General features: G+C 63.0%; 111 protein-coding genes, 3 tRNA genes and 4 pseudogenes (1 of these 118 running past the window's edge). 59 read left to right on the top strand and 59 right to left on the bottom strand.

Annotated elements, in window-relative coordinates:
- Together OKW37_RS12700 and OKW37_RS12695 are read right to left on the bottom strand one after the other, a co-directional pair.
- Positions 1-205 carry the beginning of a homoserine dehydrogenase gene (locus OKW37_RS12700; protein WP_184064867.1) on the bottom strand. It extends 1127 nt beyond the left edge of the window, so only the first 205 of its 1332 coding nucleotides appear in the window; the start codon lies at positions 203-205; the stop codon falls past the left edge of the window.
- Between the two features lie 102 nt (positions 206-307).
- Positions 308-1555 carry a pyridoxal phosphate-dependent aminotransferase gene (locus OKW37_RS12695; protein ID WP_429406179.1) on the bottom strand — a complete coding sequence of 416 codons (1248 nt, stop codon included), beginning with the start codon at positions 1553-1555 and terminating at the stop codon, positions 308-310.
- 450 nt (positions 1556-2005) lie between these two features.
- Between OKW37_RS12695 and OKW37_RS12690 the strand changes: the two genes are divergently transcribed.
- From OKW37_RS12690 to OKW37_RS12630, 13 genes and pseudogenes are all read left to right on the top strand, one after another.
- Entirely contained in the window at positions 2006-2380 is a 375-nt protein-coding gene (locus OKW37_RS12690; protein WP_090804589.1) for an Mth938-like domain-containing protein, read from the top strand.
- Between the two features lie 95 nt (positions 2381-2475).
- Positions 2476-4317: a glycosyltransferase family 39 protein gene (locus OKW37_RS12685; RefSeq protein WP_429406181.1), complete on the top strand. Its 1842-nt coding sequence runs from the start codon at positions 2476-2478 to the stop codon at positions 4315-4317.
- Positions 4318-4341: 24 nt separating this feature from the next.
- Positions 4342-4713 carry an SMR family transporter gene (locus OKW37_RS12680; RefSeq protein WP_013089326.1) on the top strand — a complete coding sequence of 124 codons (372 nt, stop codon included), beginning with the start codon at positions 4342-4344 and terminating at the stop codon, positions 4711-4713.
- A 176-nt stretch (positions 4714-4889) separates the two neighbouring features.
- Complete coding sequence (locus tag OKW37_RS12675) at positions 4890-6041, top strand: DegT/DnrJ/EryC1/StrS family aminotransferase (protein WP_429406183.1); 1152 nt, start codon at positions 4890-4892, stop codon at positions 6039-6041.
- 6 nt (positions 6042-6047) lie between these two features.
- A complete protein-coding gene (locus OKW37_RS12670; RefSeq protein ID WP_184029067.1) occupies positions 6048-7091 on the top strand; it encodes a glycosyltransferase in 1044 nt (347 codons plus the stop codon).
- Positions 7088-8017: a formyltransferase gene (locus OKW37_RS12665; protein WP_184064856.1), complete on the top strand. Its 930-nt coding sequence runs from the start codon at positions 7088-7090 to the stop codon at positions 8015-8017. The genes OKW37_RS12670 and OKW37_RS12665 overlap by 4 nt, the downstream gene beginning before the upstream one ends.
- Positions 8014-9060, top strand: coding sequence for a bifunctional UDP-4-keto-pentose/UDP-xylose synthase (locus OKW37_RS12660; protein WP_090804581.1), 1047 nt, complete (start codon positions 8014-8016; stop codon positions 9058-9060). Before OKW37_RS12665 ends, OKW37_RS12660 begins: the two co-directional genes overlap by 4 nt.
- A 10-nt stretch (positions 9061-9070) precedes the next feature.
- The gene (locus tag OKW37_RS12655; protein ID WP_429406186.1) at positions 9071-9964 is read left to right on the top strand and encodes a polysaccharide deacetylase family protein; all 894 of its coding nucleotides are present in this window, start codon (positions 9071-9073) and stop codon (positions 9962-9964) included.
- Positions 9965-10172: 208 nt separating this feature from the next.
- Positions 10173-10634 (top strand): peroxiredoxin, encoded by a 462-nt coding sequence (locus tag OKW37_RS12650; protein ID WP_429406188.1) that lies wholly within the window; start codon positions 10173-10175, stop codon positions 10632-10634.
- Between the two features lie 117 nt (positions 10635-10751).
- Positions 10752-10886, top strand: a complete 135-nt coding sequence (locus OKW37_RS12645; protein WP_260321379.1) for a hypothetical protein — start codon at positions 10752-10754, stop codon at positions 10884-10886.
- 103 nt (positions 10887-10989) lie between these two features.
- Positions 10990-12837 carry a PhoH family protein gene (locus OKW37_RS12640; RefSeq protein ID WP_429406190.1) on the top strand — a complete coding sequence of 616 codons (1848 nt, stop codon included), beginning with the start codon at positions 10990-10992 and terminating at the stop codon, positions 12835-12837.
- Between the two features lie 216 nt (positions 12838-13053).
- Complete coding sequence (locus tag OKW37_RS12635) at positions 13054-14205, top strand: NlpC/P60 family protein (protein ID WP_429406192.1); 1152 nt, start codon at positions 13054-13056, stop codon at positions 14203-14205.
- 51 nt (positions 14206-14256) lie between these two features.
- Positions 14257-15064, top strand: a pseudogene (locus OKW37_RS12630) (SDR family oxidoreductase).
- A 142-nt stretch (positions 15065-15206) separates the two neighbouring features.
- Here the strand turns inward: OKW37_RS12630 and OKW37_RS12625 are convergent.
- The 10 genes from OKW37_RS12625 to OKW37_RS12580 all read right to left on the bottom strand — a co-directional run bounded on the left by OKW37_RS12625 (position 15207) and on the right by OKW37_RS12580 (position 23176).
- Positions 15207-16217: an inorganic phosphate transporter gene (locus tag OKW37_RS12625; RefSeq protein WP_184029113.1), complete on the bottom strand. Its 1011-nt coding sequence runs from the start codon at positions 16215-16217 to the stop codon at positions 15207-15209.
- Entirely contained in the window at positions 16217-16843 is a 627-nt protein-coding gene (locus OKW37_RS12620) for a DUF47 domain-containing protein (protein ID WP_090804567.1), read from the bottom strand. Before OKW37_RS12620 ends, OKW37_RS12625 begins: the two co-directional genes overlap by 1 nt.
- Positions 16844-16958: 115 nt before the next feature.
- Entirely contained in the window at positions 16959-18347 is a 1389-nt protein-coding gene (locus OKW37_RS12615; protein WP_184064847.1) for a replicative DNA helicase, read from the bottom strand.
- A 168-nt stretch (positions 18348-18515) separates the two neighbouring features.
- On the bottom strand, positions 18516-18968 hold the full coding sequence (gene rplI, locus OKW37_RS12610; RefSeq protein WP_090804561.1) for a 50S ribosomal protein L9: 453 nt from the start codon (positions 18966-18968) through the stop codon (positions 18516-18518).
- A gap of 27 nt (positions 18969-18995) precedes the next feature.
- Complete coding sequence (rpsR, locus tag OKW37_RS12605) at positions 18996-19271, bottom strand: 30S ribosomal protein S18 (RefSeq protein ID WP_013588504.1); 276 nt, start codon at positions 19269-19271, stop codon at positions 18996-18998.
- A 2-nt stretch (positions 19272-19273) separates the two neighbouring features.
- Complete coding sequence (gene priB, locus OKW37_RS12600) at positions 19274-19573, bottom strand: primosomal replication protein N (protein ID WP_008922420.1); 300 nt, start codon at positions 19571-19573, stop codon at positions 19274-19276.
- Between the two features lie 68 nt (positions 19574-19641).
- Positions 19642-20016 carry a 30S ribosomal protein S6 gene (rpsF, locus tag OKW37_RS12595; protein WP_090804556.1) on the bottom strand — a complete coding sequence of 125 codons (375 nt, stop codon included), beginning with the start codon at positions 20014-20016 and terminating at the stop codon, positions 19642-19644.
- Positions 20017-20207: 191 nt separating this feature from the next.
- Entirely contained in the window at positions 20208-21224 is a 1017-nt protein-coding gene (locus tag OKW37_RS12590; protein WP_429406194.1) for an anti-sigma factor family protein, read from the bottom strand.
- Positions 21214-22086: an RNA polymerase sigma factor gene (locus OKW37_RS12585; RefSeq protein WP_429406196.1), complete on the bottom strand. Its 873-nt coding sequence runs from the start codon at positions 22084-22086 to the stop codon at positions 21214-21216. Before OKW37_RS12585 ends, OKW37_RS12590 begins: the two co-directional genes overlap by 11 nt.
- A 175-nt stretch (positions 22087-22261) precedes the next feature.
- Positions 22262-23176 (bottom strand): substrate binding domain-containing protein, encoded by a 915-nt coding sequence (locus OKW37_RS12580; protein WP_184043936.1) that lies wholly within the window; start codon positions 23174-23176, stop codon positions 22262-22264.
- Positions 23177-23347: 171 nt separating this feature from the next.
- Between OKW37_RS12580 and gcl the strand changes: the two genes are divergently transcribed.
- The 3 genes from gcl (at position 23348) to OKW37_RS12565 (ending at position 27046) form a co-directional block, all read left to right on the top strand.
- A complete protein-coding gene (gene gcl, locus OKW37_RS12575) occupies positions 23348-25123 on the top strand; it encodes a glyoxylate carboligase (RefSeq protein ID WP_429406198.1) in 1776 nt (591 codons plus the stop codon).
- 129 nt (positions 25124-25252) lie between these two features.
- Positions 25253-26062, top strand: a complete 810-nt coding sequence (gene otnI / locus OKW37_RS12570) for a 2-oxo-tetronate isomerase (protein WP_429406200.1) — start codon at positions 25253-25255, stop codon at positions 26060-26062.
- Positions 26063-26134: 72 nt separating this feature from the next.
- A complete protein-coding gene (locus OKW37_RS12565) occupies positions 26135-27046 on the top strand; it encodes a 2-hydroxy-3-oxopropionate reductase (RefSeq protein WP_429509833.1) in 912 nt (303 codons plus the stop codon).
- 259 nt (positions 27047-27305) lie between these two features.
- On the opposite strand, the gene OKW37_RS12560 is transcribed toward OKW37_RS12565, so the two are convergent.
- From OKW37_RS12560 to OKW37_RS12535, 6 genes are all read right to left on the bottom strand, one after another.
- Positions 27306-28352, bottom strand: coding sequence for an asparaginase (locus OKW37_RS12560; RefSeq protein ID WP_429406202.1), 1047 nt, complete (start codon positions 28350-28352; stop codon positions 27306-27308).
- A gap of 178 nt (positions 28353-28530) precedes the next feature.
- Positions 28531-29457 (bottom strand): CysB family HTH-type transcriptional regulator, encoded by a 927-nt coding sequence (locus tag OKW37_RS12555; RefSeq protein ID WP_184064823.1) that lies wholly within the window; start codon positions 29455-29457, stop codon positions 28531-28533.
- A 118-nt stretch (positions 29458-29575) separates the two neighbouring features.
- Entirely contained in the window at positions 29576-30634 is a 1059-nt protein-coding gene (locus tag OKW37_RS12550) for a sulfate/molybdate ABC transporter ATP-binding protein (protein ID WP_184064820.1), read from the bottom strand.
- Positions 30635-31642, bottom strand: coding sequence for a sulfate ABC transporter permease subunit CysW (gene cysW / locus OKW37_RS12545; protein WP_429406204.1), 1008 nt, complete (start codon positions 31640-31642; stop codon positions 30635-30637). It abuts the gene before it with no gap.
- A complete protein-coding gene (gene cysT, locus OKW37_RS12540; protein WP_429406206.1) occupies positions 31639-32535 on the bottom strand; it encodes a sulfate ABC transporter permease subunit CysT in 897 nt (298 codons plus the stop codon). Before cysT ends, cysW begins: the two co-directional genes overlap by 4 nt.
- 160 nt (positions 32536-32695) lie before the next feature.
- Positions 32696-33742 (bottom strand): sulfate ABC transporter substrate-binding protein, encoded by a 1047-nt coding sequence (locus OKW37_RS12535; RefSeq protein ID WP_429509831.1) that lies wholly within the window; start codon positions 33740-33742, stop codon positions 32696-32698.
- Between the two features lie 311 nt (positions 33743-34053).
- Between OKW37_RS12535 and lexA the strand changes: the two genes are divergently transcribed.
- The 3 genes from lexA (at position 34054) to OKW37_RS12520 (ending at position 35887) form a co-directional block, all read left to right on the top strand.
- The gene (lexA, locus tag OKW37_RS12530) at positions 34054-34704 is read left to right on the top strand and encodes a transcriptional repressor LexA (RefSeq protein WP_026225415.1); all 651 of its coding nucleotides are present in this window, start codon (positions 34054-34056) and stop codon (positions 34702-34704) included.
- Positions 34705-34806: 102 nt separating this feature from the next.
- The gene (locus OKW37_RS12525; RefSeq protein ID WP_184043952.1) at positions 34807-35151 is read left to right on the top strand and encodes a hypothetical protein; all 345 of its coding nucleotides are present in this window, start codon (positions 34807-34809) and stop codon (positions 35149-35151) included.
- 118 nt (positions 35152-35269) lie between these two features.
- Positions 35270-35887, top strand: a complete 618-nt coding sequence (locus tag OKW37_RS12520; protein ID WP_184043954.1) for a DUF2939 domain-containing protein — start codon at positions 35270-35272, stop codon at positions 35885-35887.
- Between the two features lie 118 nt (positions 35888-36005).
- Here the strand turns inward: OKW37_RS12520 and OKW37_RS12515 are convergent, their stop codons facing one another.
- Positions 36006-36473, bottom strand: a complete 468-nt coding sequence (locus OKW37_RS12515) for a universal stress protein (RefSeq protein WP_090804531.1) — start codon at positions 36471-36473, stop codon at positions 36006-36008.
- Positions 36474-36895: 422 nt separating this feature from the next.
- Here OKW37_RS12515 and nodI point away from each other — a divergent pair, with 422 nt between their 5' ends.
- Both nodI and OKW37_RS12505 read left to right on the top strand, forming a co-directional pair.
- Entirely contained in the window at positions 36896-37810 is a 915-nt protein-coding gene (nodI, locus tag OKW37_RS12510) for a nodulation factor ABC transporter ATP-binding protein NodI (RefSeq protein WP_429406209.1), read from the top strand.
- Positions 37811-37829: 19 nt separating this feature from the next.
- Positions 37830-38657, top strand: coding sequence for an ABC transporter permease (locus OKW37_RS12505; RefSeq protein WP_429406211.1), 828 nt, complete (start codon positions 37830-37832; stop codon positions 38655-38657).
- Between the two features lie 92 nt (positions 38658-38749).
- On the opposite strand, the gene OKW37_RS12500 is transcribed toward OKW37_RS12505, so the two are convergent.
- Together OKW37_RS12500 and OKW37_RS12495 are read right to left on the bottom strand one after the other, a co-directional pair.
- Positions 38750-39172: a hypothetical protein gene (locus OKW37_RS12500; RefSeq protein WP_090804526.1), complete on the bottom strand. Its 423-nt coding sequence runs from the start codon at positions 39170-39172 to the stop codon at positions 38750-38752.
- 280 nt (positions 39173-39452) lie between these two features.
- Complete coding sequence (locus tag OKW37_RS12495; protein ID WP_429406213.1) at positions 39453-40436, bottom strand: LysR family transcriptional regulator; 984 nt, start codon at positions 40434-40436, stop codon at positions 39453-39455.
- Between the two features lie 255 nt (positions 40437-40691).
- Between OKW37_RS12495 and OKW37_RS12490 the strand changes: the two genes are divergently transcribed.
- A complete protein-coding gene (locus OKW37_RS12490; RefSeq protein WP_429406215.1) occupies positions 40692-42116 on the top strand; it encodes a M20 family metallopeptidase in 1425 nt (474 codons plus the stop codon).
- Between the two features lie 95 nt (positions 42117-42211).
- Here the strand turns inward: OKW37_RS12490 and OKW37_RS12485 are convergent, their stop codons facing one another.
- The gene (locus tag OKW37_RS12485; protein ID WP_429406217.1) at positions 42212-43264 is read right to left on the bottom strand and encodes an NADP(H)-dependent aldo-keto reductase; all 1053 of its coding nucleotides are present in this window, start codon (positions 43262-43264) and stop codon (positions 42212-42214) included.
- Positions 43265-43432: 168 nt separating this feature from the next.
- On the opposite strand from OKW37_RS12485, the gene OKW37_RS12480 reads away from it, so the two are divergent.
- Together OKW37_RS12480 and OKW37_RS12475 are read left to right on the top strand one after the other, a co-directional pair.
- Entirely contained in the window at positions 43433-43660 is a 228-nt protein-coding gene (locus tag OKW37_RS12480; RefSeq protein ID WP_184029242.1) for a DUF3820 family protein, read from the top strand.
- Positions 43661-43907: 247 nt separating this feature from the next.
- Positions 43908-44153 carry a hypothetical protein gene (locus OKW37_RS12475; protein ID WP_018418199.1) on the top strand — a complete coding sequence of 82 codons (246 nt, stop codon included), beginning with the start codon at positions 43908-43910 and terminating at the stop codon, positions 44151-44153.
- Between the two features lie 170 nt (positions 44154-44323).
- On the opposite strand, the gene OKW37_RS12470 is transcribed toward OKW37_RS12475, so the two are convergent.
- A complete protein-coding gene (locus OKW37_RS12470) occupies positions 44324-44560 on the bottom strand; it encodes a sulfotransferase (protein WP_429406219.1) in 237 nt (78 codons plus the stop codon).
- On the opposite strand from OKW37_RS12470, the gene OKW37_RS12465 reads away from it, so the two are divergent.
- The 5 genes from OKW37_RS12465 (at position 44559) to OKW37_RS12445 (ending at position 47279) form a co-directional block, all read left to right on the top strand.
- Positions 44559-44813 (top strand): hypothetical protein, encoded by a 255-nt coding sequence (locus tag OKW37_RS12465; RefSeq protein WP_429406221.1) that lies wholly within the window; start codon positions 44559-44561, stop codon positions 44811-44813. The genes OKW37_RS12470 and OKW37_RS12465 overlap by 2 nt on opposite strands.
- Before the next feature lie 190 nt (positions 44814-45003).
- The gene (locus tag OKW37_RS12460; RefSeq protein WP_429336353.1) at positions 45004-45369 is read left to right on the top strand and encodes a hypothetical protein; all 366 of its coding nucleotides are present in this window, start codon (positions 45004-45006) and stop codon (positions 45367-45369) included.
- Positions 45370-45491: 122 nt separating this feature from the next.
- A complete protein-coding gene (gene dusA / locus OKW37_RS12455) occupies positions 45492-46493 on the top strand; it encodes a tRNA dihydrouridine(20/20a) synthase DusA (protein ID WP_429406223.1) in 1002 nt (333 codons plus the stop codon).
- A gap of 89 nt (positions 46494-46582) precedes the next feature.
- Positions 46583-46658, top strand: a tRNA-His gene (locus OKW37_RS12450).
- Positions 46659-47009: 351 nt separating this feature from the next.
- Positions 47010-47279 carry a hypothetical protein gene (locus OKW37_RS12445; protein ID WP_018418204.1) on the top strand — a complete coding sequence of 90 codons (270 nt, stop codon included), beginning with the start codon at positions 47010-47012 and terminating at the stop codon, positions 47277-47279.
- A gap of 224 nt (positions 47280-47503) precedes the next feature.
- On the opposite strand, the gene OKW37_RS12440 is transcribed toward OKW37_RS12445, so the two are convergent.
- Positions 47504-47746, bottom strand: coding sequence for a DUF6566 family protein (locus tag OKW37_RS12440; protein WP_018418205.1), 243 nt, complete (start codon positions 47744-47746; stop codon positions 47504-47506).
- 147 nt (positions 47747-47893) lie between these two features.
- Positions 47894-48091 (bottom strand): hypothetical protein, encoded by a 198-nt coding sequence (locus OKW37_RS12435; RefSeq protein WP_013089281.1) that lies wholly within the window; start codon positions 48089-48091, stop codon positions 47894-47896.
- 239 nt (positions 48092-48330) lie between these two features.
- Between OKW37_RS12435 and OKW37_RS12430 the strand changes: the two genes are divergently transcribed.
- On the top strand, positions 48331-48591 hold the full coding sequence (locus OKW37_RS12430; protein ID WP_090804375.1) for a hypothetical protein: 261 nt from the start codon (positions 48331-48333) through the stop codon (positions 48589-48591).
- Positions 48592-48626: 35 nt separating this feature from the next.
- On the opposite strand, the gene OKW37_RS12425 is transcribed toward OKW37_RS12430, so the two are convergent.
- From OKW37_RS12425 to ssuD, 4 genes are all read right to left on the bottom strand, one after another.
- The gene (locus tag OKW37_RS12425) at positions 48627-48842 is read right to left on the bottom strand and encodes a TOBE domain-containing protein (RefSeq protein ID WP_008922916.1); all 216 of its coding nucleotides are present in this window, start codon (positions 48840-48842) and stop codon (positions 48627-48629) included.
- A 57-nt stretch (positions 48843-48899) separates the two neighbouring features.
- On the bottom strand, positions 48900-49919 hold the full coding sequence (locus OKW37_RS12420) for an ATP-binding cassette domain-containing protein (protein WP_429406225.1): 1020 nt from the start codon (positions 49917-49919) through the stop codon (positions 48900-48902).
- The gene (ssuC, locus tag OKW37_RS12415; RefSeq protein WP_429406227.1) at positions 49916-50764 is read right to left on the bottom strand and encodes an aliphatic sulfonate ABC transporter permease SsuC; all 849 of its coding nucleotides are present in this window, start codon (positions 50762-50764) and stop codon (positions 49916-49918) included. The genes OKW37_RS12420 and ssuC overlap by 4 nt, the downstream gene beginning before the upstream one ends.
- Positions 50765-50838: 74 nt before the next feature.
- Positions 50839-51999: an FMNH2-dependent alkanesulfonate monooxygenase gene (gene ssuD, locus OKW37_RS12410; protein WP_429406229.1), complete on the bottom strand. Its 1161-nt coding sequence runs from the start codon at positions 51997-51999 to the stop codon at positions 50839-50841.
- A gap of 530 nt (positions 52000-52529) precedes the next feature.
- Between ssuD and OKW37_RS12405 the strand changes: the two genes are divergently transcribed.
- Positions 52530-52955: a hypothetical protein gene (locus OKW37_RS12405; RefSeq protein ID WP_429406231.1), complete on the top strand. Its 426-nt coding sequence runs from the start codon at positions 52530-52532 to the stop codon at positions 52953-52955.
- A 64-nt stretch (positions 52956-53019) separates the two neighbouring features.
- Here OKW37_RS12405 and OKW37_RS12400 read toward each other — a convergent pair whose 3' ends face one another.
- Positions 53020-54156 (bottom strand): enoyl-CoA hydratase/isomerase family protein, encoded by a 1137-nt coding sequence (locus tag OKW37_RS12400; protein WP_429406233.1) that lies wholly within the window; start codon positions 54154-54156, stop codon positions 53020-53022.
- A gap of 46 nt (positions 54157-54202) precedes the next feature.
- On the bottom strand, positions 54203-55051 hold the full coding sequence (locus OKW37_RS12395) for a TetR/AcrR family transcriptional regulator (protein WP_429406234.1): 849 nt from the start codon (positions 55049-55051) through the stop codon (positions 54203-54205).
- Between the two features lie 144 nt (positions 55052-55195).
- Between OKW37_RS12395 and OKW37_RS12390 the strand changes: the two genes are divergently transcribed.
- Positions 55196-56170 (top strand): NAD-dependent epimerase/dehydratase family protein, encoded by a 975-nt coding sequence (locus OKW37_RS12390; protein WP_429406236.1) that lies wholly within the window; start codon positions 55196-55198, stop codon positions 56168-56170.
- Positions 56171-56263: 93 nt separating this feature from the next.
- Here OKW37_RS12390 and OKW37_RS12385 read toward each other — a convergent pair whose 3' ends face one another.
- Both OKW37_RS12385 and OKW37_RS12380 read right to left on the bottom strand, forming a co-directional pair.
- The gene (locus tag OKW37_RS12385) at positions 56264-56548 is read right to left on the bottom strand and encodes a DUF1488 domain-containing protein (protein ID WP_184029285.1); all 285 of its coding nucleotides are present in this window, start codon (positions 56546-56548) and stop codon (positions 56264-56266) included.
- Between the two features lie 198 nt (positions 56549-56746).
- Positions 56747-57034 carry a hypothetical protein gene (locus OKW37_RS12380; RefSeq protein WP_090804360.1) on the bottom strand — a complete coding sequence of 96 codons (288 nt, stop codon included), beginning with the start codon at positions 57032-57034 and terminating at the stop codon, positions 56747-56749.
- Between the two features lie 316 nt (positions 57035-57350).
- Between OKW37_RS12380 and OKW37_RS12375 the strand changes: the two genes are divergently transcribed.
- Positions 57351-57542 (top strand): hypothetical protein, encoded by a 192-nt coding sequence (locus OKW37_RS12375; protein WP_184029291.1) that lies wholly within the window; start codon positions 57351-57353, stop codon positions 57540-57542.
- A gap of 81 nt (positions 57543-57623) precedes the next feature.
- Complete coding sequence (locus tag OKW37_RS12370; protein WP_429406239.1) at positions 57624-58013, top strand: hypothetical protein; 390 nt, start codon at positions 57624-57626, stop codon at positions 58011-58013.
- Positions 58014-58059: 46 nt separating this feature from the next.
- Here the strand turns inward: OKW37_RS12370 and OKW37_RS12365 are convergent, their stop codons facing one another.
- Both OKW37_RS12365 and OKW37_RS12360 read right to left on the bottom strand, forming a co-directional pair.
- Positions 58060-58398 carry a DMT family transporter gene (locus OKW37_RS12365; RefSeq protein WP_184068636.1) on the bottom strand — a complete coding sequence of 113 codons (339 nt, stop codon included), beginning with the start codon at positions 58396-58398 and terminating at the stop codon, positions 58060-58062.
- A 4-nt stretch (positions 58399-58402) separates the two neighbouring features.
- Positions 58403-58900 carry a heme-degrading domain-containing protein gene (locus OKW37_RS12360; RefSeq protein WP_184043993.1) on the bottom strand — a complete coding sequence of 166 codons (498 nt, stop codon included), beginning with the start codon at positions 58898-58900 and terminating at the stop codon, positions 58403-58405.
- A 223-nt stretch (positions 58901-59123) separates the two neighbouring features.
- On the opposite strand from OKW37_RS12360, the gene OKW37_RS12355 reads away from it, so the two are divergent.
- From OKW37_RS12355 to OKW37_RS12325, 7 genes are all read left to right on the top strand, one after another.
- A tRNA-Met gene (locus OKW37_RS12355) sits at positions 59124-59200 on the top strand.
- Between the two features lie 359 nt (positions 59201-59559).
- On the top strand, positions 59560-60105 hold the full coding sequence (locus OKW37_RS12350) for an NUDIX hydrolase (RefSeq protein WP_090804352.1): 546 nt from the start codon (positions 59560-59562) through the stop codon (positions 60103-60105).
- Positions 60106-60114: 9 nt separating this feature from the next.
- Positions 60115-60852, top strand: coding sequence for a leucyl/phenylalanyl-tRNA--protein transferase (aat, locus tag OKW37_RS12345; RefSeq protein ID WP_429406241.1), 738 nt, complete (start codon positions 60115-60117; stop codon positions 60850-60852).
- A 101-nt stretch (positions 60853-60953) separates the two neighbouring features.
- Complete coding sequence (locus OKW37_RS12340; RefSeq protein WP_184068642.1) at positions 60954-61787, top strand: arginyltransferase; 834 nt, start codon at positions 60954-60956, stop codon at positions 61785-61787.
- Positions 61788-61912: 125 nt separating this feature from the next.
- Complete coding sequence (locus OKW37_RS12335) at positions 61913-62935, top strand: quinone-dependent dihydroorotate dehydrogenase (protein WP_184068645.1); 1023 nt, start codon at positions 61913-61915, stop codon at positions 62933-62935.
- Between the two features lie 105 nt (positions 62936-63040).
- Positions 63041-63835: a cystine ABC transporter substrate-binding protein gene (locus OKW37_RS12330; protein WP_090805719.1), complete on the top strand. Its 795-nt coding sequence runs from the start codon at positions 63041-63043 to the stop codon at positions 63833-63835.
- A 195-nt stretch (positions 63836-64030) separates the two neighbouring features.
- Positions 64031-64690, top strand: a complete 660-nt coding sequence (locus OKW37_RS12325) for an amino acid ABC transporter permease (RefSeq protein ID WP_090804344.1) — start codon at positions 64031-64033, stop codon at positions 64688-64690.
- A 34-nt stretch (positions 64691-64724) separates the two neighbouring features.
- Here the strand turns inward: OKW37_RS12325 and OKW37_RS12320 are convergent, their stop codons facing one another.
- From OKW37_RS12320 to OKW37_RS12300, 5 genes are all read right to left on the bottom strand, one after another.
- Entirely contained in the window at positions 64725-65771 is a 1047-nt protein-coding gene (locus tag OKW37_RS12320) for a Gfo/Idh/MocA family protein (RefSeq protein ID WP_429406244.1), read from the bottom strand.
- 181 nt (positions 65772-65952) lie between these two features.
- Positions 65953-66672 (bottom strand): FadR/GntR family transcriptional regulator, encoded by a 720-nt coding sequence (locus tag OKW37_RS12315; RefSeq protein WP_184068648.1) that lies wholly within the window; start codon positions 66670-66672, stop codon positions 65953-65955.
- 140 nt (positions 66673-66812) lie between these two features.
- A complete protein-coding gene (locus OKW37_RS12310; RefSeq protein WP_090804338.1) occupies positions 66813-67046 on the bottom strand; it encodes a hypothetical protein in 234 nt (77 codons plus the stop codon).
- A complete protein-coding gene (locus tag OKW37_RS12305; protein ID WP_429406246.1) occupies positions 67046-68188 on the bottom strand; it encodes a mannose-1-phosphate guanylyltransferase in 1143 nt (380 codons plus the stop codon). The genes OKW37_RS12310 and OKW37_RS12305 overlap by 1 nt, the downstream gene beginning before the upstream one ends.
- Positions 68189-68324: 136 nt before the next feature.
- Positions 68325-70175: an alpha/beta fold hydrolase gene (locus tag OKW37_RS12300; RefSeq protein ID WP_429406248.1), complete on the bottom strand. Its 1851-nt coding sequence runs from the start codon at positions 70173-70175 to the stop codon at positions 68325-68327.
- Between the two features lie 467 nt (positions 70176-70642).
- Here OKW37_RS12300 and OKW37_RS12295 point away from each other — a divergent pair, with 467 nt between their 5' ends.
- On the top strand, positions 70643-72112 hold the full coding sequence (locus tag OKW37_RS12295) for an oligosaccharide flippase family protein (protein WP_429406249.1): 1470 nt from the start codon (positions 70643-70645) through the stop codon (positions 72110-72112).
- Positions 72113-72209: 97 nt separating this feature from the next.
- Here the strand turns inward: OKW37_RS12295 and OKW37_RS12290 are convergent, their stop codons facing one another.
- The gene (locus tag OKW37_RS12290; protein ID WP_184044011.1) at positions 72210-72743 is read right to left on the bottom strand and encodes a GNAT family N-acetyltransferase; all 534 of its coding nucleotides are present in this window, start codon (positions 72741-72743) and stop codon (positions 72210-72212) included.
- A 367-nt stretch (positions 72744-73110) separates the two neighbouring features.
- On the opposite strand from OKW37_RS12290, the gene OKW37_RS12285 reads away from it, so the two are divergent.
- From OKW37_RS12285 to OKW37_RS12255, 7 genes are all read left to right on the top strand, one after another.
- A complete protein-coding gene (locus OKW37_RS12285; RefSeq protein WP_090804328.1) occupies positions 73111-73362 on the top strand; it encodes an acyl carrier protein in 252 nt (83 codons plus the stop codon).
- On the top strand, positions 73359-74666 hold the full coding sequence (locus OKW37_RS12280; RefSeq protein WP_184068664.1) for an acyl-CoA dehydrogenase family protein: 1308 nt from the start codon (positions 73359-73361) through the stop codon (positions 74664-74666). Before OKW37_RS12285 ends, OKW37_RS12280 begins: the two co-directional genes overlap by 4 nt.
- Entirely contained in the window at positions 74667-75734 is a 1068-nt protein-coding gene (locus tag OKW37_RS12275) for an amino acid--[acyl-carrier-protein] ligase (RefSeq protein ID WP_429406250.1), read from the top strand.
- Positions 75731-76804: a DUF1839 family protein gene (locus OKW37_RS12270; protein ID WP_429406252.1), complete on the top strand. Its 1074-nt coding sequence runs from the start codon at positions 75731-75733 to the stop codon at positions 76802-76804. The genes OKW37_RS12275 and OKW37_RS12270 overlap by 4 nt, the downstream gene beginning before the upstream one ends.
- Positions 76805-76819: 15 nt before the next feature.
- The gene (locus OKW37_RS12265; protein ID WP_429406254.1) at positions 76820-79510 is read left to right on the top strand and encodes a glycosyl hydrolase 2 galactose-binding domain-containing protein; all 2691 of its coding nucleotides are present in this window, start codon (positions 76820-76822) and stop codon (positions 79508-79510) included.
- A 627-nt stretch (positions 79511-80137) separates the two neighbouring features.
- Positions 80138-80872 (top strand): Crp/Fnr family transcriptional regulator, encoded by a 735-nt coding sequence (locus OKW37_RS12260; protein WP_184068676.1) that lies wholly within the window; start codon positions 80138-80140, stop codon positions 80870-80872.
- 36 nt (positions 80873-80908) lie between these two features.
- Positions 80909-82294, top strand: coding sequence for an undecaprenyl-phosphate glucose phosphotransferase (locus tag OKW37_RS12255; RefSeq protein WP_429406257.1), 1386 nt, complete (start codon positions 80909-80911; stop codon positions 82292-82294).
- A 276-nt stretch (positions 82295-82570) separates the two neighbouring features.
- On the opposite strand, the gene OKW37_RS12250 is transcribed toward OKW37_RS12255, so the two are convergent.
- Both OKW37_RS12250 and OKW37_RS12245 read right to left on the bottom strand, forming a co-directional pair.
- Positions 82571-82993, bottom strand: coding sequence for a helix-turn-helix domain-containing protein (locus OKW37_RS12250; RefSeq protein ID WP_026225425.1), 423 nt, complete (start codon positions 82991-82993; stop codon positions 82571-82573).
- A gap of 494 nt (positions 82994-83487) precedes the next feature.
- Entirely contained in the window at positions 83488-84717 is a 1230-nt protein-coding gene (locus OKW37_RS12245) for a glycosyltransferase family 4 protein (RefSeq protein WP_429406259.1), read from the bottom strand.
- A 356-nt stretch (positions 84718-85073) separates the two neighbouring features.
- Between OKW37_RS12245 and OKW37_RS12240 the strand changes: the two genes are divergently transcribed.
- Complete coding sequence (locus tag OKW37_RS12240) at positions 85074-85316, top strand: hypothetical protein (protein ID WP_429406261.1); 243 nt, start codon at positions 85074-85076, stop codon at positions 85314-85316.
- Between the two features lie 49 nt (positions 85317-85365).
- Here OKW37_RS12240 and rpiA read toward each other — a convergent pair whose 3' ends face one another.
- The 3 genes from rpiA to rnr all read right to left on the bottom strand — a co-directional run bounded on the left by rpiA (position 85366) and on the right by rnr (position 89795).
- A complete protein-coding gene (gene rpiA, locus OKW37_RS12235) occupies positions 85366-86061 on the bottom strand; it encodes a ribose-5-phosphate isomerase RpiA (RefSeq protein WP_429406263.1) in 696 nt (231 codons plus the stop codon).
- A gap of 374 nt (positions 86062-86435) precedes the next feature.
- Complete coding sequence (rlmB, locus tag OKW37_RS12230; RefSeq protein WP_184029367.1) at positions 86436-87179, bottom strand: 23S rRNA (guanosine(2251)-2'-O)-methyltransferase RlmB; 744 nt, start codon at positions 87177-87179, stop codon at positions 86436-86438.
- Between the two features lie 132 nt (positions 87180-87311).
- A complete protein-coding gene (rnr, locus tag OKW37_RS12225) occupies positions 87312-89795 on the bottom strand; it encodes a ribonuclease R (RefSeq protein ID WP_429406265.1) in 2484 nt (827 codons plus the stop codon).
- A 414-nt stretch (positions 89796-90209) separates the two neighbouring features.
- Between rnr and OKW37_RS12220 the strand changes: the two genes are divergently transcribed.
- The 7 genes from OKW37_RS12220 to OKW37_RS12190 all read left to right on the top strand — a co-directional run bounded on the left by OKW37_RS12220 (position 90210) and on the right by OKW37_RS12190 (position 98262).
- A tRNA-Leu gene (locus OKW37_RS12220) sits at positions 90210-90296 on the top strand.
- A gap of 152 nt (positions 90297-90448) precedes the next feature.
- The gene (locus OKW37_RS12215; RefSeq protein WP_184068691.1) at positions 90449-91657 is read left to right on the top strand and encodes a tyrosine-type recombinase/integrase; all 1209 of its coding nucleotides are present in this window, start codon (positions 90449-90451) and stop codon (positions 91655-91657) included.
- Positions 91658-92442: 785 nt separating this feature from the next.
- A complete protein-coding gene (locus OKW37_RS12210) occupies positions 92443-93018 on the top strand; it encodes a hypothetical protein (protein ID WP_429355413.1) in 576 nt (191 codons plus the stop codon).
- Entirely contained in the window at positions 93015-94391 is a 1377-nt protein-coding gene (locus OKW37_RS12205; RefSeq protein ID WP_429355412.1) for a 7-cyano-7-deazaguanine synthase, read from the top strand. Before OKW37_RS12210 ends, OKW37_RS12205 begins: the two co-directional genes overlap by 4 nt.
- Positions 94384-95574 carry an ImmA/IrrE family metallo-endopeptidase gene (locus tag OKW37_RS12200; RefSeq protein WP_429355411.1) on the top strand — a complete coding sequence of 397 codons (1191 nt, stop codon included), beginning with the start codon at positions 94384-94386 and terminating at the stop codon, positions 95572-95574. Before OKW37_RS12205 ends, OKW37_RS12200 begins: the two co-directional genes overlap by 8 nt.
- 4 nt (positions 95575-95578) lie before the next feature.
- Positions 95579-96205: a DNA-binding protein gene (locus OKW37_RS12195; protein WP_429406269.1), complete on the top strand. Its 627-nt coding sequence runs from the start codon at positions 95579-95581 to the stop codon at positions 96203-96205.
- Between the two features lie 212 nt (positions 96206-96417).
- On the top strand, positions 96418-98262 hold the full coding sequence (locus OKW37_RS12190) for a hypothetical protein (RefSeq protein ID WP_429406271.1): 1845 nt from the start codon (positions 96418-96420) through the stop codon (positions 98260-98262).
- 361 nt (positions 98263-98623) lie between these two features.
- Here OKW37_RS12190 and OKW37_RS12185 read toward each other — a convergent pair whose 3' ends face one another.
- Positions 98624-98884, bottom strand: coding sequence for a hypothetical protein (locus tag OKW37_RS12185; protein ID WP_429406273.1), 261 nt, complete (start codon positions 98882-98884; stop codon positions 98624-98626).
- 372 nt (positions 98885-99256) lie between these two features.
- Complete coding sequence (locus tag OKW37_RS12180) at positions 99257-99907, bottom strand: RES domain-containing protein (protein WP_429355407.1); 651 nt, start codon at positions 99905-99907, stop codon at positions 99257-99259.
- Positions 99908-99999: 92 nt separating this feature from the next.
- Here OKW37_RS12180 and OKW37_RS12175 point away from each other — a divergent pair.
- Positions 100000-100377: pseudogene (locus OKW37_RS12175) on the top strand (dsDNA nuclease domain-containing protein); the annotation flags it as partial.
- Positions 100378-101302: 925 nt separating this feature from the next.
- Here OKW37_RS12175 and OKW37_RS12170 read toward each other — a convergent pair.
- The 4 genes and pseudogenes from OKW37_RS12170 to OKW37_RS12155 all read right to left on the bottom strand — a co-directional run bounded on the left by OKW37_RS12170 (position 101303) and on the right by OKW37_RS12155 (position 104435).
- Positions 101303-102527: pseudogene (locus tag OKW37_RS12170) on the bottom strand (IS3 family transposase).
- 277 nt (positions 102528-102804) lie between these two features.
- A complete protein-coding gene (locus tag OKW37_RS12165) occupies positions 102805-103014 on the bottom strand; it encodes a hypothetical protein (RefSeq protein ID WP_184062782.1) in 210 nt (69 codons plus the stop codon).
- 337 nt (positions 103015-103351) lie between these two features.
- Complete coding sequence (locus OKW37_RS12160) at positions 103352-103873, bottom strand: DoxX family membrane protein (protein ID WP_429406276.1); 522 nt, start codon at positions 103871-103873, stop codon at positions 103352-103354.
- Between the two features lie 31 nt (positions 103874-103904).
- A complete protein-coding gene (locus tag OKW37_RS12155) occupies positions 103905-104435 on the bottom strand; it encodes a hypothetical protein (RefSeq protein ID WP_260321307.1) in 531 nt (176 codons plus the stop codon).
- A 376-nt stretch (positions 104436-104811) separates the two neighbouring features.
- Here OKW37_RS12155 and OKW37_RS12150 point away from each other — a divergent pair, with 376 nt between their 5' ends.
- Positions 104812-105924 carry a porin gene (locus OKW37_RS12150; protein ID WP_184062784.1) on the top strand — a complete coding sequence of 371 codons (1113 nt, stop codon included), beginning with the start codon at positions 104812-104814 and terminating at the stop codon, positions 105922-105924.
- 1005 nt (positions 105925-106929) lie between these two features.
- Here OKW37_RS12150 and OKW37_RS12145 read toward each other — a convergent pair.
- From OKW37_RS12145 to OKW37_RS12115, 7 genes and pseudogenes are all read right to left on the bottom strand, one after another.
- Positions 106930-107193 (bottom strand): DUF4148 domain-containing protein, encoded by a 264-nt coding sequence (locus tag OKW37_RS12145; protein ID WP_184062786.1) that lies wholly within the window; start codon positions 107191-107193, stop codon positions 106930-106932.
- Between the two features lie 771 nt (positions 107194-107964).
- Positions 107965-108239, bottom strand: a pseudogene (locus tag OKW37_RS12140) (IS66 family transposase); the annotation flags it as partial.
- Positions 108240-108507: 268 nt separating this feature from the next.
- Positions 108508-109863 (bottom strand): MFS transporter, encoded by a 1356-nt coding sequence (locus tag OKW37_RS12135; RefSeq protein ID WP_429406279.1) that lies wholly within the window; start codon positions 109861-109863, stop codon positions 108508-108510.
- 89 nt (positions 109864-109952) lie between these two features.
- Complete coding sequence (gene dctP, locus OKW37_RS12130) at positions 109953-111014, bottom strand: TRAP transporter substrate-binding protein DctP (protein ID WP_184062790.1); 1062 nt, start codon at positions 111012-111014, stop codon at positions 109953-109955.
- 58 nt (positions 111015-111072) lie between these two features.
- Positions 111073-111258, bottom strand: coding sequence for a hypothetical protein (locus OKW37_RS12125; RefSeq protein WP_429355402.1), 186 nt, complete (start codon positions 111256-111258; stop codon positions 111073-111075).
- Positions 111255-111725: a hypothetical protein gene (locus OKW37_RS12120; RefSeq protein ID WP_027197791.1), complete on the bottom strand. Its 471-nt coding sequence runs from the start codon at positions 111723-111725 to the stop codon at positions 111255-111257. Before OKW37_RS12120 ends, OKW37_RS12125 begins: the two co-directional genes overlap by 4 nt.
- 104 nt (positions 111726-111829) lie before the next feature.
- Positions 111830-111994 (bottom strand): hypothetical protein, encoded by a 165-nt coding sequence (locus OKW37_RS12115; RefSeq protein ID WP_429406282.1) that lies wholly within the window; start codon positions 111992-111994, stop codon positions 111830-111832.
- Positions 111995-112479 lie beyond the last annotated feature (485 nt).

Below are 112479 nucleotides of genomic sequence, written 5' to 3'. Positions count from 1 at the left end.
CGTTGAAGTCATCGGTCAGCGCCACGCTGCCGGCTTCGCCGCCGAGCGCCGCGGTCGCCTTGGCCGGGTTGCGCACGGCAATGCGCGCAATCTCGATGCCGCGACCCGCGCGACGTTTGATTTCTTCCTGATTGCGGCGCAGTACCGTGAAGGTCCCGCTGCCTACCGTGCCGAAGCCCAGCAGTCCAACTTTGATCGGTTCCATGCAGCGTGTGTTTCTAGTAGAGGTTTGAAAAGGGTGTCGGGGGTGGCACGAGCGGCGCGCCTCATTTGACACATCAGGCGCCACATCGTACGCGACCCCGGCTCAGGCCGTGTGACGTTTGCGGTAGCCGTCGAGGAAGCGCGCGATCCGGTTGATCGAATCCGCGAGGTCGTCGACGTTCGGCAGGAACACGACACGGAAGTGATCCGGCGTCTTCCAGTTGAAGCCAGTGCCCTGCACGAGCAGCACGCGCTCTTCGAGCAGCAGGTCGAGGATGAACTGCTGGTCGTTCTGGATCGGATACACCTTCGGGTCGAGGCGCGGGAACATGTACAGCGCCGCCTCGGGCTTCACGCAGCTCACGCCGGGGATCGCCGTCAGCATGTCGTAGGCGAGCTCGCGCTGCTTGTACAGGCGCCCGCCCGGCACGATCAGGTCGTTGATGCTCTGATAGCCGCCGAGCGCGGTCTGGATCGCGTACTGGCCGGGCACGTTCGGACACAGCCGCATCGACGCGAGGATGCCGAGCCCCTCCAGATAGTCTTTCGCGAGCCGGCGGTTCTCGCCGGTCAGGCCCGAAATGGCCATCCAGCCGGCGCGATAGCCGCACGAGCGGTAGCTCTTCGACAGGCTGTTGAACGTGACGGTCAGCACGTCTTCGGACAGCGACGCCATCGACGTGTGCGTCTTGCCGTCGTAGACGATCTTGTCGTACACCTCGTCGGCGAAGATCACGAGGCCGTGCTGGCGCGCGATCTCGATCAGGCCGAGCAGCAGTTCGTCCGAGTACAGCGCGCCGGTCGGGTTGTTCGGGTTGATCACGACCAGCGCGCGCGTGTTCGGCGTGATTTTCGCGCGGATGTCATCGAGGTCGGGCATCCAGCTATTCGACTCGTCGCAGATGTAGTGCACCGGCGTGCCGCCCGCGAGGCTCACGCCGGCGGTCCACAGCGGGTAATCGGGCGCGGGCAGCAGCACTTCGTCGCCGTCGTTGATGAGGCCCTGGAGCGCCATCACGATCAGCTCGGACGCGCCGTTGCCGATGTAGACGTCGTCCAGTTCGACGCCGTGCACGCCCTTTTTCTGCGTGTAGTGCATGATCGCCTTGCGCGCGGCGAACACGCCCTTCGAGTCGGAGTAGCCCGACGAGCTGGGCAGGTTCAGGATCATGTCCTGGATGATCTCGTCCGGCGCCTCGAAGCCGAACGGTGCCAGATTGCCGATGTTCAGCTTGATGATGCGGTGACCCTCTTCTTCGAGCCGCTTCGCATGTTCGAGGACGGGCCCGCGAATGTCGTAGCAGACATTCAGCAACTTGTTGGATTTGAGAATTGGTTTCACGGCGGGCACTTCATCCTGGTTGATGGCTGGGGCAAACCTTGGGCAAACGGGGCCTGGCTGACGACGCCGGGCCGCTCGGATTCACCGCTACGGGGAATTCGGACGCGGCGGCGCCGGCGGCCAGTCGCGAAATGGGGTCGAACTGTCGAGCGGCCGCGGCTTTCCGGGTTCCGGCGTGGAAAAAAACGCAGCGAAAGCGGGCGATGCCAACCCAGGTGGCCGGTGGGCCACGCCGATGCGCCCAGCGCGGCTTGTGGCGGCACTTGAGCGAGGGGCGCCGCAAGGCGGCTAAAAAGTTATAATTTAGCGGATTTTGGCCGACTTCCGCAATGCACCACCCGCATCGGCAAGCCTTTTCGGCCTTCTCGTGTGTCACACGCGTCGAACCGCGCGGCCTGTGCGACGTGCAGCCAGGCCGGCAACACGCATGACGTCTCACGACGACTTCGGAAAACCAATTTGAAATTACATCAGGATTCCAGCGGCGCGCTCAATACCGTTACCGGCTATGGCGCCGACTACGTCGAAATCAATCTGGTGCGTCACGCGGGCAGTATTCTCGTGCTGCCGGACGCGCCGGTCATTCCCTGGCCCGTCTCCTCGTTCGAGCAGTTGAGCGCCGAGCATTTCGCGATGCTGGTCGACGCCGCGCCCGAAGTGGTCGTGTTCGGCAGCGGCGAGCGGCTGCGCTTCCCGCACCCGCGCCTGACCGCCGCGCTGACCGCGAAACGCATCGGCGTAGAAACGATGGACTTCAAGGCCGCCTGCCGCACCTACAACATTCTGATGGCCGAGGGCCGCAAGGTCGCGGCCGCGTTGCTGATCGAGGCCTGAGCGTGCCCGGCGCCGGCGCACCCGGCCGGCCCGGTTCTGGCCCCCCGCGTCGCGCCCGTGCGCGCGCCGTCGATAACAAGAAGGGTTGATATTTCATGAACGATACGCCGTCGAGGCTACCGCTCAATCGCACCGCGATCCTGTTGCTGGTGCTGGTTCTCGCCGTGATCTGGTTCGTGCCGCTCGGCTGGCGCCATCTGCTGCCGAGCGACGAAGGCCGCTACGCCGAAATGGCGCGCGAAATGTTCCTGACCGGCGACTGGATCACGCCGCGCTACAACGGCTACAAGTACTTCGAGAAGCCGCCGCTGCAAACCTGGGCGAACGCGCTGACGTTCGCGTGGTTCGGCATCGGCGAATGGCAGGCGCGTCTCTACACCGCGCTGACGGGCTTCGCCGGCGTGCTGCTGATCGGCTTTACCGGCGCCCGCGTGTTCAACGCGGCGACCGGCGTGTTCGCGGCACTCGTGCTCGCCTGTTCGCCGTACTGGAACCTGATGGGCCACTTCAATACGCTCGACATGGGCCTGTCGCTCTGGATGGCGCTCACGCTGTGCGCGCTGCTGCTCGCCCAGCGCCCGAACCTGCGGCCCCCATGCGTGCGCGGCTGGATGTGGGTGTGCTGGGCGTCGATGGCGCTGGCGGTGCTCTCGAAGGGCCTGGTCGGGCTGATCCTGCCGGGCGCGGTGCTGGTGCTCTATACGCTGATCGCGCGCGACTGGGCGCTGTGGAAGCGTCTGCATCTGGTGAGCGGGCTGATCGTTTTTCTCGCGATCGTGACGCCGTGGTTCGTCCTCGTGCAGCAGCGCAATCCGGAATTCCTGAACTTCTTCTTCGTCGTTCAGCAGTTCAAGCGCTATCTGACGCCCGAGCAGAATCGCCCCGGCGCGTTCTACTACTTCGTGCCAGTACTGCTGGTGGGCTTCCTGCCGTGGCTGTCGGTAACCGTGCAAAGCGTGCGCCACGCGTGGCGCCAGCCGCGTCAGCCGAACGGCTTCGCGCCGGTCACGCTGATGCTTACGTGGATCGTCTTCATTTTCCTGTTCTTCAGCGCGTCGCACTCGAAGCTGCTGTCCTACACGCTGCCGATCGCGCCGCCGATCGCGATGCTGATCGGCATGTATCTGCCGCTCGTCACGCGCGAGCAGCTGCGCCGGCATCTGGCGGGCTACGCGCTGTTTTTCGTGGTCGCCGCGTTCGCGGCGCTGTTCCTGCCGCGCTTCGGCACTGCGCGCAATCCGGCCGAGCTGTATGCCGAATACCGCGTGTGGGTGCTCGCCGCGCTAGCCGTCGCGTTCGTGCTCACGCTGTTCGCGCTGTGGCTGAACCGCCGCGGCCAGGGCGGCGTGGGCGCCAACGCGCGAGTCGGTCTCGGCAGCCTCGCCGCGTTCGGCGCGGGCTGGCTGCTGCTCGGCACCATCGCGGGCACCGGCCACGACGTGTTCGGGCGCCTGAGTTCCGGCGCGCCGCTCGCGCCCGCGATCAAGGCCGAGCTCGCGAAGCTGCCGCCCGACACGCCGTTCTACTCGGTCGGCGTGCTCGACCACACGCTGCCGTTCTACATCGGCCACACGATGATCATGGTCGCCCACCCGGACGAGCTCGCATTCGGCGTGTCCGTCGAGCCGCAAAAATGGGTGCCGACGGTCGACGCGTGGATCGCGCGCTGGAAGGCCGAACGCTACGCGCTCGCGCTGATCCCGCCGCCGACCTACGACCGCCTCGTCAAGCAAGGCGTGCCGATGCAGGTGATCGCGCGCGATCCGCGCCGCGTGGTGGTGATGAAGCCGCTCGCCGACGCGGCTGCCGCCGCCCCGGCCGCAGCGGCGGCAGCAGCACCCGCTACCCCCGCTAACGCCGCCTCGGCAGTCGTGGAAGTGAGGCCCGCGGCATCGGCCACGCCGGCCCCCGTCTCCACGCCCGCGGCAAAGCCCTAACCCTTTCGAGAACCAGACCGTTCGATGAACCCGATTTCCCTGTTCTGCATCCTGGCCGGCGTCACGCTGAATGCCGGCGCGCAGCTGCTGCTCAAGGCCGGCACGAATGCCGTTGGACACTTCGAATTCACCCGTGCGAACATCCTGCCCATCGGCTTCAAGCTGGCAACCCAGCCGCCGATCATCGGCGGGCTCGCCTGCTACGTGATCAGCGTGGCGGTGTGGATCATCGGGCTCTCGCGCGTGGACGTGTCGATCGCCTATCCGATGCTGTCACTGGGCTACGTCGTCAACGCGATCGCCGCGTGGTACCTGTTTGGCGAAGTGATGTCGGTGCAGAAGCTGGTCGGCATCGGCATCATTCTCGTCGGCGTGGTCGTGCTCGCGCGCAGCTAGGCGCGGCGCCCCGCGTAGGAACCGGCGCGGCACACGCGCCGCCTAAGCATGACGTAAGGTGGGCCGCGGTAAGCTGAGCGGTTGCGTTTTTTAAGCCGCGGCCTTGGGTTTGCGGGTAGTTTGTGGTTTACTTCGCGCCCGTCGGGCCGCGCCCCTTTCAATCGAGCGATGCATTCATGAGCCAGTCACAAGTCCCGTTTTTGCCGTTTGTCAAACCCGAGATCGACGAGGAAACGATCCAGGGCGTCGCCGACGTGCTGCGTTCCGGCTGGATCACCACCGGCCCGCAGAACCAGAAGTTCGAGGCCGCGCTGTCCGAGTTCTGCGGCGGCCGCCCGGTGCGCACCTTCAATTCCGGTACCGCGACGCTCGAAATCGGCCTGCGCATCGCCGGCGTCGGTCCCGGCGATGAAGTGGTCACGACGCCGGCCACCTGGGTGTCGACCTGCAACGTGATCCTCGAAACCGGCGCGACGCCAGTGTTCGCCGACATCGACCCGATCACGCGCAACATCGATCTCGACCTGCTCGAAAAAGCGATCACGCCGCGCACCAAGGCGTTGCTGCCGGTGTTCCTGTCGGGCCTGCCGGTCGACATGGACCGTCTGTACGGGATCGCCCGCGCGCACGAGCTGCGCGTGATCGAAGACGCCGCGCAGGCATTCGGCTCCACCTGGAACGGCGAGCGCATCGGCAAGCTCGGCGACATCGTGTCGTTCAGCTTCCACGCGAACAAGAACCTGACCTCGGTCGAAGGCGGCGCGCTGGTGCTGAACAACGAGGAAGAAGCGGTGCTCGCGCAGAAGTACCGGCTGCAGGGCATCACGCGCACCGGCTTCGACGGCATGGACTGCGACGTGCTCGGCGGCAAGTACAACCTGACCGACGTCGCCGCGCGTGTCGGCCTCGGCCAGCTGCCGCATCTCGAGCGCTTCATCGCGCAGCGCAAGAAGCTCGTGCGCGCGTACTTCGCGCAACTCGAAGGCGGCGCGGCCGTTCAGCTCGGCGTCGGCCTGCCGCCCGCGGACTTCGAAAACAGCAACTGGCACATGTTCCAGATCACGCTGCCGCTCGAAAAACTGTCGATCGACCGCGCCGGCTTCATGGGCGAGCTGAAGGAGCGCGGCATCGGCTCGGGCGTGCACTACCCGGCGCTGCACCTGTTTTCCCTGTACCGCGCGCGCGGCTTCAAGGAAGGCATGTTCCCGCACGCGGAGCGCTTCGGCGCCACCACCGTCACGCTGCCACTCTTCACCCTGATGAACGAAGGCGACGTCGAGCGCGTGTGCCGCGCGGTCAACGAAATTTGCGAACACTACGGAAAATAAGCGGACATGACTTATTCGGAACATCGCGCCGTCGCACCGGAAGTGTCGATCATCATTCCGGTGTACAACGAGGAAGCCGGACTGGCCGCGCTGTTCGCGCGCCTCTATCCGGCGCTCGACGCGCTCGGCACCGGTTATGAAGTGATCTTCATCAACGACGGCAGCCGCGACAAATCCGCGGCGCTGCTCGCCGGGCAGTTCCGCGCGCGCCCCGACACCACGCGCGTGATCCTGCTGAACGGTAACTACGGCCAGCACATGGCGATTCTCGCGGGCTTCGAGCAGTCGCGCGGCGACATCGTGATCACGCTCGACGCCGACCTGCAGAATCCGCCCGAGGAAATCGGCAAGCTCGTCGCGAAGATGCGCGAAGGTTTCGACTACGTCGGCACGATCCGTCGGCAGCGCCAGGACAGCCTGTGGCGCCGCAAGGCGTCGCGCGCGATGAATCATCTGCGCGAGCGCATCACGCGCATCAAGATGACCGACCAGGGCTGCATGCTGCGCGCCTACAGCCGCCATATCGTCGATACGATCAACCGCTGCGGCGAAATCAACACGTTCATCCCGGCGCTCGCGTACACGTTCGCGCAAAATCCGGTGGAAATCGAGGTCGCGCACGAGGAACGCTTCGCCGGTGAGTCGAAGTACTCGCTGTACTCGCTGATCCGTCTGAATTTCGACCTCGTCACCGGCTTCTCGGTGGTGCCGCTGCAATGGCTGTCGTTCATCGGCGTGATCCTGTCGCTAGGGTCCGCGGCGCTGTTCGTCCTGCTGCTGATTCGCCGTTTCATCATCGGCGCGGAAGTGCAAGGTGTGTTCACGCTGTTCGCCATCACGTTCTTCCTGCTCGGCGTGATCATCTTCGCGCTCGGCCTGCTCGGTGAATACATCGGCCGGATCTATCAGCAGGTGCGTGCGCGGCCGCGTTATCTGGTGCAGACCATTCTCGAGCAACGCGACGGCGGGGCCGTCGCCGAAGCGCCGCGTCAGACCGTCGTGCAAGGCGTGCAGCCGGTGCCGGTCGCCGACCAGGGACACCATCCATGAAGCCGCGCGCCGTCGTATTCGCGTATCACAACGTCGGCGTGCGCTGCCTGCAGGTGCTGCTCGCGCGCGGCGTCGAGGTCGCACTCGTCGTGACCCACGAAGACAACCCGAGCGAGAACATCTGGTTCGGCAGCGTCGCATCGGTGGCAGCCGGGCACGGCATTGCCGTCGTCACGCCGGCCGATCCGAAGAGCCCCGAACTGCGCGCCGCGGTGAGCGCCGCGCGGCCGGACTTCATCTTCTCGTTCTACTACCGCCACATGTTGCCGCTCGACCTGCTCGCGATCGCCGCACGGGGCGCTTACAACATGCACGGCTCGCTGTTGCCGAAGTATCGCGGCCGCGTGCCGACCAACTGGGCGGTGCTCAACGGCGAAAACGAAACCGGCGCAACGCTGCACGAAATGGCCGCGAAGCCCGACGCCGGCGCGATCATTGCGCAAACACCGGTGCCGATCCTGCCCGACGACACCGCCGCGCAGGTCTTCGACAAGGTCACGGTCGCCGCCGAGCAAACGCTGTGGCGCGTGCTGCCGGCGCTGCTCGCGGGCGAGGCGCCGCATCTGCCGAACGATCTCGCGCATGGCAGCTACTACGGCGGGCGCAAACCGGAAGACGGCCGCATCGACTGGAATCAGTCCGCGCAACAGGTCTACAACCTGATCCGCGCGGTCGCGCCGCCGTATCCGGGCGCTTTCACCGAGCTGAACGGGCGCCGTTTCATCGTCGCGCGCGCGCGTCTGGCCGCGCCCGGCGCGCTCCGCTCGGATTTGCCCCCGGGCCTGCACGTAAGCGATAATGCCGTTTTCGCGATCTGCGGCGACGGCCGCGCGATCAACATCCACGAATTGCGGCACCAGCACGACGGCGGCGAGTCTGCCGTCAGTCCGGCGGAATTCGCCCAGCTCATCCAATCTCATTCATGAAAAAAGTCCTGATTCTGGGTGTGAATGGCTTCATCGGCCATCACCTGTCCAAACGCATTCTCGAAACCACCGACTGGGAAGTGTTCGGGATGGACATGCAGACCGAACGTCTCGGCGACCTCGTCAATCATGAGCGGATGCACTTCTTCGAAGGCGACATCACGATCAACAAGGAATGGGTCGAATATCACGTCAAGAAGTGCGATGTGATTCTGCCGCTCGTCGCGATCGCCACGCCCGCAACGTATGTGAAGCAGCCGCTGCGCGTGTTCGAACTCGACTTCGAGGCGAACCTGCCGATCGTGCGTTCAGCCGTCAAGTACGGCAAGCATCTGGTGTTTCCGTCGACCTCCGAGGTCTACGGCATGTGCACGGACGAGCAGTTCGATCCGGAAGAATCGCAGCTGTCGTACGGCCCGATCAACAAGCCGCGCTGGATCTACGCGTGCTCGAAGCAGCTGATGGACCGCGTGATCTGGGGCTACGGCATGGAAGGCCTGAACTTCACGCTGTTCCGTCCGTTCAACTGGATCGGCCCGGGCCTCGACTCGATCTACACGCCGAAGGAAGGTAGCTCGCGCGTGGTCACGCAGTTCCTCGGCCACATCGTGCGCGGCGAGAACATCAGCCTCGTCGATGGCGGCGCGCAGAAGCGCGCGTTCACGGACATCGACGACGGCATCAGCGCGCTGATGAAGATCATCGAGAACAAGAACGGCGTCGCCACCGGCAAGATCTACAACATCGGCAACCCGATCAACAACTTCTCGGTGCGTGAGCTCGCGCACAAGATGCTGGCACTCGCGGCCGAATTCCCCGAATACGCGGACTTGGCCAGGAAGGTGCAACTGGTCGAAACGTCGTCGGGCGCGTACTACGGCAACGGCTATCAGGACGTGCAGAACCGCGTGCCGAAGATCGACAACACGAAGCAGGAACTCAGCTGGGCACCCACGTCGACTTTCGACGAAGCGCTGCGCAAGATTTTCGAAGCGTATCGCGGCCACGTCGCGGAAGCCCGCGCACTCGTCGAACAGCAATAAGGGCGCGTCCTTGGCTCGCATCGTCCTGAAGATCGACGTCGACACGCTGCGCGGCACCCGCGAAGGCGTGCCGAATCTCGCGCGCATCTTCGACCGCTTCAAGGCGCGCGCCACCTTCCTGTTCAGCCTCGGGCCCGACCACACCGGTTGGGCGATGCGCCGCGTGCTGCGGCCGGGCTTTCTGAAGAAGGTGTCGCGCACGTCGGTGGTCGAGCATTACGGCGTCAGGCAGTTGATGTACGGCGTGCTGCTGCCCGGTCCGGACATCGGCGCGAAGGCCGCGGCCGAGATGCGCGCGATCCACGAAGCCGGCTTCGAGTGCGGCATCCATACGTGGGATCACGTGTACTGGCAGGACAACGTGCGCGCCAAAGATCGCGCGTGGACCGTCGCGCAGATGCAGCGGAGCCACGCGCGGTTCATCGAGATATTCGGCGCGCCGCCCGTCACGCACGGCGCCGCGGGCTGGCAGATGAACGGCCACGCGTTCGAGCAGATCGACGCGTGGGGCATGCGCTACGCTTCCGACGGCCGTGGCCACTCGCCATATCTGCTGGTGGTCGACGGCAGGACGCTGAAGCACGTGCAGATGCCGACCACGCTCCCGACGCTCGACGAAGTGCTCGGTGTCGATGGTGTCGATACGCACAACGTCGCCGCGTGGATGCTGAAACAAACTGAAAAAAATCCGCACGACCAGGTGTTCACGCTGCACGCGGAACTCGAAGGACAGAAACTCGCGCCGGTTTTCGAACAGTTGCTCGAAGGCTGGCGCGCCCAGGGCCACACGTTCGCGACGATGGGCGATTACTACGCCACGCTAGACCGCGACACGCTGCCATCGTACCCTGTCGCGTGGGGCGAGATTCCGGGACGCTCCGGCGAACTGATCGTCCAGCCCTGAAGGCCCGCGACGCAGGAGTCGTTGGAAGGCGCGCCGCTTGTTGCTCGCCCATTGCCCGCCCGTTGCCCGCCTGTTGCCCGCTTCCTTGCCGGGTCTGACGATCGGACAACCGCGCGCCGACCGTAATCCCGAACAACAACAACCTCGACGACAGACCGGCCGACGCCGCGGCACCTAGCGACGCCAGCCCCAACAACCGGAGAACCTCGTGTCCATCGCAGTCGACCAACCCATCCCCGACTTCACCGCCACCGCGACGGGCGGCGAAATCACGCTGTCAAAGCTGCGGGGCAAGAAGGTGGTGCTGTATTTCTATCCGAAGGACAATACGCCGGGCTGCACGACCGAAGGGTTGCAGTTCCGCGATCTGTATCCGAAGTTCATGAAAGCCGGCGCGGAAGTGATCGGCGTGTCGCGCGACAGCCTGCGTTCGCATGACAACTTCAAGGCTAAGCTCGAACTACCCTTCCCGCTGATTTCCGACCCGGAAGAAACGTTGTGCGCCCTCTTCGCCGTCATCAAAATGAAGAAAATGTATGGCAAAGAGGTACGGGGAATCGAGCGCTCCACGTTCCTCATCGACGCCGATGGCGTGCTGCGCCACGAGTGGCGCGGCGTTAAAGTGCCGGGCCACGTCGACGACATTCTGGAGGCTGTACAAGCGCTTTGATGCGCGTTATATTGGCCCGCAATGAGTGCCTGTCCACCCCACATTATTCTCCGCTGCGCCAGCCCTGACGGCCGCCTGACCGGATCCACCGGTGCCGTTCGGAGCGTGAGGCGCAACGTGAGCATCATCGTCGAGCCGCTTGCCCCGAATGCCGGGGCGGCGGCTTTTTTAATTGCGCGCGACCGTTCGTTCATTGGTTCGCGCGCTTCCGTCAAGGAGCCTATCGAAAACCAGGCGAACCGGCATCTCTAGACCGAATGCGCGCCTCCTCGCGCAGACTCGATGTCCCGTGAGGGCATCGTCAGAATGCGACGGGCGGCGCACGATATGTGACCCGATCATTTCGAGGGAAACCATGCCTTTGCCTACTCCCCCCAACAAGCTCGGCAATCTTTTGTCGCCTGACGAATACAAGGCCAAAGCCGTCACGCCCGCGCGCTCCGCCGCGAAAAAACAGGCGCGTGAAGGGGAATCCGCAGAGTCGGCCGATTACGGCCGCGTCAATGTCGCGACACCGATGGCGCACGCTGCCAACGCCGCCACCACGTTGTGGCCCGTGCCCGCCGTCGAGTCGCCGCCCGCCGCGCAACCCGCGCCCGCGCGCGGCCGCAAGACCAGGCAGACCGCCGCGCTGTTGCAGCCGGTTCCGTCCGCGCGAGCGCAGTTCGAAGCCGACGCGGCCGAAGCGCAGCCGATCGTCGCACGCGCGCCCGCCGCGAAGCAGCGCACGGACGAAACAGCCGCCGCGCCCGCCGCAGCGAGCCCTGCCGCCACGCGCAAGAAACGTGGCACGGGCGCCACGCCAGCCGAGGTGCAGAAGCTTTTCGTGCTCGACACCAACGTGCTGATGCACGATCCGAGCTGCCTGTTCCGCTTCGAGGAGCACGACGTCTATCTGCCGATGATGACGTTGGAAGAGCTCGACAACCACAAGAAGGGAATGTCGGAAGTCGCGCGTAACGCGCGTCAGGTGAGCCGCACGCTCGACGCGCTCGTCGCGAACGCGGGCGACATGGCCGACGGCATTTCGCTCGCGCGTCTGGGCAGCCGCGAGGCGTCCGGGCGGCTGTACTTCCAGACCCGACTGACCGCGATCGAGCCGGTCGAAGGTCTGCCCGAAGGCAAGGCCGACAACCAGATCCTCGGCGTCGTGCGCGCGCTGCAGCGCGATCGCGCGGATCGCCAGGTCGTGCTGGTGTCGAAAGACATCAACATGCGCATCAAGGCGCATGCGCTCGGTCTGCCCGCCGAAGACTACTTCAACGACCAGGTGCTCGAGGACAGCGACCTGCTGTACACGGGCATCCGCGCGCTGCCGCAAGACTTCTGGACCAGGCACGCGAAGGGCATGGAAAGCTGGCAGGACACGAAAACCGGCACCACGTACTACCGCGTGACGGGTCCGCTGTGCGCATCGATGCTGGTCAACGAGTTCGTTTATCTGGAGCCGCAGAACGGCGAGCCCGCGTTTCATGCGCTGGTGCGCGAACTGAACGGCAAGACCGCGCTGCTGCAAACGCTGCGTGACTATGGCCACCACAAGAACAACGTGTGGGGCATCACGGCGCGCAATCGCGAGCAGAACTTCGCGCTGAACCTGCTGATGAATCCGGACATCGACTTCGTCACGCTGCTCGGCCAGGCCGGCACCGGCAAGACGCTGGTCGCACTCGCGGCGGGTCTCGCGCAGGTGCTCGACGACAAGCGCTACAACGAGATCATCGTGACGCGCGCGACGGTGCCGGTCGGCGAAGACATCGGCTTTCTGCCGGGCACCGAAGAGGAAAAGATGCAGCCGTGGATGGGTGCGTTCGACGACAACCTCGAAGTGCTGCAGAAAACCGACGACGCCGCCGGCGAATGGGGCCGCGCCGCGACCCAGGAGCTGATCCGCTCGCGCCTGAAGATCAAGAGCATGAACTTCATGCGCGGCCGCACGTTCGTCGACAAGTATCTGATCATCGACGAGGCGCAGAACCTGACGCCGAAACAGATGAAGACGCTCGTCACGCGCGCGGGTCCGGGCACGAAGATCATCTGCCTTGGCAACATCGCGCAGATCGATACGCCTTACCTGACCGAGGGCAGTTCGGGCCTGACCTACGTGGTCGATCGCTTCAAGGGCTGGGCGCACAGCGGACACGTCACGCTGGCGCGCGGCGAGCGCTCGCGCCTCGCTGACTACGCGTCGGAGATTCTCTAGACGTCGTTCGCCGGTTTTTTTTCCGGCTTTTGATCGCAGGCCGCGTCCGGTTCGTTCCGGACGCGGCCTTTTTATTGCGCCGGCGTTCCACGCAGGCAACACTTAGCGCACAAACTTCAAGTAATTTATCAACAATTCTTGCCGCAGCCTTGTTGGGCGGCTACCATCCCGACATCCTCAGTGAGTAAATGGGCGCTTACCGCCCGTGCCGTCTTCATGCGCCGACTCGCCTTATCGCTGCTGCCCGTCCTGCTGCTCGCCGCCTGTGCCGGCGCGCCGCAGAAGACGTCGCGCGGGTCAGGCGGCAGCGTCGTCGCGAACGGCGCCTATCGCGCGCCGCCGCCCGGCTTTCCCCACTTCGTCGATCACAGCATCGGCCGCGAGGAAATCTCCATTCAGGCGATGAGTCTCGTCGGCGTGCCCTACCGTTGGGGCGGCAATACGCCCGACAGCGGCTTCGATTGCAGCGGGCTCGTGCGGTACGTCGTGCTGCGCGCGGCGTCGGTGAACCTGCCGCGCACGACGGCCGAGATGAGCGGGCGTGGCGAGTCGATCGAACCGGACGAAATCGCGCCAGGCGATCTGATCTTTTTCAACACGACGGGGCGCGCGCATTCACACGTCGGCATCTACGTGGGCAAGCTGCGCTTCGTCAACGCGCCATCGACGGGCGGCACCGTGCGGCTCGACTATCTGACCAATCCCTACTGGGCGAAGCGCTTCGACGGCATCCGCCGGATGGCGGGACCGGCGGCAACGCCGGCGCCGTTCGATACGCCGAGCTATCAGGCTGCGGCGCCGCAAACCGAGCGAGGTGCTGCGGCCGCGGCGATGGGCACGGCAACAACCGTGGCAGTTCCGGCAGCGTCGACCTACGCGGGCCCGACGGCGCTGTCCAGCGCGTCGTCGATGGCAACGGCCCGGCCGGTCGCGAGCGCGACGCCGGCGACCCGTGCAGGCGGCGGCACGCCCGTCGTGCAAGCCGATCAATTCGAGCCGCCGCCGTCGGGCCTCGGCGCCGCGCAGCTGCAGGCACGCTCAGCGGGCGCCGTGGCAGCGACGATGGTCCCCGCGGCTCAGGCGAGCACGTTTGAAAGCGGCGCTCGTTCGCCCGCTCAACCGATGCAGTCCGCGACGACCGCCCGCACCCTTGCCCAACCTTCGCCCGACCCGATCGACGCCGCCGCCGATGCATTCGAACCGCCGCCACCCGCCTCCATCGCGGAACGCCAGGCCCGGCAGATGCAGCAGACCGAAGGCACTGGATCCGTGCAGCTCATGCGTGCGTCGACGGCTTCCCACGGCGTGCCCGCACCCACTCAAAGCAGCGACGACCCAATCGCCCGTTTCGCGAACGGCAACTTCTGACGCCGTGATCTGCTATCGTCATCGATATTCTTTCGACGGCGGGTAACGACCATGGAACTCGGGCTCAGAAATAAGGTGGTGCTCATCACCGGCGGCAGCAAAGGCATCGGTTTCGCGTGCGCGCGCGCCTTCGCACAGGAAGGCGCGAAGGTCGCGATCGTGTCGCGCGACCCCGCCAACCTTGCGCGCGCCTACGAACAGCTGAAACAGGAAGGATTCCACGTGCACCGCACGCGCGCCGACCTGCACGAAGCGCACAGCGCCGCCGATATCGTCGAGGAAGTCAGCACCGCCGTGGGCCCGATCGACGTACTGATCAACAGTGCCGGCGCCGCGCGCCGGTACGACCCCGAGACGCTCGATGCCGACGCATTCCGCGCGACGATGGAAGCGAAGTATTTCCCGTATATCTATCCGCAGCAGGAAGTGCTGCGCCGTATGGCCGAGCGCGCGAAAGCCAACGGCGGTGCCGAGCCGGGCACGAATCGTCAATATCATCGGTATGGGCGGCAAGGTCGCGAGCGACATCCATATCGCAGGCGGCGCGGCCAACGCGGCGCTGATGCTCGCGACCGTCGGCCTCGCGCACTACTACGCGCGCTATGGCATCCGCATCAACGCGATCAATCCGGGCTCGACGCTGACCGAGCGCGTCGAGGAAGCGGTCCGGCTGGAAGCGGCGCAGCAAGGCATCGGCAATGACGAAGCGCTGGCGCGCGGCCAGGCCCGGATGCCGCTCGGGCGCTATGCAAAGCCGGAGGAAATCGCCGACGTGGCGCTGTTCCTCGCGAGCCGCCGCGCGAGCTATGTGACGGGCGCGATCATTCCGATGGATGGTGCGAATGCGCCGCTGATCTGAACGCGTCGTGCAACGCGCTTTTTAGTCGAACTGCGTAGGGACACCGGTGCGATGCCATGGGCGGCATGTAGCCGAAGCCCGCGCGTGCTGTTCAGCCAAACTCAGCCGAACCCGGCAGCGCAGGCCATGCATCGCATGGTGATTACAGGAAGTGGTGGCCCAGCCACCAGGCCCCGCCGGACAGCACCGCGGAAGCCGGGATCGTCAGAATCCAGGCCCAGACGATGTTGCCGGCGACACCCCAGCGCACCGCGCTCAGCTTCTGCGTCGCGCCGACTCCGACGATCGCGCCGGTGATCGTATGCGTGGTAGAGACGGGAATGCCGAGCGCCGAGGCGGTAAAGAGCGTGATCGCTCCGCCCGCCTCCGCGCAGAAGCCGCCGACCGGCTTCAATTTCGTGATTTTCTGGCCCATCGTGCGCACGATGCGCCAGCCACCGAACAGCGTACCGAGACCCATCGAGAGATAGCAGCCGCCGATCACCCACAGCGGCGGCGCGTCCGCCTTCATCGACGCGAAGCCGGTGGCGATCAGTAGCATCCAGATGATGCCGATGGTTTTCTGCGCGTCGTTGCCACCGTGACCCAGGCTGTACAGGCCAGCGGAAAACAATTGCAGACGCCTGAAGCGACGGTCGACCTTGCTAGGCGGCGTGCGGAAATACAGCCACGACACCAGCAGCATGAAAAACGAGCCGAGCACGAAGCCGAGCAGCGGTGAAATGAAGATGAACGCGACGGTCTTCATCAGGCCATCCCAGTTCAGCGATCCCCAGCCCGACTTCGCGAGCGCCGCACCCACGAGGCCGCCGATCAACGCGTGCGACGAACTGGACGGAATGCCGTAGACCCAGGTGATCACGTTCCACGCGATCGCGCCGACCAACGCGCCGAAGATCACGTAGTGGTCGACGATGTCCGGGTCGATCGTGCCCTTGCCGACGGTCGTGGCCACCTTCAGGTGAAACACGAAATACGCGATGACGTTGAACGCCGCCGCGAACGCCACCGCCTGCTGTGGCTTCAGCACGCCGGTCGACACGACCGTGGCGATCGAATTCGCCGCGTCGTGAAAACCGTTCATGAAGTCGAACACCAAAGCAATGGCAACCAGGCCGGTGACGACCCAGATAGCGAGTTGTATCGATTGCATTATGCGTTTTCCAGCACGATGCCTTCGATGATGTTGGCCACATCCTCACACTTGTCCGTGATCGTTTCGAGCAGCTCGTAGATCGCCTTGAGCTTGATCAGGACCTTGACGTCGTCTTCCTCGCGGAACAGCTTCGACATCGCCGCGCGCAGCACGCTGTCGGCCTCCGATTCGAGCCGGTCGATGTCCTCGCAGGCCTTCAGGATCTGGCTCGCCTGCTTCATGTCCGACAGCAGGCTGACCGCGAACTGCACGCGCTCGCAGGTTGCCGTGCAGATATGCGCGAGCTGGCTCGCCTCCGACGTGACCGCTTGCACGTCATACAGCGAGATCGCGGTGGCGACGTCCTCCATCAGGTCGAGGATGTCGTCCATCGTCGTGATCAGCTTGTGGATCTCGTCGCGGTCGAGCGGCGTGATGAAGGTCTTGTGCAGCAGGTCGATGGCTTCGTGCGTGAGCTTGTCGGCCGCTTTCTCGGCCTTTTGTACGTTCTGCTTGTGGGTTTCGGCGTCCTGCAGATTGTCGATCAGGAGCTCGAGTTCGCGGCTTGCCGAGATGATGCACGTTGCGTGCGAATTGAAGATTTCAAAGAACTTGCCCTCGGTGGGCATGAATCGACCGAACATTGGGATCCTGGAAATGGGTCACGTTATGGCTGACATAAAAGCGCCATATTGTACCGTTCCGCCATCATTGCCGCACTCGCGACAGCGCCGTTACAACAGCCCACGGCGCCTTGCGTCACTCGCCGCCGTAGAAGTTCTGCGCGCCCGCAAAGTTATCGAACTTCGTGTATTGGCCGTGGAACGTGAGCCGAACGGGACCGATCGGACCGTTCCGCTGCTTGCCGATGATGATCTCCGCGGTGCCCTTGTCGGGGCTGTCCGGGTTGTACACTTCGTCGCGGTAGATGAACAGGATCACGTCGGCGTCCTGTTCGATAGCGCCCGATTCGCGCAGGTCCGACATGATTGGCCGCTTGTTGGGCCGCTGCTCGAGACCGCGGTTCAGCTGCGACAACGCGATCACCGGCACGTCGAGCTCCTTCGCGAGGCTCTTCAGCGAACGCGAGATTTCCGAGATTTCGGTCGCGCGGTTTTCGCCCGACGACGAGCCGCTCATCAGCTGCAGATAGTCGATGATGATCAGTCCGAGCTTGCCGCACTGGCGCGATAGCCGGCGCGCGCGCGAGCGCAGTTCCATCGGGTTCAGACCGCCGGTTTCGTCGATGAAGATCTGCGCCTCGCTCATTTTCTGCACCGCATGCGTGAGCTTCGGCCAATCCTCGTCGGTCAGGCGCCCGGTTCGCATGCGATGCTGGTCGAGCCGGCCGACCGAGCCCAGCATACGCATCGTGAGCTGCGTGCCCGGCATTTCCATCGAGAACACCGCGACGGGTAGTCCGTACTCGACCGCGACGTATTCGCCGACGTTCATCGAAAACGCCGTCTTACCCATCGACGGACGGCCCGCGACGATGATCAGCTCGCCGCCGTGCATGCCCGAGGTCATACGATCCAGATCGACGAAGCCGGTCGGCGTGCCGGTCACGTCGCTCGGATTGGCGGTGTGATAGAGCGTGTCGATCCGCTCGACCACCTGGGTCAGCAGCGGCCCGATCTCGAGAAAGCCCTGGGTGCCGCGCGCGCCGTCTTCGGCGATCGAGAACACCTTCGATTCCGCTTCGTCCAGCAATTGCCGGACTTCCTTGCCTTGCGGGTTGAACGCGTCGGCGGAGATTTCATCGGCGACGGACACGAGCCGGCGCAGCACCGCGCGGTCGCGCACGATTTCCGCATAGCGGCGGATGTTGGCCGCGCTCGGCGTGTTCTGCGCGAGCGCGTTCAGGTAAGCGAGGCCGCCGACTTCTTCCGCCTTGCCCGAGGTGCCGAGCGCTTCGTAGACGGTGACCACGTCGGCCGGCCGCGTGGCCGCAATCAGCTTGCCGATGTGCTCGAAGATGATGCGGTGGTCGTAGCGGTAGAAGTCGCTTTTCGCGAGGAAGTCGGCGATGCGGTCCCAGGCCGCGTTATCGAGCAGCAGGCCGCCCAGCACCGATTGCTCGGCTTCGATCGAATGCGGCGGGACTTTCAGCGACTCGAGTTGGGGATCTTTGGACGGTGCGTTCATGGGGAGGAATTATCGGGCAATCCGGCGACGGCTGCGAGCGGAAAAAACGCAAATACGGTGATATACGAGAGATAGTCGGGCACAAAAAAAGCAGGGGCCGGTTTCCCGGCCCCTGCTCTTCACCAGCAATACGCTGGCTGATCCTGCCTGATGCTTGATGCGGTCGGCTTAGACGTGCTCGCCGATCACGGCCACCGTCACATCGACGAGAACGTCGGTGTGCAGCGAAACCTGAACCGGGTGCTCGCCAACCATCTTCAGCGGGCCTTCCGGCAGACGCACTTGCGCCTTTTCCACTGCGAAGCCTTGCTTGCCGAGCGCTTCGGCGATGTCAGCGTTCGTCACCGAGCCGAACAGACGGCCGTCGACGCCAGCCTTCTGTTTGATCTGAACGGTCTGGCCTGCCAGCTTTTCGCCTTGAGCCTGAGCGGCTGCCAGCTTTTCAGCGGCGTGCTTTTCGAGTTCTGCGCGGCGCACTTCGAATTCAGCGAGGGCTTCCTTCGTTGCACGGCGAGCCTTCTTGTTCGGGATCAGGAAGTTACGTGCGTAACCGTCCTTGACCTTCACGATGTCGCCGAGGTTACCCAGATTGACGACTTTTTCCAGAAGAATGATTTGCATTCGGATGCTCCTTATCGCGTCGTCGGGTTAGGCCTTGTGCTGGTCGGTGTACGGCACCAGCGCGAGGAAACGTGCGCGCTTGATAGCCGTGTCCAGCTGGCGTTGATAATGCGCCTTGGTACCCGTGAGACGTGCCGGCGTGATCTTGCCGTTCTCGCCGATGAAGTCCTTCAGCGTTTCGATGTCTTTGTAGTCGATGTACTCGACGCCAGCAGCCGTGAAACGGCAGAACTTCTTGCGCTTGAAGAGCGGGTTCTGTTGCTGACGACGCTTGTCGAATTTCTTACCAGTCGGGCGGGGCATGATTAGTCCTTTCCAATGTCCTGCAATGCTGTGATGTGAAATACCAGAGTTCGCGCGTTACGGTGCTTTTTAGCCAGAAAACCTGTGAAGAGCGTTTCGACGCCCATCTGACAGTTTTCGAGCTTACCGCTCGCTTCGCCCGCGGCGACCGCCTGCATGGTCAGTTCGACTTGACGGGCAATGCCCGCCTCGACGACTTCCGTGCGGTGGTGCAACGTGCAGCTTGCAATCGGAACGCCGGCGGGGGTGTACCGCACCGGTTCGCGTTCGACGACGCTCGCCGTAAGTTGCAGCCGGTTCATGTACCTGTTTATGTCTTCGTGTACGTGAGCGGAGCGACGCTGCGTGTCTGGCAGCTTAATAACGAGTCTTAAGCCTGCGCTTCGGTCGGCTGAGCTGCTGCCGACTTCTTGGCTTCTTCGCGCTGCACTTCCTTCATCATCGGCGACGGGCCGGTTTCGGCCTTCTTCATCTTGACGATGAGGTGACGCAAAACGGCGTCGTTGAACTTGAATGCGTGTTCCAGCTCGTCGAGCGTGGTCTGGTCGCACTCGATGTTCATGCAGACGTAGTGAGCCTTCGCGAGTTTCTCGATCATGTAGGCCAGTTGGCGACGGCCCCAGTCTTCGACGCGGTGGATCTGACCACCGTGCGACGTGATCGTGCCCTTGTAACGCTCGATCATGGCGGGCACCTGCTCGCTTTGATCGGGATGCACGATAAAGACGATTTCGTAATGACGCATTACACACTCCTTGTGCTGACTTTTGGATAGAAGCCGCCCGGGCGTCGGAACCGGTGCGGCAAGTGAGAAGCCCAAGAGTCTAACCCGAATGGGGACGGGTTGCAAGGAATTCCGCCGATTCGGCGGCGGAATCGGATGTGTTTTCAAGAGCTTAGGGTGGGGGGTCGCGGAAGTCGGGCCGTCCTTGCCCCTCAACCCGCTTCCGTGCGCTGGCTGCCGCTCTGCAAACGCGCTCTGAGCGCCGCTTCGAGTCCCTTGAGCGCATCGGGTGCGGCGTCCGAGATCGCCCACCAGGTCATGCCCGCCGCGTCCCAGTGCGCGATCGAATAGCCGTCGTGGGCGAGCGATGCCGGCGCCGCGCCGTCAATGCCACGCATCGTGGACTGCGGAAACACATACACGTCGATCACGTGCTTGCCGTAGCGGTACACGAGCACCGCGACCCGCTGGTGCGCGAGGTAGTCGAGCCGGCCCCCCTCCAGCGCGAAGCCGGCCGCCGCGAGGTCCTCGACCGGCGGCGAATAGTCGAGCCGACCGTTGAACCATGGCTTGACCGTGTGACGGTCGGTCGAAATTACGTCGATGTCGCGGCCGGAAACCTGCGCGCGCACATGGCTTTCGATGAGTTCGTCGGTGAATGGCGTGAATTCGGCGGGACGGCGCAGCGTCAGCGTCAGGACAGCGGTGGCCACACACAGCGCGATCACGAGCACCGCGAGACCGCCGCGCGCGACCACGCGGTTGGCGCCGCCGGCGGCATGCGGTCCGTTGACGCCGATTAGCCGGCCGCGTGAATCGCCCGAGCGACCCGGACCGCTGAAGCCACTGAGCCACCGGTCGAGCCACGCGGGCCGCCGCGCCCAACGACGCTGACGCTGAGGTTGGTACGTCGCCATGTCGGTCAGCCCGGCGCTAGCGCTGCCGGTAGACTCCTCCTCCGCATCTTCAGGCGCCGCCGTCGTGGCCAACCCCGCAGTTCCTCCCTCGACCGCGCCGGGCAAGCCCGCCACGATCCGCGCCCGCAACGACTGCGGCGCCCGATGATACGGCGCCGCGCGCAGCGCGCCGCTCAGCGCGCGCAGGTTGTCGCTCGCGCGCCGGCAGTCGTCGCAGCTCTCGATATGCTGCTGGACCCGGCGCGCATCGGGTGCCGGCAGTTCGTGATCGGCATTCGCCTCGAGGAGCGGCCGAGCTTCGTTACAGTCCATCCGGCGTCTCCTGAGCGGGGTCGGCGGCAGCGCCGGGAATGTTGAGGGGCCGGCCGTCGGCAAACGCCCGGAGTTGCGTCACTGTTGCGGTGGCGGGCACGACCGCCGATGATGCCGCGCGGCCGTCGCCGGAACTTCGCGGTGACCGGTCGGACGGCGCGCAGGGCGTGGACGACCCCGAGGGCGCGACTGCCGCCGACTGCACGACCCGCCCGGACTGCGCCCCCTGCTCCAGCGGCGCTTGCGTCGACCCGCGCCGGTCACCCTGCCCGCCTTTGCGTCCCCCGCCAACCGACTCCCCCCCGCCTCGCTGCAGCGCCATCAACACCTCCGCCAGCTTGCGCCGCCCACGCGCGAGCCGCGACATCACCGTACCGATCGGCACATCGGCCACCACCGCGATCTCCCGATATCCCATCTCCTCGAACTCGCGCAAGATCAGCACCTCGCGATACTCGACCGGCAAACGCGCCAACGCGTCGTGTACCTGGCGTGCATCCTCGTCGCGGATCAGCAGCGTCTGGGGATCGTCGCCGCCCGCGCTCCAGCCGTCGAGGGTCGCGTCGTCCATCGTTTCGTCGAATTCGAGCATGTCGTGCGACGGCGCGCGCCGGCGCCATTCCGTGTACCAGGTGCGGCGCACGATCGCGAGCAGCCACGGCCGCGCAGAGTCGCCGCGAAACGTATCGAAGAAGCGGAACGCGCGCATGAACGCTTCCTGCACGACGTCCTCGGCATCGTTCGGATTGCCGCACAGCCAGCACGCGAGGTTGTACGCGGCGTCGAGATGCGGCAACGCCAGCTGCTGGAAGCGGCGGCTTTTCGCTGCATCGGCATCGGCGTCTGAATCGGTCTGGACCACGTGGGCCCCTCCAAGGGCATGGCGGCTGCGTCGTGCGGGTCGCTGTTGCGCGTCCCGCGTGGTGTCGTTCCTGACGTGGCTTTCACAGCAGAACTGGCCATAGACCGAGTTTATTCCCGACTCAGGCGAGCATTCGCAAGAAAGACCGCGATCGCCTGCGCGCCCCGCTCGCCAGCTAGTACGATGGCCGGTTCCAGTAGTCGTCGCTCGCGTACACGTCTTTCAGATAGTCGATGAAATAGCGCACGCGCGCCGGCACGAAGCGCTGCTGCGGATAGACCGCAAGAATGTCGTAATCGGGCAGCGCATATTCGTCGAGCACGGTTTCGAGCTCGCCGCGCGCGAGCTGCCGCTGGATTTCCCACGTCGAACGCCAGCCGAGTCCGAGCCCCTCCGAAACCCAGCGATGCAGCAGTTCGCCATCGTTGCAGTCGAGCGAGCCGCCCACCCGCACCGTCGCGAGCTTGCCGTTGCGGCGGAAATACCAGCCGCGGTTCTGCCCGCCTTGCAGATTGAACGCGAGGCAGTTGTGGGCCGGCAGATCCTCGAGCGTCTTCGGCTTGCCGTGACGGCGAAAATAGTCGGGCGTACCGCACACCACGCGCCGGTTCGACGCGAGCTTCACCGCGACGAAGTTCGGATCGACCGCGCCGCCGATGCGGATCGACAGATCGTAGCCCTCGCGCACCAGATCGACGACCCGGTCGGTCAGATTGAACGACATCTGCAACTCGGGTTTGTCGCGCAGAAATGCAGGCGCGAGCGGCGCGACGTGCTTACGCCCGAACGCGGCGGGCGCCGACACGATCAGATGGCCGTTCACCGCGCGGCGCCCCGCGCTCAGTTCGTTTTCCGCCTGATCCCATTCGCTGAGAAGCCCGCGGCAGCGTTCGAGAAACGCGGCGCCGTCCTCGCTGACGACGAGCCGCCGTGTCGTGCGATACATCAGCTTCACGCCGAGGCGCTTCTCGAGCGCATCGATGCGCCGCCCGAGAATCACCGGCGACACGCCTTCCTCAAGCGCCGCCGCCGCGAGACTGCCCGCATCGGCGACCCGCACGAAGGTTTCGATCTGTTTGAAGCGGTCCATGTTCGTCTCCCACCTGTCTCTTGCCGGGCTGATGCCGGCCGTGAGCCGGGCTTCACGTCATTCCATACTTTTTGTTTCGGAATAAGCAACCCGGACTGATCTTATCAAACCTTTGGCGCAGGCCTACAGTGTCCCTCAACCGACGTAATTCCCGACCTTGAGGAGACATTCATGGCCAAAATGAGAGCCGTCGACGCGGCCGTTCTGGTGCTCGAAAAAGAAGGCATCGATACCGCGTTCGGCGTGCCGGGCGCCGCGATCAACCCGTTCTACTCGGCGATGCGCAAAGCCGGCGGCATCAGCCACGTGCTCGCGCGCCATGTGGAGGGCGCATCGCACATGGCCGAGGGCTACACCCGCGCGCAGCCGGGCAACATCGGCGTGTGCATCGGCACCTCGGGCCCCGCCGGCACCGACATGATCACCGGTTTGTACTCCGCGCAGGCCGACTCGATTCCTATTCTGGCTATCACAGGCCAGGCGCCGCGCGCGCGTCTGTACAAGGAAGACTTCCAGGCCGTCGATATCGAATCGATCGCCAAGCCCGTCACCAAGTGGGCCGTGACCGTGCGCGAGCCGGCGCTGGTGCCGCGTGTGTTCCAGCAGGCGTTCCATCTGATGCGCTCGGGCCGCCCGGGCCCGGTGCTGGTCGATCTGCCGATCGACGTGCAGCTCGCCGAAATCGAATTCGACATCGACACGTACGAGCCGCTGCCGGTCTACAAGCCGAAGGCGACCCGCAAGCAGATCGAGGCAGCGCTGACGCTGCTCAACGATGCCGACAAGCCGTTGATCGTGTCGGGCGGCGGCGTGCTGAACGCCGTAGCCGAAGACCTGCTCGTGAAGTTCGCCGAAACGCTCGGCGTGCCGGTGATCCCAACGTTGATGTCGTGGGGCGCGATTCCCGACGACCATCCGCTGATGGTCGGCATGGTCGGTCTGCAGACCTCGCATCGCTACGGCAACGCGACGATGCTCGCGTCCGACTTCGTGCTAGGCATCGGCAACCGCTGGGCCAACCGTCACACCGGCAGCGTCGATGTCTATACGAAGGGGCGCAAGTTCGTGCACGTCGATATCGAACCGACGCAGATCGGCCGCGTGTTCGGCCCGGATCTCGGCATCGTGTCGGACGCGAAGGCGGCGCTCGAGCTGTTCGTCGAAGTCGCCAGCGAATGGAAGGCCGCGGGCAAGCTGAAGGATCGCGCCGCGTGGGTTGCCGATTGCCAGCAACGCAAGCGCACGATGCTGCGCAAGACGCACTTCGACAACGTGCCGATGAAGCCGCAGCGCGTCTACGAAGAGATGAACCAGGTGTTCGGCCGCGACACGTGCTACGTGAGCACGATCGGCCTGTCGCAGATCGCCGCCGCGCAATTCCTGCACGTCTACAAGGCGCGCAACTGGATCAACTGCGGCCAGGCCGGCCCGCTCGGCTGGACGATTCCGGCGGCGCTCGGCGTGCGCGCGGCCGATCCGCAACGGCCGATCGTCGCGCTGTCCGGCGACTACGACTTCCAGTTCATGATCGAGGAGCTCGCGGCCGGCGCGCAATTCAAGCTGCCGTACGTGCATGTCGTCGTGAACAACTCGTACCTCGGGCTGATTCGCCAGGCGCAGCGCGCGTTCGAAATGGACTACTGCGTGCAGCTCGGCTTCGAGAACATCAACTCGCCGGAGATGAACGGCTATGGCGTCGATCACGTCGCCGTCGCCGAAGGTCTCGGCTGCAAGGCGATTCGCGTGTTCAAGCCGGAAGAGTTGAAGCCGGCGCTGCAAAAAGCGCAGTCGATGCTGGCCGAGTTCAACGTGCCGGTGATCGTCGAAGTGATTCTCGAACGCGTGACCAACATCTCGATGGGCACCGAGATCGACGCGATCAACGAGTTCGAGGAACTCGCGGAAAAGCGCGAGGACGCGCCGACGGCGATCAGCCTGCTCGATTGAGCGTTGCGTCTTCGCGGTATTCGCAGCATTCAGCGCGCTCGATGCGAGAGGGCCGAGCCCATGCTCCGCGCCCTCGCCTCATCACGACCAGCGCGCCACTCCCTGACCGACCTGAGAGACAAAAGCACCATGCCTAAATTCGCAGCGAACCTGACGATGCTGTTCAACGAAGCGCCGTTCCTCGACCGTTTCGCGGCAGCGGCCAACGCCGGCTTTCATGCCGTCGAATTCCTGTTTCCCTATCCGTATTCGATCGCCGAACTGAGCGAACGTCTGCAACAGAACTGCCTCAAGCTGGTGCTGCACAACCTGCCGGCCGGCAACTGGGAAGCAGGCGAACGCGGCATCGCGTGCCTGCCCGATCGGGTCGCCGAGTTTCAGGAAGGCGTGGGCCGCGCGATCGAATACGCAAGCGCGTTGAAGGTGCCGCAACTGAACTGCCTCGTCGGCATTCCGGGCGCGAACGTCGACGCCGACACCGCCCGCGCAACGATCGTCGACAACCTGCGCTTTGCCGCGCGCGAGCTCAAGAAGGCCGGCATCCGGCTGCTCGTCGAGCCATGCAACTCGTACGACATTCCGGGCTTCGCGCTGAACCGTTCGCGCGATGGACTCGACGTGATTCGCGAGGTCGGCTCGGACAATCTGTTCCTGCAATACGACATCTATCACATGCAGCGGATGGAAGGCGAACTCGCGGCGACGATCGAAAAGAACCTCGCGCAGATCGCGCATATCCAGCTCGCGGACAACCCCGGGCGGCACGAACCGGGCACCGGCGAGATCAACTATCCGTATCTGTTCGCGCTGCTCGACTCGCTCGGCTACGACGGCTACCTCGGTTGCGAATACAAGCCGCGCACGACGACCGATGCCGGCCTCGGCTGGGTGCAAAGCGTGGCAGGTCAGGTGCGTGGCGCGGCGCATGCGGCGGCTTGAGGCGCCTTGGGGTTCCCGATGGAACCCTGAAGCCTCAACGCACGCCCCCTATAACCCTGGAGATTCACACACATGGCAAAGATCGGCTTCATCGGGCTCGGCATCATGGGCGCGCACATGGCGCGCAACCTCATCAAGGGTGGTCACTCGCTGTTCGTGAACGGCGCGTATCCGGTCCCGGACGACATCGCGAAGAGCACGAGCGTGGTCGCCAGTTCGACCGCGGTCGCGCAGGCCGCCGACATCGTCATCATCATGGTGCCGGACACGCCGGACGTCGCCAACGTGCTGTTCGCCGACGACGGCGTCGCCGCCGGCCTCACCAAAGGCAAGCTCGTCATCGACATGAGCTCGATCTCGCCGCTCGACACCCAGGCGTTCGCGAAAAAGATCAACGCGCTCGGCGTCGACTATCTCGATGCGCCGGTATCGGGCGGCGAAATCGGCGCGCGGGATGCGTCGCTGACGATCATGGTCGGCGGTCCCGAGAAAGCCTTTGCGCTGGCCAAGCCGTTGTTCGAACTGATGGGCAAGAACATCTCGCTGATCGGCGACAACGGCGCGGGTCAGACCTGCAAGGTCGCGAACCAGATCATCGTCGCGCTGAACATCGAAGCGGTCGCGGAAGCGCTGCTGTTCGCGTCGCGCTCGGGCGCCGACCCAGAGCGCGTGCGGCGCGCGCTGATGGGGGGCTTCGCGTCGTCGCGGATTCTCGAAGTGCATGGCGAGCGCATGACGAAGCGCAGGTTCAATCCGGGCTTTCGCATCGAGCTGCATCAGAAGGACTTGAATCTCGCGCTCGATGGCGCGCGTAAGCTCGGCATCGCGCTGCCGCATACCGCGAGCGCGCAGCAGCTGTTCAACGTCTGCGCCGCGAACGGCGGCAAGGCATGGGATCACTCGGCGATGGTGCGCGCGCTCGAAATCATGGCGAATCATGAGGTCGCGCAGGCGCCGGACAGTGAAGAAGCGAAGGCGGCTTGAGGTCTTCGTGCTTCCTCTTCAGTTCAGCTCGCCGTTGATTCCGCCGGTTGCCGCTTCGGCATCGGCGAGCTCACGGTGAACACAGGTGGGGCGCCCGTTCGTTGCACGGCAGCTTGGGTTGCCGGCGCGGCGCAACGGGCAAATCGCGCCGCTCTGGGCTGAGAGCGGCAAGTGGGGTCCGCAGCGGCACCCGTCGGTGACGGGGAAGCCTTGGTCGGTCAGACGTCGTCGTCGGGTGTCCGGCTGTCGGATTCGCCAATCAATACGTATCGAACACCTTCTGCAACGCCGCCGGCGCAGTGTGGCCCGCGGCCAGCGCCAGCATCAGCAGCACCCTCGCCTTGTACGGATTCAGCGAACCCGCGCTGACGAAACCGAGCGCATCGTCGGCCGCCGCGCCGTTGCGCATCACATGCCCCGAACCCACGCGCGACGAGCGCACCACCGCCACGCCGCGCAACGCGGCATCCGCCAGTGCCTGCTGCAACGACTGGTGGATCGAGCCATTGCCCGTACCCGCCACGACGATGCCGCGCACATCCGCGGCGACCAGCGCATCGATGGCGATCCGCGACACGCCCGCATAGCTCGTGACGATCTCCACCTGCGGCCACGCCGCATCGATTGCGAATTCGCTCGCGACCGTATGCGCGCGCACCACGCCGCGCTGGAACTCGACGCGGCCATCCTGCACCCAGCCGAGCGCGCCAATCTCAGGCGACTGGAAAGCATCGACCGCATAGGTGCTCGTTTTCACGACGTCGCGCGCGCTATGAATCCGGTTGTTGAACGCGACCAGCACGCCCTGCCCGCGTGCCGCCGCGTGCGCGGCGACCGTCACCGCATTTAGCAGGTTCAGCGGACCGTCGGCGGAGAGCGCCGACGCCGGGCGCATCGCCGCGGTCAGCACGACCGGCTTGTCCGACTTGACGGTCAGATGCAGCAGATAGGCGGTTTCCTCGAGTGTATCGGTGCCGTGCGTGACCACCACGCCGTCTACGTCGTCCGTCGCGAGCAGCGTGTTGATGCGTTGTGCGAGTGTGGTCCACAGCGGCAGCGACATGTCCTTGCTGTCGACGCTGGCGATCTGCTCGGGCGCGATCCGCGCGACCGTAGACAACGCCGGCACCGCCGCGAGCAACTGATCGACGCCGACGACGCCCGCCTGATAGCCCGACGTATTGGCCGCATCCGGGGCCGCGCCGGCGATCGTGCCGCCGGTCGCGAGCACCGCGATGCGCGGCAGCGTCGGCGCGGTGCTATGGCCGGGGGGAATCGGGAGAGAGGGAGAAGTCGAGGTATTCATGGCGGCGATTGTAAGCGATGCGCTTCGCGGCGCCATGCGTCGAAGACCGGACGCGGGTTCGGCTTGCGCGAGCGTGCGCAACGCGCGAGCGGGCTTAAATCTCATGCGGTGCCCAATTGCACTCATCACCACAAGTATTGACGACGGGTGCAAGTCCCACCCTAAGCTGCTCGCAGCCCTAAGCCGCCTCGCGCAACTGCGCCGCGATGTCTGCCTCGCTCAACTGCGGCGCGAACATCTCGATCAACCGATAGGCGTACGCGCGCAGGAACGCCCCCTTGCGCAAGCCGACACGCGTCGTGCTCGCCTCGAACAGATGCTGCGTGTCGAGCGCGACGAGTTCGCTGTCGCGCTTCGGGTCGTAGGCCATTGCCGCGACCACGCCGATGCCCATGCCGAGTTCGACGTAGGTCTTGATCACGTCGGCGTCGATCGCGGTCAGCACGACGTCGGGCAACGCGCCCGCTTTCGCGAACGCCTGATCGATATGCGAGCGGCCGGTGAAGTCCTGGTCGTAGGTGACGATCGGGAATTCGGCGATCTCGTCGAGCGTCAGATTCGCACGGCCGACGAGCGGATGATCCTTCGGCACCACCACGACGTGATGCCACGAATAGCACGGGAACGTGACGATGTCGGGAAAACGGTCGAGCGCCTCGGTCGAGATGCCGATATCCGCCTCGCCGTTGATGATCATCTGCGCGATCTGCTGCGGGCTGCCCTGGCGCAGCGCCAGATGCACTTTCGGGAACACCGACGTGAACTGCCGAATCACCTTCGGCAATGCGTAGCGTGCCTGCGTGTGGGTGGTCGCGACGACGAGGTGGCCGCTGTCCTGATCCGCGTACTGACGCGCGACGCGGCGCAGATTCTCCGCATCGAGCAGCATCCGCTCGATCAACTGATGCACGGCCTTGCCCGGTTCGGTGAGCCCGGTCAGACGCTTGCCACGGCGGATGAAGATGTCGACCCCGAGTTCGTCCTCGAGATCCTTGATCTGCTTCGATACGCCCGACTGCGAGGTGTAGAGCACGTTCGCCGCTTCGGTCAGGTTCATGTTCTGCCGCACGGCTTCGCGCACGAAGCGCAATTGCTGGAAATTCATCGTTGTGTCTCCGGTTCCGCCAGAGTTGAGTTATTGGAGCCGCACATGCCAGGCGATCCACGCGGTACGGCTGATACGTTCTCTCCTGTCCACAGCGCCGCACAGCGGCGCCGCCATCTCACTGCGCCGGAAACACCCGCAGCGCGCGCGGCACCGCGGTCACGCCGTCGCCGACCGCGAGTTGCAGATCACGCCACGTTTCGCGATCGAGTTCGGCTTCGAGCAGATTGCCCTCGCGACCGGCGAGCTCGACGCGCACCGAACCGCCGAGCGTCACCACGCGCCGCACGTCGACGACAATGCCCTCGCGATGCCCCGCCGCCTGCGGATACAACTGCAGATCGTGCGGCCGCACATAGGCGAACGCCGGGCCCCTAAAACCCGCCGCGATCGCGACCGGCAGCGCCGCGCCATCGACGACGAAGCCTTGCGCGTCGACGCTGCCGTGCAGGCGGTTCGCCGCGCCGAGAAACTCGTAGACGAACGGCGTCTGCGGATGGTCGTACACCTCCTGCGGGCTGCCGACCTGCTCGACATGCCCGCGATTGAGCACGACGATGCGGTCCGCCACTTCGAGCGCTTCTTCCTGATCGTGCGTGACGAAGATCGTCGAAATATGCAGATCGTCGTGCAGGCGACGCAACCAGCTGCGCAGTTCCTTGCGCACTTTCGCGTCGAGCGCGCCGAACGGCTCGTCGAGCAACAGCACCTTCGGCTCCACGGCCAACGCACGTGCGAGGGCGATGCGCTGGCGCTGGCCGCCGGACAGCTCCGACGGATAGCGCTGCGCGAGCCAGTCGAGCTGCACGAGCTTCAGCAACTCATGCACCTTCTCACGAATCACCTTCTCCGACGGACGTTCCTTGCGCGGCTTCACGCGCAGCCCGAACGCGACGTTTTCGAACACCGTCATATGCCGGAACAGCGCGTAGTGCTGGAACACGAAACCCACCTCGCGCTCACGCGCGCCGACCGCCGCGACATCCTGGCCTTGCAGCTCGACCCGGCCGCCGTCCGCGTATTCGAGGCCGGCGATCACACGCAGCAACGTTGTCTTGCCGCAACCCGACGGCCCGAGCAGCGCGACGAGTTCGCCCGGCGGAAAGTCGAGCGACACGTTGTCGAGCGCGACGAAATCGCCGAAGCGCTTTTGCAGGTTACGAACGGTGATACCCATTTACAGCTCTCCTTGCTTGAGCGGATGTCGCTGCGACGCAGGCGTGGCGTTGACGAAAAACGAATGCGAAGCGGACTGCGCGCTATTGGCCTGCGAAGCGCCGGACGGCGACACGGGCCCCGCATACGCAGGCACTTCGCGCGCCGCCGACGGTTCCGCCGACATATGACGCTCGGCCAACAGCTTGAGCCCCAGCGTGACCAGCGCCAGCAGCGCGAGCAGCGAGGCCACGGCGAACGCGGCCGAGAAGTTGTACTCGTTGTAGAGGATTTCGACGTGCAGCGGCATCGTGTCGGTCTGCCCCCGAATATGGCCCGACACGACCGACACCGCGCCGAACTCGCCCATTGCGCGCGCATTGCACAGAATCACGCCGTACAGCAGACCCCACTTGACGTTCGGCAGCGTGACGCGACGGAACGTCTGCCAGCCCGATGCGCCGAGCACGTGCGCGGCTTCTTCCTCGTCGTTGCCCTGCGCCTGCATCAGCGGAATCAGCTCGCGCGCGACGAACGGGAACGTGACGAAGATCGTCGCGAGCACGATGCCCGGCACCGCGAAGATGATCTGCACGTTGTGATCTTCGAGCCACGGGCCGAACCAGCCCTGCGCGCCGAACATCAGCACGTAGATCAGACCGGAGATCACCGGCGACACCGAAAACGGCAGATCGATCAACGTGGTCAGCAGCGCCTTGCCGCGGAATTCGAACTTCGCGATACACCACGACGCCGCGAGGCCGAACATGAGGTTCAGTGGCACCGCGATCGCCGCGGTGAGCAGCGTCAGTTTGATCGCCGACAGCGCATCCGGATCGGCGAGCGCTTCGAAGTAAAAACGCAGCCCCTTGTTCAGCGCCTGGTAGAACACCGCGGCGAGCGGCACGGCCAGAAACAGCGCGAGAAACAACAGCGCGAGGCCGATCAGCAGCCAGCGCACGAGCACCGGCTCGCTGACCGGATCGGGGCGACGCGCCACGCTCGCCGGGTGGGTCGGAACGCGGCTCATTGCACACCTCCACCGATAGCGGCGACGCTCGTGGCCACTGGCGCCGATCCCGTCTTGCCGCGGCTGGTGCGCCGCTGCAGATACCACTGCAGCGTGTTGAACGACAGCAGCATCAGGAACGACACGACCAGCATCACGACCGCGAGCGCCGTCGCGCCCGCATAGTCGTATTGCTCGAGCTTCGTGATGATCAGGAGCGACGTGATCTCCGACTTCATCGGCACATTGCCGGCGATGAAGATTACCGAGCCGTATTCGCCGAGCGCGCGCGCAAAGGCGAGCGCGAAGCCGGTCAGCAGCGCCGGCAACACGGCCGGCAGCACGACGCGGCGAAACGTGAGCCAGCGCGACGCGCCGAGACACGCGGCCGCCTCCTCCTGCTCGCGCTCGAACTCCTCGAGCACCGGTTGCACGGTGCGCACGACGAACGGCAGGCCGATGAACGTCAGCGCGACCAGCACGCCCGCCGGCGTGAACGCGATCTTGATGCCGAGCGGCGCGAGGAACTGGCCGATCCAGCCGTTGCCCGCATACACGGCCGCGAGCGAAATGCCCGCCACCGAGGTGGGCAACGCGAATGGCAGATCGACGATCGCATCGACGATACGCTTGAACGGAAACGTGTAGCGCACCAGCACCCACGCGACGAGAAAGCCGAACACCGCGTTGATCAGCGCGCCGCCTAGCGCCGAGAAAAACGTCAGCCGATACGACGCGAGCACACGCGGCGACGTGACCGCGCGCACGAACTGATCCCAGTCGAGCGTCGCGGTTTTCAGAAAGGTCGCCGTCAATGGAATCAGCACCACGAGGCTCAGATAAGCCACCGTGATGCCGAGTGTCAGGCCAAAACCGGGCAATGCGCTCGGCTTGCGGAAGGTCAACGTGGTCATGCTGGATACTCGTTCATGGTTGATGCTCGCGCGGTTGTTCGTTTTGCCGTGCTGCCGTACTGCGGTACTGCCGCACTGCTGGCCACCGGACCCCGGTTAGCCGAAAGCGCGCCCATTGGGCGCGCCCTTTTTCCCCTGGCTGTGATTCGGGCGGTGGTTCTTACTGCGGCTGATAAATCGAATCGAACACGCCGCCGTCCGCGAAATGGGTCTTCTGCGCGTTGGTCCAACCGCCGAACGAATCGTCGATCGTGTACAGCTTCAGCTTCGGAAACTTCGCGGTCAGATCGGCGGGCACCTTGCTGGAACGCGGACGATAGAAATTGCGCGCGGCGATCTCCTGACCTTGCTCGCTATACAGGAAGTTCAGATACGCCTCGGCCAGCTTGCGCGTGCCGTGTTTGTCGACGACCTTGTCGACCACCGCGACCGGCGGCTCGGCCAGAATGCTCACCGACGGCACCACGATCTCGAACCTGTCCGGACCAAACTCCTTCAGCGACAGGAACGCCTCGTTTTCCCACGCGATCAGCACGTCGCCGATACCGCGCTGCACGAAGCTCGTGGTCGCGCCGCGCGCGCCCGAATCGAGCACGCCGGCGTTCCTGTACAGCTTGCCGACGAACTCCCTGGCCTTCTGGTCGTTGCCGCCCGGTTGATGCTCGGCGTACGCCCACGCGGCCAGGTAATTCCAGCGCGCGCCGCCCGAGGTCTTCGGATTCGGCGTCACGATCGACACGCCCGGTTTCACCAGATCATCCCAATCCTTGATGTGCTTCGGGTTGCCCTTGCGCACCAGAAACACGATCGTCGACGTGTACGGCGATGCGTTGTCCGGCAGACGCTTTTGCCAGTTCCTGTCGACGAGCCCCTTGTTCGCGAGCGCGTCGATGTCATAGGCGAGCGCAAGCGTCACGACGTCGGCCTGCAGTCCGTCGAGCACCGAGCGAGCCTGCGCGCCCGAGCCGCCGTGCGACTGCCTGAAGGTGACGGCTTCGCCGGTCCTGGCCTTCCATTCCTTGCCGAATGCCTGATTGATGTCCTGATACAGTTCGCGCGTCGGATCGTAGGACACGTTCAACAGCGTGGTGTCGGCGTGCGCTACGCCGCTTGCGCCCAACATGCCGAACGCACCGGCCGCGCCGACGGCGAGCGCCGCGATCAGTTTTCTGGTTCGAGCCGCAAGCCCCATATGCCGATGGTTCATTTCAATTTTTCTCCGCGTGATGGTCCGCTGATGAGCGTCTGGTGTTGTTCTGCGTCGCGGTCACGTGCACATGAGCGCCAACCGGAGGCCAGTCTATCGAAGCGCTTTCATTATTAAAAATAATGTTTCTTCATTTTTTAATGCTCAAAAGTGGTAACGACAGATGCGCCGGCGGTTGGGACGCCGACAACGCCGTCATGTCGCCGATAAACGACGCCCCAGCGCGACCCTTGCGCCGAACTTAAAGTAAAGCTTGAAATGCGCCGAATACTGTATAAAAATACAGTCACCTGTTCATACATACAGTGGCCATGACAAAACTCACCGCACGACAGCAGCAGGTTTTCGATCTGATCCGCCGCGCGATCGAACGCACCGGCTTTCCGCCCACTCGCGCGGAAATTGCCGCCGAACTCGGGTTCAGCTCGGCCAATTCCGCGGAAGAGCATCTGCGCGCGCTGGCGCGCAAGGGCGTGATCGAACTCGCGGCCGGCGCGTCGCGCGGCATCCGCCTGCTGTCCGGGCAGGAGGACGCGCCGTATCAGTTCACCCTGCCGCATGCGGGCCTGATGCAGTTGTCGTTGCCGCTGATCGGCCGGGTCGCGGCGGGTAGCCCGATCCTCGCGCAGGAACATATCTCGCAGCACTACGCGTGTGACCCGGCGCTGTTCTCGAGCAAGCCCGACTACCTGCTGAAGGTGCGCGGCCTGTCGATGCGCGACGCGGGCATTCTCGACGGCGACCTGCTCGCGGTGCAAAAGCGCACCGAAGCGAAGGACGGCCAGATCATCATTGCGCGGCTTGGCGACGACGTAACGGTCAAGCGTCTGAAGCGCCGGCCGAACGGCATCGAACTGATCGCCGAAAACCCCGATTACGACAACATCTTCGTGGAAACCGGCAGCGCCGATTTCGCGCTCGAAGGGATCGCGGTCGGGCTGATCCGCCCCAGCGAGTTCTGATCTTTCGCTGTCGCCAGAACGCTTGCGCCGGTTTGTCCGACCCAAGCCGCATTTACGCCTGCATCTACGCCCGCATCTACGCCGAATCGCCTGGAGAGACTCATGGAACGCCTTGCCCGCCTGTTGCCCTTTCGCCAGTTCGGCCGTCTGCGCCATCTGCGCAAGCTCACGCCCTGCGCGCTAATCGAGGCGCCCGCTGCGCGCACGCCGTCGCTGTTCGACGCGGCTGCCGAAGCTTCCGGTCTACCGTCGTCGTTGCCGGCGTTCGCGCGCGTGTCGCTGAATTCGGCGCTGAACATCGCCGAGCCCGCGCGTCGCGCGCCGGTGCGGGTCTATCATGGACCGTCGCGACTGATCATGGTCGGCACGGTCGACGCCGTATGCCGTATGATCGATCGCTGCATAGCCGACGAAGCCAACGTGCACGGCGCGGTGTTCGAAGCGTGAGCGAATCCTGAGTACGCATGCAACAAGCACTTCGGATGTTCAGAGATTCGCGTGGGATGGGATCGTTCCGACCTCGCCGTGCTCGACGTTGATCATCACTGACGTGGAGTCCCATTCGATGACAATTCGGAAACGCATACAGGGCAGCGCCACCCGGCCGCTGCTGATCACGCTGATCGTGGTGATCGTGATTGCCGCGCTGGGCTTTATTTATGCGTCACCGTATCTCGCGGTGAACAATCTCAAACGCGCCGCCGATGCGCGCGACGTGCAAACCGTCAATCAGTACGTGGACTTTCCCGCGCTACGCGATAGCTTGAAGCAACAGGTGGGCGCCATGCTGACACGCCGCCTCGAGGCGGATGCCGGCAACAAGATGGCCACGATCGGCGCGGTGATCGGCGTGACGCTGATCGGCCCGCTCGTCGATGCCTATGCGACACCCGACGGCGTCGCGGCGCTGCTGAACGGCATGCCGCCGCGTGGCACGCCGGGCGAGCAACCGTCCGCGCCGCCAGCCGCGGGCGGCGAAGCGCCGGCCGCACCAGCCGCGGGCGACACCACCACGCAGGCGAGCGCACCGCCGCCCGGGCGTCAAAGCACGGCCGGCTATCGCAGTCTCAACGAGTTTGTCATCACGTACCGGCGTGGCGAAGGTAACGCGAATTATTCGGCAATCTTTCGTCGCGAAGGTCTGGTCACGTGGAAACTCGCGGCGATCAATCTGAACGAGTGAGATCGAAGCCTGGCCGGATGGGATGCGTGGCTGGCCATCGGGGCCGGCCACTCGACAGGGCCTATTCACATCTGGACTAGATAACGGGGCGCGCGGCTTCGTGTCCCTCACTAGCCCATTACGCCGCAGCCGCCTGCTGCTGCTCCTGCGCGGACGAGCACGCCACCAGAATGCTGCACGACACGCGGTCGAGCAGCGGCGTGTTGCCCGCCCCCATCCACCACCGCGACAAACCAGTCCTGCAGCGATGACCCACCACCACGAGGTCGACCTGCAACTCGTTGGCAAGATTGGCGATCTCGTCGATCGGATGACCGAATGCGAAATGCCCTTGCGCGCTCACGCCTCGCTCGGTCAGCCAGTTCACGCCCTCCTGCAGAATCTCGCGGGCCGTTTTTTCGAAGCTGCTGCAGGCGACGTCCGTCAACAGGCCCGCGCTCTGCGCGATGCTCGAACGCATGTCGACGACCGACAGCAGATGCGTTTCCGCCTTCAGTTCCAACGCCAGATCGGCACCGCAACGCAGGGCTTTCCGGCCTTCGCGCGAGCCGTCGTAGCACAACAGGATTTTCTGGTAGCTCGCCATCTGTTTTCTCCATTCGCGCGGAAAGCGCGGTCTGAATCAATCATGGTGCGCCGCAATTCGGCTTGCAAGGGATGGAAAACGCTAAGTGCATACTCGGTGCATGCCGATCCAGTCTGCACAAGCGTTGGGCGACCCGACGCAGCGTTTGCACACGGATGCCGCAATGCAAAACTTCGTTTGCGAACGCTGCGTCGACACACTGCGGGCCGGTTGACGTGCCAGTCGTGCCACCGCCAATCAGCGGCGCGAATCGAACACCGACGAGCGCATCGCACCCTGCGCATGACGCGTTCCCGGACACCCGCTCGCATCAGCGATCCGATACCTGGAGTAAGCGGCTTCGCGTGCGCAATGCGTGCATCGCAGGTATGTTGTGTGTCGTGCGCGTACGTTGTGTCTTTTTCCGGAGCCTTGCTCGAGCCATGCCCACCGCCCCCATCGAATTCCATCAGGTCAGGAAAAGCTACGGCGAAAAAACGGTCGTCGACGGATTGTCGTTTCATGTGAACACCGGCGAATGCTTCGGGCTGCTCGGCCCCAACGGCGCCGGTAAGACCACGACATTGCGCATGCTGCTCGGCATTGCGGCGCCCGACGCCGGCGCGATCCGGCTGTGCGACGAGCCGATCCCGGGCCGCGCGCGCCTCGCGCGCTCGCGCGTCGGCGTGGTGCCGCAGTTCGACAACCTCGATCCCGATTTCACGGTGCGCGAAAATCTGCTCGTATTCGGTCGCTACTTCGGTATGAGCGCCGCGCAGTGTCGCGCGGCGGTGCCGGGTCTGCTCGAATTCGCTCGCCTCGAGAACAAGGCGGACGCGCGCGTGAGCGAACTGTCGGGCGGCATGAAGCGGCGCCTCACGCTCGCGCGCGCGCTGATCAACGATCCCGACGTGCTGATCATGGACGAGCCGACCACCGGTCTCGATCCGCAAGCACGCCATCTGATCTGGGAGCGGCTGCGCTCGCTGCTCGCGCGCGGCAAGACCATTCTGCTGACCACGCACTTCATGGAAGAAGCCGAACGGCTCTGTCATCGACTGTGCGTGATCGAGGAAGGCCGCAAGATCGCCGAAGGCGCGCCGCGCGAGTTGATCGAGTCCGAAATCGGCTGCGACGTGATCGAGATCTACGGCCCCGATCCGTTTGCGTTGCGCGACGAACTCGCGCCGCTCGCCGAGCGCACCGAGATCAGCGGCGAGACGCTGTTCTGTTATGTGAGCGACGCGCAGCCCGTGCATATGCGCCTCAAGCAGCGCGCCGATTTGCGCTATCTGCATCGGCCGGCGAATCTCGAGGATGTGTTTCTGCGGCTCACCGGTCGCGAAATGCAGGACTGAACCCATAGCGAGACACTTGATGGACGCACGTACTTACGAAACCCACGACGGCACGCCATCGGTGCAAGAACCGTTCGGTGCCTTCCCCGCCAATGCCACGAACTGGATCGCGGTGTGGCGCCGCAATTACCTGGTGTGGAAAAAGCTCGCGATCGCGTCGATGTTCGGCAACTTCGCCGATCCGATGATCTATCTGTTCGGTCTCGGCCTCGGGCTCGGGCTGATGGTCGGGCACGTCGACGGCGTGTCGTATATCTCGTTCCTCGCGGCGGGCACGGTGGCGTCGAGCGTGATGATGTCGGCGAGCTTCGAGTCGATGTATTCGGGCTTTTCGCGCATGCACGTGCAGCGCACGTGGGAGGCGATCATGCATACGCCGCTCACGCTCGGCGATATCGTGCTCGGCGAGGTGGTGTGGGCCGCCAGCAAAGCGGTGTTGTCGGGTGTGGCGATCATGCTGGTGGCGGGCGCGCTCGGCTATGCGAGTTTTCCGTCGATGCTGCTCGCGCTGCCGGTCATCGTGCTGGCCGGTCTCGCGTTCGCGAGCCTCGCGATGATCGTGACGGCGCTCGCGCCGTCGTACGACTTTTTCATGTTCTATCAGACGCTCGTGCTCACGCCGATGCTGCTGCTCTCCGGCGTGTTCTTTCCGATCTCGCAACTGCCCGGCGCCGCGCGAGCGGTGACTGTCGCGCTGCCGCTCGCCAATGCGGTCGATCTGATGCGCCCGGCGATGCTCGGTCGGCCGATGGAGCACGCTGCGCTGCATGTGAGCGTGCTGGCCGCTTATGCAGTCGGCGGCTTCATCGTGTCGGCGATCCTGTTTCGGCGTCGCATGATGAAGTAAGCCGAACGCGCGGGCGGCGCGTTGCGCCTGCACCCGCGCAAGACGACGCCGCGTCGGTCGTCGCACGGCGTGTTTGCTATCGTTGTGCGCGCTCAGTCCTCGTCATCGGTCCACGGAATGTCGACGTCGGAGATGAACGCGACCGTCGCGAACGGGCCGCCCTCGTGACGCCCGATCTTGCCATCGGCGCGCTGCCATTCCACCCGGAACACGGTGACCGGATCATCCGCGATCAGCCGCACCGTGCGCAATTCGTCGGGATCGGCGTCCTCGACCGGACCGTCGAGCGAAATCAGCAGCGCCTGTGGCCATAGACCATCGGCGGGATCGTAGATCTTGTCGCCGTCGTGAATCAGCGTGAAGGCTTCCACGCCGATGGTCGCCGACGCATCGACGATCATCTTGGCAAGCGCACGCAACAAGGCGGTCGCTCGCGCCGAGTTCGCCTGACGGATCGCGAGATCACCGCGCGTGAGAGCCTGCTCGAGTTTTGGATTGGTTTTCTGTTGCGCCATGGCTGTGTTGGTCCTATCGCTCTGTCGTGGGCAACGCGCCATCGGGACGACGCGCCGCCTTTCTATTTGGGTCCATCTATTGCCGCTTGTGTGCATTGCAGCATCGCGGGCTGGGCGGCAGGTCCGCGGTTCGACTGTCATTGTTCCGCGTTTCCCCTGATCGTGGCGCGCACCCTCAGGGTCGTTTTCTCAGGGCCGTCCTTGCCGTCCACCACAGTTTAGGTCGTGATTCGGATTCCGGGAGAACATTTGCCGCTTAGTGCGTGGCATGTGTCGCATTTCATGCATCGGCTCGCGGGCGCCGCGGCGTACGTTTACCGCGTCCACCGGTGACCTTCGACGCCTGCGCCCCAGCCGGCTTCGCATCCGCGATCCGCGCGATCAGATGGTCGCGAAACGTGCGCACCGACGGGGGCAACTCGCGCCCCGCCATCGTCTGCACCTGGATGCTGCGCTGGCGCATCTGCGGGTCCGTGAGCGGAATCACGACGAAGCCGTCGTCGGCATAGCGGTCGCGCACCGACAGCAGCCCCGTGAACATGATCGCTCCGGACCGCTGCGCGTAGCGATAACTCGCGCCGCTGTTGTTGCAGATCAGGTCCGGCTCGAGGAGGATGCCTTCGAGCGCGCACGTGATGTCGATCAACTGGCGAATCGTGGTGCCCGTCTCCGACAATACGAGCGGATAGCGACTCACCTCGGCGAGCGACAGTTTCGCGCGCGCCGCAAGGGGATGATCGGCGCGCAGCAGCACGAACACCGGCGCGCGTTCGGTGTGCTCGACCTTCACGCCCTTCTCCGGCGCGAGGCTGAACGACAGCGCGATATCGACGTCGCCGTCGCGCACGTGGCGAGTGGCGTCGGCCGGCGACATCACGGTCAGCGTGAAATCGATGCCGGGGTGCTCGGCGCGGAAATCCGCAATCGCGGCGGGCAGGAAGTCGACCGCAAAGCCCTCGGCGGTCGCGATCTTGATCCGGCTGCCGTGCAAGCTCGCGAGGCCGCTAATCTCTTTCATCACGTGCTCGGCTTCGAGCAGGCTGCGTTGCGCGTACGCAAGCAGCCGCTCACCGGCCTCGGACAGCGTCATGCCGCGCGGACGCCGCTCGAACAGCGTCACGCCGAGCTCGCTTTCGAGCCGCACGATTTGCCGGCTGATCGCCGATACCGCGACGTGCAGCCGCTCGGACGCGTCGCTCAGCGAGCCGCCGCGCGCGACTTCGACGAAATAACGCAACGCGATGCCATGCAGTGAACGTGCCATCCTGGACGCCTCGATCGAATCAGTTGCAACGGTGCCATGGGTGGGCGGGTGCCGCGGTTCGAGCCGACGCGCGACGCTTTGCTTTTCCGGCAAGGCAAGCTTCGAAACATGATCATTGTGACAAAAATGGCGCGCTTCTAGAATCGGTCGCAATCACGTTGCAGACGATTCGCCTGAACGCCGCGCCGAGCATCGAGCCATCGAGCCTCGCGGCCCTCCGCCCCTTCACCCATCCCCCGCATCGGAGACATCGACATGAGCCGCAACCAGGCCATCGAGCTTGCCACCCGGCACTTCGAATCCGGCGCTTTTCTCGCCGATCTGAACCGTCGCGTCGGTTTTCGCACCGAAAGCCAGGAAAGCGATCGCGGCGCACTGCTGCTGTCCTATCTGACCGACGAAATCCAGCCCGAAGCGGAGCGCCTCGGCTTCAGCACGCGCATCGTCGATAACCCGGTCGATGGCTTCGGTCCGTTCCTGATCGCCAACCGTCACGAAGGCCATCATCTGCCGACCGTGCTGATCTACGGCCACGGCGACGTCGTGCGCGGCTACGACAGCCAGTGGCGCGCGCCGCTGACGCCGTGGGCGGTGACCGTGGAAGGCGAGCGCTGGTTCGGTCGCGGCACCGCCGACAACAAAGGCCAGCACTCGATCAACCTCGCCGCGCTCGCGAGCACGCTCGCCGCGCGCGACGGCAAACTCGGCTTCAACACGAAGCTGTTGATCGAGATGGGCGAGGAAACCGGCTCGCCGGGGCTCGACGCGATCTGCCATGCGCATCGCGACGAACTCGCCGCCGACGTGCTGATCGCCTCCGACGGTCCGCGTCTCGCAGCGCGTCGTCCGACCGTGTTTCTCGGCTCGCGCGGCGCGGTCAATTTCAGGCTGTCGCTGAACCTGCGCGACGGCGCGCATCACTCGGGCAACTGGGGCGGCTTGCTGCGCAATCCGGCGACGGTGCTCGCCAACGCGCTCGCGAGTCTCGTCGATGCGCGCGGCGTGATCGCAGTCGATGGCCTGCGTCCGCCGCCGATCCCCGAGGCCGTGCGCCGCGCACTTGCCGACATCACGGTGGGCAACGGTCCGGGCGACCCCACCGTCGACGATAACTGGGGCGAGCCGGGTCTTTCCGCGCCCGAGCGCGTGTTCGGCTGGAACAGCTTCGAAGTGCTGGCTTTCAAGGCGGGCAATCCGGAGAACCCGGTCAACGCGATTCCGCCGTCGGCGTTCGCGGTCTGCCAGTTGCGTTTCGTGGTCGGCACCGATTGGGAAAACCTCGGCGAGCACCTGCGCGCGCATCTCGATGCGCACGGTTTTCAGCTGGTCGAAATCGACGTCGAACGCGGCGCGCCAGCCACGCGGCTGGATCCCGACGATCCGTGGGTCACGTGGGCGATCGCGTCGCTCGAAGCAACCACCAGCAAGAAGACCGCGCTGCTGCCGAATCTCGGCGGCACGCTGCCGAACGAGGTATTCGCCGACACGCTCGGTCTGCCGACGATCTGGGTGCCGCATTCTTATCCGGCCTGCTCGCAGCATGCGCCGAACGAGCACCTTCTGGCTCCGGTGGTGCGCGAGGGCCTGCAGATGATGGCGGGACTGTTCTGGGATCTCGGCGAGAATTCGCCGCTTGCGGCGAAGCGCGAGACGGTGGATACGGCAAAGGCCGCGGGTTGAGTTCGGCCGACGCCGAGTGATTCGCCGCGCCTTGCGCGGCCGCCCCGGCAATCGACCGGGGCCACCGCGGCAAGCGCGTCGCGCTTACCTCGACATCAAGGCGCCGGATTCGGCTGCAGCTCGTGCAGCCTGTCGATTTCCGCCAGCACTTCCGGCGACAGCTTCACGTCCGCGCTGGCGATGTTTTCCTTCAATTGTTCGAGCGAGGTCGCGCCGATCAGATTGCTGGTCACGAACGGCCGGCTATTGACGAACGCGAGCGCGAATTGCGCCGGGGTCATGCCGTGGCGCTTCGCGAGCTCGACGTAACGCGTGGTCGCCTGCACGGCTTGCGGCTTGCTATAGCGCTGGAAGCGCTCGAACAGCGTGATGCGCGCGCCGGCAGGACGCGCACCGCCTTCGTACTTGCCCGACAGCCAGCCGAATGCGAGCGGTGAATACGCGAGCAGACCGATGTTGTCGCGATGCGCGTACTCGGACAGACCCACTTCGTACGTGCGGTTCAACAGGCTGTACGGATTCTGGATGCTGACGATGCGCGGCAAGCCGAGTCTTTCGGCCGCGCGCAGAAACTGCGCGACGCCCCACGGCGTTTCGTTCGACACGCCGATATGGCGCACCTTGCCAGCCTTCACGAATTCGGCGAGTACCGTCAGCGTTTCCTCGATCGGCACCGTGTACGCGTCGTCGACCCACGGATACGACGGACGGCCGAACGTCATCGTGCTGCGATCGGGCCAGTGCAGTTGATACAGATCGACGTAGTCCGTTTGCAGACGTTCGAGGCTGTCGTTGAGCGCCTCGGTCAGGTTCTTGCGATCGAACTGGTTGCCCTCGCCGCGAATATGACGCGGATTGTGCGGCTGACGCGCGGGGCCCGCGATCTTGGTGGCGAGCACGATCTTCTCGCGCGCGCTCTTGTGCTGCGCGAGCCACGTGCCGATGTAGCGCTCCGTCGAGCCTTGCGTTTCGGCGCGCGGCGGCACCGGATACATTTCCGCGGTGTCGATCAGCTTCACGCCGTGATCGAGCGCGTAGTCGATCTGCGCGTGCGCTTCCTGCTCGGTGTTCTGCTCGCCCCACGTCATCGTGCCGAGACCAATCAGGCTAACCTGCACGTCGGAGTCGCCGAGTCTGCGGTATTCCATCTAACTTGTCCTGTTGAAGAGGTGAACGGAAAGCGCAGACGTTACCACGCCGACGCATTACCTGCAGCAAGGCTAGAATGCGGGGCCATGCGTTGCAGCGCGCCGCCTGGTGCTTGCGCGTTGCGCGCTTTGCGCTCTCGATGCGCGTTTCATCATGACTTCGTTGCCATGAATCACGAACACCTCGAATTGCTGGTCACGCGCGTGATGCCCTACGGGAAATATAAAGGCCGCGTGATCGCCGACCTGCCCGGCCACTATCTGAACTGGTTCGCGAGCCAGGGCTTTCCGCCCGGCGAGATTGGCCGTCTGCTCGCGTTGATGCACGAGATCGATCACAACGGCTTGAAACCGCTGCTCGCCCCCTTGCGCAAACCGAAGCCCCTGGAGCGTTGAGACCGTCGCCGTGAAAGCGTTGCCAGGCCGGCTGAAAGTCGCGGCGCAGGCAAACTGCAAGCAATGTAGGACAGTACAAATTCATACAGGTTTTTTCTTGCGGATCGCGTCTGCGTGGCCTTTAATCGGCATAGGTCGTCGCGCTGTGAAACGTCGAGAGTGAAGCGGATCAGTCGTCATTCGCTGAACAATTTCGATGTGTTCCGGCGCCGTGCGATCCCCCGCCTTCGTGACTCCCTGCATATCCATGTCGCAATTCAGCCTGTCGGCGTTGCTCGAATTCATCGGCCACGATCTGTCGCCGGTGCGCGCGGTCATCCTGTTCTTCGTGATCGGCTACGTCGTGGTCGGACTGCCTGTGCATTTTCGCCAGGGCGCGGCCTCGCGCGACATCTGGGGCACGGCCGCCGGCGTGACGATGGCCGCGATCTACGCGGCGTTCATTGCAGGCGTGTACCCGTGGCTGCATCACGTATCGGTGATCGCGCGTTGAGCGTCGGCCGCCGTCAGGTCGGGGCCGAGACCTTCCCATAGCGGTTCACGCAATTCGCCTCGCGGCTGCCAGCGCCGCATCGACGTTCGATACGACGGTCGGCGCATCTGTGCGGAACTCGCGGTACTGACACGCCGCATCGTCTCGCGAAATGCGAGGCAATGTTCGTCTCACTCGAGCCCGCAATGCGCGAGCATGCGACGCACGTTCGTTTCGCAAGCGTCGACCAGCTCCTCGTGCTCGATCTCGATCATCACGCCCGCGAGTAGAACGCGCCGCCAGCGCGTTATCAACGCATCGTACGCGCGCTGACAGCGGCCCAGCTCGCCGAGGTGGCAGCCGAACGGCACGTCGTAAAAATGCGCGAGAAAATCGATAGACAGAATGTAATCGCGAGCGGCGGCCATGATCGATGCGCGCGTTCGGCAGCGCGAGATGAATGAGGCCGACGTTGATGGAGTTGAACGGGTATTTGTCGGCAAAGCGCGCGAGCGCGCCAAGCGATTCCGCCTCGTTGTCGCGCATGCCCTGGCGATACAGCACGTTGCCTTTGAGCAGATGATCGAACGGGGCGGGCACGCGAATCGCTTCCGACTTAAACGACGAATCGTCCGATGGAAGTTAGCAGCCACGCCCGTCAGTAACGTATCAGATCGTTAACGAAGTGTTACCGCAACACCGCTCGGTAATACGCGAGAAGATTGGCGAAACGGTCGAACGTCGCGGCAACGGCTCGCGTGGTGAAGCCCCGAGCGCACACCGCCGCGCCGGCGCCGGTAACGCTCGGACACAAACGCGGCTGAACTCCGTTGTGCGCGGTTTTTCTGAGGTTTACGTGAAGGAGAAAATCGTGACCAGGCTCATTGCATCGATGACGCTGCTAGCGGCCGCGGCAGCGAGCATCACTGGATGCGTCGTCGCGCCGCCAGCGGACTACGGCTATGCGCAACCCTACTATCCCTACGCGTATGGACCGCCTTACTACGGACCGGCGTACGGCTCGGTTGGTATCTATGGCGGTTTCGGAGGGTCGTGCTGCTATTACGGACATGGGTATTGGCACGGGCGCGGCGGATGGCATGGCGGTGGCGGGCACGGCGGGCACGGCGGATGGCATGGCGGGGACGGCGGATGGCACGGTGGCGGATACGGCGGCATGCACGGCGGCAGCAGCTCGTGGAGCAGTGGCGGCGGGACGGGGGGACATGGACACTAAGGCATTGACTCATTGACGAACCGGTGCCCGCCTCTGTCGCGACAGTGATATGGCTCCAGCGCCCGGCGGTTTCTGGCCTTGCGGTAAAATTATTGTTTTGATTCAAGCCGCCTGGCCGCTCCATGTCTTTACCTCGCACTCCCAGCCCCCGCCGCGTGTCCGTTGCCCCGATGATGGACTGGACGGATCGTCATTGCCGCTCGCTGCATCGAATGATTTCGCGCCATACCTGGCTTTACACGGAAATGGTGACAACCGGCGCGCTGCTGCACGGCGACGTGCCGCGTCATCTCGCATTCACGCCCGACGAAGCGCCGGTCGCGCTGCAACTCGGCGGCAGCGAGCCCGACGATCTCGCGCGTTCGGCCAAGCTCGGCGAGCAATGGGGCTATGACGAAATCAACCTGAATTGCGGCTGCCCATCCGAGCGCGTGCAACGCGGCGCGTTCGGCGCATGCCTGATGACCGAGCCGCAACTCGTCGCCGATTGCGTGAAGGCGATGCGCGACGTCGTATCGGTGCCAGTCACGGTCAAGCACCGCATCGGCGTCGATACGGTCGAGGAATACGGCTTCGTCCGCGATTTTGTCGGCACGATCGCGCAAGCCGGCTGTGAAGTCTTTATCGTTCATGCGCGCAACGCGATCCTGAAGGGCCTGAGCCCGAAGGAAAACCGCGAGATTCCGCCGCTCAAGTACGACTACGCGTATCAGTTGAAGCGCGATTTTCCGCAGCTGGAAATCGTCATCAATGGCGGTATCAAGACGCTCGACGAAGTCGACGCGCATCTTCAGCACGTCGACGGCGTGATGCTCGGGCGCGAGGCGTATCACAACCCCTACCTGCTCGCCGATGTCGACGCGCGCTTCTATGGCTCCGCGCAGGCGCCGCTGACGCGCGAGCAGGTCGAAGCGAAACTGATCGAGTATTGCGCGACCGAAATGGCGCGCGGCACCTATCTCGGCGCGATCATGCGCCATGCGCTTGGGCTGTATCGCGGCGAAGCGGGTGCGCGTGGTTGGCGTCGAGTTTTGTCCGACAGCAAGCGACTTGCGGCCCGTGATCTGACCATCTTCGACGAAGCAAGACAGCATCTGCGCGAGCCCATCGAAATTTTTGAATAAAGGACTAGGCAAACCACCACCTAGTCCCTATAATCTCGTTTCTTCGTCGGCGAGACAGGTTTTTAGAGTAAGTCAAGCGGATGTTAGTGGTGGCTGTAGCTCAGTTGGTAGAGTCCAGGATTGTGATTCCTGTCGTCGTGGGTTCGAGTCCCATCAGCCACCCCACAGAATTCAAGCAAACGGCGTTGTGAGCAATCACAACGCCGTTTTTGTTTTGCTGATGGCCTTCTGCATTTTCCATGATGTCTGTGCGGTTTTCCGCACCGCAATCACCCCTTCCCGCCTTCTTCCGCCTCTCAAAAACCGCTTGGCCAACAGGGCCGGATCACCGGTCCGCCTTGCGGCGCGTACGTCTGAACGATTGTTTCTTCATCGGGAATAGTAATTTCAGATTATCGGCACAAATTCTCAATAGTAGGGGTATACACTCGCTTCCATCGACGTTGCAGACACCTGGTTCACTGGCTCCTGCAACATCTTCCTGAAATGCAGTCGAAACGTTATCGGAGTCCTACCATGAAGACCAAGTTTATCGCCGCCCTGCTGGTTGCCGCTTCCGCCTCTATCGCCGCTCCCGCTTTCGCCAGCGGATATGGTCCGGCACCGTACTACCGTCCGTCGGTTGGCGCGCCGGCTTCGCAACAAGGCCAGAACGCGCAGACCGTCGCTGCCGAACGCGCCAACGCGCAATCGAATGCATACGGCGGCGTGAATAGCGTGTCGACGCAATCGGGCACGCGCAGCGAACCCACGTCGGGTCCGCAATCGGTGTTCTTCGGCCACTAAGCCGCCAGCAGTACCGTCAGGTCCGCTGCCTCTGAAGGCAGCGATCAAACTGGGCGCCGCGCATGCAGTATCGATGCCGGCGCCCAGTTGCATTTACGGCAGCCGTGGTACCCGGTACGTTGCCCGGGTAGCCTTCGGTTTGCAACCGTTGTCTCGTGCGCCTGCCGCTTCCTTGCCTCATCCGAACACGACGTCCCCTTCCGTCGCGACGCGGCTATCCGCGTCTAACTCGCCAGCCCCGCATCGATCAATTCGCGCGCCGCGCGAAAAGCCGCCTCGGCGGCCGCATGCTCGGTGGACCACAAGCTATCGATATGCACGAGCTGCCAGTCGACCACCGTCGAATCGTCGCGCAGCACCCGGAAATGCGCCTTGACGCCGGTCAGTACCTGTTCCACCGCCACCTCGATGTCGTAGTCGCCATAGCGCGCCTGATAGTCGCCCATGTCGACGCCCTTCGGCTCCATGCTCGTCTCCGTGGTTTCGCTGATCGCGGGTAGGCGGACGCGCGCGTCCCGCTGGCGTCGCGCTGGCCAATCACCTGCTCGCGACTCACCCGCGACGCGCCGCCTCGCTCTACACACCGGCCGTGCGGCCGGCCGCCGATCAGCGGATCAGTTGCAATCGCCGGAAAGATACTGCCGGCCGTTGCAGTTGATTTCGACCCCACCGCTGCCCGCTTCGGCAACCAGGTCGCATGCCAGCAACTCCGCCGCAACGGACTGCGCGACTTCGGGCGCCGTCTGTCCGACGCCGACGTCGTTCAGACGCCGCAACGCTTCCACCGCTTCAGGACTCAGGGACTTCGACATGGCCGTCTCCGTCGGAATGCTCAATTCATCGTAGCAAGTTTCATCGGCGGATGCAGGTGTGCGCCTGACGAGCCCGCTCCCCGGAGCGTCGAGCCTGGCAATTGGCGTCTGAAACCGGCATGACCGTTAGGAGCACGCCTCAACGCGCCAGCAGCGGCCCCGGAACGCGGCCTGCTACTAGCTAATTGTGCACACAGCCGCGTGTCTGCAGACGGCACGCGACATCGAAGGAGAACGACATGAAGCGAGGCAATTGGGCCACGTTGACGGCCACCGCCGCCGCGCTGGCAGCGCTCTTCGCGAGCGGCGCGAGCGCCGTCGCGCAGACGGCGCCCAGCGCGCCGCCGGACAGCCATGCGCCGATGGCCAAACCGCCCGAGGCGGCATCGGGCGCCGGCAGTTCGAGCAACCCGGACAACATGCCGATCAAGCGGCCGGCGAAGCCAACCAACGACCACATGTCACACGAGCCGCCCGCAAGCGGCGCAAACGCGAAATAGCCGCTGCGCACGCCGCTCGCATTGGCGGAGCGTCATCAAAGCCGCGCGATCGACACCTCGGTCGACTTCACGAGCGCGACCACCTCCGAGCCGACTTTCAGTTCGAGTTCGTCGACCGAGCGCGTCGTGATCACCGACGTGACGATACCGAACGGCGTCTCTACGTCGACCTCGGACACCACCGAGCCGCGGATGATTTCCTTGACCTTGCCTTTGAACTGATTGCGCACGTTGATGGCGGAAATGCTCATTTCAGATCGCTCCACAGAAGCAGTTGATAACGGATCGGATCGATTTGCCAGGAAAACTCAGACGGCCCAGCGCACTTCGGTCGGCCGCGTGAGACGACCGGGTTCGGGCAAGCCATCCGGGTCATAGGGCTGATACGCGCGATGCGCCAGCGTGTCGTCGTTCGGCGCGTTGTTCAGCACGCGTTGCAGCACGTGGTCTTCGAGTGCGGCGAAGCCCGCCGACGCCCGCGCGCGCGGACGTGCGAGCGCGACCGGCTGATCGAGCGCGATGCGGCCTTCCTCGATCAGCAGAATCCGCTCGCCGAGCGCGACGGCTTCGTGCACGTCGTGCGTGACGAGCAGCGCGGTGAAGCGATGCTCGCGCCACAGCCTTTCGATCAGCGTGTGCATTTCGATGCGCGTCAACGCATCGAGCGCGCCGAGCGGCTCGTCGAGCAGCAGCAATTGCGGACGATGCACGAGCGCCCGCGCGAGCGCGACGCGCTGCCGCTGACCGCCCGATAGTTGCGCGGGCCAGTCGTTCGCGCGTTCGAGCAGGCCGACTTCGGCGAGCACCGCGCGCGCATCGTCGCGCGCGCCGCGGCCGAGGCCGAGCATCACGTTTTGCAGCACGCTTTTCCACGGCAGCAGACGCGCATCCTGAAACATGATGCGGGTGTCGAGCGGACCGCCGTTCCCGGCGCGCTTTTCGAGCACACCCGAGCTGGCTTCTTCGAGACCCGCGACGAGCCGCAACAAGGTCGACTTGCCGCAACCGCTGCGGCCGACGATCGCGACGAAGCTGCCCCGCTCGATCGACAGATCGAAGCCCGACAGCACCTCGCGCTCGCCATAGCGCTTGCCGACGCCGCGCAATTGCACCGCGTAGTCGCTCGCGGGGCGCGCGTCGCTGCGGGCCAGCGCGGGAGCGGGTTGCAAGCCGGCTTGCGAGCCGTGATGAGTCCCGGCCGCCCCGTCCCGCTCAACCTTCGCAGCCTCGTTCGCGTCGTGATCCGCGAGCCGCGGCTGCGCGAGTTCGGTCTCGAGATCGCTGCCCACGATACCGCCGAACGTCGTCGATAGCGTCGTTGCGCTCATACTTTTGCTCCTCGCTGATAGGCCGGATGCCAGCGCAGCGACACGCGCTCGAGGCTCTTCGCGAGCATGTCCGCGAGTTTGCCGAGCGCCGCGTACAGCAGAATGCCGACCACCACCACATCGGTTTGCAGGAATTCGCGCGCGTTCATCGTCATGTAGCCGATGCCCGATTGCGCGGAAATGGTCTCGGCGACGATCAGCGTGACCCACATCAGACCGAACGCGAAACGCACGCCGACCAGAATCGACGGCAGCGCACCCGGCAGAATCACGTGGCGGTACAGCGCGAAACCTTTGACGCCATAGCTGCGCGCCATCTCGATCAGGTTCGCGTCGACCGAACGGATGCCGTGAAACGTGTTCACATAGACCGGGAAGAACACGCCGAGCGCGACGAGGAATACCTTCGCTTGTTCCTCGATGCCGAACCACAGGATCACGAGCGGAATCATCGCGAGCGCGGGAATGTTGCGGATCATCTGTACGGTCGAATCGAGCACGATTTCCGCGGGTTTGAAGAGACCCGTCGCCAGTCCGAGCACCAGACCGATGCCGCCGCCGATCGCGAAGCCCGACACCGCGCGCCAGGTGCTGACCTTCACGTCGGCCCACATTTCGCCGGACTGGATCAGCGACCATGCGGCCTTCACGACCGCGAGCGGCTCGGGCAGCACGCGCGTCGACAGCGCTCCGCTGCGCGCGGCGATTTCCCACGCGAGCAGGATCGCGATCGGCGCGAGCCACGGCAGCAGATGCGCGCCGAAACGGCGCAGCGCGGCAGCGCGCGCCGTGGACGCGGGCTGCGGGGTTACCGCCGTTCCCGCGCTCAAAGTGGTATCACTCATGTTGGCTTTTCTCCTTGTCTGTCGATCGTCGCGCGCGTGTCGCGCAAGCCGCGCGACCCACGCTATGCGCGCGCTCAACTCGCGCTCGCCGCCTTCGGCAGATAGCTGGTGCCGACGATTTCGCCGAACGGCCCCGACAACGGCCCGTTGGCAACCTTGCTGAAGCGTTGCGGCAGCAGCGGAAACACGAGTTCGGCGAAGCGGTAGGATTCCTCGAGATGCGGATAGCCCGACAGGATGAACGTCTCGATGCCGAGCGCCGCGTACTCCTTCATACGCGCGGCCACCTGCTCCGGATTGCCGACCAGCGCGGTGCCCGCGCCGCCGCGCACGAGCCCCACGCCCGCCCACAGGTTCGGATAGACCTCGAGCTGCTCGCGCCCGCCACGCCTGCCGCCGTGCAGCGCGGCCATACGGCGCTGCCCTTCCGAATCCATCTTCGCGAACGACGCCTGCGCACGCGAGACCGTGTCGTCGTCGAGCTTGCTGATCAGCTGGTCGGCCGCGGCCCACGCTTCCTCCTCGGTCTCGCGCACGATCACGTGCAGACGGATCCCGAAGCGAATCCGCCGGCCGCGCGCCGCGGCGCGTGCGCGAATGTCGGCGATCTTCTTCGCGACCGCTTCGGGCGGCTCGCCCCACGTCAGATAGGTGTCGATGTGCTCGGCCGCGATATCGTGCGCGGCCGCCGACGAGCCGCCGAACCACAGCGGCGGATGCGGGTTTTGCACCGGCGGATATAGCGCCTTGCCGCCCTTCGACCGCAAATGCTTGCCGTCGAAATCGATCGCTTCGTTGCTGTGCGACGCGGCGAGCAGCTTGCGCCAGATATGCAGGAATTCGTCGGTGATTTCGTAGCGCGTGTCGTGATCGACGAACACGCCGTCGCCGGCCAGTTCGGCCGCGTCGCCGCCCGTCACCACGTTGATCAACAGACGCCCGTTCGACAGCCGGTCGAACGTCGCCGCCATACGCGCGGCGAGTCCCGGCGACGACAGCCCCGGGCGAATCGCGACGAGGAACTTCAGCCGCTGCGTCGCGGCAATCAGGCTCGACGCGACGACCCAGGCGTCCTCGCACGAGCGGCCGGTCGGCAGCAGCACGCCCTCATAGCCGAGCGTGTCGGCGGCGACGGCGATCTGCCGGAAGTAGTCGTAGTCGGCTGCGCGTGCGCCTTGGGACGTACCGAGATAGCGGCTGTCGCCGTGAGTCGGAATGAACCAGAACACATTCATGTTGTTACTCCTGTCTGTCCCTGACGTAATAAAAACGGTGAGCGCGAGCGCCGGCCGCGCGCATCGAGCCGGCAACCGGCAAGGCGCTGCGACGCGTTGAAGGATTGAGAAACGGACGATGGACTCAGGCCATCGGCAACTGCGTCAAATCGATGAAGGCTATGCGCCTGGCGGACGACACCGCGAACACGACCGCGCGTGAGCCCTGCGACAACGGAGATTCGGTGTGAGGCTCGACATTGCGACGGCTTTCCTCGACCAACGTGCGCGTGATGCGCTCGATTTATCGGATGACGGCGACACCCGAGCCGTCTGCATGAGGAAACAGTCTATGGAGCGGTCCGCGGCTTTTGAACGATTTTATTGAGCTTTGGATTTCCGCTTTCGTGATTAGCCCGGTTCTACCGCATACGGTTGTTGCGCTTTATACACGCGACCCCGGCCGCCCAACCCCGGTCGATATAATGGCGCTCGTTTCCAATCACCCGGTACAGGTCTTGCGAGTCGCCTGTACGTTGCCGGTGCAATGCATGCAAAAAATTATTCTGCCGTTCGTCGCCGGTTTTCTGGCTTCTTTGTTCTTTCGCGAATCGACGCTGGCGCTGATGCACGCTGCCGGCATGATCGACCCCAGCGGTTTTTCGACCGCGCCGTTTTTGCCGCTCGGCCTGCCTGAGTTCATCGCGAACGCAATCTGGAGCGCGTGCTGGGCCGTGCTGATGGCCTGGCTGCTGCGCGTTGCGCCGCATCGGCGCGCGCCGTGGGTACCCGCGTTCGTGTTCGGCGGCATCGTGCTGACGGCGGCGGGCGTGTTCGTCGTCGATCCGCTGCGCGGCATCTGGCCGAGCGGCAACATGCTGCCGCGCCTCGCGGTGGGCTTCACGGCGAACGCGATGTGGGGCTGGGGTGCGCTCGTGTTCATGCGCGCGTTCATGGCGAGCGAGGCAGAGGAATAAGCGCGGCGAACATGAATTCGCGCAACGCGTAGATTCGCGCGGGCGGGTTCGCGAGGCCGCGCGTTCAGCCGCGCAGAGCGCCCAGTGGGTGTTCGTTCGCCGGCCACGGGCTGTCGAACATCTGCTCCACATCGGCCCGGTTGACGTCCTCGATGCGCGCGAAACGCCAGCGCGGCGCGTTGTCCTTATCGATGATGCGTGCGCGAATGCCTTCCACCGTATCGCCGCGCAGAAAGCTCGAGCGCGTCAGATCGAGATCAGTGCGCAGCACGTCGGCCATCGACCCTTCCGCGCGCGTGACCACTTCGAGCGAGACCGCCATCGACAGCGGCGAGCGCTCGCGCAGCACCGCGATCGTCTGCTCGGCCCACTCCGCCGCGTCGCCACCGCGCTCGCGTTCCTGTTCGAGCGACTTGAGTATCCGCGCGACGTCGGGCAGCGCGAAATGCCGGTCGATCAACGTCCGCGCCTTCGCGAGCGCGCTCTCCTCGGGCCGCGGCGCGACCTGATACGCGAGCGTCTCGCGCTCGACGCACGCAACCACATCAGCACCGCGCTCGAACGGTTCGCGACCCAACCTATCGACGAGCGCGGGCAACGCCGCGTCGTCCATGTAGGCATCGGCGAGGCCCGCGTACAGCGCGTCGGCCGCGCCGATCGTCTCGCCGGTCACCGCCAGATAGCGGCCGATCGCGCCGGGCGTGCGCGCGAGAAACCAGCTCGCGCCGACATCCGGAAAGAGGCCGATACGGGTTTCGGGCATCGCCATCTTCGTCGATTGCGTGACGACGCGCAGGCCGCCGGAGCGATGTGCGCCCTGCGAAATGCCCATGCCGCCGCCCATCACGATGCCGTTCATCAACGCGATATACGGCTTCGGATACACGAAGATCGCGTGATTGAGCCGGTATTCCTCGCTGAAGAATGTATCGCGCGCCTCCTGGTCGCCGGTTTGCGACGCTTCGTACATGAAGCGGATGTCGCCGCCCGCGCAGAACGCGCGCTCGTGCCGGCTGCGCACGACGACGGCCAGCACCTCGGGGTCCTCGCGCCACTGGTCGAGCGCCGCGTGGATCGCGCGGATCATGCCGGTCGACAGCGCGTTCAGCGCTTTCGGCCGCTCCAGTTCGATGAGACCGATGCGGTTGGCTACGTGGGTCGCGATTTCGTCGCTAGTGGCGGGCAAGGCGGACGTGGACATGGAGAACTGGGCGCGGCGGCGCGGCATGAGGTGGAACCGAACGTTATCACGGGCCTGCCGCTTTGCGTTTGGTGGGGAGCTCGCGGGCCGGGTCCGTGGAGCCGGCCGACTTGGCGTGGCGCCGCGCGACGGTTTTTTTGCCGCGGACTGCGGCGCTGTTCGATGCGCCCGCCGCCACGGCCTGCGGCACACCGAGCCATGCGTCGAGCGTTACACCGACGAGCGTCTCGAGCGGCACGCTCGGAAACACCGGGCACGTGAGATTCAGCGCGACGATGCCATGCAGACTCGCCCACAACGCCTCGGCCCAGATGGCCGGCTCCATCGATGCGACCGACGCCGACAGACGCCCCGCTGCTCGCAACTCGTCGAGCGCGTCGATCATGATGTGCAGCGCGGCGTCGCCGGGATCGTCGTCGGCAACGCCGCCGGCGGCGTTGCCCAGGGAGGCGGTCGAACCACCGGTCCCGGTGTTCGCGCTTGTGTCGCCCGTGTTGCCGTCGTGTTTGCCAGTGCCCACCCCGCCACCGAGCGCCGCGCCGGTATAGCTCGGGTCCTCCATGAAAATCAGCCGGTACGTTTCAGGATGCTCGACGCCAAACGCGACGTACGCGCGCCCGAGCGCCTTCAGCCGTTCGGCGGGATCCGCGATCTGCACGAGCGGCACGAAGGTCGCGAGCAACTGCGCGTAGCCTTCGGCGCACAAGGCCCGCGCGATGTCGTCGCGACTCGCGAAATGCAGATACAACGTGGCGGGCGAATATTCGATCGCGTCAGCGATCTTGCGCATCGACAGCGCGGCAAAGCCCTCGCCCACGACGATGCGCCGCGCGGCATCGAGGATGCGTTCGCGCAGTGCCTGCTTCTGGCGGTTTTTTCGTTCGGCGATTCCCATGACTCGCAATTTTCAGATTGACAAACTGAAAAGTCAATTTAAACTGAACATCGTTTACTGAACAATGTTCAGTAAATTTTCATCTGTCAAATCGAGCAGCCACGAGCGCGCGACGATGTCGCGCCGCCATCTGAGGGAATCGTCATGCAAACCACGGGAAAGGTCGGTTTATTCGGTGCAGCGGGCGCTGCGGGTCAAAGCATCGCGACGGCGCTTGGCGCGGCGGGCCGCGATTACCGGGTGGTCGGCCGCTCGCGCGAGGTATTGCAACGGACTTTCGGTGACGACCCGCACGCGGAGATCGTCACCTGGAACCCCGACGACCCCGCCTCGATCCGCGCCGCGGCCGCCGGTCTTCAGACCGTGATCTACCTCGTCGGCGTGCCCTACGACCAGTTCGCGCAGCACCCGCCGTTGATGGAGAAAACGCTGGCTGGCGTGACGGCCGCCGGTGTCGAGCGCTTCATTCTGATCGGCACCGTGTATCCGTATGGCCGCGCGCGCGGCAACCCGGTCCGCGAAGATCATCCGCGCGAGCCGCACACGTTCAAGGGCCGCATGCGGCTTGAACAGGAAAAGCTCGTGCTGGCCGCGCATGGCCAGAAAGGTCTCGAAACGCTGGTATTGCGACTGCCCGATTTCTACGGACCGGGGGTCGAGCGCAGCCTGTTGCACGGTGTCTTCGTTGGCGCCGCTACCGGCAAGCGCGCGCAGGTGCTCGGTCCCGTCGACGTACCGCACGAATTCATCTATCTGCCGGATGTCGGTCCCGTGATCGAACGACTTACGCGCACGCCCGAAGCCTACGGCCGCTGGTGGCATCTCGCGGGCGCCGGCACGATCACGCAGCGCGAGGTGGCGCGCGAGGCCTACGCGCTCGCGGGCTCCGGGCCGAAGCTGATGGTGGCCGGCAAGGGCATGCTGCGCGTGCTCGGGCTATTCAATCCGCTGATGCGCGAGTTGGTCGAGATGAACTATCTGATGACCGAGCCGGTCGTGCTCGATGATTCGGCGCTGGCGACGTTGATCGGGCCGCTCAGGAAGACGTCGTATCAGGAAGGGATCAGGCGGTGCTTCGAAGCGGCGCGCGAGGTAGTGCCGGCACGCGACATGAATTAGCGGCCAGGCGTTGGCGATGCGTAGGTGAAGTGAAAACCGCAGAGATGGACCTGCACCCGGCCTCTGGCGCCGACGGTCCGTAGGCAGGTCCGCTTAGCCTGCCATCTGCCCCGGCGGAAAGTGGCCACTCTTGAGCAGCACGGGTGTGCCGTTACTGATCTGCAGATGCTCACGCGCAACGGCCTCGATGCGCGGCCGGCCCGCATCGAACGCGCGCAGCCAGCCGTCGAGGTCCTCGCTGTAAGCGCCGAAATGATCCTCGAGCGCTTCCACCGAGATCGCGCACGGCACCGGCTCACCGTCCACCAGCGCGGAAAACACGACGGTCAGGTTGGAGTCGCGGTAGGCAGGCGCGTCTTCGGGAAAACGGATTTTCATGGTCGCCTCGTCAGAAGTTGGCGGCGGGAATGTAGCTCGCGCGGAAGGCCGCTGCGCGCCGCCGATCCTCGCGAGTCCCGCTATGGTACTCGCGCCGCCGGATCACGGTCCAGCGCGCGCGGGCGCCTGATTCAGGGCATCGCGCGCTGCCTTGGCGAGCCCATCGGCGGGCCCTTTGCACGGAAATCGCCGAGACGCTCACGGCCCATCCAGCAATCGGTCGACATACTCGCGGGCCGCCCGTTCGACGAACGCGAGCGCCTCTTCTTCACTGTCGAAGCGTTGCCGGTCGCCGAGCTCGAGCAGCGTTTCCATCCGGTGCGGATCGTCCGGGCCGAGCTCGGCGAGGCTGACCGTGCCGACGTAGGTACCGTCCGCTTTGGTGTGCGCGTCGCCCGACGGGCCCGACGTGCTGCCCCCTGGCACGAGGCGCGCGGCGGCGCTGATGTAATAGCCGCGATAAGGGCCACTGACCCGTTCAGCCATCTTCGTCCTCCTGTTGCGGTTGCAGAGCTGGCGCCAGTCGCAACGGCGCCGCCCTGATGCTTCAGCATGCGGCGCGCCGCTGCACTGGGTGTGTGCGGGCAGCCGTCCCACAACGATAAGGCGCGTTGCAGCGCGATAAGTTCTGCTCGCGAGACGCGCCCCCCGCGCCGCGCCAAAAGATCCGCGCCAAAAGATCCGCGCCAAAGAACCGCGCCGCACTTCAGCCGCGCGCGCTGGTCGAACGGTCCATACCGGCATGCTCCATGCTGTCGCACGGTACCTGTTACGACGCCATTTCGAGGCCAGCGAGCGCAATATGGGAAAATATTTTCTGCAGGATCATGAACTGCCCGAGCCGGATGCGGCGAACCGCTGGTTCGAGTACGCCGAAAGTCACGGCATCGACATCCCGAAAGCGATCGGCATCTGGGAAGACGCAGCCACTGAAGAAGGCGCGGAAGCCCGGCGGCTCCTCAACGCAGCGGGCATCACGGTCGAAATGACCTGAGCCGTGACGCGCGCCCTCGCGCTCCACAGCGGCCGACCCGACCCGGCAGCCCCCTCTATCTGAATGAAAGGACACAACACGATGCAATTCACGACGCAACCGCGACGCGCCGGCCGATTCCACCGCCTCCGATCCAGCGCCGCGCTTGCCCTCGTGCGTCGCGCGTCGCTGTCGGCCGCCTTGCCCGCCACGCTGCTGCTCGCCGCGGGACTGGGCGGCTGCGCGTCGTCGAACACGACCACGCTGATCAATCTGCCCAACGGCCAGACCGGCTTCGCGGTCAACTGCAGCGGCGCCGACGCCGGCTCGAGTTGGGCCTCGTGCTACGTGCAAGCGGGTAAGGCCTGCGGCGCGACCGGCTACGACATCGTGTCGAAGGACAACGACGAAGGCGGCACCGCCGGCGGCAGCGTCACGAACGTGGCGTCGGCGAACGTGAAGGGCCGCTCGATGATCGTGCGCTGCAAGTAAGCCGATTTACGTGCCTGGCGGCAATCGCGGCGGCTGGCGCGGGCGCTCAATGCGCCTGCATCTTCGAGAAGAGATTCAACACCGCGACGCCAGCGACGATCAATCCCAGCCCGATGATCGCCGGTACGTCGGGTACCTGCCGGTACAGCACTAGCGCGACCAGCGTGATCAGCACGATGCCCGCGCCGGACCAGATCGCGTAGACGATGCCGACTGGAATGCTTCGGAGCGTCAACGACAGGCAATAGAACGCGATGCCGTAGCCGAGCACGACGACCATCGACGGCAGCAGCCGTGAAAAGCCGTCCGAGGCCCGCATCGCGGAAGTCGCGATCACTTCGGCGACGATCGCGATCGCGAGCAGCGCATACGGGGGTACGCGCATCGCGTCAGTTTTTCGCGAGCGCGAGCTTGCCGTAGTCGTGACCGAGATGCGCGCACAGCGCTTCGACCACGAGTTCATGATCGGCGCGCTGCGGCAGACCGGACACCGTGATCGAACCGATCACGCCCGCCCCTTCCACCGCCAGCGGAAACGCGCCGCCGTGCGACGCGTACTCGGTGGCCGGCAGTCCGTGCTTGTCGGCGAGCGTCGCGCCCGCGAGCTGCATTTTCAGACCGATCGCGTACGAGCTACGGCGAAATTGCGCGACGGTGTTGCCCTTGCGACGCGCCCAGTCGACGTTGTCGGGCGTCGCGCCGTCGAGCAGGCTGAAGAATAGCGGCTGGCCGAACGTTCGCACGTCGATTGCAGCGGCAATGCCGCGCGCTTTCGCGACTTCGTGCAGATACGCGCCGACTTGCCACGCGCGGTCGGCATCGAAGCGGGGAAACACGAGGGTTTTTTCCTGAATGGCGATGACCTGCAGGTCGTGAGCGATATCCATGGGGTTCAGAACGGGTCGGGGCATCAGAGTCAAAGGGGCCGCCGTCGTGAAGATCCGGCGAGCCGCGTGGAGAATCTGAATTCTAGCGCAGCGTCCGCGCACGGCTTTCCAGAGCCTTTCCGATAGGCGACGTCGCGCGGGCAGAGCGAAGCGCAATGAAGCCAATTCTTACATGGCTATTGCGCTGACCGTATGGCTGGTCTATAATCTTTTCTTCGACGGACGCGGGGTGGAGCAGTCTGGCAGCTCGTCGGGCTCATAACCCGAAGGTCGTAGGTTCAAATCCTACCCCCGCAACCAACCGAAATCATTGAAGGGTTACAACGCATCGGCGTGTAACCCTTTTTTGTTTTTGTGGCCTTGGGCTGGTGATCCCCTTGACCGCCCCTCCCTCAGGCGAAAAAAACGCGTCAACTGAATGACGCGCCAAGCTACGGGGCAATGTACAAGAGAGAAAAGATGACTGCGGTGGACGCGGTGGCCTCCATCTCAACCATCAGGACCGATGCCATCAGCGCATCCAAAAATCGACTGTCAATCAATGTCGGACACGACGGCGCTCGCCGCCTTGGACGTCGTCTCGCGCAGCCCCTGTCGGCGCCTCAGTAATCCCTCGCCCCGGTGATAAACTCCTATCACCCTTTCTCGTCCCCTTTCCAATGAAATTCTGTTCTGTCTGCGGCCACGGCGTCAGTCTGAGCATTCCGCCGGGCGACAATCGCGAGCGCTTCGTATGCGGCAGTTGCGGCACCGTGCATTATCAGAATCCGCGTAACGTGGTCGGCACCGTTCCCGTGTGGGACGACAAGGTGCTGCTGTGCCGTCGCGCGATCGAGCCGCGCTACGGTTACTGGACACTGCCCGCCGGCTTCATGGAAATGGGAGAAACGACGGCCGAAGCCGCCTCGCGCGAAACGCTCGAGGAAGCCGGCGCCCGCGTCGAGGTGCAGAACCTGTTTTCGCTGCTGAATGTGCCGCACGTGCATCAGGTACATCTGTTCTACATGGCGCGGCTGCTCGATCTCGACGTCGTCGCCGGCGAGGAAAGCCTCGAAGTGAAGCTGTTCGAGGAGCACGAGATTCCGTGGGATGAGATCGCGTTTCCGACCGTCGGCCAGACGCTGCGCTTTTTTTTCGCCGACCGCGCGGCCGGCAGTTTCGGCCTGCATACCGGCGACATCTTCCGCTCCCTGCGCGAAGGCTGAGCGGCGCGCATGGTTCCCTGGCTCGGAGCTGACGACCCGTTTCCGCCCGTCGAGCGCGCGCTCGGCGCCGCGAGCGGCGCGCCCGGTCTGCTGGCGGCAAGCGGCGATCTGCTGCCGTCGCGCCTCATCGACGCGTATCGGCGCGGCATCTTCCCATGGTATTCGGACGGCCAGCCGGTGTTGTGGTGGAGCCCCGATCCGCGCATGATCCTGCGCCCCGCCGAGTTCAAGGTGTCGCCATCGCTGCGCAAGACGCTCAAGCGCGTGTTGCGCGACGACGCGTGGGAAATCCGCGTCGATCACGATTTCGCCGCCGTGATGCGCGCCTGCGCGCAGGCGCCGCGCCACGGTCAGCGCGGCACGTGGATCACCGCCGACGTCGTCGAAGCCTATTCGTCGCTGCACCGCCTGGGCGACGCGCACAGCATCGAAACCTGGCTCGAGGGCAAGCGTGTAGCGGGATTGTATGGCGTGTCGCTCGGGCGGATGTTCTTCGGCGAATCGATGTACACCGACGTCACCGACGGCTCGAAAATGGCGCTGGCCGCGCTGGTCGGCCACTTGCGACGTCACGAAATAGAAATGATAGACTGCCAGCAGAACACGTCGCATCTGGCGTCGCTCGGCGGCCGCGAGATAGCGCGCAAGGCGTTTGTCGCGCATGTTCGCGCGTCTGTCGGCGCGCCGGCTATCCCGTGGCGCTTCGACAAGACCGCCCTGCTCGACATCCTCGCGCAGGCGGCGTAGGAAAAATCAGGCCGAATCCGGTCCGCCGCCCATCGAATAGCGGCATCAACCGCCGGGCGTGCCGGGTTTGCATTACCAGAGACGCTTCGAGAGCTGCCAACGTGACTCATCCCAACGAGCTGCCTCTTTCTCCGCTTTCCGCGCTGCAATTTTATGCAACGGCGCCCTATCCCTGCAGTTACCTGGACGGCCGCATCGCGCGCTCGCAGGTCGCCACACCCAGTCACCTGATCAATTCGGACGTCTACACCGACCTCGTCAAGGCGGGCTTCCGGCGCTCGGGCGTGTTCACGTATCGCCCGTATTGCGACGGCTGCCGCGCGTGCGTGCCGGTGCGCGTGCCGGTCGAGCGTTTTCAGCCGAACCGCACGCAGCGGCGTGTATGGAGAAAGCACGGCGACCTGATCGCGACCGTCGCGCCGCTGCACTACGACGAGGAGCATTACGCGCTGTATATGCGCTACCAGTCGGCGCGCCACGCGGGCGGCGGCATGGATCGCGACAGCCGCGACCAGTACGAGCAGTTCCTGCTGCAAAGCCGGATCAACTCGCGGCTCGTCGAGTTTCGTGAGCCACCGCCGCTGCAGCCCGATGGGCGACCTGACGCGCGGGGCGCGCTGCGCATGATCAGCATGATCGATATCCTCGGCGACGGGTTGTCGTCGGTGTACACGTTCTTCGAGCCGAGCCTGCCGCACGCGAGCTTCGGCACCTACAACATCTTCTGGCAGATCGAGCAGGCGCGCAGCCTGAACCTGCCCTACGTGTATCTCGGCTACTGGATTCGCGAAAGCCCGAAAATGGCGTACAAGGCGAATTTCCGGCCGCTCGAAGGCTTGATCGACGGCGCGTGGCGCGTGCTCGATCCGGCCAGCATCGACCTGCCGCCGGTCGATTTCGCGATGCATGGACGACGCGGGCCGCTCAGGCCGTAGTCGAGGCGCCGTCCGTCGAGTCGTTGCCGGGTCCTGCGTCGCCGGCAACGCCCCCACCAGTCTCATCAAAGCCCAAAGCCGGTAAAATAGCGGGTTCCCATTTTCCGGCCGTCCGGCTTCATCCCGTGCTCAGCTCCCTTTATCCGCTCGTTCGCGCCCAACTCTTTCGCATGGACGCGGAAGACGCTCACCATCTGACTTTGCGCATGCTCGGCGCCGCCGGTCGCACCGGCCTCGCCGGCGCGCTCGCGTCGCGCGTGCCGGATTCGCCGCGCACCCTGATGGGCCTGACGTTCCGAAACCCGGTCGGACTCGCGGCGGGCCTCGACAAAGACGGCGCGTGCATCGACGGTCTGGCGGCGCTCGGCTTCGGCTTCATCGAAGTGGGCACCGTGACACCGCGCGCGCAGCCGGGCAATCCGCGTCCGCGCATGTTCCGGCTGCCGCAGGCGAACGCGGTGATCAACCGGATGGGCTTTAACAACGCCGGCGTCGACCAGTTCGTGAAGAACGTCCAGGCCGCGCGCTATCGCGGCATCCTCGGTCTTAATATCGGCAAGAACGCCGACACGCCGATCGAGCGCGCCGCTGAAGACTATCTGTACTGCCTCGAGCGCGTGTACCCGTTCGCGAGCTACGTGACGGTCAACATTTCGTCGCCGAATACGAAGAACCTGCGCCAGCTGCAGGGCGCCGACGAACTCGACGCGCTGCTCGCCGCGCTGAAAGACAAGCAGCAAAGACTCGCCGACATGCACGGCAAGCTCGTGCCGCTCGCACTGAAGATCGCGCCCGACCTCGGCGACGAGCAGGTCAAGTCGATCGCCGACACCTTGCTGCGCCACAAATTCGAAGGCGTCATCGCGACCAACACTACGCTCTCGCGCACCGCCGTCGCCGGCATGCGGCATGCTGACGAAGCCGGCGGCCTGTCGGGCAAGCCGGTGTTCGACGCGTCGAACGAGGTGATCCGCAAGCTGCGCGCCGAAGTCGGCGAGGCCGTGCCGATCATCGGCGTCGGCGGCATTTTCTCGGGCGACGACGCGCGCGCGAAGCTCGCGGCCGGCGCGTCGCTGGTGCAGCTTTATACTGGTTTCATCTACCGCGGTCCGGCGCTCGTCGCCGAATGCGCGCAGGCGTTGCGCTAGGCATCCGCGCCGCCGCATATAGACATAAACAAACGGTATTTAGGTGGCGATAGGCTCGTTTGCTATGCTCTCGACCGTCAAAACATCAGACGTACAAGGAACACGATGAAATTCGGCCTGTTGAAGAAGCTCCTCGCCACCGCGCTGATCGGCGCGTCGCTGAGCGCCGTTACCGCGCACGCGGAAGACCTGCTCGACCAGGTCAAGCAGCGCGGCACGCTGCGCATCGGTCTCGAAGGCACCTTCCCGCCGTTCAACTCGAAAGCGCCGTCGGGCGAGCTGGTCGGCTATGACGTCGACATCGCCAAGGCGGTCGCGGCCAGGCTCGGCGTGAAGCCCGAGTTCGTCACGACCGAGTGGAGCGGCATCATCGCCGGTCTGCAGGCGGGCAAGTTCGATGTGATCGTCAACCAGGTCGGCATCACCGACGCGCGCAAGCAGACGCTCGACTTCTCGCCGGCGTACACGTACTCGGCGGCGCAACTGATCCAGCGCAAGAACGACACGCGCCAGTTCACCTCGCTCGAAGACCTGAAGGGCAAGAAGCTCGGCGTCGGTCTCGGCACGAACTACATGGACATGGCGAAGGCAGTGCCGGGCATCGACGTGAAGACCTACCCGGGCGCACCCGAATACCTGCGTGATCTGGCCGCCGGCCGGCTCGACGCGGCGTTGAACGACCGTCTGATGCTCGCGTACCTGCTGAAGAACTCGAACCTGCCGCTGCGCACCGGCGCGAACGTCGGCCCGGGCAACCCGTCGGGCATTCCGTTCAGAAAGGGCAACCCGAAGTTCGCGCAGGCGATCGACGACGCAATGACCCAGCTCGAAGCGGACGGCACCTTCACGAAGATCTCGGACAAGTGGTTCGGCATCGACGTCAGCAAGCCGATCAAGTAACACGCGTGGAGTCGAACGAAGGGCGGCATCGATCACGATGCCGCCCTTCGCGCTTTTTGCGGCCCACGCGAGTTGCGGGAGCCGCGGGAGCCGAACCGCGCGCCGCGTATACCCCGAGCCGCATCGCGCGGCCCGCGCCTGAACGCGCGCCAAAGTTTATGATGTGCGCTTTGTGCGTCAATAAGAACACTGCCCATGTCCATCACATCCCTGCTGCTCCAATCGGTGCCGGTGCTCGCACAAGGCGCGCTGCTGACGATCAAGTTCGCGATCCTGTCGATGATCTTCGGCCTGATCGGCGGCGCCATGCTCGCGCTGATGGGCATCAGCCACAGCCGTCCGCTGAACTGGATCGCGCGCGTCTATGTGAGCGTGATGCGCGGCACGCCGCTGCTCGTGCAGATCTTCGTGATTTATTACGGTCTGCCGAGCTTCGGCATTTCGCTCGATCCGACGCCGGCCGGCGTGATCGCGCTGTCGGCGAACGTCGCCGCGTATCTGTCCGAGAGCATGCGCGGCGCGATTCTGGGCATCCACCAGGGCCAGTGGCTCGCCTCGTACAGCCTCGGGCTATCGCGGCGTCAGACGCTGCGCTACGTGATCGCGCCGCAGGCGCTGCGCATCGCGGTGCCGAGTCTGTCGAACAGCCTGATCAGCCTGATCAAGGACACCTCGCTCGTGTCCGTCATCACGGTGACCGAGTTGCTGCGCAGCGCGCAGGAAATCATCGCGTCGACCTACCAGCCGCTGCCGCTTTATCTTGCGGCCGCGGCCGTGTACTGGGTGCTGTGTCAGGTGCTCGAGTGGGCGCAGCGCTGGTACGAGCGGCGGCTGTCGCTGCCGACGCGGCACTGAGCGCCGCCCACTCCTTTTCGTTGCCCCCAGCGGCTCATTCCCCTGCGAACTTGAGCCCCAACGCCGCGCGCGCCGCGTCGGCCATCGCGATCATCTGTCGCGACGTGTCGTGCGGCATCAGCGGACTCTCCAGCACACCCGCGCGGATCAGCTCGCAAAAGTGCGCGGTCTCGTAGTTCAAGCCGCCGCCTTCGAACGGTTCGTCGAGTTCGACGACGCGGCCATCCGCATAACGGATCGTCGCGCGCGACGGGTTCCACCACGGCTCGTGCAGCGTCACGTGACCGCCTTGGGCCATCAGCAGCGCATCGCCCTTGCCATGCAGATCGAGCCCGCAGAATAGCTGCGCGATACCGCCGCGCTCGTGCAGGCTGTTCAGACTCGCGAACGTATCGACGCCGGTCGCGCCAAGCCGGCCGAAGGTCTGCACGTCGCGTGGCGCGCCGAGCCAGTCGACCGCGAGAAACATCTCGTAGATGCCGATATCGAGCAGCGCGCCGCCCGCATGCTCGAACGACAGCGACGGATGATCGGCCGGCACGCCCGGCACCGAGCAGCCCGCGCGCACGAGCCCGACCTCGCCGATCGGCTCGGCCGCGAGGCGCTCGCGCAACCTTCTGTAGAGCGGATAGAACGGCGGCTTCATCGCTTCCATGAAGAGCCGTTGCGAAGCGCGCGCGGAGTCGAGCACGCGCTCGAGCTGCGGACGATTGATACACGCGGGTTTCTCGCACAGCACGTGCAGCCCCGCTTGCAACGCGGCGATCGCATAGTCGGCGTGACTGTCCTGCAGCGTCGCGATATAGAGCGCGTCGATGCCGCTCGCGAGCAGCGTGTCGAAACTGTCGCAGACGGCGCCGCCGAATTCATCGGCGAACGCCTGGGCCGGTTCCACGCGACGCGACCACAGCGCCGCGAGCCGCGTCCGCGGCACGAACGCGAGCCCTTGCGCGAAGCGGCGCGCAATCCGGCCGGTGCCGACGATCCCCCAGCGGATCTCGCGCGATGAAGTGGTGTCCTGCGCTGCCCGATCGGTCGGTTGGGTGCTGGCAGCGTGCGGTGCCGCTGTCGTATCTGTCATCGTGTGTACAAAGGTCCATGCGGTTCGGAACAGCCGCTATTGTCACCGATGCCGCTTGCGAACGCGGCGAACCCGGCCAATCGAACCATGCGGCATCACTGCCGCGCACCGACCTTCGACACCCCACCCCGCCGCTCCCGCCGGACATTGACATACGCTCGGTCCGCGCTCGCAATCACGCTCAAACCCGCGCCGGCGGCTCCGCGGAAAACCGCCCGCCGACCTCCTCGGCCGCGTAATCGATCATCGCGAGCGCAGCGATCTCGGCCTCCTTCGGATCGCGCCGCTCGATCGCTTCGATGACGCGCTGATGCGATGCGATCGCACTCTCCCACAGCCCTTCCCGGTCGTGCACGATCGGATTGAGGGTCGACAGCGCGCCGCGAATGATCGCCGCCATCTGCTTGAAGAACTGGTTGCCGCTCGCGATCACGATGCGCGTATGGAACAGCTCGTCGGCTTCCTGATAGCCGGCCTCGCCCGGACGGATCATGCGAAACGCCTCGAACGCCTCGCGAATCGCCGCGACTTCCGCGGCACTGCCGCGCGCGGCCGCCTGCGCCGACGCGCGCGGTTCGATCAGCATGCGAAACTCGATCACGTCACGCAGAAACATCGGATCGGGCTTTGCGCGGAAACGCCAATTGACGACGTCCTCGTCGATCATGCGCCAGTCGCTCATCGGCCGGATGCGCGTGCCGATCTTCGGCCGCACGTCGAGCATGTCGCGCGCGAGCAGCATCGATAGCGCCTCGCGCATCACGGTGCGGCTCACATCGAATTCCTTCGACAGCACATCCTGCGGCGGCAGAATCGCGCCGTATTTTTCCTCGACGATGCCGCTGACGAGCCCGTCCATGACTTTGCTCACCAACGAGCGATCCTTGTTTGCGTGTTCCATGACATATCCCCGAAGCGGTGTTGACCCCGCGTGGCCTGTTGATTGAAGGGCCCGTACGTATCTGTTATGCCAATAGAATCGTTTTTCGATACGTTGCAAGCTTCGAAACGGATGCGCCAGTGGGACACTTCCTGACAGGGTTATCCCTCTGAAGATTTGTTTCGTTCGTGTAACGCCATCTGTTTCGCCAGGCACAAAGCTCGCTCGTCAAAGCGTGCCTGCGTTGTGGGGTTTGAATTGTGCGCATTCGCACGTTGGCGTGATGAAATTGTCTGATTTGCACGGACGTGGTCGGACGCCTGCGTGTTCCGGCGAACAAAGATCGGCTCCTGCGCCTCCGACAGCACGCTGACGCCGAACAGCTCGGCGTCCATCAGCCGTGCAAGCGCACGATGTCGTCTTCGCCGGGAGCGCCGCCCGACTGCACCTCGATGATTTCCAGCGGCGTCTTGCCAGCATTTTCGAGCCGATGCCTGACGCCCAGCGGAATCAACGTCGACTGATTCTCCGACAGCAGGAAGCGCTCGTCGCCGTCCTTGCTCGACGCGTCCCACACCGAGTCCCAGGCGCCGGTGTCCGACCAGCCCGCGTCGAGCGGCACCGTCACGCCGACGAGACGCGCGTCGGTGCCGATGCGCTCCATCACCGCATAGTCGACTGAGTCGGACGGACACGCGGCGAACGCGTCGCGCGCGAGATGCAGCGCGCCGGCCTCGTCGATGCTCGCGCCTGCGAATGCGTCCTTGCAGGCCGCCGCGATCAGCGGACGGCACAGGCCGATCGCGTCGAGCCACACCGACGCGCGCACCACGAACATGCCACTGTTCCACCAGTACTCGCCCGACGCGAAGTAGCGCTCGGCCAGCTCGGCATCGGGCTTCTCGACGAAGCGCTCGATCGTCCGCGCACCCCGGTTTCCCAAGGCCGCGGCGGTGCGGATATAGCTGTAGCCGGTCGCCGCGCGCTGCGGCGGCACGCCGAGCGTGACGATCGCGCCCCGCGAAGCATGCGCGAGCGCTTCCTTGAGCGCCGCGCCGAACGCCGCTTGATCGGCGATCGGATGATCGGCGGGCAGCGCGACCAGCATCGGATCGTCGCCGGCCGCGGCATGCGCGCGCGCGGCGAGCGCCGCGACGGTCAGCGCCGGAGCGGTGTTGCGCGCCATCGGTTCGAGCAGTATGCGCACCGGCTTGCGGTACTGCTCGAGGCGCTCGAGCGTCGGTAGCCGCAGTTCCTCGCAGCAGACCACCAGCGGCGCGGCGGGCGGCGTGGTGCGGGCCGCGTCGGGCGCGGCCGGGTCGAACGCGTCGTCGAGGCGGCGCAGCATCGCTTCGAGCAGCGACTGGTCGCCCATCAGCCCGATCCGCTGCTTCGGATTGCGTTCGCGCGACAGCGGCCACAGCCTCGTACCGGAGCCGCTCGCGAGAATCACCGGTTGCACGGTCAGTTCGCGCAGCGCGGCGGCGGTCCCAGCCTGCGGCGCGGGCGAATTACCTGGTTCTACCATTCGATTCATTTGCGATCCTGTCGAATCCAGATCCTGTTCACGGGCCGGCATGACGGCAGCAAGTGCCTAGTGGTCGCACGCGCGTTCAGTCGTATGCGCGCGACGCACGCTGCGGCCTGGGCGCCCCTGTCTGTCCGCGTGCTCCCTATGCTTCTCCGAACGGACGCAACGCCCCCGCGGCGCGATGTTCATCGTGCCTGTGCAGCTCGCCGTCGAGCGCCGCGCTGTCGGGCTGACGCAGCTTCGTGAAGCCGCCGCGATAGACGTTCTCGACGTACGACATGATGTTTTCCTGCGCTACCGACGACAGGATCGCGTGATCGGTGTGCTTGCAGAAGGCCACGTGAATGCGCGTGAAGCGCGCGAGCCGCGTGCCGCGCACGCCGAAGTAGCGCTCGAGCTCCTCGACGCCTTCGTCCAGCACACCGAACACCAGGTGCGTGTCGACGCCCCGTGCTTCCAGGTTCGCGAACAGATGCCGCTCGTCACGCGCGCCGAATTCGAGGCCACACAGTTGCTCGATCCGGTCGGCCAGCGTTTCGCCGGTCCGCGCGAGCTGGCGTACCACCAGCTCGCGCACGAGGCCCCAGCCGCCCGTCTCGCCCTTGAGCACGCGCAGCCATTTGCCCGGCTGCTTCATCGAGCGCATGTAGTTGCGCGTCGAGCCGAACGCGGACACCGGGATCATCGGCTTGCCGTGTTCGTCGCAGACGTTACGCCATCTGAACTTCTGCACGTTGACGATCACCGCGCCCACCACCGCCGCTTCGCGCATCGCCGCATGCAGGCCGGTGTATGCGCCCGAGCAGATGCCGAGCAGCAGCGCGCCCGCATGACCGCGCGCGGCAAGCCAGCGCGACGCGTACGCGGCGTCGCCGACACTCGACTGAGAGTACAGCGCGTCGAGGCTCAACGTGTCGCACGACGGCATGCTGTCGCCGACACCACGGACGTCGATGCGCAGCGACGCGATCCCCTGGCGTGCGAGACGCCGCGCGAAATGTACGCCGAAACGCCCATTGCCGATCCGCGACACCGCGCCGGTATTGAGCAGCAGCACCGCCGGGGCGCGCGCCGCCGCGGCGCCGTCGGGCCGGCAGTAGATGCCGAACACCTTGCCCTCGTTCAGCCACACCGGCGTCTCGTGCAGCCTCGGCGCGACATAGTGCCCGCCCGCCGGCTCTTCGCCTCGCTCGGGCACGCGCGCCACCGTTTGGGCCGTTTGCGCGCTCCCCGCCAGCAGCCAGTTCTCGATGGTCTCGAACGCGGCGTGCGGTATTTCGCTTTCGAGCGGTTCCATCATGAAGCGGCTGTATTCGTCGAACGGGTGACGCTCGAGCTCGACGCCATGTTCGCTGTAATGCGCGGCGAGCGCACCGGCGCGAGCCGGGTTCAGTGAATCGAGCAGCAGCACGCGCGCGGCCGGCCGGCTCGTCGCGCGATACAGATCCGCCGCGTGCAGGCTTTGCAGCGTGTCGCGATACATGCGGAAGCCATACGCTTCGACGAACTCGTCGGTATCGGGCTCGACCACGCAATCCATCGCGGCCGGATCGTTCAACCACTGCCGGTAATGCGCGCGCAATTCGCGCTGGTAAGTCTTGCCCGACAGCACCGGCGACATCAGCACGAGACCGTGCACATCGCCAAGTTCCTGCGCGGCAAGCGCGGCCAGCATGCCGCCGAGACGCAGACCGCACACGCTGACACGCTCGACGCCGGTCGCCTCGCGCAGTTGCGCGACCGCCTGCTTCACGCTGTCGATCCATGCGCGCCACAGGCCGGCGTCGGTCGGGTCGCCGGCTGAATCGCCGGTCGCCGGGTAGTCGAAGCGCAGCACCGGCATGCCGCGCGCGGCGAGGCGCTCGGCGAGCCGGCGCATGCCGCGATACGTGCACAGCGTGTCGTAGCCAAACGGGGAACACATCACAACGCCATCCGGGCCGTTCGCTGGATGCAACCAGCCGAATTTGCCGTCGAAGACGATGGGTCTCACGGTCCGCTCCTTACTCTTCCTTTTCAAATGATTACAACAAAGGTGCTCTCGCGCATATGTGCGTCGCGCCACATTAGTTTGGGTTCCGAATCGCGCTGCGCTGGCGTGTGTCGATGAGCGTGCTGTGCAGTGCAGCATGCCCCGCGTGTGGACCGACGCGCGGCGGATCGCGTCGGTCATGCGCTGTGATCGATGCCCGCGACTGCGTGCAGCGTGCCGGAGCATTACGTGATGGAGACGGCGCGGGCGCGCTTAGGAATGCTCCGCAATGCGGTGCGCGCGGCCGGCTCGTGGCCAACCACCGCGCTACCCTATGAGCTTTGCCATTTAACCCCCTCCCGATCGCGGCTATCTGTACGGCCACCCACACAGTCACGCGGCGCCCGGGGGCAAGATGCAAGACCTGCGACGCGTTGATGCCGCCGCGTATGTCCGCGCGGCCCTTCTCACCGGCCCGGCAATGGAACATGGAACGAAGCATCGTCAGGAACATCTTCATCAACCTTGCCGGCGCCGTCGCGCCGACCTTCGTTTCCCTCGTGACCGTGCCCACCTACATTCATCTGCTGGGCGCCGAGCGTTACGGGGTGATCAATCTGGTGTGGGCGGTGATCGGCTACTTCAGCGTCCTCGATCTGGGCACCAGTCTGGCGACCGAAAACCAGATCGCCAAGGCTCGCGCGGCCAGCGACGATTCGATCGAACCGATTTTCTGGAGTGCGTGGTTCATGAATCTCGGTACCGGCATCATCGGCGGCGCGCTGATCTATGCCGGAGCCATTGTCTACATCACCTACGGCGTGAAAATCGAGCCGACGTTCCAGCATGAAGTGATGGCGAGCCTGCCGTGGATCGCGGTCGCTGTGCCGATCGCGAACGTGACCTGGGTGTTCGCGGGCGCGATTACCGGCGTCGAGTGCTTCACGAGCTACAACATCAACCAGACGCTCGGCACCGCGCTGTTCCAGTTGCTGCCGATCGCGGCGGTCCTCTGCTTTTCGCCGTCACTGGCGATCGCGATTCCAGCCGCCGTGATCGCGCGTTTCGTCGGCGGCCTGATGCTGGGCGTGGCCGCCATTCGCGCGCTCGGCATTCGCCGTATGCGGATGCCGCAATGGCGCTTGATGATCGGGCTGTTCCGCAACGGCCGCTGGCTGCTGATGTTTTCCGGCGCCAACATGATCGCGTCGACGCTCGACCGCGTGTTCATCGGCGGACTGCTCGGCGCGCGCTTCGTCACTTACTACGCGACGCCGCAAAACCTGATCAATCGATTGAACCTGCTGCCGCTCGCTATGGTGCGCACCCTGTTTCCGCGACTGTCGGCGGCGTCGCGCGAGGATGCGGATGCGCTCGCGCACAACGCGCTCGCGTTTCTCAATGGAGCATTTACGCCATGCGTGATCATCGCGCTGTTCGCCCTGAAGCCGTTTTTGCTGCTGTGGCTCGGACCGCAGTTCGCCGCCGCGGCGCCGGTCGCGAGCGTGCTGATCCTCGGCGTGTGGCTGAGCGGCCAGTCGAGCATCCTCGGCAGCCTGTTGCAGGCGCAGACCCATCCCGTGGCAGTGGCGAGCGTCAACTGGCTTCAGTTGCCGTTCTTTACCGGCGCGTTATGGTGCGGCATCCACTGGTTCGGCATCATGGGCGCGGCGGTCGTCGTCGTGCTGAAGGTGCTGCTCGATTACTCGGTGTTGCTCGCGTTCTCAGGGCTGCATGCATGGACGATCGTGCGCAACATGCTCGCGCATCTCGCGTTTCTGCTCGTCGCGCTCGCGCTTGCGGATTCGATCAGCGCGTTGCTGCTGGCGATCGTCGTCGCGCTCGCGTTGAGCGCGGCGAACTTCGGCATGTCGCTGCGCGGGTCGAGCGAGTTGCGCGACGCGCTTTACAGGCTCTGGCTGCGTTGCGCGCCGTCGTCCGGACGGGCACAAGGCTGAGTCCCGGCGCGCGCAATCAATGACGCCGGTCCACCGCTCGTTCACGGTCGGTGGACCTGGATGCCAAGGCTGAAACGCGTACCCAGCCGACCCGGCATCACAACAGTTCGAACGTATTGACGAACGGTGCGCCGTCGCGCTCGCGGCGCCTCGGACCGAAGCGCGCCTGAGCGCCGCGCACCTGACGCGTGAGACCGATGAACGGCATACCGTGTTCGAGGTACGGTCCCTCCGTCTTGCGAAAGCCGAACTGCTCGTAGAACCCGCGCAAGTCAAGCGGTGCGCTCACGCGCGTGGCGCGGCCCGGCCAGCGTTGGGCGACCGCTTCGAGCACACGCTCGATCAGCATCTCGGCGGTGCCGTCGCCGCGCCGCAGCGGACTCGTCAGCACCTTGTCGATCGTCACTTCCGGATCTTCGGAATCGCCGGGCTGCACCCGCGCATAGGCGAGCACCGGCATCGGCCGCGCCATGTCTTCGACCGCGAACACATGCAAGGCCTGCTCGTCGCGACCGTCCGCGTCGAGGCACACATGCGACTGCTCGACGACGAATACCGCACTGCGCGCACGCAGTACGACATACAACTCACGTGCAGATAGCTGATCGAACTCCAGCGTTTTCCAGTTCATCACGCCCCCGGCTGTCAAAATTTTCGGCGGGTCCGGCGATGCCTGCCGTGCGCGACGGCAGGCCGATCCATGACGGTCCCTCATCATCGACTACACGGTAACGTGCGCTAAAGATGTGCTTCCGTGCGCCATCGCACTGACGCTCGGGGTTGACGATCCTTAAATACGAGCCAACGAAGCGCAGCCTTGCCACGTTCGCCCGGTATCGCAGATGGCTTCACGCAGGCCCGCCTGCAACACTGCACTGCACCATCGCGAACGCACGCCGCGGTCTTCGCACCGCACGAAACTACACACGAAAATCAGGTGCCGACGTCATTCGACCTCGGTACCCATCGGCAGACCTTTGACCATAAGGGAGCACTGCATGAAAACTGCATTGAGACGCATCCTGTCCGAATCCGCACGCCTGGATGTCCCGCTGGAAAGCCTCGCCGACGACGCCGACCTCTATGCTGCCGGACTCTCATCGCTCGCGACCGTGCATCTGATGCTTGCCATGGAAGACGAATTCAACGTCGAAATTCCTGACCGTATGCTGACGCGCCGCCTGTTCTCGAGCATCGACTCGATGGCCGCCGCGATGACGGAGTTGCAGCAGGCCAAGGCGGCAGCATGAGTGCGCCGCTGCTGGATCAGGCCGCCGCAGCGGCCTGCGGGGCGGCCTCGAACTCGGCTACTGACGCCCGGACCGGCGACGGCCGGGGCGCTGCCACCGGGACGCTGAGCGCGCTCGATACCGGTCCCGAATGGCGTGCTGCAGCGCATCGTTGCGCGGCGATCGCCGCGCAGTACGCGGACGCCGTGGACCGCGAGGCGCGCTTTCCGGTCGAGGCGTTCGACGCGCTCAAGGCCGAGCGTTTGTTGTCGGCGATGGTGCCGACCGCTTTCGGCGGCGCGGGCCTGTCGCTTGCCGATATCGGTGCGATCTGCGAAACGCTGGCGCAGGGCTGCGCATCGACCGCGATGATCTATGCGATGCATCAGATCCAGGTCGCGTGCATCGACTCTCATCGCGGCGCCTCCGCCTGGCAAGCGAGCCTGCTTGCACAACTGGCCGAGCAGCAATGGCTGCTCGCGTCGGCGACGTCGGAAGAGACGATCGGCGGCAACATGCGCACGAGCGCGTGCTCGGTGGAGCTCGATGGCGCGCGTTTTCGGATCGAAAAGCTCGCCCCGACGATCTCGTACGGCGCGCACGCCGACGGCATCCTCGTGACCGCGCGGCGCACCGCCGACGCGGCCGCGTCCGACCAGGTGCTGATCGTCGCGCTGCGCGCCGATACGCAGCTCGAGCGGCGCGGCGGCTGGGACGCGATGGGCATGCGCGGCACCTGCAGCGAGGGCTTCCGGCTCGTCGCGACCGGACTGGCCGAACAGATCCTCGCGACGCCGTTCGCCGACATCGCCGATCAGACCATGCTGCCCGTGTCGCACACGCTGTGGGCCTCGGTATGGACCGGCATCACCGTCGACGCGGTCAATCGCGCGAAAGCGTTCTTCCGCGCGCAGGCGCGCGCGAAGCCCGGCACGATGCCGCCGGCGGGCCTGCGGCTCGCCGAAGCGGTCGGGCTGCTGCAGATGATGCAGGCGCGTTTATCGGTCGCGCTGGAGGCCGCGCGCGCCGCGCATCAGGCACGCGAGGGCGCGACCCAGGCGGACGCCCCGCTCGCGGCGATGCTCGGTTTCGCGTCGGACATGAACACGCTGAAGACCAGCATTTCGACCACCGCGCTGCAGGTGGTACAGGAAGTGCTGATGATCTGCGGCATGGCGGGCTACAAGAACGGCACGCCCTATAGCGTCGGCCGCCATCTGCGCGACCTGCACTCGGCGCCCTTGATGATCAATAACGACCGTATCGCGCAGAACACCGCGAGTCTGCTGCTCGCGCAACGTCCTGCCGCGCCGGGGAGACCCTGAATGAAGCTGATGACCGATACCGCCGCTATCGCCGCGGCCGCCGCCGCCACGGACGTGGGGCCTTCGCTCACGCTGCGCGACGAGATGCTGGCCGCCGGCCTGCTGATCGACACCGGTGAAAACGGACTGTATGGCCGCAGCCAGGTTTTCGAGGACGTGATCGAGCGACTGAACCTCGCGATTACGCAGCTGGGTAAAGATCAGCAAGCCGAAGTATTGCGTTTTCCGCCCGCGATGCGCCGCACCGACTTCGAGGATAGCGAATACCTGAAGAGCTTTCCGAATCTAGCGGGCACCATCCATTCGTTTTGCGGCGACGACATGGGCCACCACCGTCTGCTGCGCGCGCTCGACGATGCGATGGCCGACAGCGGCGACGACCGCGGCGACGCGTGGCTCGCGCAACAGAAACCGACGCGCGTCGTGCTGACGCCGGCCGCCTGCTATCCGATCTATCCGGTGATGGCGCGGCGCGGCGCGCTGCCCGCCGACGGCCGCACCGTCGACGTGCTGTCGTACTGCTTCCGTCATGAGCCGTCGCTCGATCCGGGCCGCATGCAGATGTTCCGTCAACGGGAATACGTGCGTCTCGGCAGCCCCGAGCAGGTGATGGCGTTCCGGCAGATGTGGATCGAGCGCGGCTCGCTGCTTGTGAAGCTGCTAGGCTTGCCGGTCGAAGTCGATCTCGCGAACGATCCGTTCTTCGGCCGCGGCGGCAAGATCGTCGCCGATAGTCAGCGCGCGCAGGCGCTCAAGTTCGAGTTGCTGATCGCGGTCGCCGATCCGCGCGGCAAAACGGCCTGCCTGTCGTTCAACTATCACATGGACCACTTCGGCGCGATCTGGAAGATCGCCTGCGAAGACGGCGCGACCGCGCATACGGGCTGTGTCGGCTTCGGCATGGAACGCATCACGCTCGCGCTGTTCCGTCATCATGGGCTCGACGTCGACGCGTGGCCCGACGACGTGCGCGCGCTGCTGTGGGGCGAGACCGAGACCCGCGTCGCGGATGCGCTGCAGGCGGCGCAATCTACGCAAACCGCGACCGTCGCCGGGGAGCGCGCATGAATCCATCGCCGACTTCGGCGCTTGCCGGCGCGCTCGCCAACTCGTCGTTGCCGCGACGCGCAGGCGATCCGCCGACGCATCAGCAGACCCACGCGCTGCCCGGTGCCGGCACGCAGTTGCGCGAGCACGTAGCGCACGCGCTGCATCAAGGCGAACGCGTGTGGCAGGAGACCAACTGCTATGTCGATCTGTGGATCGAGCTGCTGCACGGCTTCGGGCTCGATCCGCGTGCGGCGCTCGCGTTCACGGTCACGCAGGATTTCGAAGGCGATCAGTTCACGTTCTTCAAGTTTCCGCTCGACGATCTCGAACATCTGTATGGCACCCAGGTGCAGGAGCTCGCGATCTACGACTCGCTCGAAGAACGCGTGCTCGCGCAGACGCTGCGCGGCCACACCGTGCTCGTCGAGGTCGACGGCTACTACCTCCCCGATACGCGCGCGACCTCGTATCGCCGCGAGCATCCGAAGACCACGATCGGCATCGACTTCGTCGACACCGCCGCGCGCCGCCTCGGCTATTTCCACAACACCGGCTACCACCGGCTCGAGGGCGACGACTACGACGGCGTGTTTCGCAAGCTGCCGCATTTCACCGCGCAGCCCGATCTGCTGTTTCCCTACGTCGAGTTCGCCAAGCAGGCGCGGCCCGCGCTCGAAGGCACCGCGCTCGCGGAGGCGTCGGCGGAACTGCTGTGCGCGCATCTGGAACGGCGTCCGTTGACCAATCCGATTTCGCAATGGCGTGCCGCGTTTCCCGCGCATCTCGATACGCTGTTCGAGCGCGACGAGGCGTACTTCCATCTGTACTCGTTCAATCTGATGCGCCAGCTCGGCGCGAACTTCGAGTTCCTGCAGAAGTATCTGCAGTGGCTGTTCGCGCAAGGCTTCGAGATCCCGCCGACGATACCGGCCGCCGCACAACGCATCGCGTCGGAGTCGATGGTGATGCAGTTCCGGCTCATTCGCGCGATCGCGCGCGGCCGTCTCGATACCTGCGAAGACTGCTTCGACGTGCTTGAAAGCGCTTATGAAAAAACGCTGCCACCGCTGGCCGCTCTGGTGCGCTAATACGGTGATGCGTGGTTGCGCGCACTTCGTGCCGCGCGGTTTTTCCGGGAATTGACCGTGGATGTATCGACACTCGATCCGCCCGCTGACGAGGGCGATGCTGGCCGTGCGCGCGCGACCGGCGCGATCGCGCAAGCGCATGATGCAGGCACTGCCCGCGCCGCGCCCTCGCTATGGCCGCAACGGCTCGACACCGGCTGGGCCTGTCTGAGCACCGCGCCGCACGCCTATGAGTCGCCGACCGATCTGCCCGCGCAAGGCTGGCTCGCCGCGCAGGTGCCCGGCACCGTCGCGAGCGCGCGGCTCGCCGCCGGTCTGCTCGATGTCGATCACCCGCCACCGCTCGCATTCGACGATCACTGGTATCGCGTCACGCTGATCGATACGGGGCGGCGCCGCTTGCGTTTTCATGGACTCGCGACGCTCGCGCAAGTGTGGCTCGACGATGTGAAGCGGCTCGAGTCCGCATCGATGTTCATCGCCCATGATCTGGATATCGAACTGGATGGCCGCGCGACGCTCGTGCTGTGCTTTCGCTCACTGACGCCAGCGTTGGCGGCCAAACGCTCGCGTGCGCGCTGGCGGCCGCGGCTCGTGTCGCCGCCGACGCTTCGCAGCGTGCGCACCACGCTGCTCGGCCATATGCCCGGCTGGTGTCCGTCGATTCAGACGGTCGGCCCGTGGCGTCCGATCGAAATGCTCGGCGACGCGCCGCACGCATTCGACACGATTGATCTGACCAGCCGGCTCGAGCAAGAGGATGGGGTTGTTTCGTTGACTTTACGTTTCGTACGCCCCCACGACGTCGCGGCCTGCCGCGCGACACTTTCTTGCGGCGACCATGTTTCGTCTTTGCAATGGCACGATGCATATACACTCACCGGCGACGTGCGCGTGCCCCACGCGAAACGCTGGTGGCCGCATACGCATGGAGAGCCCACTTTATATCCTCTGACGTTGCAGCTCGTCGACGGCAACGTGATCTCTCAGTCTCTGGGCTCGATCGGCTTTCGTCGTATCGAAGTGGACCGCGGCGCCGATGCTGCGGGTTTCGCCTTGCGCGTGAATGAAGTGCCCGTATTCTGTCGCGGCGCATGCTGGACCAGCGCCGATCTCGTCACGCTAGCAGGCACCGAAACGCAATTGCGCCATACGTTCGAGCTCGCGCGCGCCGCTGGCATGAACATGCTGCGCGTCGGCGGCACGATGCTCTATGAGTCCGATCTGTTTTATGCGCTCGCCGACGAGTACGGCCTGCTGATCTGGCAGGACTTCGCGCTGGCGAATTTCGACTACCCGAACGATGCCGCGTTCAGCGCATTGATCGAGCGCGAAGCGAGCCAGTTCCTGAGCCGCACGCGTCGCTTTGCCTCGCTCGCGGTGCTGTGCGGCGGCAGCGAGGTCGACCAGCAGGCGGCGATGTTCGGACTGCCCGCGGCGCAGCGCGCGCAAGCGTTGTTTACCGAGCTGCTGCCCGCGCTCGTCGCGCGCGAACGTGAGGACGTGCCCTATGTCAGCAATTCGCCATCGGGCGGCGCGTGGCCGTTCTCGACCAACGAGGGCGTCACGCACTACTACGGCGTCGGCGCGTATCAGCGCCCGCTCGCCGACGTGCGCCGCGCGCAGGTGCGCTTCGCGGCCGAATGCCTGGCATTCGCCAACGTCCCCGACGAGGCGACGCTGCACGACGCGCTCGGCACGATCCACACGCACGATCCGCGCTGGAAAGCCGCCGTGCCGCGCGATCCTGGCGCAGGCTGGGATTTCGACGACGTGCGCGATCATTATTTGCAGGCGCTTTACGGCGTCGAGCCGGCGCGCTTGCGCTATGAAGATGCAGCGCGTTATCTGGATCTGTCGCGCGCGGTGGTTGCCGAGCTGATCGGCGACGTGTTCGCCGAGTGGCGGCGCGCGGGCTCGTCGTGCGGCGGCGGCCTCGTGTGGCAGTTGCAGGATCTGCGCGCGGGCGCGGGCTGGGGCGTGATCGACGCGACGGGACGGCCGAAAAGCGCGCTGCACGGCTTCGCGCAGACACTGCAGCCGTTGCAGATCACGCTCACCGACGAAGGCCTGAACGGCCTCGATATTCATCTGATCAACGAGCGCGCACAAACGTTTTGCGGCGAACTCGAACTGGTCTGTCTGCGCGACGGCAGCGTGAAGGTCACTTCCGCGCGACGCGCGCTGACGCTTGCCCCGCGCAGCCTGCAACGCATCAGTGCGGCCGCGCATCTGGGCCAGTTCTTCGATTTCACGCATGCGTACCGCTTCGGCCCACGCGCGCACGATGTCACGATTGCAACGCTCTACGATGCCGCGAGTGGCGAGATCGTGTCCGAAGCGTTTCATCTGCCCGAGCGTAGCGTGCACGCGCGTGATGACCTCGGTATGACCGTCGAGGTCGAACGTCGTGGCGACGGCAGCGGCTGGCAGCTTGCGATCGAAACGAAGCGCTTTGCGCGCTTCGTTCATATCATTGACCCTCGTTATCGCGCGGTGCGCGACTGGTTCCATCTCGCGCCGAACCGGCGCTGTATCGTGCCGCTGCGTGCGCTCGAACCGCTGCTGCCGACCGCCTTCGCGGCGTCGCCGCAAGAACTCGTTGCTCCTGCATCAAACGCGGCCTTTAAAGTGGATGAAACATGCGGGGCACCCCAGGGGGAAGTCCGCGCGATCAATGCGCTATCCGCCATCTTCTACGGCTAGTGGTCATTCCGAACTAGTCGCACGTACGCGAAGCGCCCCAAAGCTCGCTTCGCAGCTCTCGAACTGTCTGCCCGGCTCGCTCACTGTTGGCTCGAACGCGACTGTTGCCGGCTTTGAGAGGCCTTACGTGCGACAGCGCACGCACTCCATTTAACACTTCTGAATCATTTCCGGCACTTCACGAGGAGCGCTTCAAAACGTGCATGCGGCGCCAGGTTCAAATCTGAGACAGCTTCGACAGCACCCAGTTTTTGGCCGTGAAGCCTTTGATATCAAGGGATTCGCCCAAACCCGAAGCTTTCATACGATGCATTCCCCATCCGGCAGGGGTGTGCAGAACTGAAACAAAAAGCCGCCTTTACTCTCCCGACGCGCTCCGGGCTTCTTCGCTGCGCCGCATCAGCAGGCGTTTTCCCTAACGTTGGCACGGTCCTCGCTACTACCTCCACGCAACAGAGTGTCACCGCACACGAGCGCAACAACAGAGGCGGTGGCAGACAGGCCTAAAACGGGGCCGATGTGTTCATCCAGGCTGCTCGCCGGGCAGCCCACTCCCGAGGATGCGGGCATCGGATCAAATAAACGGAGAGAGTCGCGCGAGGCGCGACTTTCATGCGAGGACCGATCATGTTGACACTTCAATCCGATTTGCACGGTAACCATCTGCTGGGCGCAATGCCGTCGCACGAATGGCAGGCACTAGCTCCCCACCTCGAACTGGTTCATCTGCGCACCGAGCAACTGCTATGCGACTCGGGTCAACGGATCCATCATGTGTACTTCCCCACCACCGCGATCATCTCAATGCTCTCGACGATGGAAGACGGCAGCTCCGTCGAGATCGCCGCGGTCGGCCGCGAAGGCATGACCGGCGTGCCGGTCCTCACGGGCGGCGAAACCATGCCCAACCGCGTACAGGTGCAATGCGCGGGCTTCGCCTACCGGATGAGCGCGCAGGCGCTCAAGCAGCAGTTCGCGCGCTCCGACTTTCTGCGCCGCCTGATGCTGCTGTATATGCACGCTCTTCTGACCCAGGTCGCGCAGACCGCCGCGTGCAACCGCCATCACTCGCTCAACAAGCAACTGTGCCGCTGGCTGCTGATCGAGGTGGACCGCGTGGCGTCGAACGATCTGATCGTCACGCAGCAGCTGATTGCCGACATGCTCGGCGTGCGCCGCGAAGGCATCACCGAAGCGGCCGGCAAGCTGCACGACGAAGGCCTGATTCATCATAGCCGCGGTCATATCAAGGTGCTCGACCGCAAGGGCCTCGAAGCCCGCGCGTGCGAATGCTACGGCCTCGTGAAACGCGAATTCGATCGTCTGCTGCCGCGACTGCGCCAGGCCGAGACCGTCGAATAAGCGGCACGCGGCTAGATGACCGGGGTCGATTTGCCTATGTTCAGGATTACTGCTCGATGTCTCGACGCACTGTTCGTGATTGCAGGCGGTCTGCTCGCCCACTGGATGCGCTTTTCCGCGCCGATCGCGTTCGCCGATACCGAGCGTCTTCTGATCGCGTTCAAGTGTGTGCTGGTTCTGTTGCTGTTTCCGGGCTTCGGGGTCTATGAGACGTGGCGCGGCAAGGCGCTCGCGCCGGTGCTCGCGCGAATCGCCGCCGCGTGGCTCACGGTGGTCGCGACCGCGCTCCTGCTCGCGTTCACGCTGCATCGGACGGATGCGGTGTCGCGCCTGTGGCTCGGCTACTCGACGCTGATCTCCGGCGCGTTGATCATCGCGACACGCTGCATCATGCACGTGGTGCTGCGCTTCGTACGTCGCCGCGGCATGAACGCGCGCACCGTCGCGATCGTCGGCGCACCGGGGTTTGCGCGCACGCTGCTCGCGCATCTCGAGCATGCGCCGCAAGCGGGCTTCAAACCGGTGTGCGTGTTCGACACCAGCGTGCAAGGCCACGACGCGTATGGCGCGCGTCTGACCCGCCTACCCGTGCTGACGGATCTGGAAGCGTTCGCGACGAAGGTGCGCAATGAACGCGTGAACGAAGTGTGGCTCGCGTTGCCGCTTTCCGAGGAACACACGATCTACCGCTTCACGCGCACCTTCAGACACGACTTCGTCAATCTGCGCTTCATTCCCGACGTGCGCAGTCTGTCGCTGTTCAATCAAGCGATCGTCGATGTCGTCGGTTTGCCGACGCTGAATCTGAGCGCGACGCCATTCTCGTCGCCGCAGATGTGGCCCAAGCTGATGTTCGACCGCCTGTTCGCCGTGCTCGCGCTCATCGTGCTCGCGCCGGTGTTCGCCGTGCTCGCGATCGGCATCAAGCTCACGTCGCCGGGACCGGTGTTTTTCCGGCAGATCCGCAAGGGCGTCGACGGCCAGCCGTTCGGCATCTACAAGTTCCGCTCGATGACCGTGCACCAGGAAGAGCACGGCCAGATCACGCAGGCGACCCGCAACGACTTGCGCGTGACGAAGCTCGGCAGCTTCATGCGTCGCACGAGTCTCGACGAGCTGCCGCAGTTTCTGAACGTGCTGCTCGGTCAGATGTCGGTGGTGGGTCCGCGTCCGCATGCGGTCGAACACGATGATCTGTACAAGGACCAGGTATACGGCTACATGCACCGTTACCGCATCAAGCCCGGCATCACCGGCTGGGCCCAGGTCAACGGCTATCGCGGCGCGACCACCAAGGTCGAGAAGATGGAAGCGCGCGTGAAGTTCGATCTCTTCTATATCCAGAACTGGTCGTTCTGGTTCGACATGAAGATCGTCTTCATCACGATTTTCAAGGGCTTTGTTGGCCGCAACGCGTTCTGATCATGCCATCGAGGCAATCGCATCCGGGAGTGTCGGTCATCGTGCCGGCACTGCGGCGCATGCGAAGTGCGGGTACTGAAGGCGGTGCGCTGAAGGATCGCCGGAATGCGCCTGCGTTCCATTCGAGAAAAACACCCAACCGGGCAACAACGCGTACACGCCGCTGCGAATAGAAGCGCCAACGCCGGCGGCCCGATCGACAGCCGCCGTGGTTGACGCAAGATGAGCAGCCGCGACGGACCACGTCATGGACGGGTCCGCCGCGCGACACCGCCTCTACAGGAACGCGCTGACATCGGTCTGAAACCGTACCGCGAGCGCCTTGGCGACTTTCTTGCTGATCGCGCGGCGCCCCGCGAGAATATCGCTGACCACGGTCGGCGACGCGATGCCGGCCAGATCCTTCTGCTTGAGACCATGCGTGATCAGCAGATGGCGCAGGACCTCGCGCGGCTCCGCTTTTGGAATCGTCAGGTTGCGCGCTTGCCAATGACCGACCAGTTCCGTCACGATCGCGTGCAGATCGGCGAGCGGATCGTTGTCGTTGCCGCTTAGATGATCGGACAGCGAATTGGCGACTCGCACCATCTGGTGATAATCCTCTTCGGTGCGAATCGGCGTGATCGGCAACTGGCTCTTCAGCGCAGCCCACGTTGCGGAGATGTCGGGAAAGGGTCCCGGAAGGCGATCGGCATTCATGAGTTTTAATTCGTCCTCGTCCAAAAGCCGTCGGCGCGTTAATCGGTGACGCGCGAATGACGACTGCCTGTTGTAGTGAATCGCCGTGACACGCCGAATTGCCGGCACGGCGAACTTCGCAGTGAGGAAATTCAGCGATCACGATAGCGAACGTCTGCTTCAGGTCGTTATGGCCACGCGAGGCATGCCGCGCCAGCGAATATCTCGCCCATAGCGCGTGGCGCGCACCCCGATGTGGTTTTTTGAAGTCCAATACTGCTTGCTTGACAATGACCCGCCGCGGCTGGCCTTGCACGCGCGGCGCCTATCGCGCGATACGCGATACGCGCTGCCGACACAAAGCGCGAAGCGGACGCGCCCACACCAAGAGCCGCCCGGACGCGTTGGTCAGAACGGCTCGTTACTGCCCGTTGCGAAATCACTGCATGACGACGAAAACCTCTTTCTCTCCTATCGAAAACTCCACGAGGCGAGAACAGCGAAAGATCCTCACCTCATTGCCTCCACCTGCTTTTCGGCGCCGTGTCGCTGGCGATGCCGAGTTCCCGGGTCGCGAGATCGGGCTGCGCCCACCTCACCGGCTCCCCCAGCTCCATCGCCGGCAGACCCTGAGCGACCGCCGCAATCGTGCGCGTGACCTCGGCCATGAACGCCCGCCGGAACACCTGAGGCGAAAACCGCTCGGCATTCGCGCGACAGGCCGCCGGCGTGATGTACGCGCTCAGCCGCTCGAAGCGGTCGATCGCGTCGAGCATTGACACCGCCGTCTGACGCGCGAAGAAAACGCCGGTCGGATGCGGGTCGCCGACCGGCACTACCGTTTCGAGCGCCCCGCCCCTGGCGAACGCAATGACCGGCGTGCCGCAGGCCTGCGCTTCGAGCGGCACGATGCCGAAATCTTCCTCGGCGGCGCACACGAAGGCTCGCGCACGCGCCAGATACTCCTTCAGTACGCCGAATGGCTGATAGCCGAGGACCGTCACGTTCGGTCCTGCCTTCGCGCGGATCGACGCCATTTGCGGCCCGTCGCCGATCGCGATCAGCTTGCGCTGCGGCGTGGCGTTGAACGTCTCGACGATCAGATCGATGCGTTGGTGCGGCACCATCCGCGACACGGTCAGATAGAAATCGTCTTTTTCGGTGCGCAGTTCGAATTCGTTCACGTCGACGGGCGGCGGAATCACCGCGGCATCGCGCCGATAGGTTTTCATCATGCGCCGCGCGACCGATTGCGAATTCGCGATCAGACGATCGACACCATTCGTCGACTGCGCGTCCCAGCCGCGCAGGTAATGCAGCAATACCCGCGCGGCCCACGACTTCGGCCCGCGCAGCAGATTCGCTTCGCGCAGATACTGATACTGCAGATCCCACGCATATCGCATCAGCGAGTGCACGTAACTGATGTGCGTCTGATGAGGGCCGACCAATACGCCCTTCGCGACTGCGCAAGAACTGGTGATGATCAGGTCATAGCTCGACAGATCGAACCGTTCGACGGCGAGCGGCATCAAGGGCAAATAGGCGCGATAACGGCTGCGCGCAAACGGCAGGCCTTGAATGAACGACGTGGTGACCGGCTTACCGGCAAGCGGCGTGCGATCTTCGAGAAAATCGACGACGCTGAAAACGTCGGCGTCGGGAAAGCACTCGATGATCTGCCCGAGCACTTTCTCGGCGCCGCCGGGAGCGACCAGCCAATCGTGCACGATCGCTACTTTCATATTCCGTCCTATCTGTCACGAATCGCCACCTGGCCTCAGAGAAGAGTGTATGTGCCACGTTCCTGACTGTGCGTGCGCGTGCCCACATTCGACGTGCGACAGTAAGCGAGTAATTCGCAGACTCCGTTCGCGTCTGCAAAAACACGGCTTCATTCCGGCGCTTTCGTATGTGCACTACGCCTGACGTATCGCCTCACGCCTGCTCGCCAGTCCAGCCCACCCCTTTACGATCGGAGCGCTGCGCGAGCGACGGGCGTGCGACCTCGACGGCCGCAGTGCCTCGCGTGCCTGGCGTGCCGTTTGGCGATCGGAGCAGTCAGTTGGGAGGGCCGGGTTCGGCCCTGGGGGAATTCGCCGTGCGCTGCACGGCGCGCGACGCAGTGGTGCTGCTGTCGGACGGTCCATTGCGCGTGCGCTTCGAAGCGCCTGGCGCGCGGATGATCGGCGACGCGCGCGTGTCGGGCATCGCGCGGCGGGCATCGGCGGCTAATTGTCTGCGCACGGTGCCAGACATTTTCCGCCAGGTGCGCGCGATTGCCGCCGCGGCGGGCGGTATAAGCGGGATCGTGCGGCACGACCGCAACAAAAAACGCGTGTGAACCGTTGGAGCGGCTCACACGCGTCAGAGCGAACAGAAACACAATTCGCTTAATTCTGGCCGTACGTGATCGTTTGCACGCCGGTGTCCGTGCCGAGCAGGCACAGACTCGCGCCGCGGCCCGCGAACAGGCCGACCGTGACGACGCCGGGCCATGCGTTGATATGCGCCTCGAGCGTGCGCGGGTCGCTGATGCTCAAGCCCTTCACGTCGATGATCTCGTTGCCGTTGTCGGTGATGAACGGCACACCCTCTTTCGTCACACGCACGACGGGCACGCCGCCGAGCGCCGTCACGCGCCGGCCGATCGCGGTGCGCGCCATCGGCACGACTTCGATCGGCAGCGGGAAATGGCCCAGCGTCTCGACGACCTTGCTCGCATCCGCGATGCAGACGAAAACTTCCGACACCGACGCGACGATCTTCTCGCGCGTGAGCGCGCCGCCGCCGCCCTTGATCATCGCGCCGCTGTGATCGATTTCGTCGGCGCCGTCGACGTACACCGGCAGCGAGTCGATCTCATTCAGGTCGAGCACCTTGAAGCCGTGCGATTGCAGACGCGCGGTGGTGGCGAGCGAACTCGACACCGCGCCGCGATAGCGGGATTTGGTGGCGGCCAGCGCGTCGATGAAGCAGTTCGCGGTGGAGCCCGTGCCGACGCCGATCACCGAGCCTTGCGGCACGTTGGCATTCACGTAATCGGCGGCGGCCTGGCCGACCAGTTGCTTGAGTTCGTCTTGAGTCATGGGAGAGGCGGGAAAAGCGTGAAAAACCCGTAGTTTACCGGAGTGGCGCGGAGAAGGCCGGGTTTGGGTGGCTTTGTGCCGCGGACCACGTTTGTTTGCCGGACACGATTGGACACATTGAGACACAGGAATCATCCATCGCCATCACGAATTGATCGGCGAAATTGATCTATTCATGAATGCGCACCCGATGGACCTTGATCCCGCTTTCGAAAGGGAATACGACACTGGCTTTTGCGCCAAATGTGGGGCTACACCAAAGCGCCTCCTGCGCAAATAGCTGTATTTTCCGCACTCAAAGCAAAACGCCCGGAACCACCACCGCGTTCCGGGCGCCCACAATCGGACAACAAACAAGAACGACGACAGAAAAACTACTTCTTCACCGCCCGCTGCCGCACAGCCTCGAACAGACACACTCCGCTAGCCACGGATACGTTCAAACTCTCCACCGTCCCCGCCATCGGAATGTTCATGACGACATCGCAGGTTTCACGCGTCAGGCGTCGCATGCCCTCGCCTTCGGCTCCCATCACGAGCGCCACCGGCCCGTCGAGTTCCGTTTCGTAGACACTCTTCTGCGCGTCGTCGGCCGTGCCGACCACCCAGACACCCGCGTCCTTCAGTTCGCGCAGCGCGCGCGCCAGATTCGTGACCGTGATGTACGGGACCGTGTCGGCCGCGCCGCTCGCGACTTTCGCGGCGGTCGCGTTCAGTCCCACCGCGCGATCGCGCGGCGCGATCACCGCGTGGGCGCCGGCCGCGTCGGCGACGCGCAGGCAGGCGCCGAGATTGTGCGGATCGGTCACGCCGTCGAGCACGAGGATCAGCGGCGAGCCGCTGATGCCGTCGAGCAGTTCGGCGAGATTCTGCGCAAGCGGCAGATCGCCCGCGCGCGCGACCACGCCCTGGTGACGTTCCGTGCGCGCGAGGCCCCACAGACGCGTTTCGTCGGCGGCGATCAGACGCACGCCCGCGTCTTTCGCGGCGTGCAGGAATTCGGTCATACGACGGTCCTTGCGCGTCGCGTCGTAATAGACATCCTCGACCGTCGACGCATCGTGCCGGATACGCGCGGTCACTGCGTGGAAACCGTATAAGACCTTATGACGTGCCATGACTGAACAACCTTTGATGGGGCGCGCATTCAACGCGCGCCACTGTGATGAATATGAAACCAAAAGGCAGACCGCGCGCAACCGGCACGTGCTCACGTGCCCGCTGCGCGCGGTCCCGGCGCTGTGAAAGCCTCAGCGCTTCTTGCGTGCCTGCTTCGACGCCGCCTTGGTCGCGACACCGTGCTTCCTCGCCACGCGCGCTTCCTTGACCGCCGCGCTCTGCGCGGGCGCGGCCTTCTTGCGCCGCGGACCCGGCACCGACGCGCCACTTTCCACCGGCGGCATCACGCGCACGCGCGGGCCAGCGCCTTCTCCCTTGTCCGCCGCGATGCCACGTGCCGCAGGCGGCTTGATCGGCGTATCGCGCACAAGGCGGAAGTCGATCTTGCGCGCGTCGAGATCGACGCGGCTCACCTGCACGCGCACGCGATCCGACAGCCGGTAGCGAATGCCGGTTCGCTCGCCGCGCAGCTCGTTCTTGATCTCGTCGTACTGGAAGTAGTCGGAGCCGAGTTCGGTCACATGCACGAGGCCTTCGATGAACAGCGAATCGAGCTGCACGAAAATACCAAACGACGTGACGCCGTTGACCATGCCGCCATACTCTTCGCCGAGCTTGTCGCGCATGAAATAGCACTTGAGCCACGCTTCGACATCGCGCGATGCTTCGTCGGCGCGGCGCTCGTTCGCCGAGCAGTGCAGCCCAAGTTCTTCCCAGATCGCCACGTTGTTCGCGCGCCCGCGGGCGCCCCGCTTTTCCTCGTCGGCCTGTTGCATCGCGCGGGCGCGCGGCGACAGTGCGGTATTGAGCTCGACGCCGTGCGGCGGCTGCGGCTGATACTTACGGCCCTGCAGGATCGCGTAGATCGCGCGATGCGTGAGCAGGTCGGGGTAACGGCGGATCGGGCTCGTGAAGTGCGCGTAGGCCTCGTAGGCGAGGCCAAAGTGGCCGATGTTGTCGGGGCTGTAGACCGCCTGCTGCATCGAGCGCAGCAGCATCGTCTGCAGCATCGAGGCGTCGGGCCGGTCGCGGATCTGCGCCATCAGTGCGGCGTAGTCGCTCGCGTGCGGCGTGTCGCCGCCGCCGAGCGTCAGGCCCATGCCGCGCAGGAAGGTACGCAGGTTCTCGAGCTTTTCCGCGCTCGGGCCCGCATGCACGCGGAACAGGCCCGGATGCTTGTTGCGCTTGAGGAAGTCCGCCGCGCACACGTTCGCGGCCAGCATGCATTCCTCGATCAGCTTGTGCGCATCGTTGCGCGTGCGCGGCACGATCTGCTCGATCTTGCCCTGCGCGTTGCAGACGATGTACGTCTCCGTCGTATCGAAGTCGATCGCGCCGCGCTTCTGACGCGCCGCGAACAGCGCCTTGTAGACGCCATACAGATTCTGCAGTTGCGGCAGCAACGCGGCGCGGCGGGTCGCTTCCGGGCCTTTGGTGTTTTTCAGCACCGCGGCGACTTCGGTGTAGGTGAGCCGCGCGGCCGAATGCATGACGCCCGGATAGAACTGATACGCCTTCACGTCGCCACGCGCGGTGACGATCATGTCGCACACGAGCACGCAGCGGTCGACTTGCGGATTCAGCGAGCACAGTCCGTTCGACAGCTTCTCCGGCAGCATCGGGATCACGCGGCGCGGGAAATACACCGACGTGCTGCGCTCGATCGCGTCGGTATCGAGCCCGCTTTGCGCAAGCACGTAATGCGACACGTCCGCGATCGCGACGATCAGGCGGAAGCCGTCGCCGCGGCCCACCTGCACCGGCTCGCAATAGACGGCGTCGTCGAAGTCGCGCGCGTCCTCGCCGTCGATCGTGACGAGCGGCACGTCGCGCAGGTCGACGCGATGGCGAATGTCGGCCGGGCGCACTTCGTCGGGCAGCTTCGCCGCTTCGGCCAGCGCGGCCTCGCCGAACTCGTGCGGCACGCCGTACTTGCGCACCGCGATTTCGATTTCCATGCCGGGGTCGTCGATATCGCCCAGCACTTCGACCACACGGCCGAGCGGCTGCGAATGACGGCTCGGAAAATCGGTCAGCTCGACCACCACGACCTGGCCAACTTTCGCCTTGCGGGTGTTCTGCGTGATCAGGATGTCGTGGCCGATGCGCTTGTCTTCGGGCGCGACGATCAGCGCGCCGTTCTCGTTGAGCAGACGGCCGATCACGCGCTTGTTCGCGCGGTCGGTGACCTCGACGATGTGCCCTTCGGGCCGCCCACGCCGGTCATAGCCGACGATGCGCGCGAGCACGCGGTCGTTGTGCATGACCTTCTGCATCTCGCCGTTGGGCAGGAACAGGTCGTCCTGGCCGTCGTCGCGAATCAGGAAACCGTAGCCGTCGCGATGGCCCTGGACGCGGCCCGCGACGAAGTTCGACGGATGGGTCAGTTGATAGAGATTGCGCTGATCGAGCCGGATCTGGCCGTCGCGCTCCATTGCGCCGAGACGCTTGAAAAATCCTTCGCGCTCCTGGCGCTTGATCGACAGGGCTTCGGCGATGTCGTTCGCGGCAAGCGGCACTTCACTCGTGCGCAGCACGCCGAGGATTTCTTCGCGGCTTGGAATCGGATACGGAAATTTGCTCAAGGGCTTATCGATGATTTTTTCTCGTTGCATGGACGTCGGTCGGCGATGTGATCCGGCCTGGAAGGCGTTTGCGTAATGCGCGCAGTCGCGCTCGGCTGCATCTGCACGGCGGCTGCGCTGGCTCGGTCATTGCACCTGCTGCTTTCTGCTCTTCTGCTCCCACTGCGATTTGCACCGGAAACTGCCTGGGTCCGGCTCGTTCGACGCCAGCCGACGCGCGTCTGCCTGATCGCAAGTGACACTCGCGTCGGGACGCCGGATGTGCATCGTGCCAACGAACTACTGCGAGGCATTCTAACACCCGTGTCGGGCGCCACGCGGGCCTGCGGCGGTGGTTGGGACGCATAGTGCGCCGGGCTCGCCGCGAGGTTGAATCGCGTTCGGCAAATCGCTTGACAGGTCGGAATCTGTCGCTATAATTGCGGTCTTTGCTGTTCATCACCTGCCCAGGTGGCGAAATTGGTAGACGCACTAGGTTCAGGTCCTAGCGGTGGCAACACTGTGGAGGTTCGAGTCCTCTCCTGGGCACCATCAGTTGTTCCGGCGTAAGCCGTAGTGGTCCGAGAAACCCCGTAAGATCAAGGTCTTACGGGGTTTTTTGTTGCCTGCAGTTCCGTTACGTTCCGCTGACGTCGATCATTTTTACGTATACTGTTGCGTATACCAGATTCGGGGGCTTTGTCATGCCCAGACGCGTCGATTCGAAGTCGGAATTGGTCTTTCGCGCCGCCAAGCCGCGCGCGCAGCCTTACCTGCTCGCTGATGGAAATGGTCTTGCACTGAGGGTCCGGCCAAACGGTACCCGGACGTGGCTGTTGCGATATCGGCGACCGGGCACCAGCAAGGAAAACTTCCTCAGCCTTGGTCCCTACCCTGACGTCTCGCTCGTGGATGCGCGTAAAGCAGCCACCATCGCGCGCAACCTCGTCCGCGATGGCACCGATCCCGTCGAGCACCGGAGAGCCGAGTCAGCGGCGCGCAAGCGCGCAGCCGAAGGCGCATTTCAGCTTGTGGCTCAGAAGTGGCTCGCATTCAAGCGCAAGGAGTGGGCCGATGAGACGTACCGGAAGGCCGAGTTCGTGGTGCGCGAGTACCTGAGTCCGGCGCTTGGCAATAAGCCGATTTCGACCTTGGCTACGCCCGAGGTCAAACCCGTGCTGGAAGCGATTGCGGCGCACGCGCCGAACCTCGCCACGAAAGCGCGCCAGTACGTCGGCGGCATCGTGACCTACGCAATACAACACGGTCTAAGAGAAGACGGTATTCCGCTGTCGCTGCGCGGCGTCATCCCACGGCATAAGAAAGGGCATATTCCGGCAATCACGAAACCCGCCGAGATCGCGCCGCTCGTGCAAGCCATTAACACCTATAAATCGCCGATCACGCGGGCCGCCCTGAAACTGACCATGCTTACCGGTCTGCGTCCGGGGATGGTCGCAGCCGCACCCTGGGACGAAGTGGATCTCGATGTGGCCGAATGGCACGTCCCGGCCGGCCGGATGAAGATGCAGCACGAGCACATCGTGCCACTGCCGAAGCAAGCGGTTGAGTTGCTCGAGGAGCTCGAGGCTCTGACCGGCCGCGGACACTACGTCTTCCCCTCACCGGCGCGCCAGAAGACGCCGCATTTGCACCGGGATGCCCTAAGCAAGGCATTGCGCGAATTGGGCTTCCAGGGAAAGCATGCAACTCACGGATTCCGCGGCATGCTACGCACCGTGGGGAGGGAGCGGCTAGGCATCGACATCGACATTTTGGAGGCGCAACTCGCGCACGCAAAACGAGGGGACGTGCAGAAGGCGTATGACAGGACAACCTTCGACGATGACCGTCGCCGCGTTATGCAAGAGTGGGCTGATTACATTGACCGGCTCTGCAGCGCGAAGCCGTAATTGAGCCGACCGATGACGACGCCCTCGCTACTTGGAGCACCGCCCATTCTCATTCAACGCCTTCTCGCTCGTCTTGGGGCACCCTCCCCACTCGATTGTCAATCCCAAGGCGGGAGCCCAGTCGGGACAGCGTTTCCGCCTTGTCACGCTGGATCGATACCGTCAGTGATACCGGAAACTCCAAGCAGCAGTTGTCAGCTTTGACGAGACTGTATCGGAGAATCGACCCGTGCTTCCATTGAAAGATCGCAGACACGAAGCATTCGAGGACGGCTTCTGTCGAAATACCGTCGTCGATACCGTCAGGCACGTTCCAACACGGTCCCGGCAGAGCCTGCGGAAGCTATGCTACGCCCCTCAGAAGCGGGGAAGCTTCTCTGCGACAAAGCAAACGCTCTCGAAGCGCTACAGCCGCCGCAATCAAAATAATAGTGGCAAATTCTTGCACCGCCACGCTCAATTCCACGATTCCGGGCTGCGCCTCACCGATGTCGATCTCATATTGGCCGGCTGCTATTTCGACGTCTACATCTCATTTGCGCGGGCCCACCCGGTCTCAGCACCACCAGCGGTCAGAAAACCGACCTGGGATCCGACTCCGCTAACGGCACGTCGCTGATCCAGCGGTTCTTATTGACCCAGCGAGACTCGCGTCCTCCACCGTCAAGGCCGATCGTCAGCGATTTCTTCGCCCGTGACCTCGGCTAGGCGCAATGTCAGCATATTTTACACATAAGTTGACATTGTCAGATTTAAATCGTACATTGCTGACATTGGAGGGCGCTATGTCTGACGGACCATTCAGAAATGTCGCATTAACTAGTCGTTGGAAGGTATACGGCCAAAAGCTGGTTAGCGACGCCACGAGCGCTGAAGAGCGCATGGCGCAGGCTTGCCACAGCATGATTCGCGACGTAGACATGAAGACCTTCCATCCCCTTTTCGGCGAACTCAGAGCACATGCCCAGCGCCCCCAAATGGATCTGGACCCTGCGGCAGCGATCGAGACGATCTTTGATCGCCACCCCAGGTCGTTTCTGTCCGAGTCTCTGAACAGGCATTTGATCGCCAATCTCAGGGATCAGATTTCGACGAAGCAAGCACTTGATCAAGCGTTGGGGAACACGGCAAGAGAATGGATCGGCACCACTAAGAATCGGCTCGACGAACACTGCATTCGTGCCCGCGATCTTGGAGACATGAAGCGCGAGGATTATCGAAAGGGCCTTGAGCGAAACCACGAAACCTTTTCTGCCATGAAGCCTGATGAGCTCTGCGCTGCTTTGGCCTCCGGTAACAAGCGCGCATTTGGCGAAGCGCTCCATAAGAAAAGCGGCGTAGATGAGGGCCCTGAAGAATGAGCACTAGCGTCAAAAAACCAGCTAGATCGGAAAAGCGTCTGGTTGTCCTCGAGAATGGGCAGAAGCGCGGTCGTGCCGTCCCGAAGGATGCCGAAATCGCGGAAATCGGCCAGCACATCCGCTTTGATCCGTCAGCTCTCGATAGCTTCGACGTTGAGGGGTGCAAGCCAATTCACTACGATATGCTCGTTCTCTGTGCCGCCGTGGAGTTCGCTGATCGTCGCTGGAAGCGGCCGCTGGGCTGGCGGCGCATCTTACATGTGACTCTTCCCGTTGCCGCCCCCGAGAGTTGGCAGCAGCCGGAGGTTCTGAACAGCCTCCAGGGCGTCTTGAACCATCTGACCGGCGACACGTGGCAATTCACCTTTGTGAAAACGAAGGCGCCCTCGCCAATCGGCTCGCGACAGATACCTTTGGACTTTGGTAAGACCAAGACCTTTGCTGTTGCCTACAGCAATGGTTTGGACTCGCGCGCAGTATCGGCCTTGAGCGGCGCAAGGGACGAAGCCCTTTGTATCCGGGTCGCTGGAAATTACCAGCGCCCCAAGGACGGCGATAGCTACTTCACTCAGATTCCCTTCGAGACCAAGGAATACCGTGGCAGCGAGAGTAGCTTCCGCTCACGCGGATTTCAGTTCGCAGCGGTAACAGCGATTGCCACGCAGCTCTCGAACGTGACTCGGATTGTCGTTCCAGAGAGCGGACAGGGAGCGCTTGGACCGGTGCTGCTTCCGCTGTACAACGTTTACCCTGACTATCGCAACCATCCGACGTTCTTTCGAAAGATGGAGCAGTTCATCAGGGCATTGCAAAACTACCAGGTCAGTTTTGAGCAACCGCGCCTTTGGTTCACGAAAGGCCAAACACTAAGCGCATTCTTGCACATACCTGGAAAGTCTAAAGAGCATCTGACGAATACTCGATCCTGCTGGCAAACACGCCGAGTAGTTAATGTAGGTGAGAAGAAACAGTGTGGCCTGTGCGCTGCCTGCCTGCTGAGGCGCTTGAGTCTGCATGCCGCCGGAGTCACAGAGACTCGCGACACCTATATTGTGTTCGATCTTGCCGCCTCCGATGTGGGAGATGCTTTGTCGGTCATCCCTCAGAAGGCCGATAGAGACATCATGATCGAATATGGAAGCGTCGGTGCGCGCCATCTGCAGCATCTTGCGGACATGGCCGGTCGACCCGACGACGGTCTTCGCGCGTACGCTTCGCAAATCGCGATCGCGACCGGGGAAACATATGAGGAAACTTTGAAAAAACTGAAATGGATGTTGGCATCACATGCCAAAGAATGGCGAGCATTTCTGTCCGCTCAAGGGCAACAAAGCTTCCTGAACAACTGGATGGATGGAGGACGCTATGGCTGATCTAAATGAGCTGACCTCACAGGAAATTGGACGCCGCCTGCGAATAGCACGAGAGAACGCAGCCATTCGGCAAGAGGATGCAGCCCAAATCATCGGCGTTTCCCGCCCCACTCTCGTATCCATCGAGAAGGGCGTACGCCGCGTGCGTATTCAGGAAATCCAGTTGCTCGGCCGCCACTACGGCGTATCAGTGAACGCTCTGCTCCGCCGGGAAGCCGTTCACGTCGACTTATTGCCTCGCTTTCGAAAATTGCGTGAAACAGAAGACGCGCAAACCGCTGATGCTATCCGGCTATTCAACGACTTGATTAAAGCGGATGTTGAAATGGAGAATATACTGGGCATTCAGCGCCGACGAAATTATCCGCCGGAGCGCGGCCTCAATGAGGGCGACGTCACGGCACTTGCCGAAAAGCATGCCAAGGAATTGCGCGACTGGCTTGGTCTTGGCTCTGGACCGATTGCCGACATTTTCTCGGTAATCGAGCTGGATCTTGGCATCCGCCTGTATCAGCGTCGCCTTGCTTCCAACTCGAAGATTGCGGGCCTCTTCAACTACGATGAAAGCATTGGTGCCTGCATTCTTCTCAACGCTAGTCATCCGTTACCCCGGCGCATCCAGTCCGCGGCGCATGAGCTCGGCCACTTCTATGGGACGCGTCAGACTCCGGAGGTGCTCGAAGAAGATGAGAAATTCCTGTCACGCGACGAGCGCTATGCCAACGCTTTTGGTCGTACTTTCCTGACGCCGGCCGAGAGTTTCTCGGAAAGCTTCCGCCAATTGAAGCAGATCACTGGCAAGACGACCCGCCGTCTAATAATTCTCCTCGCCCAACAGTACAACATATCGCGACAGGCGTGCTGCCTCCGGCTCGAGGAATTAGGGCTTGCCAAGAAAGGTACCTGGGTCTGGTTCGAGAACAATGGCGGCATCACCGATGAGCACGCTCGGGAGGTTCTCGGCGAAATGACTGAACGCCGAGATCCGGCGAAAAGCGATGCCGACCGTCCCATCTCCCACCGCCTGAGCTTGATGGCACATGCCGCCTGGAAGCGCGAATTAATGTCGGAAGGACAATTGGCGGAGTTACTAAAGTTAGGCCGAGTGGAAGTACGCGGCATTATCGATCAAATCGAGCTTGAGGAAAGGGATACGGATGAACTGCTCAAGCTCCCGGATTGATATCGTGAACCAATGGGTTCTCGACACCAGCGTACTGATTAACCTTCACGCGTGCAAATATGGTGAACGAATCCTCTCGGCCATCCCGAACGACATTCTCGTTCCCGAAATCGTCGCGGGAGAACTGGAACATGAGAGAAGCCGTAAAAATGGCGAGTACACCTTTCTGCAGGCGCTTGTGGCAGATCGAATCGTTACTGTCGTCGGTCTAACCGACGCTGAGTATCTGATTTTCCACGAACTTACTTCGACGTCTCCGTCGCTGGATGATGGTGAGGCCGCGACGATTGCCATCGCCGCCTCCAGGCAACTTCGACCGGTTATTGATGAACGAAGGGAGCGAATACGCGCCGGCACACTGCTGCCAGCGTTAGTGCCGCACTGGTCGCTAGACCTTCTTTGGCATCCGACGGTCATCGCCACACTTGGTGTCCAACATGCTGTAGACGCGCTATATCACGCCCTACGCGATGGCCGCATGCGGATTCCCTCGGAAAATGCGGATGAAGTTATTGCACTCATAGGCGTAGAGCGGTCGCGCGACTGCACTTGTCTCCCCGGGTATCGCGAACGATTTTCTGGCAGTCAAAACCATCAAGATGGTGACGTCACCGCGTTGACGGAGCGCTAAAAATAACTACTGCGCCAACTCTTCACCCACGTCGATCGGCCTTTGCAAGCGCATACGGCGGGAAGGCAGATGTCGAGGTCGAGGGAAAGCAAGGTGATTATCTTCGCGCTCAGGCAGTTGAAAGACGCCTCAGGAAGTACGCTGCGCACTCCTTCTCGAAGTCTTTGCTGTTCCGTCCCTGTGGCACAATGAATTTGTCTGGAAAATATATCTTGTCCCCAATGTCGCTCGATACACCCGCCGAAACTACCAAAGCCAGTCCGCCCGTTGAGCATCGTCCTCCCAGTGGGGCAATCGTCTTGCGACCGGTCTCCGGAAATGTCAGACCTAGTGAGGATCTCCGCGCGATACAAGGGAAAGTCGTGGTTTGGTGGTTCGGCGGCATAGTTCAGAACCGCCGCGATGAAAGCGTGCCCAAAGTCGCAGTGTTCCTCCGAACGCTCGACAAGGACAATGTACCCCGAGCATGGCAGCAAATTAGCGTGGCGTTGACCCACTTGGGCATTCTGCGCATTGGGACGGTTTGGCAAAATGGAGTTTGTATTGGCAAAGCTGAACAAGACGATCTGCGTGCCGAGAACGAGTTTACTCCAGGGGAATGGAGTTTTACCTCTCCTGACGAGTGTTTGTATAAAGGTGAACCGAGCCCCCTGTCCGGCTCCGACTACCCGCTCCGGTATCAACGCGACAGGAATTGGTTGATTAGCTTCCGCTTGCCCAACGGAGGCAATCTTCTTGTCCCATGCATCGAGTTTTTGACCCGATGTTATGGCCGCTCCCAGGAAGTGCCTCGCATACTTACAACGTATCGTTGGGAAGAAGCTGCGAACCGCTTTTTCGCTCCATTCGACGCGACAGCGGTCGAGCCAGGGTACTGGCCGATCAGATTACGCAAGCGTCTGCACAACGGAGACACGGTATTCCTCGCCCATGCATTGCACGACGATTTCGCGCGAAACGCAGCAAAGAGCATTTTCACTCAGATCAGCACTGCATTCAACCGCGGCGACTCGTACGCTTTCCCCAAAATAGGCCCGTGGTTCTCGGGCACAGCAACGATCAAGGTCCGTGGCCACTGGATAAACAATGGCCGGACGTTTTTGGCTCTTCGCGTCGATGGCTTGACAGAACCAAGCGGCATTCCACTACAGCGCGATAGGGAAAATTCGAACAAAGTGGAAAATCCGGCGACAGGCAGCGGCATCGGAGAAGCGTGGAAAGGAGCACCGGGCCGTCACATCGTTCGCCCCCCAGAGATCGTGGACCTCACTGATGCTAATGCCCCGCAGTTCGGGGCCGCGTCGACCGACGTGGTCGAAGACGACTTCGAAGTATTGGGAGAAAAGCGGGCAGTTAAGGATTATCGCCGCTACCAAGCGGAAACATCCGCAGGGAAACGCAGCGATGGGCGCAATCCAGACTCGTTCTCAAGTGGAGAAGTCCGCGGTGCCGGGACTGACACCGGCCATGCTTCCATTCACGCGCATGTGGCAATGGAATCCGAAGGCACACTACGTGACATGTGGAATGCTCTCCGAAAACTCCCAACGTCACATCCCGATCAGGTTCGCAGCGTTGAATGGTACACGCACGAGAATGGTTTCAGAAGCAGCGAGCCACCACAACTCGTCGCGCTTACACCGTTTGACAAAGACGACAAGGACATTACAACGAAGAAGCGCAACTGGCTTTTCTTCGATGTCGAACACCGCCTTCCTCGCGGCATACTTGTAGCGCGCGTTGTTAGCCCCAAAAAGGTAATTTACATCGTTGAAATTCAGAGGCGTCCGCGAATTGCGAAAGGAGATGATGGCACGGAAACTGGTGCGGAAGAAAGTTTCCAAGGTCTGGTTTTCGAACTTCACGATGAACTTACGTTTCTCGACTGGCTGAATTACTTGCTGTCCGAGATTAGGCATGTCGTCGGTATCGTAAAAAATCTGACAGCTCCATGCCCTGGCAATGCTTTTTCGTTCAGGCACGTACGGTCCGGCGACAAGCATCCAGGTCAAGCTGCAGTGAGAAATGCTCTCGAGAAACTCGACATCAAAGTCTGACAACAAATCAATCCTTGCATTGTGCAAGTCAGCGTAACATTGGACCGGCTGACTCCAGACTCATTTTTTTCCAAAAAGCATCCAACGGGTCCTGCATGTGCCAAGCGACGGACACAGAGGTCAACTTTCAACGCGAACTGCTGGAGCGGGTAGAAACTGAGAATCCCTGCCCCGTTTGATCGCGAATTGTTTCGCTCCACGTACTACTGCATAGCCCGGTCATTATCTTCCCCTGCCCGACGTGCATGCTGGCCGGGAGCGACCGATTTCACGCCTCTATTAGGTCTGTCCGTCGCGCGAGCACACGCCACCGTCCGCGTGTCTTCGATCCTCTCGCCACGCACGTAAAGCGTTAAATGGCTCAACAACAAGCAAAGCCGTCAGTCATAACGTACTCCACACTGCCGCCGCGATGACGAGAAAGTACATTTCCGGGTTTGTTGTCAATACCGATTCCCGTGCATTCGCGCTTGAGCCATATGCTCATAGCTTGCAAACCCACTAGCAGGCCATACGGATCGCCAACTGGCGCGCTCGCTCCCGGAGCTCCATGTACAAAAAGCAACACGGATTGTATCCAATCATAAATCTGCCTTTGGGTCGCCGCATCGAGGTCTTTCAACAGTTCAGTTTCCGTTACAGTGTATGGATCATTCGATCCTGAGATGAAAGGTCCGAGCGGCGCTCGATGACAATCGATTCTCGGAAAGCAAGGTAATGACTGGGTATGGACGAATCGGACAAACTGATCGTAGGCTTCGTCTTGAGAGATCTTGACCGCTCTCTCCGCTGCATAGTTCAGAAGGACGAATGACCCCGTTCCAGAATGTGTCGAGATTTTTTCGTACCCGGCAGATGTGTAGTGGGTTCGTTCGCTTGTTAGATACATAGTTTGCATTTCTGACGTGACCTCTTGATACGAGAACCGCTACCCCCAAACAAGACAGCACAAGACCATCTGGCAATCCGCCTGCATTTATTGCGGGTGAAGCTATCAAACCGAAGCGGAAGACTCGACCTTTAGTGGTTTCGACGTATACGCCACCGCGTCAATATGAAAGAACTGCGGCCTGTCGTGAAGCTTCACTGGGAACGTCGGCTCGTGAGTAAGATCGTCCAGCAGCGCCGAAACCGCACTATCGCTGAAAACAACAAAGTTGGTACCACCCGCATGCTGAACGGAGGAGAAAATCACACCACCGAAATCGCCCGCGAGTTTGTGACGAATAAACTCGACCATCGCTTGTGTCGTGATATAACCGGTTTCGCCTTCGCGCACTGGCTTAGCGATGACCTCCGGCAGATGGAGCAACAATTCACGGCAGATCTGTCGCTCTTCATAGTCCTCGTACCAGTAGCCCAGCTTCGTTGGAGCCCTGAAGTTCTTAAAATTTCGGAAATCAAAGAACCTGATGGGACGTGTAGTCTCGAATAGACCAACCGCTACCGTCACGTCAAGGCGCCCAGTCGTCGCGTCCCTCAAACCCGCGTCGCGTCCGGGTTTCGCATTTCTTTCGGAAACGAAAAAACGAAAATAACGGGATCGTATGCGATATGGATACGACAACGTCGTCACCAGCACTACGGGCTCTGCCGGGCAGCACACTCGCACGACTGTGGAATGCTGCGCCGGATTGCTTGGCATCTCCCCTGGAATCGTTGCCGCATTTGCTTGTTTCCTGATACTGTTCTGCGCGAGAGCGATGAGGTTTACCCCAATCCAAATATAGAATTCCCATGGGACCGAGCGGCGAGGCCAAATCAACAGTGCGTGCACCGAGCGCGCCCAACCCTGCAACGAAACGCAATACCAGCGACCCCGGCGACGCCACGGAGCGCAATTTCCGGTATCAGCATGCGTACGGGGTCATGCTTATGGTTGCGGCCCGGCTTGGGACGCGACCGTACACCGCGCTGTGGTGCGAACATCATGAGGACTTTCTCGCCGAGAACGGCCAGGGCATCTTCGATGCATACCAGATCAAGACATCACGCCCGGAACGCGGCGCCTGGGACTTGGCCGATAGCGAACTGACAAGGTCGATCGGGCGCTTCGTTGATCTCATAGCGGAATTCGGCGACCGGATTGGTCACGTCTACTTCGTCTCCAATACAGAGTTCGACGAGCCAACGCCGGCGAGTACAGACCAGAAACGACGCGGGCGCAGTCCACGTCTATTCCTCGAGCATATCCGCCAGTGTCCCGGCAGGGCCGAAATATCATCGCCCTTTGACGGCGCTTTCGACGAACTACTGGCCACCTGTGGCTGTGAGGTCGACGAATTGCTGCTCACCCTGCACCGCATGGATCTGATTCTCGGTCCGTCGCGTGGCGAGTTCGATGCCGCGTTGTCACACGAACACATTGCCCGGCTGCCGATCTGCCGCGAGTTCATTGCTGAACAGCTCGATACATTCAGGGACAGCCTGGTTGCACTCGTCCATCGGGCCGCATCCCTTCAGGTGAGCGACCCCATCAGGCATCTGCGTGCACTCATCGATCCTGTGGATCCCGATCCAGTCCTGCTGGCCAAGCGTATCGACATCGCACAGGCGCTGCTGGCTGTACCTTCGTCAGCCGGGAAACCCTCCTTCCGGTTTCCGGGCAAACCGACGATCGATCTCAATGCGGGCCTGAAGACCAGCGTGCTGGAACAGAAGCTCGTTGCAGCTGGATTGTCAGAGGATGTTGACTACATGCTTGCGCGTGCACGTGCGGCCGAATATAACCTTCTCGAAGAAGCAACCCGATACCCTGAAAAGTTCCCCGAGCGACTCCAGCAGATTGAGCAGCGCGTGCATGGGGAACTGTCTGAAGCCAATCTTCGCGCGCGCCAGCGAGACGCACCCTACGGCCCCTCGATGCTGATTGACGTCCAGGATCGTCTTCGAGATCTTGCCTCGCAGCACGCGGGACAAGTCTTCAACCAGAGCTATGAATGTCTAGTCGGCGTCGCAGGCCTGCTAACCGGGGAATGCCGGGCATGGTGGGGTCCACGGTTTTGGACTTGCCCCTGCATAACCGGACATGCAGTCACGCTTAGGTTGGTGAATTTGCTCGCTGGCGAAACTCGCGTGGTGAGCAGTATTTCAGGGCGCTGTGCGGATGCGACTCGTTGTAGTGGTCAAACGCGATGGCCAGGTTCTGCAACGCCGTTCTCGCGTCCGGCTTGGGCATCCCTCTCTTCATCGTTTTGACGAAGCTTTCGACCATCCCGTTGCTCTGCGGACTTCTGACCGGAGTCGTGATAGGTTTCAGGCCCACTTTTTTCGAGAAGGTGAGCGTCTCCTCGGCAATGTAGCAGGAACCGTTGTCGCTGAGTCATTCGATTTCGTTGTCGGCCTTCAGTGCACCATCGAAACGGTTTTCCACAGCCTGAAGCATAACGTCACGCACCATGTCTCCGGTGTAGCCCCCGGTGGTCGCGCAGCCCAGCTCATGGCCTCCCGGTCGCAGCAGTCCAGTGCAAAGATAACGCGCAGCGGCGAGCCGTCATCACAACGGAACTCGAAGCCGTCCGAGCACCAGCGCGCATTGCTCTGGTCCACCGCGACCCTGCCGTCGTGCCGGCGAGTTGACTGGGGATGGCGCGGCCGGCGTTCGAGCAGCAGACCATGGGTATGCATGACCCGATAAACCCGTTTTGCATTAACGCGAGGCTGCCCATGTGCGTCCCGATTTCGCCGTAGCAGGGCCCAGGCGCGTCGGTAGCCGTAAGTAGGCAAATCAGCAACCAGCCCTTGAAGTTCCGCCACGAGCGGCATGTCGTCGCGGGCGGGCGTCTTGCGCCTGTCGACCCATTCAGCGTCGCGCTTTGATTTCACCGCGAGATTAGAGCGCGACACACCCAGGACTTCACAGACCGTCTTCATCGGTCGTCCCCCGGCGGCAATGGTGAGCGCGCAATCAATTTTTTTGCCCGGCCGTACTCCACTGCTTCGCGGAGGATTTCCACTTCCATCGTCCTCTTGCCCAGCAGCCGCTGGAGTTCACGAATCTGCTTCATCGCTTCGGCCAGGTCCGACGCCGGCACCACCTGCTCGCCGGCACTGACTGCTGGCAGGCTTCCGTCCTGATAGAGCTTGCGCCAGGCGAATACCTGGTTTGCATTCACCTGATGACGACGGGCGACTCCGGAAACGGTTGCTCCGGGCTCGAAGGTCTCGCGCACTATCGCGAGCTTCTCCTCGACAGAGCGCCGACGGCGCTGTTCGGGTTGGGTCAGAACTTCAATGGGTTCCACGTTAGAGCTGGGCTTAAACATAGGCGTAAGACTACCTCAAAGTTTAAGCGTTACCTTGTGTCCGGTTTTCGCGGGGGCCGGCCCACCTACTTCGTGCACGTACTCACCGAACTACCGCAACGCGAACCGCGTGCCGACGTGACTGACCTCCTGCCGTTCAACTACGCAAAGCTCACCGCAGCCGCTCGTTGAGCTTGATCTGGCCGACGCATTCGAAGCGCCTTGCCGATCGATGCGCTGCCGTATTGCATGTCGCCTTCCGTATATCCCTATGAACTCGGTGTGCTAAATCGCGCGCTTACCATTGATCACGCGCGAGCGTGAACTTTACGCCCTGTTCGATTTCTCGCGCTTCACCTCGCGGCGTCTCCTGCAGTTCGGTTTCTTGATGGGCCACGCGCCGGTCGTAAAATTCCAGGTCGAAACCACCGAAGTGATTTGCAAGGTCTTGACCGTAGTCATTTGAACCGGGATGTGTGTTGGACTGTGATTTAAAAGAATAGCTCATATCATTTACCGTAACTGAGTGCGCCCTCTTCGTCAGACACTTGAAGGAATGCCTGCAATCGCGCGAAGTCGCCCAAGTCCCGACGCTGCGCCGATATCGCCTGCACAGACGCGGACAGGACCATGATCGGCTTGAATCCGAACTTCGTTATTGCACGATCAACAGCATGGCAAATAATGCACCCCGAATGTCGCTACAAACTCGGCTGAATGACAAACCGATTTAAGAAGTAGTAACCTTTTTGTCGTTTGTTCGGGAATATCGCGAGATACTTACACAAAAAAAGAGCTACGTTGCCGAAGCAGCATAGCTAAATCCCTCACTTCAAAATCCGAATTCAGACCAGATCAGCAGCATCTGGTTTGAAAATCTTGGACAACTTCTTCCAGTCGCTGATGCGGCCGATCGTCGTCTTGAACGTCATCATCGGCAGGTAGTAGCGGATATACCAGACCAACAGCACCAGGTTGACGTAGAGACACCCGACGCCCATGTATGGCGTGAACATCTTATCGAAACGATGGTTCAGGATGATTGCGTTGTACCAGACCACAAACGACACCGGCAGCAGGACCAGTAGCCCGATCGGCACGAAGAGGCCAAGCACGAGAGACAGGCCGCCCAAGATCTCAAGCGTCTTCACGATGTGGAAGAAGTGCGTGTGAACCATCGTGACAAGCAATTCATTCGACGCATGGAGCGTGCCGAACGGCTGCGGAAAGATTGGTCCCATCCCGAGTACGGTGCGCCAATAGCTGGTGCCGCTCACCACCATCCAACCGCCGAGATACAGGCGACAGAAGGTCAGAATAATTTTGCCGACGAGTTGAGCCGTCGTCCTACGATCATCGTTAGACATATATGCTTTCACCGTTTTGTTTACGACCCGCTTATTTGGAGCCCCGCTTTTGCGCGGCAACCTCAGTGTTCGCCGCCTGTTCTTGCACCGGAGCCGTGAGACGATCACGTCGAATGATCCAGCCCGACCCGTCGAGCTGGAATACATCAACGACGTCTTGTGCGGCCTGACCGCGCGCGGCGCCAATCGTGTGGTAGACAGCGACGTCAAAGCCTTCAACGATAATCTTCTTCACGTGATCGGGGATCGGCTCGCCATCCCGGTGATCGACGGTCTGGGGCGCGGTATCAATCGCTTTAGCCGAGAAGTATTCCTTGTAGGCCTCGCTCCCATGGCCCTGCGCATAGGCCATGTCCATAAATTCGTGAACGACCTCATGGGGAAGTTTGCCGGTGCCTGCGTGCCACTTCCAACGTGGATCCGAATGGAGATCGTGCGCAATCCAGCCGACGAAAATGAATCCGACAAGCATTGCTGCTACACGTCCCGTCCAACTATCGAGCCATCCATCTGCTTGCGCGATGAACTCGGGCGACGAAAGACCACCCTGAATGTTTGACATCCTTTCTCCTTGGCACATTGCAATAGGAACCTTGAGCCCGCTGCCCCGGTCCGCGTTTTGTATTCAATTTAGCATATCTAATGCTATAGGCAAACAAGAAGCCTTGTAAACGTGGGGAAAACCCGATTTTGACTTCCGACCCTAAGAAAAATGAGTCCCTATTGCACATTACTTTGCATCGCTAAGTAACAAAGTCATGCCAAATGGATCACGCGACTGTCATCTAGTGGATACCCTTAAGCAACATTTTGGTGCTTTTTCCACACAACTTATGCAACAAAGAATATCATTTTGAATTCGTACACCCCATATCTCGGCGTGTCACGGTGGGTCGGCAGCCCGCCCTACGACCAATATCAATTTTTGGAGGCTTCCAGTGCGTAAACTTATTACCTGCGGCGCAATTGCCGCAGCAGCATTCGCGCCGATGATGGCTCAAGCGCAGCAGAGCAGTGTCACACTGTATGGCGTGGCCGATGTGTTCATGGGTTATTTTGCCAACTCCAATGGGCAGCACGTCATCAGCATGAACAGCGGTGGTGCAGGTGGTTCGCGCTGGGGCTTGAGGGGCCAGGAAGATCTCGGTAACGGTCTATCGGCAATCTTCACCCTCGAAAGTGGCTTCAATATCAACAACGGCACCTCAGGCCAAAGCGGCCGTCTGTTTGGTCGTCGTGCGTTTGTCGGCCTGCATAGCGCACAGTACGGCGAGTTGATCGCCGGTCGCCTCCAGACGATGGGTTACGATTGGGGTGGCACGTTCGACCCGATACTGCTCGCACCGGGATCCCCGCTGGGTTCGATCGGCGGTGAGAATCCGCGTCCGTGGCTGTTCAACATGCTGCAAGACCCGGCACGGTCGGACAATTCGATTCAGTACACGAGCCCGACATTTCGCGGCTTGACCGGCACGCTAACCTATTCTTGGGGTGATCCCTCCGATCCGCTGACGGCTCAAGCCTACCAGCGGCACTTCGAACTCGCGACGCTGCGGTATGAAAACGGCCCCCTGATCACGGAATACGGTTTCGGCCATAGCCTTCAGAACCAAGCTGCCGTGGCTCGCAATACGTACGAAAATGTCCTTGGCATCCGCTACAACCTGAATTTCATGGAATTGTATGCCTCGGGCCAAATCCGTACCAACGATCCAGGCTTCGTTGACAAGGGGTGGCAGGTTGGCTTCACGGTCCCGACCAGCCCTTTCGGCACGGTCCGCGTCTCGTATGGCGAGCTGAGCGACCAGAATCTCACTGCGAGCGGCACACAAATCACGACGCCGGTTAAAGTCGGAGACTGGTTCATCCGTTCCGCTGCTATCGGCTACACCTACTCGGTTTCGAAATCCACTATGCTCTATGGCTTCGTCAAGAAGCTCTGGAATAGCGGTATCGCAAGTCAGTCGATTTACCCCCCGGGGGGCTTGGCTACTACCGGTCAGCACTCGAATGTGACGGCTATCGGTCTGGGCATGTCGACGCGCTTCTGAGCGTAGTTGCTGTTGCAATTGAAAACCCGCCGAGCGAACTGACCCCACGAAGTCGGACAGTTAAAATCTGGCGGGCCATCAAGGCCTGAGTCCTTTTCTGAATAGGACTTAGGCCATTAATTTTTCCTGACGCGTTCGTGGTTGTTGTAGTGGATGTATCTATCCAGCGCGCGTGCAATTGACCGGCGCACGCAAAACGTTCGAGCCCGGCGGATTCAGACTGAGCGCGCCGAAGAGGCTTTCCATGGCCGCCTTATCGAGGCAATCGCCCTTGCGGGACATGCTTTGCACGTGGCTGCGGCGGTCCTGCAGTTGACGATAGGCTGACGTGCAGCGGTGTCAGCACTGGTCTGAACGCTGCAGTGGCCACTCCTTGCGTGGGAGTGCGGTCTGTGCGTTCTTCAACCTCCGCTGGCCAGTTCGTAGCTGAGTCGCTGATCCATCCGGAAGCAACGATTTCTCCGTTGTATGAATCCATCACCGGCGACACATAGAAGCTTCGGCCCGTCGACGTTAAAGCCGGCTACATCGGAACCCACTTCTGGACGGGCCACCGGCGCGGTACTTGATCAACTGTCCAGCCTGCCGGATCGCCTCCATGACATGCACATCGCCGTAACGCGCCCGTGATGATCATAGTCGCTCCGGAGCTCGACTGTGAGGTCCGCGTACCGGACGCTCGTCCCCAGAGTAGCGTCCCTGAAAAGGCTCGATGCGCTGCTGCAGGCAAAGCACCGACGGCCTAAACCGGGCATCGTGGCCAATGACCTTAGTGCACTGGCCGGCCAGGCGATGTTCCCGGTAGCTCGCCCCCGGGTCGGATCGCCCTGCCACCCATGCCATAACGCGCGGCCGACGTTCGTGTGCTCGCGCCCGGCTCCAGATACCACTGAACTATCTGCCGCCGAAACTGCTCGTTGTACTTTGCATCCAAAGGCCGGATCAATATCCAACTACAGGGGCGCGGTTCACGCGAGCGGTCTTTCCAGTCGAGGATCGCCGCGGTCAATGGCGCGCGCCACCCGCAGGAGTGGCAGTCTCTGCACGCCGTTGTGCGACGATCGCGCCTGCGCGTAACGCGCTTTCAGGGTAGTGAGACCAATCGTCGGACTGATCGTAGCCCGCCCGCTGCCATTCGATCACCTCGGCGCGCACCTGGGCGCGCGTCAGCGGCGCTGTGGAATCGTACGGTTGGGCGAGCGCCGCAACGGACGCAAAGCAGCACGCTGCGGCAAGGGCGCCGAGCGCAATACGCGGAAGAGAGGTCATGGCAAGGCCTTTTTTATCGGGGATATCCCTGAGAGTATAGGCGCTGTCTTGACAAAAAAAAGGCAGATCGAAACAACATTCATTCTGCCTGATGTGTACCGGCGAGACCCTCGAAATGTGGCTCCAGCAAGCGGCGCGCCGACTTGGTGCCCTACTTCCTGCGCCGCCGAGGCAAGCTTCGACAGACCGCCGGCTTCGCCGCAGTCCTTCGTCCAGGCGCGAATTTGTACCTTGCGGCCATGGCCGGCCCGAGGTGTTTGATGGATCGCCTAGCATCGAGCCACGCCGCAATTGTCAAAGGAATACGCGGCGCAATCTTCTGGCTGCCGTCCATCACAAAGGGACGTGAAGGGCGGGAAGCCCGCGTCGCGTCTTCAATGCGGCAGAGTGGATGTCGGGCACCGTCGTCGCTTCTTCACGACATGCGACGTTATGGAAAACGTCGGGACGCTTGAAATCTGCTTCGCCAGTTTCGCATTCCGGCAATACTGCTTCTCGATGACCGTCAGCGAGATGATCCGCACCGTTCATCCCCCTGCAATTCGGAAAGGCGAACGAGGTCAAACTGAATCCGTGAAAACAGATCTTCTGCTTTCGCGTTTGTAATGTCTCTTGCAAATTGCTTCCAGAGTCGCCCTCGATCTCACGCCGACGCGACGGTGCACCTGACGAGCGCATCGCCCCTCGCCGCGTCAGCTTATGCATCCATCCCGCTGGTCGCCCCATAAACACCAACATGATCAAAGATTGCGACGACCGGATGAATCCGCCTTTCCTTTCCTGCTCTACCGCTCTCAGGGCGCGTTCAGCGGCATGGTTGTCGATCTCGACTATCCCCTCCTCGACGTACATTGTAAGCGCGGGCCACTGGTTGAGCGCGTAGTTGATGGCTTTGGCGGTATCGCCTTTCTGCGAAATATGACTCAATGTCGAGCGCAGCCAGGTCTCGAGGGCGTCGAGTAGCGGACCCGCCTGCTCCTGACAGACACGTCTTCGCACGTCCGTGGCTTGCCGCGGATCGCGGGCTCAATTGCATACAGCTCGCCTCCGGTGTAGCGCCCAGCCCTTCGGTATTCCGCCTCCTTGCACCATCCGGTTCTCCGGGCTCAGTTCAGTGCCTGGGCTTTTTCTCTTAACGGTTAGGCCCGACGGTATCGTCCGCAAAGTCTAGTCGACAAGCAGATCGGGCCGAATGTGAAGCATGCGAAGCGCACATCGCGATCGTGGCCATCATAATGGCTAGCCTAAACTCCGCCCGAAATTGTCGCTGACTGCGGGTGCGCATCCGGCGCTCATCGTTTTAACCGAGGTCACTTACCGCAGCTCGGCACCTTCATCGTTCGGAAGACGGAGGAACGCAGGCATTGACAGACAACTCAACGCCCCGACGATAAAGAACATCATCGGAAAATCGCTCATCGTCAAATGCTCCGCACTATGCCCGTGAGCCCGCGCACTAAACGTCAAGCAGGAAGCGCATAGTGCGACACCAATACTCATCGACGTCTGCTGCATCATAGTTGAAAGTGCTGTTGCCTTGCTCATGATGGCCTTCGGGACGCCGGAATATCCGACCGTATTCATCGTGACCATTCCAAGCGAATTGAAGATGCCAGCCGCGAAGAGCACGGCGCACATGAAATAGATCGACGTTCCGGGCGAGAACAAACCATAAGCAGCAAATGCGGCACCTGACAGTACCGTCGCTGCAATCATAAGAGGTTTGAATCCGAATCTATTAATCGCCCGTCGCATAATTGGCCGAATCCCAAAGGCTCCAACCGAAAGCCAGGCACTCGTCAATCCGGCCTGAATAGGCGTGAATTCCAAACCGACTTGCAAAAGCAGCGGAACGAAAATCGGAGACGATCCGACCGCTATTCTTAATGGCATACCGCCGATATTTGTGATACTGAATGCTTTATATCGGAACAGGCTGGGCGGAATGATCACGTCAGCACGATCTCGACTATAGATCCAATAGGCGATTGATGCCACGATACCAATGCTTGTAACAAAAATTGTAGCGCTCAGAGAAACAAAATTGTGCCCGATAGTTTCCAGGCCGCAGACCACTCCAGAAAGTCCGATCGCCATCAAAACAAAGCCGGTGACATCAAACGGTTCCCTTTTTTCTGATCGCGAATCCGGCACAAACTTTAGTGACAACAAGATCCCCAGCACGCCGAAAGGGATGTTGAGCAGGAATATCCAGCGCCATGACGCCAGCGTGACGATGAAGCCTCCGAGGAGCGGTCCCAAGACACGACCGATGGTCCCAGGCACAGTAAACCAGACCATCGCCATTACCAAATGTGCAGGCGGAATGCTGCGCAAGAGAATCAACCGGCCGACTGGCACCATCATTGCGCCGCCAAGGCCCTGCAATACCCGGAACAGAACTATTTGAGTGATAGAAGTTGCGGCTCCGCACAGTGCCGACGCCACCGAGAATATCGCAACTGCCGAACAGAAAACACGGCGGGTACCGAAGCGATCCGTGAGCCAACCGCTCGCGGGCAGAAACAGCGCTAAACTTAAAAGATACGCGGTGATGGCGAAGTTGAGGTGAAGTATCTCGACGTTCAACGACGTAGCAATCGATTGAAGTGCCGTGCCCAATATCGACGTATCGATTGCCTGCAAAAACATCGGCACAGCGACGATCATAGGAATCAGTCGCGTCTGCCGAGAGGGCGACGCCGTTTTGGCGTCCTGCTTTGCCCCGAGGATTATATTTTCGTCACTCACCGAATTATCTAACGCTTTGCTATCTGACGCCGATAGGTATCGAGAATTATGGGATCGTAGTTCCGGAAGAATTGCTCTCTGACGGGCTCCGTCATAGATTCCATCCTTGCAATTTCCTTTGGCGAGAGGCTCTGAACGATCATTCCATGATGTGCAAGTGTGGCTCTATCTGCCTCGGCCTGTTCTCGAACCAGGTCGCGTTCATAGCGCCCTGCTTCCACCGCTGCGTGTTGCAGAACATTCCGGTCCCCAACCGACAACCTTTGCCATATTGCGGAGTTAGCAACGACTGCAATCGCGCTATAGGAATGATTCGTCACCGTCACGCTCGACTGAACATCATACAGATGGCCAACCAGGATTTGGGAGTAAAAGTTGTCTTCGGCCTCCACTCGTCCCGACTTCAGAGCCGGATATAGATCGGGATACGGAAGACCAACGACCTTGGCACCTAAGGCCTTAAACGTCTCCACAAACGCCGGTTCCGGAATCACACGAACCGGACGGTCAGTCAGATCATTAGCGTGTTTGAACGGCTGCCCCGACGTCGTGATCTGCCGGAATCCGTTTTCCCACCAAGCGAGACCCGTCAGTCCATGGCCTTGGAGACGCGACAGCAATTCCCGGCCAAAGGGACCGTCCAGCAGTTCATGCGCCTGGCGATCGCTGTTGACCACGAACGGAAGGTCCATGATTTCGAATTCGCGTTCGAGATGACGCAGCGCCGGCGTAACCAGCAGCATCATATCGGGAGCACCAGGCCCCCCCTTTTGCAATGCCTTGATCTGGTCTTCGGGCGATCCAGGAACCGTCGCTCGACTTACTGTCACTGCCAGGCGTCCGTTGGACTCCTCGTTGACGAGTTCCGCGAACCGGATCATGCCGCGCACTGTCGGTTGATCCGAATTCAGGGGCGACCGATATTCCATGATCGTAAGCGTTTGCAGCGGCTGTGCATGTACCCATATCGGCTGTGCAATCAAAAGCGTTCCGAGCAGCGCCCCGGTAATGTGATTGCAAATATGCTTTAGCGACCATATCGACTTGGAACGTGTAAATCGCTTCGTCATGTTTCCAGCGTCCTTCGAGACGGTGAAGTGAAGGTACGGGTGCGCTGTGGACGGCGCGTCAATCTTTATATCGCCTTGATACCGCGGCCCGGATCATCATCGCCAAAACAATGATCCCGGCGCCCAGGGGCGGACCATAATCATAAAGACGTAGATGACGCACGAAGAAAATTGTCGAAGTGGAAATTACAATCAGCGTGACCGCCACTACAACCATAAAAACAACAACGAAGTCCCTCTTCACGACTCACCCCTCGGCTCAAGTCCTTCGCGTTTCATCCCGTCCCAAAACCAAAACGGCTGCGCCTTTATACGGCAAAAATTTGCATAGTATCCACCGTATGCCAGCAAGAGTGCGCCGTTCAGGAACAACTCCTGAAGGCCAGTGAACAATTCACGCGGATCAGGCGAGACGAAGAGATTCAGAAAGACGATCGTCGTACTGATACCCGCCATGACGATCAGCGCAAGCGGCACCCCTATATCGAGTAGCAGCGACGTACCGAGTATGACCTCAACATACTTGATCATTTGATAGAACCCGACGTCCGCCATCGCACCGATATACGCACCAACTTTGCCTGCGTGGCTGAAATCCGGCACGTATCTAAAAATTACGTAATAAAGTCCTGACTCAAGATAGTGGAACGCGAAATACAACCTCCCCCACATGACTAGGTACTTCCACGGTGATTCGTGTGCCATCTTCATCGTACTTTCCTTTGATACAGATAAAAAGACTACGTCACCTATGCGAGGCAGCGAACCCTCACTTGGGGTAATCAGTTGCAATTTCGTATATCCGATTTACAGACTTACGCGACGTCCGGCCAGCAAATGCTCGACAACGCCTTCCAGTCGACGATACGGCCGATCACCGGCTTGAACATCACCATCAGGAGCAGTACCTGGTGTGCCACACCATCATGTACTGGCACCTTTGCGGAAGCCTCGTCCATGAACTCCGGTAAAGATTTCATGCCGGAGCTTGCCTGTGTCCGCGTACGAGTGCCAATGCGGGCCGAAGTGGAACTCGTGAGCGATCTGCACGATGAACAAGACCCCCAGAAGTGCGACGCCCCACATCCATGCAAACTGTCGAACCAGGCGCTTACTCGGGTCGCAGTGTGCTGCTCGAGCAGAGTTCCCGGTGGCGAACCAAACATACTCCCCGCGGGGCTCAACGAAAGAAAATCGCCCGCAGCTTTTGTATTCAATTTAGCCTATCTAAAGTATAGTATATCGTCGCGCCGCGTGGACACAGGGAAAACCCCCATTCTAATTCCGACAGCTCATTCCGGGGGGCAGGCGCAGGTTTGGCGAAAAAATTCGCTCAAATTCCGATACTCCTCGGGAATGTTAACCAGGTTAAACCTTGAGGGCCGGGCCGTGCGTGCATGGTATATCTTCTTGCCTACGATATTGCCGGCATAAAGAGCTCGCTATCGAGTGTGTCTGCGGTAAT

It is taken from the genome of Paraburkholderia sp. MM5482-R2, assembly GCF_050436125.1.
In the GTDB taxonomy this organism is placed as follows: Bacteria; Pseudomonadota; Gammaproteobacteria; order Burkholderiales; family Burkholderiaceae; genus Paraburkholderia; species Paraburkholderia tuberum.
Note: the sequence above shows the minus strand (reverse complement) of the source record. Positions and strands in the feature narration are given on the sequence as shown.

Excerpts from the sequence above, each read along its gene's own strand:
- otnI (WP_429406200.1), top strand. The coding sequence starts at position 25,253 with ATGCCTAAATTCGCAGCGAACCTGACGATGCTGTTCAACGAAGCGCCG.
- OKW37_RS12480 (WP_184029242.1), top strand. The coding sequence starts at position 43,433 with ATGAATCACGAACACCTCGAATTGCTGGTCACGCGCGTGATGCCCTAC.
- OKW37_RS12285 (WP_090804328.1), top strand. The coding sequence starts at position 73,111 with ATGAAAACTGCATTGAGACGCATCCTGTCCGAATCCGCACGCCTGGAT.
- OKW37_RS12615 (WP_184064847.1), bottom strand. The coding sequence starts at position 18,347 with ATGAACGCACCGTCCAAAGATCCCCAACTCGAGTCGCTGAAAGTCCCG.
- OKW37_RS12360 (WP_184043993.1), bottom strand. The coding sequence starts at position 58,900 with ATGGATATCGCTCACGACCTGCAGGTCATCGCCATTCAGGAAAAAACC.
- lexA (WP_026225415.1), top strand. The coding sequence starts at position 34,054 with ATGACAAAACTCACCGCACGACAGCAGCAGGTTTTCGATCTGATCCGC.
- rplI (WP_090804561.1), bottom strand. The coding sequence starts at position 18,968 with ATGCAAATCATTCTTCTGGAAAAAGTCGTCAATCTGGGTAACCTCGGC.
- OKW37_RS12385 (WP_184029285.1), bottom strand. The coding sequence starts at position 56,548 with ATGAAAATCCGTTTTCCCGAAGACGCGCCTGCCTACCGCGACTCCAAC.
- OKW37_RS12375 (WP_184029291.1), top strand. The coding sequence starts at position 57,351 with ATGGGAAAATATTTTCTGCAGGATCATGAACTGCCCGAGCCGGATGCG.
- OKW37_RS12390 (WP_429406236.1), top strand. The coding sequence starts at position 55,196 with ATGCAAACCACGGGAAAGGTCGGTTTATTCGGTGCAGCGGGCGCTGCG.
- OKW37_RS12145 (WP_184062786.1), bottom strand. The coding sequence starts at position 107,193 with ATGACCTCTCTTCCGCGTATTGCGCTCGGCGCCCTTGCCGCAGCGTGC.
- OKW37_RS12250 (WP_026225425.1), bottom strand. The coding sequence starts at position 82,993 with ATGAATGCCGATCGCCTTCCGGGACCCTTTCCCGACATCTCCGCAACG.
- cysW (WP_429406204.1), bottom strand. The coding sequence starts at position 31,642 with ATGAGCCGCGTTCCGACCCACCCGGCGAGCGTGGCGCGTCGCCCCGAT.
- rnr (WP_429406265.1), bottom strand. The coding sequence starts at position 89,795 with ATGCAACGAGAAAAAATCATCGATAAGCCCTTGAGCAAATTTCCGTAT.
- OKW37_RS12395 (WP_429406234.1), bottom strand. The coding sequence starts at position 55,051 with ATGGGAATCGCCGAACGAAAAAACCGCCAGAAGCAGGCACTGCGCGAA.
- OKW37_RS12675 (WP_429406183.1), top strand. The coding sequence starts at position 4,890 with ATGAGCCAGTCACAAGTCCCGTTTTTGCCGTTTGTCAAACCCGAGATC.
- rlmB (WP_184029367.1), bottom strand. The coding sequence starts at position 87,179 with ATGGCACGTCATAAGGTCTTATACGGTTTCCACGCAGTGACCGCGCGT.
- rpiA (WP_429406263.1), bottom strand. The coding sequence starts at position 86,061 with ATGACTCAAGACGAACTCAAGCAACTGGTCGGCCAGGCCGCCGCCGAT.
- OKW37_RS12305 (WP_429406246.1), bottom strand. The coding sequence starts at position 68,188 with ATGAATCGAATGGTAGAACCAGGTAATTCGCCCGCGCCGCAGGCTGGG.
- OKW37_RS12290 (WP_184044011.1), bottom strand. The coding sequence starts at position 72,743 with ATGAACTGGAAAACGCTGGAGTTCGATCAGCTATCTGCACGTGAGTTG.
- OKW37_RS12425 (WP_008922916.1), bottom strand. The coding sequence starts at position 48,842 with ATGAGCATTTCCGCCATCAACGTGCGCAATCAGTTCAAAGGCAAGGTC.
- OKW37_RS12310 (WP_090804338.1), bottom strand. The coding sequence starts at position 67,046 with ATGGACGCCGAGCTGTTCGGCGTCAGCGTGCTGTCGGAGGCGCAGGAG.
- OKW37_RS12270 (WP_429406252.1), top strand. The coding sequence starts at position 75,731 with ATGAATCCATCGCCGACTTCGGCGCTTGCCGGCGCGCTCGCCAACTCG.
- OKW37_RS12330 (WP_090805719.1), top strand. The coding sequence starts at position 63,041 with ATGAAATTCGGCCTGTTGAAGAAGCTCCTCGCCACCGCGCTGATCGGC.
- OKW37_RS12370 (WP_429406239.1), top strand. The coding sequence starts at position 57,624 with ATGCAATTCACGACGCAACCGCGACGCGCCGGCCGATTCCACCGCCTC.
- OKW37_RS12555 (WP_184064823.1), bottom strand. The coding sequence starts at position 29,457 with ATGAATTTCCAGCAATTGCGCTTCGTGCGCGAAGCCGTGCGGCAGAAC.
- OKW37_RS12120 (WP_027197791.1), bottom strand. The coding sequence starts at position 111,725 with ATGAAGATGGCACACGAATCACCGTGGAAGTACCTAGTCATGTGGGGG.
- OKW37_RS12295 (WP_429406249.1), top strand. The coding sequence starts at position 70,643 with ATGGAACGAAGCATCGTCAGGAACATCTTCATCAACCTTGCCGGCGCC.
- OKW37_RS12620 (WP_090804567.1), bottom strand. The coding sequence starts at position 16,843 with ATGTTCGGTCGATTCATGCCCACCGAGGGCAAGTTCTTTGAAATCTTC.
- OKW37_RS12590 (WP_429406194.1), bottom strand. The coding sequence starts at position 21,224 with ATGGACTGTAACGAAGCTCGGCCGCTCCTCGAGGCGAATGCCGATCAC.
- OKW37_RS12435 (WP_013089281.1), bottom strand. The coding sequence starts at position 48,091 with ATGTCGAAGTCCCTGAGTCCTGAAGCGGTGGAAGCGTTGCGGCGTCTG.
- OKW37_RS12405 (WP_429406231.1), top strand. The coding sequence starts at position 52,530 with ATGCAAAAAATTATTCTGCCGTTCGTCGCCGGTTTTCTGGCTTCTTTG.
- OKW37_RS12475 (WP_018418199.1), top strand. The coding sequence starts at position 43,908 with ATGTCGCAATTCAGCCTGTCGGCGTTGCTCGAATTCATCGGCCACGAT.
- OKW37_RS12515 (WP_090804531.1), bottom strand. The coding sequence starts at position 36,473 with ATGGCGAGCTACCAGAAAATCCTGTTGTGCTACGACGGCTCGCGCGAA.
- OKW37_RS12215 (WP_184068691.1), top strand. The coding sequence starts at position 90,449 with ATGCCCAGACGCGTCGATTCGAAGTCGGAATTGGTCTTTCGCGCCGCC.
- OKW37_RS12380 (WP_090804360.1), bottom strand. The coding sequence starts at position 57,034 with ATGGCTGAACGGGTCAGTGGCCCTTATCGCGGCTATTACATCAGCGCC.
- OKW37_RS12445 (WP_018418204.1), top strand. The coding sequence starts at position 47,010 with ATGAAGACCAAGTTTATCGCCGCCCTGCTGGTTGCCGCTTCCGCCTCT.
- OKW37_RS12320 (WP_429406244.1), bottom strand. The coding sequence starts at position 65,771 with ATGACAGATACGACAGCGGCACCGCACGCTGCCAGCACCCAACCGACC.
- OKW37_RS12505 (WP_429406211.1), top strand. The coding sequence starts at position 37,830 with ATGGACGCACGTACTTACGAAACCCACGACGGCACGCCATCGGTGCAA.
- OKW37_RS12350 (WP_090804352.1), top strand. The coding sequence starts at position 59,560 with ATGAAATTCTGTTCTGTCTGCGGCCACGGCGTCAGTCTGAGCATTCCG.
- priB (WP_008922420.1), bottom strand. The coding sequence starts at position 19,573 with ATGAACCGGCTGCAACTTACGGCGAGCGTCGTCGAACGCGAACCGGTG.
- OKW37_RS12490 (WP_429406215.1), top strand. The coding sequence starts at position 40,692 with ATGAGCCGCAACCAGGCCATCGAGCTTGCCACCCGGCACTTCGAATCC.
- OKW37_RS12685 (WP_429406181.1), top strand. The coding sequence starts at position 2,476 with ATGAACGATACGCCGTCGAGGCTACCGCTCAATCGCACCGCGATCCTG.
- OKW37_RS12535 (WP_429509831.1), bottom strand. The coding sequence starts at position 33,742 with ATGAACCATCGGCATATGGGGCTTGCGGCTCGAACCAGAAAACTGATC.
- OKW37_RS12260 (WP_184068676.1), top strand. The coding sequence starts at position 80,138 with ATGTTGACACTTCAATCCGATTTGCACGGTAACCATCTGCTGGGCGCA.
- ssuC (WP_429406227.1), bottom strand. The coding sequence starts at position 50,764 with ATGAGTGATACCACTTTGAGCGCGGGAACGGCGGTAACCCCGCAGCCC.
- OKW37_RS12155 (WP_260321307.1), bottom strand. The coding sequence starts at position 104,435 with ATGTCAAACATTCAGGGTGGTCTTTCGTCGCCCGAGTTCATCGCGCAA.
- OKW37_RS12485 (WP_429406217.1), bottom strand. The coding sequence starts at position 43,264 with ATGGAATACCGCAGACTCGGCGACTCCGACGTGCAGGTTAGCCTGATT.
- OKW37_RS12245 (WP_429406259.1), bottom strand. The coding sequence starts at position 84,717 with ATGAAAGTAGCGATCGTGCACGATTGGCTGGTCGCTCCCGGCGGCGCC.
- rpsF (WP_090804556.1), bottom strand. The coding sequence starts at position 20,016 with ATGCGTCATTACGAAATCGTCTTTATCGTGCATCCCGATCAAAGCGAG.
- OKW37_RS12315 (WP_184068648.1), bottom strand. The coding sequence starts at position 66,672 with ATGGAACACGCAAACAAGGATCGCTCGTTGGTGAGCAAAGTCATGGAC.
- OKW37_RS12160 (WP_429406276.1), bottom strand. The coding sequence starts at position 103,873 with ATGTCTAACGATGATCGTAGGACGACGGCTCAACTCGTCGGCAAAATT.
- OKW37_RS12165 (WP_184062782.1), bottom strand. The coding sequence starts at position 103,014 with ATGAGCTATTCTTTTAAATCACAGTCCAACACACATCCCGGTTCAAAT.
- OKW37_RS12280 (WP_184068664.1), top strand. The coding sequence starts at position 73,359 with ATGAGTGCGCCGCTGCTGGATCAGGCCGCCGCAGCGGCCTGCGGGGCG.
- OKW37_RS12115 (WP_429406282.1), bottom strand. The coding sequence starts at position 111,994 with ATGAAATCTTTACCGGAGTTCATGGACGAGGCTTCCGCAAAGGTGCCA.
- dctP (WP_184062790.1), bottom strand. The coding sequence starts at position 111,014 with ATGACGAAGCGATTTACACGTTCCAAGTCGATATGGTCGCTAAAGCAT.
- OKW37_RS12325 (WP_090804344.1), top strand. The coding sequence starts at position 64,031 with ATGTCCATCACATCCCTGCTGCTCCAATCGGTGCCGGTGCTCGCACAA.
- OKW37_RS12520 (WP_184043954.1), top strand. The coding sequence starts at position 35,270 with ATGACAATTCGGAAACGCATACAGGGCAGCGCCACCCGGCCGCTGCTG.
- OKW37_RS12680 (WP_013089326.1), top strand. The coding sequence starts at position 4,342 with ATGAACCCGATTTCCCTGTTCTGCATCCTGGCCGGCGTCACGCTGAAT.
- OKW37_RS12500 (WP_090804526.1), bottom strand. The coding sequence starts at position 39,172 with ATGGCGCAACAGAAAACCAATCCAAAACTCGAGCAGGCTCTCACGCGC.
- aat (WP_429406241.1), top strand. The coding sequence starts at position 60,115 with ATGGTTCCCTGGCTCGGAGCTGACGACCCGTTTCCGCCCGTCGAGCGC.
- OKW37_RS12635 (WP_429406192.1), top strand. The coding sequence starts at position 13,054 with ATGCGCCGACTCGCCTTATCGCTGCTGCCCGTCCTGCTGCTCGCCGCC.
- OKW37_RS12430 (WP_090804375.1), top strand. The coding sequence starts at position 48,331 with ATGAAGCGAGGCAATTGGGCCACGTTGACGGCCACCGCCGCCGCGCTG.
- OKW37_RS12205 (WP_429355412.1), top strand. The coding sequence starts at position 93,015 with ATGAGCACTAGCGTCAAAAAACCAGCTAGATCGGAAAAGCGTCTGGTT.
- rpsR (WP_013588504.1), bottom strand. The coding sequence starts at position 19,271 with ATGCCCCGCCCGACTGGTAAGAAATTCGACAAGCGTCGTCAGCAACAG.
- OKW37_RS12440 (WP_018418205.1), bottom strand. The coding sequence starts at position 47,746 with ATGGAGCCGAAGGGCGTCGACATGGGCGACTATCAGGCGCGCTATGGC.
- cysT (WP_429406206.1), bottom strand. The coding sequence starts at position 32,535 with ATGACCACGTTGACCTTCCGCAAGCCGAGCGCATTGCCCGGTTTTGGC.
- nodI (WP_429406209.1), top strand. The coding sequence starts at position 36,896 with ATGCCCACCGCCCCCATCGAATTCCATCAGGTCAGGAAAAGCTACGGC.
- OKW37_RS12200 (WP_429355411.1), top strand. The coding sequence starts at position 94,384 with ATGGCTGATCTAAATGAGCTGACCTCACAGGAAATTGGACGCCGCCTG.
- OKW37_RS12400 (WP_429406233.1), bottom strand. The coding sequence starts at position 54,156 with ATGTCCACGTCCGCCTTGCCCGCCACTAGCGACGAAATCGCGACCCAC.
- OKW37_RS12210 (WP_429355413.1), top strand. The coding sequence starts at position 92,443 with ATGTCTGACGGACCATTCAGAAATGTCGCATTAACTAGTCGTTGGAAG.
- dusA (WP_429406223.1), top strand. The coding sequence starts at position 45,492 with ATGTCTTTACCTCGCACTCCCAGCCCCCGCCGCGTGTCCGTTGCCCCG.
- OKW37_RS12180 (WP_429355407.1), bottom strand. The coding sequence starts at position 99,907 with ATGCCAAGCAATCCGGCGCAGCATTCCACAGTCGTGCGAGTGTGCTGC.
- gcl (WP_429406198.1), top strand. The coding sequence starts at position 23,348 with ATGGCCAAAATGAGAGCCGTCGACGCGGCCGTTCTGGTGCTCGAAAAA.
- OKW37_RS12495 (WP_429406213.1), bottom strand. The coding sequence starts at position 40,436 with ATGGCACGTTCACTGCATGGCATCGCGTTGCGTTATTTCGTCGAAGTC.
- OKW37_RS12465 (WP_429406221.1), top strand. The coding sequence starts at position 44,559 with ATGATCGATGCGCGCGTTCGGCAGCGCGAGATGAATGAGGCCGACGTT.
- OKW37_RS12665 (WP_184064856.1), top strand. The coding sequence starts at position 7,088 with ATGAAGCCGCGCGCCGTCGTATTCGCGTATCACAACGTCGGCGTGCGC.
- OKW37_RS12135 (WP_429406279.1), bottom strand. The coding sequence starts at position 109,863 with ATGATCGTCGCTGTGCCGATGTTTTTGCAGGCAATCGATACGTCGATA.
- OKW37_RS12580 (WP_184043936.1), bottom strand. The coding sequence starts at position 23,176 with ATGGACCGCTTCAAACAGATCGAAACCTTCGTGCGGGTCGCCGATGCG.
- OKW37_RS12470 (WP_429406219.1), bottom strand. The coding sequence starts at position 44,560 with ATGGCCGCCGCTCGCGATTACATTCTGTCTATCGATTTTCTCGCGCAT.
- OKW37_RS12255 (WP_429406257.1), top strand. The coding sequence starts at position 80,909 with ATGTTCAGGATTACTGCTCGATGTCTCGACGCACTGTTCGTGATTGCA.
- OKW37_RS12550 (WP_184064820.1), bottom strand. The coding sequence starts at position 30,634 with ATGGGTATCACCGTTCGTAACCTGCAAAAGCGCTTCGGCGATTTCGTC.
- ssuD (WP_429406229.1), bottom strand. The coding sequence starts at position 51,999 with ATGAATGTGTTCTGGTTCATTCCGACTCACGGCGACAGCCGCTATCTC.
- OKW37_RS12560 (WP_429406202.1), bottom strand. The coding sequence starts at position 28,352 with ATGAATACCTCGACTTCTCCCTCTCTCCCGATTCCCCCCGGCCATAGC.
- OKW37_RS12275 (WP_429406250.1), top strand. The coding sequence starts at position 74,667 with ATGAAGCTGATGACCGATACCGCCGCTATCGCCGCGGCCGCCGCCGCC.
- OKW37_RS12670 (WP_184029067.1), top strand. The coding sequence starts at position 6,048 with ATGACTTATTCGGAACATCGCGCCGTCGCACCGGAAGTGTCGATCATC.
- OKW37_RS12420 (WP_429406225.1), bottom strand. The coding sequence starts at position 49,919 with ATGAGCGCAACGACGCTATCGACGACGTTCGGCGGTATCGTGGGCAGC.
- OKW37_RS12625 (WP_184029113.1), bottom strand. The coding sequence starts at position 16,217 with ATGCAATCGATACAACTCGCTATCTGGGTCGTCACCGGCCTGGTTGCC.
- OKW37_RS12640 (WP_429406190.1), top strand. The coding sequence starts at position 10,990 with ATGCCTTTGCCTACTCCCCCCAACAAGCTCGGCAATCTTTTGTCGCCT.
- OKW37_RS12525 (WP_184043952.1), top strand. The coding sequence starts at position 34,807 with ATGGAACGCCTTGCCCGCCTGTTGCCCTTTCGCCAGTTCGGCCGTCTG.
- OKW37_RS12660 (WP_090804581.1), top strand. The coding sequence starts at position 8,014 with ATGAAAAAAGTCCTGATTCTGGGTGTGAATGGCTTCATCGGCCATCAC.
- OKW37_RS12365 (WP_184068636.1), bottom strand. The coding sequence starts at position 58,398 with ATGCGCGTACCCCCGTATGCGCTGCTCGCGATCGCGATCGTCGCCGAA.
- OKW37_RS12565 (WP_429509833.1), top strand. The coding sequence starts at position 26,135 with ATGGCAAAGATCGGCTTCATCGGGCTCGGCATCATGGGCGCGCACATG.